The sequence below is a fragment of the Pseudovibrio sp. JE062 genome, from assembly GCF_000156235.1.
Classification (GTDB): Bacteria; Pseudomonadota; Alphaproteobacteria; order Rhizobiales; family Stappiaceae; genus Pseudovibrio.
Genome location: NZ_DS996806.1, coordinates 352,269 through 467,611 on the forward strand (window position 1 = coordinate 352,269; position 115,343 = coordinate 467,611).

At 52.9% G+C, this 115,343-nt stretch carries 96 protein-coding genes, 2 pseudogenes and 1 riboswitch (1 of these 99 only partly in view); of the genes and pseudogenes, 51 read left to right on the forward strand and 47 right to left on the reverse strand.

The features are described from left to right. Both ald and PJE062_RS05995 read left to right on the forward strand, forming a co-directional pair. Positions 1 to 1,022: the 3' portion of an alanine dehydrogenase gene (gene ald / locus PJE062_RS05990; RefSeq protein ID WP_008548105.1), read on the forward strand. The gene continues 112 nt to the left of window position 1, outside the view; only the last 1,022 of its 1,134 coding nucleotides appear in the window; the start codon falls outside the window, past its left edge; it ends in the stop codon at positions 1,020 to 1,022. 173 nt (positions 1,023 to 1,195) lie between these two features. Then, the gene (locus PJE062_RS05995) at positions 1,196 to 2,143 is read left to right on the forward strand and encodes a hypothetical protein (protein WP_008548056.1); all 948 of its coding nucleotides are present in this window, start codon (positions 1,196 to 1,198) and stop codon (positions 2,141 to 2,143) included. Between the two features lie 12 nt (positions 2,144 to 2,155). On the opposite strand, the gene PJE062_RS06000 is transcribed toward PJE062_RS05995, so the two are convergent. The 6 genes from PJE062_RS06000 to zwf all read right to left on the reverse strand — a co-directional run bounded on the left by PJE062_RS06000 (position 2,156) and on the right by zwf (position 9,109). Next, positions 2,156 to 2,419 (reverse strand): glycine zipper domain-containing protein, encoded by a 264-nt coding sequence (locus PJE062_RS06000; RefSeq protein ID WP_008547901.1) that lies wholly within the window; start codon positions 2,417 to 2,419, stop codon positions 2,156 to 2,158. A 194-nt stretch (positions 2,420 to 2,613) separates the two neighbouring features. Then, positions 2,614 to 2,889, reverse strand: a complete 276-nt coding sequence (locus PJE062_RS06005) for a glycine zipper domain-containing protein (RefSeq protein ID WP_037036170.1) — start codon at positions 2,887 to 2,889, stop codon at positions 2,614 to 2,616. A 115-nt stretch (positions 2,890 to 3,004) separates the two neighbouring features. Further along, a complete protein-coding gene (gene pgi / locus PJE062_RS06010; RefSeq protein WP_008547680.1) occupies positions 3,005 to 4,648 on the reverse strand; it encodes a glucose-6-phosphate isomerase in 1,644 nt (547 codons plus the stop codon). A 233-nt stretch (positions 4,649 to 4,881) separates the two neighbouring features. After that, a complete protein-coding gene (gene eda / locus PJE062_RS06015) occupies positions 4,882 to 5,523 on the reverse strand; it encodes a bifunctional 4-hydroxy-2-oxoglutarate aldolase/2-dehydro-3-deoxy-phosphogluconate aldolase (RefSeq protein WP_008547654.1) in 642 nt (213 codons plus the stop codon). Further along, entirely contained in the window at positions 5,523 to 7,397 is a 1,875-nt protein-coding gene (gene edd / locus PJE062_RS06020; protein ID WP_008547911.1) for a phosphogluconate dehydratase, read from the reverse strand. The genes eda and edd overlap by 1 nt, the downstream gene beginning before the upstream one ends. A 239-nt stretch (positions 7,398 to 7,636) precedes the next feature. After that, the gene (zwf, locus tag PJE062_RS06025; protein ID WP_008547511.1) at positions 7,637 to 9,109 is read right to left on the reverse strand and encodes a glucose-6-phosphate dehydrogenase; all 1,473 of its coding nucleotides are present in this window, start codon (positions 9,107 to 9,109) and stop codon (positions 7,637 to 7,639) included. A gap of 483 nt (positions 9,110 to 9,592) precedes the next feature. On the opposite strand from zwf, the gene ade reads away from it, so the two are divergent. Then, positions 9,593 to 11,308, forward strand: a complete 1,716-nt coding sequence (ade, locus tag PJE062_RS06030) for an adenine deaminase (protein WP_008547583.1) — start codon at positions 9,593 to 9,595, stop codon at positions 11,306 to 11,308. A gap of 241 nt (positions 11,309 to 11,549) precedes the next feature. Then, positions 11,550 to 13,217 carry a long-chain fatty acid--CoA ligase gene (locus PJE062_RS06035; RefSeq protein ID WP_008548061.1) on the forward strand — a complete coding sequence of 556 codons (1,668 nt, stop codon included), beginning with the start codon at positions 11,550 to 11,552 and terminating at the stop codon, positions 13,215 to 13,217. A 73-nt stretch (positions 13,218 to 13,290) separates the two neighbouring features. Here the strand turns inward: PJE062_RS06035 and PJE062_RS06040 are convergent, their stop codons facing one another. Continuing rightward, positions 13,291 to 14,265: a DMT family transporter gene (locus PJE062_RS06040; RefSeq protein ID WP_008547450.1), complete on the reverse strand. Its 975-nt coding sequence runs from the start codon at positions 14,263 to 14,265 to the stop codon at positions 13,291 to 13,293. A 404-nt stretch (positions 14,266 to 14,669) separates the two neighbouring features. On the opposite strand from PJE062_RS06040, the gene PJE062_RS06045 reads away from it, so the two are divergent. Continuing rightward, complete coding sequence (locus PJE062_RS06045) at positions 14,670 to 16,973, forward strand: xanthine dehydrogenase family protein molybdopterin-binding subunit (RefSeq protein WP_008547832.1); 2,304 nt, start codon at positions 14,670 to 14,672, stop codon at positions 16,971 to 16,973. 70 nt (positions 16,974 to 17,043) lie between these two features. On the opposite strand, the gene PJE062_RS06050 is transcribed toward PJE062_RS06045, so the two are convergent. Further along, complete coding sequence (locus PJE062_RS06050) at positions 17,044 to 17,280, reverse strand: Lrp/AsnC ligand binding domain-containing protein (protein WP_008547452.1); 237 nt, start codon at positions 17,278 to 17,280, stop codon at positions 17,044 to 17,046. A 209-nt stretch (positions 17,281 to 17,489) separates the two neighbouring features. Next, positions 17,490 to 17,598, forward strand: a riboswitch (TPP riboswitch). Positions 17,599 to 17,637: 39 nt separating this feature from the next. Between PJE062_RS06050 and PJE062_RS06055 the strand changes: the two genes are divergently transcribed. The 4 genes from PJE062_RS06055 to PJE062_RS06070 all read left to right on the forward strand — a co-directional run bounded on the left by PJE062_RS06055 (position 17,638) and on the right by PJE062_RS06070 (position 21,874). After that, positions 17,638 to 18,393 carry a hydroxyethylthiazole kinase gene (locus tag PJE062_RS06055; protein WP_008547425.1) on the forward strand — a complete coding sequence of 252 codons (756 nt, stop codon included), beginning with the start codon at positions 17,638 to 17,640 and terminating at the stop codon, positions 18,391 to 18,393. Beyond that, complete coding sequence (thiD, locus tag PJE062_RS06060; protein WP_008547996.1) at positions 18,393 to 19,196, forward strand: bifunctional hydroxymethylpyrimidine kinase/phosphomethylpyrimidine kinase; 804 nt, start codon at positions 18,393 to 18,395, stop codon at positions 19,194 to 19,196. Before PJE062_RS06055 ends, thiD begins: the two co-directional genes overlap by 1 nt. 12 nt (positions 19,197 to 19,208) lie before the next feature. Next, on the forward strand, positions 19,209 to 20,312 hold the full coding sequence (locus PJE062_RS06065; RefSeq protein ID WP_008547949.1) for a TRAP transporter substrate-binding protein: 1,104 nt from the start codon (positions 19,209 to 19,211) through the stop codon (positions 20,310 to 20,312). Between the two features lie 293 nt (positions 20,313 to 20,605). Beyond that, on the forward strand, positions 20,606 to 21,874 hold the full coding sequence (locus PJE062_RS06070) for an OmpP1/FadL family transporter (RefSeq protein WP_008548119.1): 1,269 nt from the start codon (positions 20,606 to 20,608) through the stop codon (positions 21,872 to 21,874). A gap of 60 nt (positions 21,875 to 21,934) precedes the next feature. Here PJE062_RS06070 and PJE062_RS06075 read toward each other — a convergent pair whose 3' ends face one another. Next, a complete protein-coding gene (locus PJE062_RS06075; RefSeq protein ID WP_008548136.1) occupies positions 21,935 to 22,714 on the reverse strand; it encodes an SDR family oxidoreductase in 780 nt (259 codons plus the stop codon). Positions 22,715 to 22,980: 266 nt separating this feature from the next. Here PJE062_RS06075 and PJE062_RS06080 point away from each other — a divergent pair, with 266 nt between their 5' ends. The 3 genes from PJE062_RS06080 (at position 22,981) to PJE062_RS06090 (ending at position 25,974) form a co-directional block, all read left to right on the forward strand. After that, positions 22,981 to 23,787 (forward strand): UDP-2,3-diacylglucosamine diphosphatase, encoded by an 807-nt coding sequence (locus tag PJE062_RS06080; RefSeq protein ID WP_008547605.1) that lies wholly within the window; start codon positions 22,981 to 22,983, stop codon positions 23,785 to 23,787. Continuing rightward, positions 23,784 to 24,863, forward strand: a complete 1,080-nt coding sequence (locus tag PJE062_RS06085; RefSeq protein WP_008547916.1) for a glycosyltransferase family 1 protein — start codon at positions 23,784 to 23,786, stop codon at positions 24,861 to 24,863. Before PJE062_RS06080 ends, PJE062_RS06085 begins: the two co-directional genes overlap by 4 nt. A gap of 91 nt (positions 24,864 to 24,954) precedes the next feature. Then, on the forward strand, positions 24,955 to 25,974 hold the full coding sequence (locus PJE062_RS06090) for a threonine/serine dehydratase (protein WP_008547798.1): 1,020 nt from the start codon (positions 24,955 to 24,957) through the stop codon (positions 25,972 to 25,974). Between the two features lie 66 nt (positions 25,975 to 26,040). Here PJE062_RS06090 and PJE062_RS06095 read toward each other — a convergent pair whose 3' ends face one another. Next, on the reverse strand, positions 26,041 to 27,171 hold the full coding sequence (locus tag PJE062_RS06095; RefSeq protein WP_008547504.1) for a protein phosphatase CheZ: 1,131 nt from the start codon (positions 27,169 to 27,171) through the stop codon (positions 26,041 to 26,043). 178 nt (positions 27,172 to 27,349) lie between these two features. On the opposite strand from PJE062_RS06095, the gene PJE062_RS06100 reads away from it, so the two are divergent. Then, the gene (locus PJE062_RS06100) at positions 27,350 to 28,522 is read left to right on the forward strand and encodes an MFS transporter (protein WP_247643109.1); all 1,173 of its coding nucleotides are present in this window, start codon (positions 27,350 to 27,352) and stop codon (positions 28,520 to 28,522) included. 43 nt (positions 28,523 to 28,565) lie between these two features. On the opposite strand, the gene dgcA is transcribed toward PJE062_RS06100, so the two are convergent. Together dgcA and dgcN are read right to left on the reverse strand one after the other, a co-directional pair. Continuing rightward, positions 28,566 to 29,549 (reverse strand): N-acetyl-D-Glu racemase DgcA, encoded by a 984-nt coding sequence (gene dgcA / locus PJE062_RS06105; protein ID WP_008547587.1) that lies wholly within the window; start codon positions 29,547 to 29,549, stop codon positions 28,566 to 28,568. Beyond that, a complete protein-coding gene (gene dgcN, locus PJE062_RS06110) occupies positions 29,546 to 30,559 on the reverse strand; it encodes an N-acetyltransferase DgcN (protein WP_037036175.1) in 1,014 nt (337 codons plus the stop codon). The genes dgcA and dgcN overlap by 4 nt, the downstream gene beginning before the upstream one ends. 108 nt (positions 30,560 to 30,667) lie before the next feature. Between dgcN and PJE062_RS06115 the strand changes: the two genes are divergently transcribed. The 4 genes from PJE062_RS06115 to PJE062_RS06130 are packed head-to-tail and all read left to right on the forward strand — an operon-like array spanning position 30,668 to position 35,380. Further along, positions 30,668 to 31,816 (forward strand): ABC transporter permease, encoded by a 1,149-nt coding sequence (locus PJE062_RS06115; protein ID WP_008547818.1) that lies wholly within the window; start codon positions 30,668 to 30,670, stop codon positions 31,814 to 31,816. 29 nt (positions 31,817 to 31,845) lie between these two features. Continuing rightward, positions 31,846 to 32,637, forward strand: a complete 792-nt coding sequence (locus tag PJE062_RS06120) for an ABC transporter ATP-binding protein (RefSeq protein ID WP_008547435.1) — start codon at positions 31,846 to 31,848, stop codon at positions 32,635 to 32,637. A gap of 9 nt (positions 32,638 to 32,646) precedes the next feature. Beyond that, positions 32,647 to 34,584, forward strand: a complete 1,938-nt coding sequence (locus PJE062_RS06125) for an MlaD family protein (RefSeq protein ID WP_008547824.1) — start codon at positions 32,647 to 32,649, stop codon at positions 34,582 to 34,584. Positions 34,585 to 34,594: 10 nt separating this feature from the next. Beyond that, positions 34,595 to 35,380 (forward strand): ABC-type transport auxiliary lipoprotein family protein, encoded by a 786-nt coding sequence (locus PJE062_RS06130; RefSeq protein WP_008547855.1) that lies wholly within the window; start codon positions 34,595 to 34,597, stop codon positions 35,378 to 35,380. 6 nt (positions 35,381 to 35,386) lie between these two features. On the opposite strand, the gene PJE062_RS06135 is transcribed toward PJE062_RS06130, so the two are convergent. The 4 genes from PJE062_RS06135 to PJE062_RS06150 form a co-directional block, all read right to left on the reverse strand. Continuing rightward, positions 35,387 to 35,695, reverse strand: coding sequence for a cupin domain-containing protein (locus tag PJE062_RS06135; RefSeq protein WP_037036179.1), 309 nt, complete (start codon positions 35,693 to 35,695; stop codon positions 35,387 to 35,389). Between the two features lie 90 nt (positions 35,696 to 35,785). Continuing rightward, positions 35,786 to 36,727 carry a 3-hydroxyacyl-CoA dehydrogenase family protein gene (locus tag PJE062_RS06140; RefSeq protein ID WP_008547481.1) on the reverse strand — a complete coding sequence of 314 codons (942 nt, stop codon included), beginning with the start codon at positions 36,725 to 36,727 and terminating at the stop codon, positions 35,786 to 35,788. A gap of 365 nt (positions 36,728 to 37,092) precedes the next feature. After that, on the reverse strand, positions 37,093 to 38,079 hold the full coding sequence (locus PJE062_RS06145) for a DUF5671 domain-containing protein (protein ID WP_208982189.1): 987 nt from the start codon (positions 38,077 to 38,079) through the stop codon (positions 37,093 to 37,095). A 284-nt stretch (positions 38,080 to 38,363) separates the two neighbouring features. Next, a complete protein-coding gene (locus tag PJE062_RS06150; RefSeq protein WP_008548165.1) occupies positions 38,364 to 45,500 on the reverse strand; it encodes a hypothetical protein in 7,137 nt (2,378 codons plus the stop codon). A gap of 1,017 nt (positions 45,501 to 46,517) precedes the next feature. Between PJE062_RS06150 and PJE062_RS06155 the strand changes: the two genes are divergently transcribed. After that, on the forward strand, positions 46,518 to 46,802 hold the full coding sequence (locus tag PJE062_RS06155) for an Hpt domain-containing protein (protein WP_008548095.1): 285 nt from the start codon (positions 46,518 to 46,520) through the stop codon (positions 46,800 to 46,802). A gap of 121 nt (positions 46,803 to 46,923) precedes the next feature. Continuing rightward, the gene (locus tag PJE062_RS06160; protein ID WP_008547474.1) at positions 46,924 to 47,244 is read left to right on the forward strand and encodes a 2Fe-2S iron-sulfur cluster-binding protein; all 321 of its coding nucleotides are present in this window, start codon (positions 46,924 to 46,926) and stop codon (positions 47,242 to 47,244) included. 75 nt (positions 47,245 to 47,319) lie between these two features. Here the strand turns inward: PJE062_RS06160 and PJE062_RS06165 are convergent, their stop codons facing one another. After that, positions 47,320 to 48,537 carry an MFS transporter gene (locus PJE062_RS06165; RefSeq protein WP_008548131.1) on the reverse strand — a complete coding sequence of 406 codons (1,218 nt, stop codon included), beginning with the start codon at positions 48,535 to 48,537 and terminating at the stop codon, positions 47,320 to 47,322. 108 nt (positions 48,538 to 48,645) lie between these two features. Between PJE062_RS06165 and PJE062_RS06170 the strand changes: the two genes are divergently transcribed. Next, entirely contained in the window at positions 48,646 to 49,431 is a 786-nt protein-coding gene (locus PJE062_RS06170; RefSeq protein ID WP_008547555.1) for a helix-turn-helix domain-containing protein, read from the forward strand. A gap of 3 nt (positions 49,432 to 49,434) precedes the next feature. Here the strand turns inward: PJE062_RS06170 and PJE062_RS06175 are convergent, their stop codons facing one another. The 8 genes from PJE062_RS06175 to PJE062_RS06210 form a co-directional block, all read right to left on the reverse strand. Beyond that, a complete protein-coding gene (locus PJE062_RS06175; protein ID WP_208982190.1) occupies positions 49,435 to 51,132 on the reverse strand; it encodes a DUF3011 domain-containing protein in 1,698 nt (565 codons plus the stop codon). 201 nt (positions 51,133 to 51,333) lie between these two features. Next, a complete protein-coding gene (locus PJE062_RS06180) occupies positions 51,334 to 52,509 on the reverse strand; it encodes a VWA domain-containing protein (protein WP_008548107.1) in 1,176 nt (391 codons plus the stop codon). Between the two features lie 71 nt (positions 52,510 to 52,580). Next, positions 52,581 to 53,105, reverse strand: a complete 525-nt coding sequence (locus tag PJE062_RS06185; protein WP_008547661.1) for a GrpB family protein — start codon at positions 53,103 to 53,105, stop codon at positions 52,581 to 52,583. An 83-nt stretch (positions 53,106 to 53,188) separates the two neighbouring features. Next, positions 53,189 to 54,250 (reverse strand): YcjF family protein, encoded by a 1,062-nt coding sequence (locus tag PJE062_RS06190; RefSeq protein WP_008548129.1) that lies wholly within the window; start codon positions 54,248 to 54,250, stop codon positions 53,189 to 53,191. Further along, positions 54,247 to 55,743 (reverse strand): YcjX family protein, encoded by a 1,497-nt coding sequence (locus PJE062_RS06195; protein ID WP_008547639.1) that lies wholly within the window; start codon positions 55,741 to 55,743, stop codon positions 54,247 to 54,249. The genes PJE062_RS06190 and PJE062_RS06195 overlap by 4 nt, the downstream gene beginning before the upstream one ends. A 93-nt stretch (positions 55,744 to 55,836) precedes the next feature. Continuing rightward, on the reverse strand, positions 55,837 to 56,367 hold the full coding sequence (locus PJE062_RS06200; RefSeq protein ID WP_008547393.1) for a histidine phosphatase family protein: 531 nt from the start codon (positions 56,365 to 56,367) through the stop codon (positions 55,837 to 55,839). Positions 56,368 to 56,756: 389 nt separating this feature from the next. Next, on the reverse strand, positions 56,757 to 57,383 hold the full coding sequence (locus tag PJE062_RS06205; RefSeq protein ID WP_208982191.1) for a hypothetical protein: 627 nt from the start codon (positions 57,381 to 57,383) through the stop codon (positions 56,757 to 56,759). Between the two features lie 21 nt (positions 57,384 to 57,404). Continuing rightward, positions 57,405 to 58,241, reverse strand: coding sequence for a MoxR family ATPase (locus PJE062_RS06210; protein ID WP_008547796.1), 837 nt, complete (start codon positions 58,239 to 58,241; stop codon positions 57,405 to 57,407). 325 nt (positions 58,242 to 58,566) lie between these two features. Here PJE062_RS06210 and PJE062_RS06215 point away from each other — a divergent pair, with 325 nt between their 5' ends. The 3 genes from PJE062_RS06215 to PJE062_RS06225 are packed head-to-tail and all read left to right on the forward strand — an operon-like array spanning position 58,567 to position 63,737. Then, a complete protein-coding gene (locus tag PJE062_RS06215) occupies positions 58,567 to 60,252 on the forward strand; it encodes a flagellar hook protein FlgE (protein WP_008547490.1) in 1,686 nt (561 codons plus the stop codon). A gap of 53 nt (positions 60,253 to 60,305) precedes the next feature. Continuing rightward, entirely contained in the window at positions 60,306 to 62,150 is a 1,845-nt protein-coding gene (gene flgK / locus PJE062_RS06220) for a flagellar hook-associated protein FlgK (RefSeq protein ID WP_037036184.1), read from the forward strand. A 27-nt stretch (positions 62,151 to 62,177) separates the two neighbouring features. After that, positions 62,178 to 63,737 (forward strand): hypothetical protein, encoded by a 1,560-nt coding sequence (locus tag PJE062_RS06225; RefSeq protein WP_208982192.1) that lies wholly within the window; start codon positions 62,178 to 62,180, stop codon positions 63,735 to 63,737. A 33-nt stretch (positions 63,738 to 63,770) separates the two neighbouring features. Here PJE062_RS06225 and PJE062_RS06230 read toward each other — a convergent pair whose 3' ends face one another. Both PJE062_RS06230 and PJE062_RS06235 read right to left on the reverse strand, forming a co-directional pair. Further along, positions 63,771 to 64,157: a flagellar biosynthesis regulator FlaF gene (locus PJE062_RS06230; RefSeq protein ID WP_083793220.1), complete on the reverse strand. Its 387-nt coding sequence runs from the start codon at positions 64,155 to 64,157 to the stop codon at positions 63,771 to 63,773. Next, complete coding sequence (locus tag PJE062_RS06235) at positions 64,078 to 64,533, reverse strand: flagellar biosynthesis repressor FlbT (RefSeq protein ID WP_008547647.1); 456 nt, start codon at positions 64,531 to 64,533, stop codon at positions 64,078 to 64,080. The genes PJE062_RS06230 and PJE062_RS06235 overlap by 80 nt, the downstream gene beginning before the upstream one ends. A gap of 448 nt (positions 64,534 to 64,981) precedes the next feature. On the opposite strand from PJE062_RS06235, the gene PJE062_RS06240 reads away from it, so the two are divergent. Further along, positions 64,982 to 66,580, forward strand: coding sequence for a flagellin (locus PJE062_RS06240; RefSeq protein WP_008547677.1), 1,599 nt, complete (start codon positions 64,982 to 64,984; stop codon positions 66,578 to 66,580). A 201-nt stretch (positions 66,581 to 66,781) separates the two neighbouring features. Here the strand turns inward: PJE062_RS06240 and PJE062_RS06245 are convergent, their stop codons facing one another. The 4 genes from PJE062_RS06245 to PJE062_RS06260 all read right to left on the reverse strand — a co-directional run bounded on the left by PJE062_RS06245 (position 66,782) and on the right by PJE062_RS06260 (position 69,383). Then, a complete protein-coding gene (locus PJE062_RS06245) occupies positions 66,782 to 67,246 on the reverse strand; it encodes a hypothetical protein (RefSeq protein WP_008548124.1) in 465 nt (154 codons plus the stop codon). A 192-nt stretch (positions 67,247 to 67,438) separates the two neighbouring features. After that, positions 67,439 to 67,939 carry a hypothetical protein gene (locus PJE062_RS06250; protein ID WP_008547704.1) on the reverse strand — a complete coding sequence of 167 codons (501 nt, stop codon included), beginning with the start codon at positions 67,937 to 67,939 and terminating at the stop codon, positions 67,439 to 67,441. Next, positions 67,936 to 68,265, reverse strand: a complete 330-nt coding sequence (locus PJE062_RS06255; protein ID WP_008548023.1) for a rod-binding protein — start codon at positions 68,263 to 68,265, stop codon at positions 67,936 to 67,938. The genes PJE062_RS06250 and PJE062_RS06255 overlap by 4 nt, the downstream gene beginning before the upstream one ends. After that, positions 68,265 to 69,383, reverse strand: a complete 1,119-nt coding sequence (locus PJE062_RS06260; protein ID WP_037036187.1) for a flagellar basal body P-ring protein FlgI — start codon at positions 69,381 to 69,383, stop codon at positions 68,265 to 68,267. The genes PJE062_RS06255 and PJE062_RS06260 overlap by 1 nt, the downstream gene beginning before the upstream one ends. Before the next feature lie 250 nt (positions 69,384 to 69,633). Here PJE062_RS06260 and PJE062_RS06265 point away from each other — a divergent pair, with 250 nt between their 5' ends. Next, positions 69,634 to 70,071, forward strand: coding sequence for a flagellar assembly protein FliX (locus PJE062_RS06265; protein ID WP_008548082.1), 438 nt, complete (start codon positions 69,634 to 69,636; stop codon positions 70,069 to 70,071). Between the two features lie 158 nt (positions 70,072 to 70,229). After that, the gene (dksA, locus tag PJE062_RS06270) at positions 70,230 to 70,646 is read left to right on the forward strand and encodes an RNA polymerase-binding protein DksA (RefSeq protein ID WP_008548072.1); all 417 of its coding nucleotides are present in this window, start codon (positions 70,230 to 70,232) and stop codon (positions 70,644 to 70,646) included. A 241-nt stretch (positions 70,647 to 70,887) separates the two neighbouring features. Here the strand turns inward: dksA and flgH are convergent, their stop codons facing one another. Genes flgH through flgF form a run of 4 tightly spaced genes read right to left on the reverse strand, consistent with a single transcriptional unit; the run spans position 70,888 to position 74,164 of the window. Further along, complete coding sequence (flgH, locus tag PJE062_RS06275; protein WP_008547729.1) at positions 70,888 to 71,649, reverse strand: flagellar basal body L-ring protein FlgH; 762 nt, start codon at positions 71,647 to 71,649, stop codon at positions 70,888 to 70,890. Further along, positions 71,649 to 72,617 (reverse strand): flagellar basal body P-ring formation chaperone FlgA, encoded by a 969-nt coding sequence (gene flgA, locus PJE062_RS06280; RefSeq protein ID WP_008547535.1) that lies wholly within the window; start codon positions 72,615 to 72,617, stop codon positions 71,649 to 71,651. Before flgA ends, flgH begins: the two co-directional genes overlap by 1 nt. Positions 72,618 to 72,629: 12 nt before the next feature. Next, positions 72,630 to 73,412 carry a flagellar basal-body rod protein FlgG gene (flgG, locus tag PJE062_RS06285; protein WP_008547920.1) on the reverse strand — a complete coding sequence of 261 codons (783 nt, stop codon included), beginning with the start codon at positions 73,410 to 73,412 and terminating at the stop codon, positions 72,630 to 72,632. A gap of 11 nt (positions 73,413 to 73,423) precedes the next feature. Next, positions 73,424 to 74,164 carry a flagellar basal-body rod protein FlgF gene (gene flgF, locus PJE062_RS06290; RefSeq protein ID WP_008547825.1) on the reverse strand — a complete coding sequence of 247 codons (741 nt, stop codon included), beginning with the start codon at positions 74,162 to 74,164 and terminating at the stop codon, positions 73,424 to 73,426. Positions 74,165 to 74,442: 278 nt separating this feature from the next. On the opposite strand from flgF, the gene PJE062_RS06295 reads away from it, so the two are divergent. From PJE062_RS06295 to PJE062_RS06315, 5 genes are all read left to right on the forward strand, one after another. Continuing rightward, a complete protein-coding gene (locus PJE062_RS06295) occupies positions 74,443 to 74,940 on the forward strand; it encodes a flagellar basal body-associated FliL family protein (protein WP_008547501.1) in 498 nt (165 codons plus the stop codon). Between the two features lie 11 nt (positions 74,941 to 74,951). Further along, on the forward strand, positions 74,952 to 76,181 hold the full coding sequence (gene fliM / locus PJE062_RS06300; RefSeq protein WP_008547509.1) for a flagellar motor switch protein FliM: 1,230 nt from the start codon (positions 74,952 to 74,954) through the stop codon (positions 76,179 to 76,181). Positions 76,182 to 76,183: 2 nt separating this feature from the next. Further along, complete coding sequence (locus PJE062_RS06305) at positions 76,184 to 76,759, forward strand: DUF6468 domain-containing protein (RefSeq protein WP_008548127.1); 576 nt, start codon at positions 76,184 to 76,186, stop codon at positions 76,757 to 76,759. Further along, positions 76,756 to 77,454 carry a MotE family protein gene (locus tag PJE062_RS06310; RefSeq protein WP_008547598.1) on the forward strand — a complete coding sequence of 233 codons (699 nt, stop codon included), beginning with the start codon at positions 76,756 to 76,758 and terminating at the stop codon, positions 77,452 to 77,454. Before PJE062_RS06305 ends, PJE062_RS06310 begins: the two co-directional genes overlap by 4 nt. A 106-nt stretch (positions 77,455 to 77,560) precedes the next feature. After that, positions 77,561 to 81,559 (forward strand): hypothetical protein, encoded by a 3,999-nt coding sequence (locus PJE062_RS06315; protein WP_208982193.1) that lies wholly within the window; start codon positions 77,561 to 77,563, stop codon positions 81,557 to 81,559. A 537-nt stretch (positions 81,560 to 82,096) separates the two neighbouring features. Here PJE062_RS06315 and fliP read toward each other — a convergent pair. Then, positions 82,097 to 82,822: a flagellar type III secretion system pore protein FliP gene (gene fliP, locus PJE062_RS06320; RefSeq protein ID WP_037036289.1), complete on the reverse strand. Its 726-nt coding sequence runs from the start codon at positions 82,820 to 82,822 to the stop codon at positions 82,097 to 82,099. Between the two features lie 46 nt (positions 82,823 to 82,868). After that, positions 82,869 to 84,347 (reverse strand): flagellar biosynthetic protein FliO, encoded by a 1,479-nt coding sequence (locus PJE062_RS06325; protein ID WP_008547645.1) that lies wholly within the window; start codon positions 84,345 to 84,347, stop codon positions 82,869 to 82,871. A 445-nt stretch (positions 84,348 to 84,792) separates the two neighbouring features. Here PJE062_RS06325 and flgB point away from each other — a divergent pair, with 445 nt between their 5' ends. The 7 genes from flgB (at position 84,793) to cckA (ending at position 90,893) form a co-directional block, all read left to right on the forward strand. Continuing rightward, a complete protein-coding gene (gene flgB, locus PJE062_RS06330; RefSeq protein ID WP_075701806.1) occupies positions 84,793 to 85,197 on the forward strand; it encodes a flagellar basal body rod protein FlgB in 405 nt (134 codons plus the stop codon). Between the two features lie 42 nt (positions 85,198 to 85,239). Beyond that, a complete protein-coding gene (gene flgC, locus PJE062_RS06335; RefSeq protein ID WP_037036190.1) occupies positions 85,240 to 85,665 on the forward strand; it encodes a flagellar basal body rod protein FlgC in 426 nt (141 codons plus the stop codon). Next, positions 85,665 to 86,009 carry a flagellar hook-basal body complex protein FliE gene (locus PJE062_RS06340; protein WP_008547424.1) on the forward strand — a complete coding sequence of 115 codons (345 nt, stop codon included), beginning with the start codon at positions 85,665 to 85,667 and terminating at the stop codon, positions 86,007 to 86,009. The genes flgC and PJE062_RS06340 overlap by 1 nt, the downstream gene beginning before the upstream one ends. A 56-nt stretch (positions 86,010 to 86,065) precedes the next feature. After that, positions 86,066 to 86,332, forward strand: a complete 267-nt coding sequence (gene fliQ, locus PJE062_RS06345) for a flagellar biosynthesis protein FliQ (protein ID WP_008547725.1) — start codon at positions 86,066 to 86,068, stop codon at positions 86,330 to 86,332. Between the two features lie 43 nt (positions 86,333 to 86,375). Further along, positions 86,376 to 87,149, forward strand: coding sequence for a flagellar biosynthetic protein FliR (gene fliR, locus PJE062_RS06350; protein WP_008547388.1), 774 nt, complete (start codon positions 86,376 to 86,378; stop codon positions 87,147 to 87,149). 10 nt (positions 87,150 to 87,159) lie between these two features. Next, positions 87,160 to 88,236, forward strand: coding sequence for a flagellar biosynthesis protein FlhB (flhB, locus tag PJE062_RS06355; protein WP_008547674.1), 1,077 nt, complete (start codon positions 87,160 to 87,162; stop codon positions 88,234 to 88,236). 92 nt (positions 88,237 to 88,328) lie between these two features. Further along, positions 88,329 to 90,893 carry a cell cycle histidine kinase CckA gene (gene cckA / locus PJE062_RS06360; protein WP_008547951.1) on the forward strand — a complete coding sequence of 855 codons (2,565 nt, stop codon included), beginning with the start codon at positions 88,329 to 88,331 and terminating at the stop codon, positions 90,891 to 90,893. Positions 90,894 to 90,972: 79 nt separating this feature from the next. Here cckA and PJE062_RS06365 read toward each other — a convergent pair whose 3' ends face one another. From PJE062_RS06365 to PJE062_RS06375, 3 genes are all read right to left on the reverse strand, one after another. Then, positions 90,973 to 91,443 carry a hypothetical protein gene (locus tag PJE062_RS06365; protein WP_008548033.1) on the reverse strand — a complete coding sequence of 157 codons (471 nt, stop codon included), beginning with the start codon at positions 91,441 to 91,443 and terminating at the stop codon, positions 90,973 to 90,975. 388 nt (positions 91,444 to 91,831) lie between these two features. Beyond that, a complete protein-coding gene (locus PJE062_RS06370) occupies positions 91,832 to 92,746 on the reverse strand; it encodes a pseudouridine-5'-phosphate glycosidase (protein WP_008548087.1) in 915 nt (304 codons plus the stop codon). A gap of 32 nt (positions 92,747 to 92,778) precedes the next feature. Then, positions 92,779 to 93,702, reverse strand: a complete 924-nt coding sequence (locus tag PJE062_RS06375) for a carbohydrate kinase family protein (protein WP_008548080.1) — start codon at positions 93,700 to 93,702, stop codon at positions 92,779 to 92,781. A 303-nt stretch (positions 93,703 to 94,005) separates the two neighbouring features. Here PJE062_RS06375 and recA point away from each other — a divergent pair, with 303 nt between their 5' ends. From recA to PJE062_RS27060, 4 genes and pseudogenes are all read left to right on the forward strand, one after another. Next, entirely contained in the window at positions 94,006 to 95,070 is a 1,065-nt protein-coding gene (gene recA, locus PJE062_RS06380) for a recombinase RecA (protein ID WP_008547860.1), read from the forward strand. Positions 95,071 to 95,260: 190 nt separating this feature from the next. After that, positions 95,261 to 97,919 (forward strand): annotated as a pseudogene (gene alaS / locus PJE062_RS06385) (alanine--tRNA ligase). A 244-nt stretch (positions 97,920 to 98,163) separates the two neighbouring features. Further along, positions 98,164 to 98,733, forward strand: a pseudogene (locus PJE062_RS27055) (ion transporter); the annotation flags it as partial. A 93-nt stretch (positions 98,734 to 98,826) separates the two neighbouring features. After that, on the forward strand, positions 98,827 to 99,228 hold the full coding sequence (locus PJE062_RS27060; RefSeq protein ID WP_371256239.1) for a cyclic nucleotide-binding domain-containing protein: 402 nt from the start codon (positions 98,827 to 98,829) through the stop codon (positions 99,226 to 99,228). Here PJE062_RS27060 and PJE062_RS06395 read toward each other — a convergent pair. From PJE062_RS06395 to PJE062_RS06405, 3 genes are all read right to left on the reverse strand, one after another. Continuing rightward, positions 99,218 to 100,210, reverse strand: a complete 993-nt coding sequence (locus PJE062_RS06395) for a glycerophosphodiester phosphodiesterase family protein (protein WP_008547636.1) — start codon at positions 100,208 to 100,210, stop codon at positions 99,218 to 99,220. The genes PJE062_RS27060 and PJE062_RS06395 overlap by 11 nt on opposite strands. A 160-nt stretch (positions 100,211 to 100,370) precedes the next feature. Continuing rightward, complete coding sequence (locus PJE062_RS06400) at positions 100,371 to 101,477, reverse strand: hypothetical protein (RefSeq protein ID WP_008547459.1); 1,107 nt, start codon at positions 101,475 to 101,477, stop codon at positions 100,371 to 100,373. A 158-nt stretch (positions 101,478 to 101,635) separates the two neighbouring features. After that, a complete protein-coding gene (locus PJE062_RS06405) occupies positions 101,636 to 102,853 on the reverse strand; it encodes an NADP-dependent isocitrate dehydrogenase (RefSeq protein WP_008547468.1) in 1,218 nt (405 codons plus the stop codon). 461 nt (positions 102,854 to 103,314) lie between these two features. Here PJE062_RS06405 and fabF point away from each other — a divergent pair, with 461 nt between their 5' ends. Together fabF and PJE062_RS06415 are read left to right on the forward strand one after the other, a co-directional pair. After that, complete coding sequence (gene fabF, locus PJE062_RS06410) at positions 103,315 to 104,577, forward strand: beta-ketoacyl-ACP synthase II (RefSeq protein ID WP_008547908.1); 1,263 nt, start codon at positions 103,315 to 103,317, stop codon at positions 104,575 to 104,577. Positions 104,578 to 104,906: 329 nt separating this feature from the next. Continuing rightward, positions 104,907 to 105,497, forward strand: coding sequence for a DUF2585 domain-containing protein (locus PJE062_RS06415; protein WP_008547776.1), 591 nt, complete (start codon positions 104,907 to 104,909; stop codon positions 105,495 to 105,497). Positions 105,498 to 105,587: 90 nt separating this feature from the next. Here the strand turns inward: PJE062_RS06415 and PJE062_RS06420 are convergent, their stop codons facing one another. Further along, positions 105,588 to 106,172, reverse strand: coding sequence for an HdeD family acid-resistance protein (locus PJE062_RS06420; RefSeq protein WP_008548078.1), 585 nt, complete (start codon positions 106,170 to 106,172; stop codon positions 105,588 to 105,590). A 294-nt stretch (positions 106,173 to 106,466) separates the two neighbouring features. Here PJE062_RS06420 and PJE062_RS06425 point away from each other — a divergent pair, with 294 nt between their 5' ends. The 7 genes from PJE062_RS06425 to PJE062_RS06455 all read left to right on the forward strand — a co-directional run bounded on the left by PJE062_RS06425 (position 106,467) and on the right by PJE062_RS06455 (position 112,954). Next, entirely contained in the window at positions 106,467 to 107,237 is a 771-nt protein-coding gene (locus PJE062_RS06425) for an RNA methyltransferase (protein ID WP_008547728.1), read from the forward strand. Continuing rightward, the gene (gene murI, locus PJE062_RS06430) at positions 107,237 to 108,010 is read left to right on the forward strand and encodes a glutamate racemase (RefSeq protein ID WP_008547533.1); all 774 of its coding nucleotides are present in this window, start codon (positions 107,237 to 107,239) and stop codon (positions 108,008 to 108,010) included. The genes PJE062_RS06425 and murI overlap by 1 nt, the downstream gene beginning before the upstream one ends. Before the next feature lie 99 nt (positions 108,011 to 108,109). Next, a complete protein-coding gene (locus tag PJE062_RS06435) occupies positions 108,110 to 108,763 on the forward strand; it encodes a hypothetical protein (protein ID WP_008547874.1) in 654 nt (217 codons plus the stop codon). Positions 108,764 to 108,892: 129 nt separating this feature from the next. Then, positions 108,893 to 110,338 carry a sodium:alanine symporter family protein gene (locus PJE062_RS06440; RefSeq protein WP_208982208.1) on the forward strand — a complete coding sequence of 482 codons (1,446 nt, stop codon included), beginning with the start codon at positions 108,893 to 108,895 and terminating at the stop codon, positions 110,336 to 110,338. Between the two features lie 239 nt (positions 110,339 to 110,577). Further along, positions 110,578 to 111,195, forward strand: a complete 618-nt coding sequence (gene rpsD / locus PJE062_RS06445; RefSeq protein ID WP_008547786.1) for a 30S ribosomal protein S4 — start codon at positions 110,578 to 110,580, stop codon at positions 111,193 to 111,195. A 132-nt stretch (positions 111,196 to 111,327) separates the two neighbouring features. Beyond that, positions 111,328 to 112,293 carry a tRNA 2-thiocytidine(32) synthetase TtcA gene (ttcA, locus tag PJE062_RS06450; RefSeq protein ID WP_008547581.1) on the forward strand — a complete coding sequence of 322 codons (966 nt, stop codon included), beginning with the start codon at positions 111,328 to 111,330 and terminating at the stop codon, positions 112,291 to 112,293. A 163-nt stretch (positions 112,294 to 112,456) separates the two neighbouring features. Then, positions 112,457 to 112,954, forward strand: coding sequence for a hypothetical protein (locus tag PJE062_RS06455; protein ID WP_008548019.1), 498 nt, complete (start codon positions 112,457 to 112,459; stop codon positions 112,952 to 112,954). A gap of 836 nt (positions 112,955 to 113,790) precedes the next feature. Here PJE062_RS06455 and PJE062_RS06465 read toward each other — a convergent pair. The 3 genes from PJE062_RS06465 to PJE062_RS06475 all read right to left on the reverse strand — a co-directional run bounded on the left by PJE062_RS06465 (position 113,791) and on the right by PJE062_RS06475 (position 115,270). Continuing rightward, positions 113,791 to 114,453 (reverse strand): HAD family hydrolase, encoded by a 663-nt coding sequence (locus PJE062_RS06465; RefSeq protein WP_008547953.1) that lies wholly within the window; start codon positions 114,451 to 114,453, stop codon positions 113,791 to 113,793. Between the two features lie 117 nt (positions 114,454 to 114,570). Continuing rightward, positions 114,571 to 114,906, reverse strand: coding sequence for a Grx4 family monothiol glutaredoxin (gene grxD / locus PJE062_RS06470; RefSeq protein ID WP_008547903.1), 336 nt, complete (start codon positions 114,904 to 114,906; stop codon positions 114,571 to 114,573). Between the two features lie 130 nt (positions 114,907 to 115,036). Next, complete coding sequence (locus tag PJE062_RS06475) at positions 115,037 to 115,270, reverse strand: BolA family protein (RefSeq protein WP_008547869.1); 234 nt, start codon at positions 115,268 to 115,270, stop codon at positions 115,037 to 115,039. Positions 115,271 to 115,343: the final 73 nt, after the last annotated feature.

The following is a 115,343-nucleotide window of genomic DNA, read 5'->3' on the forward strand; positions in this document are numbered from 1 at the left end:
ATGCTGGCGTTGGCATTGGCGCAAGCGATGCTGACTATATCGCAGCTGGTGCATCCATCCTGCCGACTGCTGCTGAAGTCTTCGCAAAAGCAGAAATGATTGTGAAGGTGAAAGAGCCTCAGGCTGTTGAGCGCAAGATGCTCCGTCCTGACCACCTGCTGTTCACCTACCTGCACCTGGCTCCGGACCCAGAACAGACTGCTGACCTTGTTGCATCCGGCGCGGTCTGCATCGCTTATGAAACAGTGACTGACCAAAAAGGTCGCCTTCCCCTTCTGGCGCCAATGTCTCAGGTTGCTGGTCGTCTTTCCATTCAGGCTGGTGCAACTGCTTTGCAGAAAGCAAATGGCGGTGCTGGCGTTCTTCTCGGCGGCGTACCAGGTGTAGCGCCTGCGAAAACCGTTGTGATCGGCGGCGGTGTTGTTGGTGCCCACGCAATTGAAATGGCAATCGGCCTTGGTTCCGACGTGACCGTTCTGGACAGAAACGTTGATGTTCTCGACGCTCTTTCCGCTCGCTTCGGTTCCCGTCTGAAGACAGTGTTCTCCAACCGTGCAGCGCTTGAGAAAGAAGTTCTGGCAGCTGATCTGGTTGTTGGTGCTGTTCTGGTTGCTGGTGCTGCTGCACCGAAGCTGGTGACCAAAGAACACATCAAGGCAATGAAGCCGGGTTCTGTTGTGGTTGACGTTGCAATCGATCAGGGCGGTTGTTTTGAAACTTCCCGCGCAACAACTCACCAGGATCCAACTTACATCGTTGATGATGTGGTTCACTACTGCGTGGCTAACATGCCAGGTGCTGTGGCTCGCACTTCAACCTACGCCCTGAACAACGCAACACTGCCTTACGTTCTGGCACTGGCTGACAAAGGCTATGCTGCTGCTCTGCGCGACATTCCAGGCTTCCTGCCGGGTCTGAACGTGTACAAAGGTCAGGTGACTGTTGCTGAAGTGGCTGAAAACCTGGGTTACACTTACGTGTCTCCAGAAGCAGCGCTGGCGCAGGAAACTGAAGCTGCCTGAAAGTCCAACTGGACGTGATGAGTTTTGAAAGCGGGGGCCTTCGAGCTCCCGTTTTTCGTCGGTAAAGGTTCTGTTTACCCTGTCTCGGGTTTGCCGCGGTGTTAATCAGTTTGCAGGTCTGACTTGGATATACTGGTCAAAATTTACTAGTATTTTTCGGGTTAGGCGGCGTCATGTATCATGATTTGGAATTGGTTCTTCAGCATGATTTGATTGTTGAATGGAAAGAGCACTACAAAGAGGTGTTCGGCAAGCATACGCTGCTGCTAAAAAACCGATTGCACGAACTGCCGGTCTTTTTGCCAGAAAATCTGGCGCGTCTGATTGAGGCTACTCCCTCTGAGCATTATGACTTCGTGCGTCCCGGTGCGATTGGCACCAAGAAGTCGCAATGGCTTCAGGGCAGCATTGAAGGTGCCAAAGGCGAGGATGTGCTTCGTGCTGTCGAAGAGGGGCGCTTCTGGCTTTCCCTTCGTGCATTGCAGGAATGGGATGAAGGCTTCCGGCAGATTACCTCGAAAATCTTTGATGAGCTTGAGGTGAAGGTTCCGGGCTTTGAAACCTTCAAGCACAAAACAGGGATGCTAATCTCTTCCCCCGGTGCTCAGGTGTACTATCATGCTGATGTACCCGGTCAGTCTCTTTGGCAAGTGAAGGGCCATAAGGACGTTTACATCTACGAGAACAGTGATCCATTTCTTTCTGATGAGCAGCTAGAAGGGATCTTTCTTGGTACGACTGAGGAGGAGATCCGGTTTGAGCCCTGGTATGATGAGTTTGCCACAAAGGTGACGCTGAGCCCGGGTGAGATGGCGCATTGGCCGCTCAACAATCCGCATCGGGTGGAGAACCATGATGAGGTGAACATCTCGGTGACGACTGAGCACTTCACCAAGGAGATCCGAGACTTTTACGCGATCGTCTACGCCAATGGTTTGCTGAGAGCTGCTGGGATTTCCGGTAGTCGGCACAGCCTCGGGGCTATGAAGTACGCCAAGATGGCTTTGGCGGCTGCGCATAAGATGATCTACAAGAAGATGGTGCGACAGAGTTCAAGCGCCAAGAGTCCGCGCAGCTTCAAACTGGATATGGCCGCGCCGGACTTTATGTCTGATCTTTAAAGCAGATTGCCGTCAGCAGCGATAGTAATAGGGGCGACCATATGCGTCGTATCCAACACAGCGGCGCGGTGTGGTTGCTACACCGATCAAACCGCCTGCCAGTGCACCGATGCCAGCGCCTGCGAAGGCGGCCCCAACATCACCCGTTGCGGCACCGATGGCTGCACCAGTTGCAGCGCCCAGGCCACCGCCGACGAGGGCGCGGTCTGTTCTGTTGTATTCGCTGCAAGCACCGAGTGTGAGCAGGGTGGCTGTTATTATTATTGTTTTTCTCACGGTCCTACCCATGGTCTGATTGTTTGAAACCCACGGTAGTGCCGGACCTGTTGCGGATGAATGAATGTAGCTGATGAGATGGGAGCGTGGTTAAGCAGAGGCTTTCTGTCTGTTGCAACTTGTAGGTATGCAACAAAAAAGGCCCTGCGGGTGCAGGGCCTTTGGAATGGTAGAACCAAATCTTTTTGCGAGGCTTATGGGCACTTCACGCGGTAAGGACGGCCATACTGATCGTAAGCTGTACAGTTCTTCGGTGTGGTGACGTTACCGATGATACCGCCAGCAACGCCGCCGATTGCAGCGCCTGCGAGTGCATCTCCTACGCCACCGCCTGTAGCAGCACCGATAGCTGCGCCTGTTGCGGCACCAAGGCCACCGCCTACGAGCGTACGGTCTGTGCTTGAAGTTGAGTTACAGCCAGCCAGAGCCAGTAGACCTACACTTACGCCCACGAGAGCAAGTTTCTTCATTTTCCAGTCTCCTTTTGCTGCCAATCCCAATTTGACCGGACCCCGATACCTCCTGGCAGCTCGTGTTTTGTGAGGACGAGCTAACAAAAAGAACATGGTTAAAGTTTGTTAGAAATTAGAGGTTCCGTGCCTTCTTTAGGTATTTCAACAAACCTTGGGTCGAACTGTCCTTGTTCGCTGCGGATTGACTGCCTTCAACCATTGGTAAAAGTTGAGTCGCGAGTTCTTTTCCTAGTTCAACACCCCACTGGTCGTAGGAGTTGATGTTCCATATTGCGCCTTCAACAAAGACGCGATGCTCATAGGACGCGATCAATCTACCCAGTGTGAATGGATCGAGACGATCATAGATGAGGGTGGTTGAAGGCCGGTTACCCGGGAACACCTTTTGTGGAGCTAGTTTGGCAATCTCTTCTTCAGACTTGCCATCTTTACGAAACTTGTCTTCAACCTCTTCCAAAGAGCGACCGCGGAGCAGGGCTTCACTTTGAGCAAGGCAGTTGGCAAGCAGGAGGTTGTGGTGGTTCTGCAGGTCGTCTTCGTGGCTGTTGGCAGCAACAAGGAACTCGCAAGGGATGATGCTCGTACCTTGGTGGATCAGCTGGTAAAATGCGTGCTGACCGTTGGTGCCAGGTTCGCCCCAGACGATTGGGCCGGTCTCGGTTTCAACGGCAGTGCCGTCTTTGGTGACGCTCTTGCCGTTGGATTCCATATCCAGCTGCTGCAGGTAAGCAGGGAAGCGGGAGAGGCGCTGATCGTATGGCAGTACTGCGCGGGTGTCGTAATCCAGCACGTTGCGATGCCAAACGCCGACAAGCCCCATCAGGAACGGGATGTTGTCTTCGATCGGTGCAGTGCGGAAGTGATTGTCCATGGCGTGTGCGCCACCGAGGAAATCGGAGAATGCATCCGGACCAATGGCGATCATGAGTGGCAGGCCGATGGCTGACCAGATGGAGTAGCGGCCGCCAACCCAGTCCCAGAATCCGAAGATGCGTTCTTCGGAGATGCCAAAGGCTGCGACTTTGTCCAGAGCGGTGGAGACTGCTGCAAAGTGTGCGCCAACTGCTTCTTCACCGCAGTGCTTTGCGATCCATTTGCGTGCGGTTGCCGCGTTGGTCATGGTCTCAATCGTGGTGAAGGTCTTACTGGCGATGATGAACAGCGTGGTTGCCGGGTTCAGCTTAGCCAGTGTGTCAGCGATATGAGCGCCGTCAACGTTGGAGACGTAATGCAGGTTCGGGCCGTCGTGGTATGGAGCCAAAGCCAGTGTGGTCATGACAGGACCGAGGTCGGAACCACCGATGCCGATATTGACCACATCGGTGAACTTCTCGCCGGAGTGGCTTGTGATTTCGCCAGAGCGAATGCCTTCTGCGAAGTCACCCATGTTGACGAGCACTTCGTTGATGTCTGGCATGACGTCTTTGCCGTCGACCAGAACAGGGTTCTCGGACTGGTTGCGCAGAGCAGTGTGCAGAACAGCGCGGTCTTCAGTGGTGTTGATGTGCTCACCTGCGAACATGGCATCGCGCTTTGCTTCCACATTGGCAGCGCGTGCAAGCTCTAGCAGAAGTTCTAAGGTTTCTTCGGTTAGCTTGTTCTTGGAGAAGTCGTAGAGCAGGTCATCAGCAGAACGGGAGAACTTGTCAAAACGAGAAGGATCTGCAGCGAAGAGATCAGTGATCTTGGTGGAATGAATGGCCTGAGCGTGCTCTTCAAGGCGCTTAAAGATATCTTTTGGATTTGCGGTCGGCATCAAAGCCTCCATTTATTCTTGTAATAGCTTCTGGCTGGCAGCGAGTATCGCGCCTTGCCAATTTACCCAAAAGCAGCCTGCGCGCTTCGTGAAGCGTGCAAACTGCTTTAAAGCTTTGTTTTTATGCGTACTCTTACCCGATAGCCGGTATCTGCTTATCGAGAATGTTGGCAGGTCTTTGATGTAAGACCCCGGGTAAAATATTCAATGCAATCAATCGTGATGGTTCGCGATCAAACAGTCAATGCAGTAGCTTCACGTGCCCGCTTTTCAATGCCTGCCCAGTCTTCAGATTCAATTGCTTTTGCATCTGCAATCCAGGAGCCACCAACGCAGAGAACGTTTGGCAGAGCGAGGAAGTCACGTGCATTGCCAAGGTTGATACCACCAGTTGGGCAGAATTTAGCCGCAGCCAGTGGAGAAGACAGACCTTTCAACATCGGAGTGCCACCAGCTGGTACTGCCGGGAAGAACTTGAGGCGCTCGTAGCCAGCTTCCAGAAGCTTCATCACTTCGGAAGCTGTTCCTGCGCCCGGAAGAAGTGGGGCTTGCGGGAAGTCTTCAGCTGCTGCGATCAGGTTGTCTGTAGCACCAGGTGAAACAACAAAGGTTGAGCCCGCTTTGACCGAGGCTTCGTACTGCTGATGGTTGAGGACAGTGCCAGCGCCAACCAGTGCGCCTTCCACATTGTCAGCCACTGCTTTGATGCAGTCCAGTGCGTTTGGAGTGCGAAGCGTGATCTCAATGCCCGGAATGCCGCCACGGACGAGCGCTTCTGCCATTGGAACTGCTTTTTTAGGGTCATTTACAATGAGAACTGCGATCACCGGGGCGGCGGTCATGATTGCTTCTACACGCTCGATATTCTGAGCCATTACACTGTCTCCATTGCGCTGACCACGTCAGCATTCCTTTGGGTTTTGATAGTCTGCTCCAGATTGAAAACGCGTGCGCCGGTATCGGCAGAGCTCACGTTTGCTCTGAAGCTTGCGAATAATTCTCGTCCCGTTCCACTCTGGCAGCTTTGCAGGTCTGCCGGGGTGATTTCACGTAGGGCTAATTCTTCAGCTGGAACAAGCAGTTCCAGTGTGCCATTAACTGCATCGAGGCGCAGCAGGTCGCCGTCTTTCACCTTGGCAATCAGGCCTCCGTCTTTCGCTTCGGGAGTAACATGGATTGCAGCTGGAATCTTGCCACTTGCGCCGGACATGCGGCCATCGGTTACAAGTGCGACTTTATAGCCCCGGTTCTGCACAACACTGAGTGGTGGTGTCAGTTTATGGGCCTCTGGCATGCCGCAGGCTTGCGGGCCCATATAGCGGAGGACGACAACCACATCTTTGTTGAGTTCTCCCGCCTTGAAGGCTGCCTCAACATCTTCCTGCGTATGGAAGACCTGAGCGGGAGCTTCGATGATGTGTCTGTCCGGGGCAACGGCAGAACTTTTGATGATGGCAGCGCCAAGGTTACCTTTGAGCACTTTGAGGCCGCCGTCTTTACTAAAGGGAGCGGACATTGGTGCGAGGATTGTCTCGTCCAGAGCTTTTGCTGGTGCCAGTTTGCGGAGAACACTTCCGTCATCATTCAGAAAGACGTTGACCGTGTAGCCATCTAGCCCTGTACCGTTGACGGTTTTGACATCTTCATGCAGCAGGCCAGCGCTGAGCAGTTCACGGATGAGGAAGCCCATACCACCGGCAGCTTCAAAGTGGTTCACATCGCTCTTGCCGTTTGGATAAACGCGTGCCAGCAGCGGGATGATTTCAGAGAGGTCTGAAATATCCTGCCATGTCAGCTGAATGCCAGCTGCTGCTGCGACTGCAACGAGGTGCATGGTGTGATTGGTTGAGCCGCCTGTTGCATGGAGGCCAACAACACCGTTTACAATCGCGCGTTCGTCGATGATCTCGTAAAGCGGCGTAGGCGTGCTGCGCTGTGCTGTAAGCTCAACAACCTGAGCAACTGCTTCTTCGACTAGGGCTTTACGTAGTGGTGTCAGCGGGTTGATGAAAGAGCTGCCCGGCATGTGCAGGCCCATGATTTCCATGAGCATCTGGTTGGAGTTTGCTGTGCCGTAGAAAGTACAGGTGCCCGGAGAGTGGTAGGAGGCGCTTTCTGATGCCAGCAGCTCTTCGCGTGTAGCTTTGCCTTCAGCAAACAGCTGACGGATGCGGGCTTTCTCATCGTTGGCGATGCCGGAGGTCATTGGGCCAGCAGGGAGGAAGATTGCTGGCAGGTGACCGAAGGACAGTGCGCCGATCAGCAGACCGGGAACGATCTTATCACAAACACCGAGGAATACGGCGGCGTCGAACATGCCGTGGGACAGGCCAACGGCGACGGACATGGCGATCAGGTCACGGGAGAACAAAGACAAGTCCATGGCGGGCTGGCCTTGCGTGACGCCATCGCACATGGCTGGCACCCCCCCAGCGACCTGAGCGGTAGCCTGAATTTTACGGACTGTTTCGCGGATGATTTCCGGGTAGCTCTCGTAGGGTTGATGCGCTGAGAGCATGTCGTTGTAAGCGGTGATAATGCCGAGGTTTGGCTGCTTGTCTGTGGCGAGGTGCTGTTTATCTGCTGCAGGGCAGGCCGCAAAGCCATGCGCGAGGTTGGTGCAGCCAAGGTTAGTGCGTTGTGGTGCGTTGGTGTGCTGCGCCTTCATGCGACGAAGATAGTCTTGTCTGCTTGTAGCGCTGCGCTCGATTATGCGATCTGTAATCTCTTTGAGGCGAGGATGAACCATGTCTTGTGCTCTGCCTTTTGTTCTTTGACTTTTCATCAGCCAAACCGAACGGCCCTTAGCGGGATTGGGAGGAGGGGAATCCCTGTATTGAGCCGTTTTAATCGATTTAAATTCTGAACCTAATTTTTATTTTGACAACTCTGCCCATAGGCAACTTTGATTGTTTCGGAGATTGGCGCAAGTGGGAGAAATACTTGCTTGGGTGAAGAGGTGCCGGTGGACCGGCACCTGATGCTTAATCAGTAGGTTTCATCATGCCATGTACGGCCATCACGCTCGATGAGGGCGATGGAGGCTGATGGGCCCCAGGTGCCTGAGGTGTAAGGCTTTGGAGCTTCTTTGATCTGGGACCAGTGCTCGAGGATCGGGTCGATCCACTTCCAAGCTGCTTCCACTTCGTCGCGGCGCATGAACAAGGTCTGGTTGCCACGGATCATGTCCATGATGAGACGCTCATAAGCATCCGGGTGACGGGAGCTGAAGGCTTCTGCGAAGGTCATGTCCAGCGGTACTTCACGCAAGCGCATGGAGCCTGGGCCCGGGTCTTTAATCATGACCTGCATCTTCACGCCTTCATCAGGCTGTAGGCGAATGACCAGTTTGTTTGCAGCAATCCGACCTGCGTCTGGCAGGAAGATGGAGTGCGGCAGGTCTTTGAACTGGATGGTGATTTCAGAAACACGGGCAGCAAGACGCTTGCCTGTGCGCAGGTAAAATGGAACGTTGGCCCAACGCCAGTTCTCGATGTCTACCTTTGCCGCTACGAATGTTTCAGTGCTGGAATCGTCGCGGCCCAGTTCTTCAAGGTAGCCTTTTACAGCACCACCTGCGGAAGCGCCCGCGCGGTACTGACCACGAACGGTGTTGCGTTCCACCATTTCAGCGCTCATTGGGCGCAGGGCTTTGAGAACTTTCAGCTTCTCATCACGAACACTGTCTGGTGCCATGGACTCAGGTGGCTCCATTGCGACGAGACAGAGGAGCTGGAGCAGGTGGTTCTGGACCATATCGCGAAGAGCACCTGCGGTGTCGTAATAGCCAGCGCGGCTTTCGACGCCCAGTGTTTCAGCCACAGTGATCTGAACGTGATCGATATGAGCTGCATTCCAGAGAGGTTCGAACAGTACGTTGGCGAAGCGCAGAGCCATGAGGTTCTGTACGGTTTCTTTGCCGAGGTAGTGGTCGATACGGAAGATCTGGTGTTCTTTGAAGACAGAACCGATGGTCTCATTGACTTCGTGTGCAGACTTGCCGTTTTTGCCGATTGGCTTTTCGATGGTCACGCGGGACTTTTCTGTCACCAGATCGTGCTCTCCGAGAGCAGAACAGATTGGGCCGAAGAAGTCTGGAGAAACTGAGAGATAGAAGGCGCGAACAACGTCTTCGCGGCCAGAGAGCTTTTCTTCCAGTGCTTCCCAGCCGGTGTTTTGCGCAACGTCTACAGCAACATACTGGATACGAGCGAGGAAGCGTTCCAGTGCTTCTTGATCTACTTCGGCAACGTGCTCGCAAATAGCTTTGCGGGCCCAGTCGCGGTATTCGGTGTCGCTGAGCTGACGGCGGGAGACGGCGATGATGCGGGCGTCCTCACCCAGATGACCGACTGGTTCGCGGTGATAGAGAGCCGGGAGCAGCTTGCGGTGTGCAAGGTCGCCGGTGCCTCCAAATACAACGAGATCAAATGGGTCTGATTGAGTTGGACGGTTCGCCATGGAGTTCCCTTAGTCGTGAGCCGGTATCGGATATCCGACTTCAATTGCTTGGCATGCGTTTTTCAGTTGGAGAAATTGCAAGAGCAAGCCCGCAGGCCAACTGAATTAAATTTGATTGTAGAGTTGTGAGAGGCGCGGATCTGGGGCCGCAAGCTCGGCAGCTGGGCTGCTCTTATGTGCGTCAAAACTCATACAAAGGTTGCATTTATGAAATTGCACCTCTGTTTGATGCGGGTTTCATCAAATTGCAAGCAAAAATACGAATGTGCCTAGAAAGTAGGCAAATCAGACTGCCGAAAGGGGATCTAGAGACCAAAAACATCTTGTTTCTGTGGGTTTTGTTTTCTCACTGACATGATTTGTACAATTCCAACAAGCATTTGTATTGGCGGCATTGGGGAGCCCGCAATCTTTTGCTAGGCTTGCCCTTAGGGAAATATAAATGAGGGAGTAACCCAATTGCTTCCTCTGGGAGGACATCACATGGGATCTCGCCAGCAGAAGATTGCCGGTTTAAAAACACTCATTGATCAAGGGCAGGGCAATGCACCTGCTGATCTTGTGCTGAAAAATGTTGAGCTGTTCAGTGTAATCGACGGCAGCCTGACCAAGACCGATATTGCAATCTCAGGCGAGAAGATTGTTGGCACCTATGACACATATGAGGGCGTCAAAGAGATAGACTGCAGCGGTAAGATCGCTGTTCCCGGCTTTATTGATACCCATCTGCACGTGGAATCATCTTTGGTCACTCCTTTTGAGTTTGACCGGTGCGTGCTGCCCCATGGTGTGACGACGGCGATTTGTGATCCGCATGAGATTGCGAATGTGACTGGTGCAGCAGGGATCAAGTATTTCCTCGATAGCTCGTTGGAAACCATTCTGGATTTACGGGTGAACCTTTCTTCTTGTGTACCTGCGACCCAGTTTGAAACAGCAGGTGCTCGATTGGAAATTGACGACCTTATGCCGTTCAAGGACCACCCGAGTGTCATTGGTCTTGCGGAGTTCATGAACTTCCCGGGGGTTCTGGCGGGTGATCCTGATGCTTTGGCAAAGATTGCGGAGTTTGAAGGCGAGCACATTGATGGCCATGCTCCGCTGGTGCGCGGCAAGGCGCTGAACGGGTATCTTGCTGCGGGAATTCGCACAGATCATGAAGCGACGACAGCGGAAGAGGCGCTGGAGAAAATATCCAAGGGGATGACAATCCTGATCCGTGAAGGATCTGTCTCCAAGGATCTGGATGCGCTCGCACCGGTGCTTACGCCTGAACGGGCGAGCTTTGTGGCACTGTGTACGGATGACCGGAACCCACTGGATATTGCGGAAGAGGGACATCTGGACAGTCTCATCAAGCGTTTGATTGCGCATGGATGTGCGCCGCGTGATGTGTATCGGGCGGCGAGTTGGTCTGCAGCCAATGCGTTTGGGCTTCGTGATCGTGGCTTGCTCGCACCGGGATGGCGTGCAGATATCGTGCTGCTGAATGATCTGGAAAGCTGCGATGTAGATCAGGTGATTAGTGGTGGCCGCGTCGTGACCAATGAGTTATTTGCGAGCCGCAAGCTGGTTGAGCCAGAAGGGCTGCTGGATAGTTGCCATGCTGAGCCGGTGCATGCTGAGAGTTTCCGCGTGCCTGCGCAGCGGGAGACCTCCGTGATTGGGGTGAAGCAGGGGCTTATCATCACGGAGCATTTAAGGATGGATCTGCCGGTTGAGCAGAACTTCTCTCAGATCGATCTGGGGCAGGACGCCATCAAAGTCGCGGTCGTGGAGCGTCACGGCAAGACTGGTAACATCGCGACTGGTTTCGTGAATGGTTTTGGCATGACAGCCGGGGCAATCGCATCTTCTGTTGGGCATGACAGTCACAACATCTGTGTGGTCGGTGCTGATGAAGAAGCGATGGCGACTGCGGTGAACAGGTGCATTGCACTGCGCGGTGGCTTTGTTGTTGCAGATGGTAATCAGGTGCTGGCGGAGATGGAATTGCCGCTTGCTGGATTGATGAGTCTGGAGCGATTTGAGGTGGTCAAAGAGCGTTTGGAAGAGCTGCGTGCTGCCGCAAAATCGCTCAATTGTGTGCTGCCGGAGCCGTTTTTGCAGGTCGCATTCTTGCCTCTTCCGGTTATTCCCCACCTTAAAATTACAGATTTTGGCTTGTTTGATGTGTCGAGTTTTCAGCTCATACAATAGAGCAGGGCGTTGATATCTCTGAGTTTCTCTAGAAAAAATCAGTGGAATGGAAGAAAGTGTCGCATTGAAGTTCAATCGTATGTCTGGGTTGACGTAATGGTCAGCCTGTCCCAAGTTCCACGCAAAGCATGATGAAATAAGGTTTTTCTGATATGTTGCGCACATGAACCTTGGCGCTCAGCTTCGGTTTCCTGTCAACTTCGTCTGAAGAACTATAATAATTCGGGGAGGAGATCTGCGCATGGCGACAGGTCGTGAGGGACAAGTGGAATTTCCAATTCGTACTATCGATAGCTATCTGGATGATACCGTAAAGAACTATGCGCATCGGCCTGCTATCTACTTCATGGGCAAGACAACAAGCTACGGCGAATTGGGAGATTTCGTTGAGCGTGCTGCGGGTGCCCTGCAGGCGATGGGTGTGAAGAAGGGCGACAAGGTTGGCCTTTGTCTGCCAAACACGCCGTACTACACCATCTTCTATTTTGCGATCATGAAAGTTGGCGGCGTCGTCGTAAACTTCAACCCGCTTTATGTTGAGCGCGAAATCGCGTTCCAGGCGCGGGATTCTGGTGCACGCATCATGGTGACCATGGATCTTTCCGTGATCTATGATCGTGTTGAAGCTGTTCGTCAGGAAGGCGCGCTGGACAACATCATCGTCTGTCCAATGGCTGACATCCTGCCTCAGCCAAAGAAGCTGCTGTTCCAACTGTTTAAACGCAAAGACGTTTCCAACATTCCTGCTGACAGTGCTCATATCCGCTTTAAGGATTTCCTTGCAAAGTCCAAAGGCGTTACGCCGGTTGCGATTGAGCCTAAGGAAGATGTGGCGATCCTGCAGTATACCGGTGGTACGACTGGTGTACCGAAGGGCGCGATGCTGACGCATTACAACATCACCTCCAACATGGAGATGCTGGAGAGCCATTACGGTGGCTTGAAGCGCGGTTACGAGAAGACGCTCTGCGTGCTGCCGTTCTTCCATGTGTTTGCGATGACCGTGCTGCAGAACCTTTCTATCCTTGGTGCAGCAGAAATGCTGCTGATGCCGCGGTTTGATCTGAAAGATCTGCTGGATCTGGCTGCCAAGAAGAAGCCAACACTGTTTGCTGCGGTGCCAACACTTTACACGGCGATCAACAACAGTGAGCTGACCAAGAACTACGATCTGACTTCAATCCGCTATTGTATGTCTGGTGGTGCGCCGCTTCCTGTGGAAGTGAAGCAGAAGTTTGAAGCGCTGACCGGCTGTGTTCTGGTGGAAGGCTATGGCCTGACCGAGAGCTCACCGGTGGCCTCTGCGAACCCGATGGACGGAACAGGTAAAGACGGCTCAATCGGCGTTGTTATGCCGGGTACAACTGTTGAGTTCCGTGATCTGGATGAGCCTGAAAAGGTTGTTGCTCCGGGTGAGAAGGGTGAGCTTTGCATCATCGGTCCGCAAGTGATGAAGGGCTACTGGAACCGTCCTGATGAGACAGCCAAGACGCTGGAAGGTGGCCGTGTGCTGCATACCGGTGATGTTGGTTACATGGATGAGGACGGATTCATTTTCCTCGTAGACCGCATCAAAGATCTGATCATTTGCTCCGGTTACAACGTATATCCGCGTGTGATTGAGGAAGCGCTGTACCAGCATGCGGCTGTGGCTGAAGTGATCGTGATTGCGATCCCGGATGGATATCGCGGTCAGGCGCCGAAGGCCTTTGTGAAGCTGAAGGATGGTCAGAGCGCGACTGAAGATGAACTCAAAGAGTTCCTGAAGGGGCATATCTCCAAGATCGAGATGCCGAAAGCGATTGAGTTCCGTGATGAGCTGCCAAAGACAATGGTTGGCAAGCTCTCCAAGAAAGAGCTGGTTGAAGAAGAAGCTGCCAAGACGCGCGCAGCTGAAACCGCGACCTGATCTTTCTGCTATCTGACAAAGAAAAAGCCCTCGCAGTTTGCGAGGGCTTTTTTGTTGGAGAGGCAGATCTGCTCTAGTGCGTTTTCGACGGGGCTGTTCCGGTTGCCACCTTCTTGCCCAGCACTGTTTCACGGTGCAGGGTGTATAGGGAGGCTGCAACGATGATTGCGCCGCCGAGGTAAGTGGTCCAGAGCGGCCAGACACCGAAGATCACGACCGAGATAATCGCCGCGTAGACGAGGCGGATGTAGTCGAATGGTGCGATTGCGGAAGCTTCACCAAACTTCAGAGCCTGAATGTTGCTCATCTGCGCGCCCCAGCTGACGCCAGCCAGACAGAGCAGCAGGATTGCGTCGTTCAGATCGATGGAAACCCAGTTGTAGATGCCGAACGGAGCCATTATCAGGCCGACGAAGGTTGCCTGAAAGGTCAGGATCGTAATTGGCTGATCTACCTGAGTGACCTTGCGCAGGATGATGCCGACCAGTGCAGCACACGCGGAGGCGAGGATCGCCATGAAGCTGTAGATGCTCATTTCTGCGCCGGTGCCGGGCTGAACGATGATCATCACACCTAGGAACCCTAGGATGGTTGCGGATATACGGTGAACGCCGATGACTTCTTTCAGAAAGAAGACGGCGAAGATCGTGATGAAAAATGTGCGTGCAAACCCAATCACTGTGCTTTCGGCAAGTGGCAGGTGAATGACGGCTGTGAACCCGAAGTACATTGCTGAGGAAGCAAGCAGGATGCGTCCCAGATGAAGCAGTGGAGCCTGTGTTTTGAGTGAGCCCGGAAAACCTCTGATAATGACCGGCGCTGAGATCACCAGCATGAAAAACTGGCGAAGCATAAGGATTTGAGTAACGTGTAGACGGTCGCCGAGCAGCTTAATGATTGTGCTCATAACGGCCATAAGAAATGTTGCCAGAAGGGCCCAGCAGATGCCGCGTGTATTGTTAGACAGGCTTTGCCATTTTTCGGAAAACCTTGTTTTTAACGCAGCAGGTGATGAGCTGCCTTCAGGCTCTGCTGAAGGAACAGGCATGTAACTGCTTTCGAAGCTGCCTTGTTACCGGCAAAAGGACCAGACCCGATGTCCGGTGCAAAATGGTGCGCACCTTTGCGGCGTGCAAATGTAACAAGGATCAGATGGGTGTATGACTTAAATAACCTAATGTTCGCGGTTTGGTCAAATTCTAAAACAAATTTTAGATTGAGAGTTTCGACAGAGAGCGCGAAGCTCCTGACAACTTAGAGCTACAAACATCTCTCCGCATTTTGCTCCAGATGATGTGTTAGTGACGTTAAGTTACTCTGGAAACAACACCTCTGTGGTGCACCAGAAAACACTTGCAGGTTGAGAAAACCACTGTACGTTCTCTGCTGATACGTAAAAAGCTGTATTGGGAGGTGCGGTGTTGGGTCGCTCTCCAGATTTTTGAGGTTTTCATGAATCAGGTTGCTACACCGAAGTTTGGAGTTGGTGCTCCCGTTCGCCGTAAAGAAGATGCCGCTTTTATCTCCGGAAAGGGTCATTATACGGATGACCTGAAAGTGGAAGGTGCAGCGCATGCCGTTGTTTTGCGGTCTTCTTTGGCGTTTGCAAAGTTCACTCTGGGGGGATTGGACGATGCGCGGGCCATGGATGGTGTACAACTGGTTCTGACTGCTGCGGATATTGAGGGGACGAACTCCATTCCGTGTAAAGCCGTGCTTCGACAGCTGGATGGCACGAAGCACTGGGTGCCTCATCGTGAAGTTCTTTGCTCTGACACGGCCCGGTTTGTTGGCGATGCGCTGGCCTTTGTTGTGGCCGACACGGTGGAACAGGCGCGGGCGGCCATGGAGATGATTGAGGTCGATTATGAAGATGTCGATCCTGCAATTGGAACTGAGGCTGCGCTAGAGGATGGTGCACCGCTGGTTTGGCCGGAGCATGGATCCAATGAAGCCTTCAACATTGGGATGGGTAACAAGGAAGCGATGGAAGAGGCCTTCCAGAATGCGCACCATGTTACCAAGATTAAAGTGGTCAATAACCGTCTGGTTTCCAATGCGGTGGAGCCGCGGGCCTGTATTGGTGAGTTTGATGGCGACAGTGGACGTTACACACTGACCACCGGAACGCAGGGCGGTCATGCTATGCGTGATCTGATTGCCAAGAACATACTCAACGTCGACCCAAAAGATATCCGCGTTGTGACGCCGGATGTGGGCGGTGGTTTTGGAACCAAGATGTTCACCTATCTTGAGTATCCGCTATGTCTGATCGCCGCAAAACGTCTTGGTCGTCCGGTGAAATGGCTTCAGGAACGGACTGAGCATTTCATGTCTGATGCTCATGGGCGAGATAATGTATCCACGGCAGAGCTTGCGCTCGACGAGAACGGCAAGATGATCGGCCTCAAGGTGCATGTGCTTGCAAACATGGGGGCTTACCTACACGAGTTTGGTCCGGGTATTCCTCAGGTGGGTATCACGATGACCTCAGGCCTCTATGATATCCCCGCCACATGGGTGGAAGCGACTGGCGTTTATACCAATACAGTGCCGGTTGATGCCTTCCGTGGGGCAGGGCGTCCTGAGGCGCTTTATCTGATGGAACGGTTGGCTGATAAGGCTGCGCATGAGATGGGCATGGATCCAGCGGAGTTCCGCCGTAAGAGCTTTATCCCCGACGACGCCTTACCTTATACAACAGCGCTCGGACGCATGTATGATACTGGTTCCTTTGGTGCTCATCTGACCAAGGCGTTGGACGAGATCCATTACGGCACTTTTGCGGAGCGAGAAGCGGAGAGCAAGGCCAAGGGCCTATACCGCGGTATTGGCTTGTCGACCTATGTGGAGGCCTGTGCCTTTGCGGGTGGTGAAGAGGCCAAGCTTGAGCTGAACAAGAACGGCAGTGTGACATTGCTGATCGGGACGCAGAGCAACGGTCAGGGTCATGCGACAGCTTATGGTCAGGTGATTGCCGAGTATCTTGGTTTGCAGCTTGATCAGGTTGAGATGGTGCAGGGGGATACGGACCGTGTGGCGACCGGTGGTGGCACTGGTGGATCACGTTCGATCCCGATTGGATTGCCTTCTGTGAAGGCGGCCTCTGAGACACTGGTTAAAAAGATCAAGGAGATCGCCAGTGAAAAGCTGGAGGTTGGTGCTGCGGATCTGACGCTGGAAGCCGGGCAGGTGCGTGTGGTCGGAACTGACCAGCAGATCAGCCTTGCTGATGTTGCGGGATCACAGCCGGATACCTTGAGCGCTGCAGAAAAAGTCATGCAGGATGAGTGCACTTATCCGAATGGCACGCATGTGTGTGAAGTGGAGATTGATCCGGAAACCGGGAAGACGGACGTGGTCAATTATGTGATCGTGGACGACTTCGGGGTGACGGTGAACCCGATGCTTCTTGCTGGCCAGGTGCATGGTGGTACCGGGCAGGCGATCTCTCAGGCGCTATGTGAGAACACGGTTTATGATGAAACCGGACAGCTGCTGTCAGCATCCTTCATGGACTATCATGTTGCGCGTGCTGATGATTTGCCGAGTTTTGATTTCTCGACAAGCAACGTTCCTTCCACGACAAATGCGATGGGCATTAAAGGGGCTGGTGAGGCTGGTTCTATTGGCGCGGCGCCGGCGGTGATGAATGCTGTGCAGTATGCGCTGCGCAAGAATGCCGGGGTTGAGCATATAGATATGCCCGCGACGCCGGTTGCTGTTTGGAGTGCTATTCAGGATGCTCAGGGCTGAGCGAAGCTATTACCAGACATTGAAACGGGATTGTGCAGGCGGGCTGGTGTCCCGCCTGTTTTCGTAGGTATCAGAATGCTTTGAAGGTAATGATGGTTCTGGTGTCCTGGATGCCTTCGAAGACCTGTACCTTGTTGGCAACGAAGTGTCCGATGTCTTCATCGTCGTTGATGTAGAACTTGGCCAGCAGATCGAAATCCCCGGAAGTGGAGTAGATCTCGGAGGCGACTTCCGCGTCTGCGATGGCGTTGGCAACCTGATAGGTTTTTCCGAGCTGGCATTTGATCTGTACAAAGAACGGAATCATTAATCTGCTATCCTTCTGTCCCGTAAGCCTGTTTTGTCTTTCCGGGTGCGCTCAAAATTGAGTTTGCGTTGTTTTGTGAGCATTTTGCGTTGAAGCTGCGTTTTTTTGCAAGCTTTTGCGTTTTTTAAGCGAAATCTACCCCCAGTTGCCTATTGTCGCGGTCTCTCGTTTCCACTTGCAGTTCGCTTGTGGGTTTGCTAGCAAAAAATTCTAACCAATGGGGGTGCTCGGTAGTGACTGCCGGGCTGAGAGGCGGAAGGCCAACTCCTAGAACCTGATCCGGGTCGTGCCGGCGGAGGGAATTGGGATGAGTACCAAGGTAATCGTTCCCGCCGTAATCAATAGGGAGCGAAACAAATGTCCTACAAAGCTGAAGATCTCTGGCAAGTGTTTGAGAACCTGCGTGAGCGTGGTGTGCGGGTTCATTGCCTGACGAACTCTGTTGCGCAGAGCATTACCGCGAACATTATGTTGGCCTGTAACATTGTACCGTCCATGACAGCCGCTCATGATGAAATTCCTGCATTCGTTCAGGGTGTCGACGGGTTGCTGGTCAACCTTGGGACGCTAGATGGAAAGCGCAGGCATGGGATCCGGTTGGGGCTTGAGAATGCTGCGAAGAAATCTATCCCCGTGGTGCTGGACCCGGTTAAAGTGGATCGTACTGACATTCGCATGGAGTTTGCGAAGGACATTTTGCAGGACAACATCTCCATCCTGAAAGCAAATATGACTGAAAGCGCTGGGCTGAGTGGAGCGGTCCGTGAGGATACGCTGCTTGTACGCACCGGAAATGAAGATGCGGTGTTTGGCCGGGAGGCAACCTACACCATCGGCAACGGGCATGCCTATATGGACAAGGTGACTGGCATCGGCTGTGCATTGGGGGGAGTACTGGCGGGTTTTGCTGCTGTTGAGCCGGATCAGGAACTTGCCGTGGTTGCGGCGCTGGCTGTCTATGGTGTATGCGGCGAGATTGCCGCAGAGCAGGCAAATGGGCCGGGAAGCTTCACTCCAGCTTTCATCGATACCCTCTATGGCTTGAAGGCTGACCAATTCAACGAGCGCCTCAAGCTCGAAACAATGAATAATAAAGGTGGGGTATTGGCCTAATGAGTGCGATTGCAGTCACAATTGCGGGCTCGGATTCAGGCGGTGGTGCTGGCGTTCAGGCAGACCTGAAAGCCTTTTCGGCTCGCGGTGTTTATGGGGCCAGTGTGATCACTGCGCTGACGGCCCAAAACACCAAAGGTGTGACAGCCATTCATGATGTGCCGCCAGCATTCGTGGCGGACCAGATGGATGCTGTTTTCTCTGATCTGAAGGTGGATGCCGTGAAAATCGGCATGCTTTCACAGCCAGAGATTATCGATGTTATTGCCACAAAGCTGGCGGAATATGATGTTAAGCGCGTCATCCTTGACCCGGTGATGGTTGCAACTTCTGGTGATGTTTTGTTGCAAACCTCCGCTGTTTCGGTCCTGAAGCAAAAGCTGTTTCCTATGGCGGTGTTGATTACGCCGAATATGCAGGAAGCGGCCTTTTTGCTGGACCAGCCGGTGGCCGGATCCCGTGAAGATATGCACAGCCAAGCTTTGCTTCTGCTGGACATGGGCGCAAACGGGGTTCTGCTGAAAGGCGGACATGGATCTGATGATACATGTGATGACCTCTTCCTCTCCCGCGATGTGGAGAGGTGGTACACGGCGCCAAGGCATGAAACGCAGAACACACATGGGACTGGCTGTACCCTGTCTTCTGCGATTGCGGCGGAACTGGCCAAGGGGCTGGCGCTGCAAGACGCCATTGGCGAAGCGAAAGAATATATTAGTCAGGCGATTAAAGCTGCAGATACGCTTGACGTAGGCGAGGGACATGGGCCTGTGCACCATTTCCACGAATTCTGGTCTGAATAAAAGGCGGAGATAATGACCAAGAACAAAGATAATAATCTGACCCGCCGACAGGCGCTGGGGCTAACCGCTGGGGCGGTTGCTGGTGGCGCTGCACTTGCTGCACCTGCTCTGGCTCAGGATGCTGAACCGGTGATCGAATGGCGCATGGTGACCAGCTGGCCGAAGAACCTGCCAGGTCCAGGAATGTCTGCGCAACGCATTTGTGACCGCATCAACATTATGAGTAATGGTCGGATGCGTGTACGCCTGTTTGCTGCAGGTGAGCTGGTTCCGGCTTTTGAGGTGTTTGACGCTGTTTCAAGCGGCACTGCACAGATGGGCCATTCCGTTGCTTTGTACTGGGCTGGCAAGATGCCGGGCTCAGTGTTTTTTACAACCGTTCCTTTCGGTCTGCTGCCTCAGGAGCATACTGCCTGGGTGGATCAGATGGGTGGTCAGGAATTATGGGATGAGCTTTACGCGCCGTTTGGCGTGAAGCCGTTTATGGCCGGTAATGCTGGCCCAACCATGGCGGGCTGGTATCGTGAACCTGTTGAAACGCTGGATGACCTGAAAGGGCGCAAACTGCGCATGGTTGGTCTCGGTGGTGAGATCCTGCGCAAACTGGGCGTTACCCCGGTCAACATTCCAGCTGCAGAAATCTTCACCAGTTTGCAGACCCATGTGGTGGATGGCGTGGAGTTCCTCGGACCTTGGACTGACAGTGCGCTGGGCTTTCACAAACTGGTCAAATACTATTACGGTCCGGGCTTTAATAAGCCAAACGGTACTGGCGAAGCGATTGTGAATGCGGTTGCGCTGGAAGGTCTTTCTCCTGAGCTTCAGGCGGTGGTTGAAGAGGCTTGCCGTGTGGAAGCTGATCTGGCGCTTTCTGAGGCCAATGCACAGAATGCAGCGAGCCTGAAGGTGCTGCAGGAAGAGCATGGGGTAGAGGTGCGTGAGTTCCCTGAAGAGGTTCTTGCTGCCTTGAAGGAAACCAGCATTGAGGTGCTGGATATCTATACCCAGAAAGACAAAATGGCTCGTAAGATTTATGAGAGTTACATAGAAGCGCAGGGGCTTCTGGCCGGCTGGAGCGCCCTTTCGCTGGGCAAAAACATCGCTGCAAGAAGCTAACTGGCTCATCAAACCGTGTTTAAAAGACCCTCCACTCGGAGGGTCTTTTGTTATGTGGAGGTTTTGCCACAGAAAATGTTTCAGTTTACTTGCACGAAATACGCATAACTAAATGCATGGAGCATCTACTGTCATTGATGTTTTGTGAAGGTGGGCAGGTAAACCTTTAAAACTACCAGTGCAAGAATTTGATAATATTTGGAATTCTAGTTGTAAGAGCCGAATCAATAAGTAACTCGTAACTTGATCATGGCGCTGCTTGATTGTTTTCTTGAGAACAGAAAGTACCGTGCATGTCCAGATATCTGCCCATTACGATCGCCAGTCTCTCCACGCTGCTGATTGCCTCTGATGCCTTCGCCGGTGCCTTTGCTGTTCGTGAGCAATCTGCCTGGTTCCAGGGCCTCTCCTTTGCCGGAAATGCGACAGTCTCAAAAAGCCTTTCCAGTATGTACTGGAACCCAGCAACGATGACGGGACATGACGGCATTCAGGTTGAAACTTCCCAGACCGTTGTGTTTCCTCGTGCCACGATTGATCTGGAAACAGCCACTATTGATGCGATCCCAACACCAGTGACGGGGGTTCCTTACTCCTCAGGTGATATAGGCGTGGATGCCTGGGTGCCTGCAGGGTATGGCACTTGGAAAGTGGATGAGCGCCTCACCCTTGGTGTCAGTTCCAATGCACCTTATGGCTTTGAAACGAAACCTCAAATTGAGTGGGCAGGACAGGTTTATGCCCGGTCCTCCCGTGTGCTTTCTGTCAATGTGACACCGATGGCAGCTTATGAGCTTACCGAGAAATTCTCCATTGGGGTTGGTTGGCAGCTTCAATATTTGCAGGTGAGGCTGAAGTCTGCGACGGGTGTTCCACCCATTGCTGCAAACTCTCCTACGGCGGAGCTGCGGGGTGAGGATTACAACCTTGGATTTGGTGCCACCGTTGGAGCTCTTTTCAAGCCGTGGGAAGGTACACAGCTTGGGATTGGCTATCGCTCGCCCATTGAACATAACCTCAAAGGGCGACTTGTGGTCGGTGGCAATACGCCAACTCCAATTCGCGCTAACATCATTATGCCAGAGACGGTGACGGTTTCCTTCCAGCAGGTGCTGAATGAGCGCTGGCGAGGGATGGGTACGTTTGAGTGGACGCACTGGTCACGGTTTGGCACCTTCCCGGTGTTCAATCTACAGGATCAGGTGGTTTCAGAGTTGCCGTTCCAATACAATGACGGCTACTTCATCTCGCTTGGCACGGAGTATGATTTTACCGAGAACTTTACTGGTCGGTTTGGATTGGCTTACGAATGGTCCCCGATTGATGAAGCCAACCGGACGCCGCGTTTGCCGGATGCGAACCGGTTCTGGATTAGCGCAGGGTTGAGTTACTTCTACGAGGATTGGCTGGAAGTGGATATTGGTTACTCGCACCTGTTCCCGGAAAGCGAGAGTATCAACATCAACCCGGACCATCCGTTCTATGAAGGGATTACCATTCAAGGGCCGGTGAATGACACCAATGTGGACATTGTTAGTCTCGGTGCCCGTCTGAAGTTCTAAGAGCTTTGTTCGTTCATTTGGCGCCTCCCCAGAGTGATGCTTTGGGGAGGCGGTTTTGCTTTAGAACGCGCTTGGGTAGAGGCCGCCGTCGAGCAGTAGGTTCTGGCCGGTGATGTAACCAGCATGGGCTGAACACATGAAGGCGCAGGCTTTGCCGAACTCTTCAGGATTGCCGAGACGCTTGGCCGGGATCTCTTCGGAAGACAGGCGTTTTGCTTCTTCAATGGAAATGCCGGTTTGTTCCGCCTGACGTTCAAAGCCACCTTTCAGGCGGTCGGTGTCGAACTTGCCGGGCAGTACGTTGTTGATGGTGACGTTGTGCTGTGCGTATTGACGGCAGACGCCCGCCAGAAATGCGGTGAGGCCAGCGCGGGCACCGCTTGAGAGATCCAGTCCCTCGATTGGCATTTTCACAGACATGGAGGTGATGTTGACGATGCGGCCAAATTTGCGCTCTGCCATGCCATCAATGACGGCTTTGATCAGCTCAATCGGGGTGATCATGTTCTGGATGACACCATCCTGAATGGATTGGCGATTGAGCTCTTTGAAATCGCGGCGAGGTGGGCCGCCGTTGTTGTTGACGAGGATATCCGGGTTTGGGCAGGCGTTGAGGACGGCTTGCTGGCCTTCTGGAGAGGAGATGTCAGCGGCGACGGGAGTGACAGAGATGGAGTGCTTTGTAGCCAGATCCTTGGCGATCTGATCAAGCAATTGCTCGTTGCGGCCGTTGATCACCAGATCACATCCGGCTTCTGCCAATGCTTTTGCTGTTCCCAATCCCAGCCCGCGGCTGGATGCGCAGACGATGGCTTTGCGCCCCTCAATTCCCAAGTTCATTTGAATATCCCACTGAATCAATGCGTTCTGCGAGGCAGCTTACTGGCTCTGAGGGATTTGAGCCAGTGACCATCAAGCTTAGCAAGCGAATAGAATAATCACTTGAATTGCACGGGCTTGCTTTTCTCTCCCCTAATAAACGGGGAGTAATGTTGCTTGAGGTTCAAGCAAGAAACTGCAAAGTTCGAGTAAATGTATCCTGTCATATTTGTTTCTTGTGAATCAATTTAAAGGAAAGAAGGTTTTCTTATTCCGGAGGCTTTGTGGTGACCGGGGATTCTACTAGCAAAAAGTACAGAAGCTTGTTTCTGTCTGATGTACATCTGGGCACGCGCGGATGTCAGGCAGATTTGCTGCTGGATTTTTTAAAGCACAACGATGCTGACACGGTTTATCTTGTTGGAGATATCATCGATGGGTGGCGCCTGAAACGGTCTTGGTACTGGCCTCAACTTCACAATGATGTGGTGCAGAAGCTGTTGCGCAAAGGGCGCAAGGGTGCGCGTATCGTTTACATTCCCGGCAATCATGATGAGTTCCTGCGGGACTTCTTTGGCATCCACTTTGGCGGGGTGGAGGTGGTGGACCAGTTCATCCACGAAGGAGCCAACGGCAAGAAGTATCTGGTAATTCATGGTGATCAGTTTGACGTGGTGGTGCGGCACGCCAAGTGGCTCGCATTCCTTGGAGACTGGGCTTATGTGACAGCGCTGAACCTGAACACGGTGCTGAACTACTGTCGCCGTAAACTTGGTCTGACCTATTGGAGCTTGTCTGCATGGGCAAAGCTGAAGGTGAAGAACGCGGTCAACTTCATCGGTAAGTTTGAGGAGACGCTTGTTTCTGAAGCGCAGCGGCAGAAAGTGGATGGGGTGATCTGTGGTCACATTCACCACGCGGCGGACCATGAGACCAACGGCATTCATTACATCAATACGGGTGACTGGGTGGAAAGCTGCACCGCTGTTGCCGAGAACTTTGACGGAACCTTTGAGTTGATCCGTTGGGGGGATGGCAAGCGGGCTGCTACTGAGCCTTCGAAGGAGAGTTCCGGCAGTCGGGTGGCGGCATGAGCTCGATCTTGATTGTCACCGATGCGTGGAAGCCTCAGATCAACGGTGTTGTGCGGACGCTGGAGCGGTTGGCTGTTGAGTTGCGCCGCATGGGTATTCGCGTTGAGTTTCTGACACCGCAGTCGTTTCATAGCGTACCGATGCCATCTTACGGAGAGATCCGGCTGAGTCTGACGCTGCCTCATATCGTTCGTGGGTTTATTGAAAAGTACGACTGTGATCATCTGCATATCGCGACCGAAGGCCCTTTGGGGTTGATGGCGCGGCAGGTGGCGAAGCGGGATGGGCGGATTTTCACCACGAGCTATCACACACGTTTTCCTGAGTATCTGCAGGCACGCTATCCGGTGCCGCTGTCCTTCAGTTATTCCTGGCTGCGCCGGTTCCACAACAGTGGGCAGGGATGCATGGTGGCGACGGGGACGTTGGAAGCGGACTTGCGGATGCGGGGGTTTGAGAAGCTGCTGAGATGGTCGCGTGGGGTGGATCATCAGCGGTTCCGGCCTTTACGGACTGCTCTGCTGGATCATCTGCCGGGGCCACGGTTTCTCTATGTGGGGCGTGTGGCGGTTGAGAAGAATATTGAGGCGTTTCTTCAACTGGCTTTGCCGGGCACCAAGGTGGTTGTTGGTGGTGGGCCTCAGTTGGAGGAGTTGAGACTGGCGTATCCTGAGGTGCTGTTTACAGGGCCTGTTGAGGGGGATGAGCTGGTTGAGTATTACGCCAATGCAGATGTGTTTGTGTTCCCAAGCCTGACGGATACGTTTGGCAATGTGTTGCTGGAGGCGATTGCCTGTGGGACACCTGTTGCTGCGTTTCCTGTGATGGGGCCGATTGATGTGATCGGGAACAGCGGGGCCGGGGTGCTGAAGAATGACCTCCAGGCGGCAGCGTTGGAAGCGCTGGAGATTTCCCGTGATCACTGCCGGGATGTCGCCCTGCGGTTTACATGGCGGGCGAGTGCAGAGCAGTTTCTGGCAAATGCTGAGCATGCGTATGATCCGGCGATGCCTGCAGGGTTTCGGCAGGGTGCTGGTGCAGGTCAAAGATCTGTCGGAAATCACCTGAATGGTTGAGCGGATCTCCTTGGGGGCGTTTCAGATTAAGATCAGCCTGCGTAATTTTGCGTGTTATAGATAGCCTCATATTGCAGTTATCGAGGTTCTTATGGTTTTAGATGTTTCCAGTCCCGTTGAACTCACCGTTTCCGAAATTGAAAAAGCTAAAACAAGGCTGCAGGGCTATGCCAGCCTGACACCGCTTTTGAACTTTCCGGTGTTGGATGAACGGGTGAATGGCCGCGTTTTCATCAAAGCGGAAAACCTGCAAAGAACCGGAAGCTTCAAGTTTCGTGGAGCGTTCAACCGCCTTTCTCTTATTCCAGAGGATAAACGGCCTGCGGGTGTTGTGGCCTGTTCTTCCGGTAACCACGCGCAAGGTGTGGCTGCTGCGGCCAAGATCCTGGGCTTCCCTGCTACTATCGTGATGCCGAAAGATGCTCCCGAGTTGAAGATCCAGCGCACCAAGGCGCTTGGGGCTGAGGTGGTGCTTTATGATCGGGAAACTGAGGATCGTGAAGCGATTGCCAAAGGCATCTGCGAGGAGCGTGGTGCGACGTTCATCCATCCTTACAACGACAGCGGTGTGATTGTTGGGCAAGGGACCACGGGTCTTGAGATTGCCGAGCAGTGTGAAGTGCTGGGTGTGACGCCTGATCTGGTGATCAGCTGTACGGGCGGCGGCGGCCTGACCAGCGGTATTGCGCTGGCGTTGGAGGAGAAGCTGCCTGAGGTTCAGATCTATACAGCGGAGCCAGACGGGTTTGATGATTACGCACGCTCTTTAGAGGCTGGTGAGCGGGTGAGCAATCCGGCGCTTGGTGGCTCTGTATGTGATGCGGTGCTGACTGAAACGCCGGGTGATAAGGGCTTTTCCGTTTTGAGCCGGCGTCATGCCAAGGGATTGAGCGTGAGTGATGAAGAGGCGCTGAATGCGGTTGCCTTTGCTTACTTTGAGCTGAAGCTGGTTGTGGAGCCGGGTGCTGCTGTTGCGCTTGCCTCCGTGCTTTCCAAGAAGATTGATCTTTCAGGGAAGACCGCGGTCATCACCATTTCTGGCGGTAATGTGGATCCTGCTGTCTTTGCGACTGCACTGAAGCAGTATTCTGCTGAGACAGTTCCGGCCTAAGAAAAAAGCCGTTTGCGCGGGAAAAGGCGCAAACGGCTTTTAAAAACTTTGGTGTCTCGTTTCTGATCAGGAGAATAGAGCGAGGCGCTCACCTGTTGAGAGGTGGTGCAGCGGGTCTGAGTTGCTGCTGCGCGGTGCTGTAAGAGGCGGAGATTCTCCCTCGATCTCAATCGGGTTCTCTTCCTCTTCCACCTTTGCTTCTGCTGCCAGTGGCTCAGTGTCATTTGCTGGCACAGTGCTTTCAGTCGCAATCAGATCATCGTCTTCTTCATCATCAAGAACAGCGACTTCAGAAGTTTCGACCACTTCCGGCTGGTCTGCCATATCGTCGAGCTCAACAACTTCAGCCGCTTCCTCTTCCAGCTCAGCTTTCGCTTCCTGAAAGGGGGCTTCTGCGCGTGCCTCGGCAGCAAACTGGACGACGTTCTCATTGAGAGATTCTTCAGAGGAGGCCGGTGTTGTGTCGAACATGGCATCGATGTCTGCCTGATCTACACCTTCGCCATCCATCTGCGGTCCATTGAGCAGGTGGGCATCCGGACGCTTGTCGACATGACGGTCATCGTCATCATGTGCCTCATCCAGATTAATCTCTGGGCGGTTTTCGTCACTCAGGTCCACGCCCCAGATGCGGATCATCTTGGAGATGCGGCCTTCTAGGTAATGAAGGGCCTTCACTACTTTGTTGATGCGCTGGCCAGTGAGATCCTGGAAGGAGCAAGCCATGAGGATTTCCATGGCCATTTCTTCAATGGCATCGCATGGGGCATCTTCAGCCCCGGACGCGCGTAGTTTGTCCACCAGATCCTGAATGGCTTCAGATGATTCCAGAATGACCTGGGTTGCGCTTTCAGTGGATGTGACGATTGCATCCAGCTCGTCAGAAGCTGCTGAAAAGCGGTTGTTGTCGGCGTTCTCAAGCTTGATCTTGGAGATCTCGTCTTTGGTTCGCTCAATCGCCTCATACATTTCATAGGTGTGCAGGCGATAGCTTTCCATCTCTGATGGAAGTTCGCGCTCAACCAGTGTTTTCTCAAGTCTTCTCACAGCTTCCAGGAGGTCTGCTGTCTCAGCTGATCTGTTCAATGTGAGATGATCGTGAAGGAAAGCGCGGCCTCTTTCTGTCTCAGAGAGTGCGCTTTTGATGGCATCAAATTCCTCGGGGCTCAAAAGGACCTTTCGGTTGTTGCCAGCCATAAGTGGCTCCTTCATAACTAACTAAGAATATACTACAAGTTTATATAACAGTTCCTACGGCTAATAATTGGTTTACATTGATTTGGATAGTCCCTATTAGCACAAGTAATAGGAGTATCCCTTCCCATCCTTATTTGTGGGTACTCTCCACCCCCATTTGTAGTGTTTTCCAATGACTATGCCCAGAAGCAGTTCCCCTTTAGGGAAAGCCCATAATCTATTCTGGATCGCCACAGGCGTTAGTGGTCTGTTTGCGGCGTTCAATTTTGCGAACGCATTCTTTCTTGCGTATTTTCCTCTTTTTCTCGAGGATATTAACTTCAGCCCTGTGCAGATCGCATTTGTTATTGCCTTGCCGAATATCGTCCGGATTTTTGCAACTCCGGTGATGACAAGCATCTCTGATCGGGCGGGTCGCAGGCGTCATTCTATGGCGTTGTTTAGTGTGATTGCGCTGATCTCGTTCTGGGTCATGATCTACTCCAGTGACTACTGGGTGGTCATCGGCCTCGTGATTTTCCTTTCCATTTTCTACACGCCAATTCAGCCGTTGCAGGATGCATACGCATATGAAACCGTGCACATACTTGGCCTCAATTACGGGCCGATGCGGTCGTGGGGCTCCATTGCGTTTGTGGTCGCCACGCTGATTGGTGGTTGGTATCTGACATTTGGTGAGCCTGCTGAGCTGTTGTTCCTGACTGTAGGCGCCCTCGGCGTGTTGGCGCTGACATCTGTTCTGCTGCCGGGCATGCCTTCTGAAAGCCGCAGTTCCACCAAGGAGAGCGTCTGGAAAGCGGAAGAGCTGCGTGATCCGCAGTTTCTATTGGTGGTGCTGGCTGGTGGATTGTTGCTGGGCAGCTTCTCGGCGCTTTATGCCTTTGCCAGTATCTTCTGGCTGTCCGTTGGCATCAGCGATGCCATGGTTGGTGGCTTGTGGGCGCTTGGTACGCTGGCGGAGATTGGTATCTTCGTGTGGGGCTCGTTCTTCATGCGCTATCTTGGTGCGTGGGGTCTGATGGTGACCGGCGGCGTGGCGAGTATCATTCGCTGGCTGCTGTTCCCGTATGCTACTGAAACCTGGTCTGCTGTGCTGTTGCAGCTGCTGCATGCGGGTAGCTTCGGTATGGTGTTCCTAGGGCTTGTTGCCTACACGTCCAAGCTGGTTTCCAGCAAACGCCTTGGTACAGCGCAGGGGCTTTCTCAGACGGCCTTTGGTGTGGTGATGGGCGTGAGCGGCATTGCCAGTGGTTGGCTCTATGAGATTGAGCAGGCCTACGCCTTCTATCTGATGGCAAGTATCTGTGTCGCCGGTGTGGTGACGCTGATGTTCGTGACCAAGCGAGTTTAAAAAGAAAAAGGCGGCCTCTGAGAGAGCCGCCTTTTTCTTGATCTTAACCCCAGAGCTGCGGGGAGGAAGGGTGCATCAGGCTGCCTTCAAAGCGGATCGCATGGTCGCGGTCCTTAGCGAGCAGCAGTGGTCCATCCAGATCTACAAAGTCAGCGTTTTGCGCCAGCAGCATGGCGGGTGCCATGGCCAGAGACGTGGCGAGCATGCAGCCGACCATGATGACGTAGTCCATCTCTTCTGCTTTACGCAGCAGCTTCAGGCCTTCAGTGAGGCCGCCGGTCTTGTCGATCTTGATGTTGATGGCTGAGTAGCGGTTGCGGAGGCTCTCCAGATCCGCTGAGGTGTGCAGGCTTTCATCTGCGCAGATCGGGATGAGGTGTTCTACCTCGGCCAGAATGCCATCTTTGCCTGCTGGCAAAGGCTGCTCGACCAGACCGACGCCTGCTTGCTGACAGGCTTTGATGTTGGCTTCCAGATTGCTTTCCGACCAGCCTTCGTTGGCGTCGACAATGAGTTTGCTGTTTGGGGCTGCCTGTCTAACGGCGGCGATGCGTTCCACATCGCCATCGCCTGCAAGTTTGACTTTGAGGAGGGGGCGGCTTGCCGCTTTGGCTGCATCCTCTGCCATCTTCTCAGGTGTGCCAACGGAGATGGTGTAGGCGGTTTCCAGAATGCGCTGGGACTTGATGCCGGCCAGCTCTGCCACGGTGGTGTTCTGGCGTTTGGCCGTCAGATCCCAAAGGGCGCAATCCACTGCGTTGCGGGCAGCGCCTGCCGGGATGAGGCTTTGCAGCTCTTCGATGGAGACGCCAGCTTCAATGGCAGCGCGGGCGGCTTCGATCTGTGCGGTGACGCTTTCAACGCTCTCGCCATAACGGGGATAAGGCACGCACTCGCCACGTCCGGTGAGGCCATCCTGTGTGAGGCTTGCGGTGACAACGTTCACCTCGGTTCGGGAACCGCGGGCAATGGTAAAGCTTCCCGCAATTGGGAATGTTTCAGCTTCAATAGATAGGCGACAGGTCAAACCAGTTTAAACTCCGCGCAAATATGATCAATGATTGGATCGGTCCCGAAGCGGACAGGATCAGTTGCGGGCAGTTTATGCTCTTCACTCAGCTCTTCAATCAGGTTTTTTGCATGATTCTCAGAAAGCATCATGGTGTTGATGGCAAGGCCGACACATCTGATGTCCGGGTTTGTCAGGCGGCCAAACTGTACGTTCAGGTCGATGATTTCCTGAATGGATGGAATTGGTGTTGAGACGCCGCGCATGGTGGAGCGGGTTGGCTCATGGCAAACCACAAAGGCATCTGGCTGGGAGCCGTGGAGCAGGCCCAACGAGACGCCTGCAAAGGATGGGTGCAACAGGGAGCCCTGACCCTCGATCACATCCCAGTGGTCGTCTTTGGTTGCTGGGCTGATGTATTCCGCTGCGCCAGAGATGAAGTCTGAAATAACGGAGTCGATGGCAATGCCGCGCTCGGCGATGAGGATGCCAGTCTGGCCGGTGGCGCAGAAGTCTGAGCTGATTTTGCGTTCTGCCAGGCCACGTTGCAGAGCGATTGCACTGTATTTTTTGCCAACAGAACAGTCTGTGCCAACAGTTAGCAGACGTTTGCCAGATCGCTTCTCGCCTTTGCCAGTTGGGAAGGTGAGGTCGGTGAAGCGCAGATCATGGAGTTTGCGGTTGTTCTTTGCAGCGGCTTCGGCAATCGCTGGAATGCTGCCGAGTTGGATATGCAGGCCTGCTGCAATGTCGAGGCCATTGTTGAGCGCATCAACGATGGTGGTGATCCAGTGGTCGGGTAGAACACCGCCTGCATTTACGCAGCCGATCACCATGGTTTTGGCGCCTGCTTCAGATGCTTCTGTCAGGCTCATTTCGGGAAGGCTGGTGTGGGCTTTGCAGCCGGGAAGTGTAATTTGACCCAGACACCACTCCGGTCGCCAATCAAGTACGCCATGCGCAGTTTTTGCTGCGAGCTCGTCTTTTACGTCCCCAAGAAATAATAGATATGGCTTAGAAATAGACATTATTTTATCCGTTGTACTTGTGGCTGAATGAGGATTACTAGACGACACACTACAGAAACCTGTATAGGATCAATAGGATTTTTGGATTATAGGGCGCAGGGTCCCGAGATGAAGCTGAGTGATAAATTTGATGCGCCGGACCTGGTAACTGCTGAAGACGGGGCGTTACTTTTGCTTACGGCTTCCGGTGCCTGGGGCATCCGGCAAGGGGCCACTTGCGAAAATCTCATCAATCAGGTGGCGGCGTCTCTCACTCACTCTGTAATTTGCGTGGATTTAAAGGCGGTTAGTTTTCTCGACACCGCTGGTGCCTGGTTGCTGCAGCGGTTCCAGATGGAGCAAGCGGAGCAGGGCCGGGAGGTCAAGTTTCTCTATGAAGACGAGCGTTTCGACATCCTGCTGAAAGAGGTTGACCGGCAAGAAGTTGACAATCCAACCGAAGAACACTCTGGTAACTCTTTCCTCAATTACCTCGAAGCCGTAGGCGAAGCGACTCGCCAGCTGGGGCGTGATACGCGCGATATTCTGGCCATGCTTGGCAGCCTGACGGCAACGATTACAGCTGCTGCGACCCATCCAAGCCGGTTGCGGCCTATCTCCATCGGCGTGCAGTTTCAGCGTTCCTGTATGGGCGCAGTGCCGATTGTATGCCTGATGAGTTTTCTGATTGGCGGCATCATCGCGCAGCAGGGCGGGTTTTATCTGAAGCAGTTTGGGGCCGAGATCTTCGTGGTGGATCTCTCCGGTATTCTGGTGCTGCGTGAGATCGGCGTCATTCTGACCGCCATTATGGTCGCTGGCCGGTCTGGTTCTGCTTACACGGCTGAGCTGGGATCCATGAAGATGCAGGAAGAGATTGATGCGCTTCAGGTGACTGGCTTGCGGGTGACAGAAGTTCTGATCCTGCCGCGTCTGGTGGCGTTGATGATTGCCCTACCGATCCTCGTGTTTCTGGCGAATATCGCGGCTTTGTTCGGGGCTGGGCTGACTTGCTGGTGGTATCTGGGCATTGTGCCTCATTCCTTTATTGCACAACTGCAGGCTGCTGTTACTGTTGATACACTGATGGTCGGCATTGTGAAGGCGCCGTTTATGGCGCTGATCATCGGGCTTATTGCGTGCATGGAAGGTATGAAGGTTGAGGGCTCATCGGAGTCGCTTGGGCGTCATACGACTGTTTCTGTTGTGAAATCTATTTTTATGGTCATCGTGGTGGATGGAGTTTTTGCTGTGTTCTTCGCGTCTATCGGGTTTTAACCAGTATGGGACAAGGGCAAACAGGGCCGATGAACGGATCAGGCTCGGGTCACCAAGCTGCTGATGATCGGGAAGTGCTGCTTCGGGTTCGGGATATTACCGTTGGCTTTGGCAATAAGCTTATTCTGGAGAACCTGAACCTTGATGTGTACCGCGGCGAAGTGCTTGGCTTTGTTGGTGCATCAGGCATGGGCAAGTCCGTGCTCATGCGTGCTGTGCTGGGGCTGACACGGAGGCGTTCCGGTACAATTGAAGTGTTTGGGCAGGACTTTGATGAAGCCACGGATTCTATGCGCCGTGAAATTGAGCAGCGCTGGGGTGTGCTGTTTCAGCAAGGGGCGTTGTTTTCCTCGCTGACGGTGAAGCAGAACGTGCAGGTGCCGATGCGCGAGCATCTGAAGCTTTCTCCGCGGCTGCGTGATGAGCTGGCACTGCTGAAGATTGAGATGGTCGGGTTGCCTCTGGATGCGGCAGATAAGCTGCCTTCCGAGCTTTCCGGCGGTATGATCAAAAGGGCTGCGCTGGCACGATCGCTGTCGCTGGATCCTGATCTTTTGTTTTTAGATGAGCCCACTTCCGGACTGGATCCGATCGGGGCGGCTGATTTTGATGATCTTATTGTAAAACTGAAAGAAACTCTGGGACTTACGGTTTACATGGTCACCCATGATCTGGATAGTCTTCATAGTATTTGTGATCGTATTGCCGTGCTGGGTGAACGCAGGGTTTTGGTTGAAGGAACCATTGAGGATATGATGCAGGTGGAGCACCCTTGGGTTAAGTCCTATTTCCGTGGGGCGCGTGCCCTCAATCGGGTGTGAGGAGGATGCATGGAAACCCGCGCAAATAATATCGCTATCGGTGCATTCGTTCTAACTGTTGTTGGCATCGCCTTTCTGTTTACGTTCTGGCTCTTGAGCGCGGGTGATCGCTCGAGCCGTCGTGACATCAAGATTATCTTTCCCGGTGCTGTGACGGGCCTGCCGATTGGTGGTCAGGTGCTGTTTAACGGTATCAAAATCGGCGACGTGAGTGCGCTCACGTATGATGCTGAAAATCCGAAGCTTGTTGTGGCGACTGTGCGTGTTGATGCCAATGCTCCGCTGCGCCGCGACACGGTTGCTTCTCTTGGGTTTACCGGCCTGACGGGCGTTGCCTATGTGGATCTATCCGGCGGGTCTTCGGAGTCTCCACCGCTGTTTTCCAAAGCGACTGATACTGTTCCGGTGATGTATGCCCGAAGGTCTCAGTTTGAGGATTTGCTGGAAGGGGCCAAAGACATCATGCGCAAGGCGGATTCCACGCTGACGCATATTGATGAGCTGGTGATGAACGCCCAACCGGACGTGCAGAAAACCATTCAGAACGTTGAGGTCTTCACGCAGGCGCTGGCCAACAATGCCAAGGGCGTGGATGACTTCCTTTCCGGCGTGACTGAGACCAGTAAGGCGCTGACCGGGCTTTCCGGCAAGATTGGCAATCTGGTGGATCGCGGAGATGACCTGCTGGCGAATGTACCGCCAGACAAGCTGGGTCAGATCGTCACCAATGTAGAGAGCATGACCAACAAGCTGTCAGCTTCTACAGATGGTGTTGGGGAGATCATCGCCAATGGCAAGCTGGCTTCTGATCAGCTGGTGAACTTCACCACAGAGCTGAATGATGAGCTTGAGCAGCTGGAGAAGGTGATTGCTGCGGTCAAGCCTGAAGAAGTTGGGCGTATTTTGAAAGGCGCCTCGGATCTGGGCGGTGTGCTGACGGAGCGCCGTGGGGACATTAACACCATGCTGTCCTCTGCTTCTGTTGTTGCTGAGAATGCGCGTGAGCTGACTGTTGAGCTGACCAAGAACAAGGAAGCGATTGATCGCATCGTGAAGAATGCAGAGACAGCTTCCAACGAGATTGTACTGACCACTCAAAACGCCAACCGCATTTTGAGCATGGTGAAGTCTGATCAGGTCAGCAGTATTGTGACCTCTGTTGAGAAGGTGACCAAGACACTTTCCGACAAGGATCAGGTGATTGCAAAAGCTATTGATGATGCGGGTGCTGCAACGGCCAACATTCGTGAGGTGAGCAACACCATTGCCGGGCGCAATAAGGAGATCGACAGCGTGATTGTTTCTGCGCGCGAGGTTGGAACCAACCTGAGTGCGGCGTCTGATCAGCTGAGTGAGACCATGGATAACGCCAATACGCTGATCTCCAACACCAACGGTATTGTGGAAGCGATTGATCCGGCCAAGGTCTCCAACATTGTGGCTTCAGCGGACAAAGTTGCGACGACGCTGGCTGAAAAGACACCTGAGCTTTCCAAGGCGATTGATGAGATCGGCAATGCTGCCAAGTCCGTCAACGACATGACTACGGAGCTGAAGAAGAAGGTTCCTGACGTTGATAAGGTGATTGATCAGGCGAAGAGCATTGCCACAAATCTGAATGCGGCTTCTGTGCGTGTGAACACCATTTTGGAGAAAGTGGACGGCATGGTTTCTGCTGATGGGCAGGGCTTCATCAAGGAAGCGACTGATGCAGCAGCTTCCATTCGCAAGGTTGCAGACGCTTTTGCTAAGCGGGCAGAGCCAATTTCGCTGGCCCTGTTGAAATTGAGCCAGCAAGGCGGACAGGACTTTACTGCGGCAATGCAGCAGTTAAACCAGACACTTATTGAAATTCGACGGGCCGTGAATAATTTTGACCGCAACCCAAATCGTGTGATTTTTGGCGGATCGGACACACCTGTATTTAATGGGGCGCAGCGGCGTTGAGTTTTTGGAAATGTTTGACAAAACTATAGGGAAGCGACTCGAAAACCCACGGGTTGCCAATGGCAGTAAGCTGGAGCTCGGCGTGTTCGGTTCGACACTTAAAAAATTGGTTGTTGGTGCCGTTCTGTTGGGTGGTCTGGCAGGGTGTGGGGCAAGTGGCCCTGAAGCCCTGTATGGTTTGACTGCGCCGCGCGATGTTCCCGTTAAAGTAAGAGCTTCCGACTATCAGGTGCTTGTTGCAACGCCGGTTGCTTTGCAGGCGCTGGATACGAGCAATATTGCGGTGACACAGGGCGGCGGTCCGATTTACTCGTACTTCCCGAAAGTGGCGTGGACTGACACGCTGCCACGCGTCTTCCAGGCTAAGCTTGTTGAGACGCTGGAGAACACTGGCAAGCTGCGTGGTGTTTCCCAACCGGGGCAGGGTTTGCTGATCGACTACCAGCTGCAAACCACTCTACGGGCTTTTGAGCTTCAGGTAGACGGTGGTGACAAGGCTTATGTGGAAGTGGCTGCTCGCATCGTGGATGATCGTGACGGGCGCTCCATCGGCATGCGCGTGTTTGCGGCAAGTGTTCCGACAACGGGTGATACTGTCACGGATGCCATTCCGGCGCTAAATGCGGCCTCAGATAATGTGCTTTCTCAGATTGCCAGCTGGTCCGTCAACACCGTTGGCCGCATTCCGCGCTCCAAGGCTGCTGCCAAACGTGCAGAGCTGAACACTCAAGAAACTGCTGGCAACAGACAGGTCGCTGCTGTCGCTCCAGCGATGGCTGAGGCGGCGGGCAATTAAGCGGGATTAGCCTCGGGCTTCCAGCAGTTCGATTTCTACGAATGCGCACTCGAAGGTGTTGGCGTTAATGACGTCGTGCTCAACGCCAGTCTCTCTGAAATAAGGGATGCCGTTTTGCATGGCGGCTTCCATTCTTTTTTCATCTCCCAGATCGATCTCTAACGTCCCGGTAAAGAGCGGAACGACGATGTAGTCGTAGGCATGGCGATGCCAGCCGGTGTTGTCTCCGCGCTGCTTAAATCGCCATTCAGTCACTCTGACACGGTCATTCTCAATCAGAACTGTGGGCTTGGCCGAACCGGTTGATGAGCACATTGCACTCTCCTTTGTTGTGCGTGTGCTCATGTTAGGAATGCAGTGGTGCAGAGCATAGAGCCAGCGCGTGGCTGGCTGGATGTCAGCTGGCTATGCGGGGCTTTTTTCTGTCTTGGTTTGCCCGGAGAGAACAAACTGCAGAACCAGATCATCCCGCCGTTTGGCAAGGTCCTGCATGGTGGTGTTGTCCAATGAGGCTTTCACGCCATCTTCGAGTGTATCGACTACTTCTGGCGTGATCCGCGGGGTGCCGAGGTCGTCCCACCAGCTTTGGAAGGGGCCGCCGAGGTGATCGCAGAAGGAACGGATACCGCCTTCCCCTCCGCCCAGATGCAAGAGTGTGTTTGGCCCCATGGCTGCCCAACGGAGGCCCGGGCCGTACGCGACAGCTTTGTCGATATCCTCAACGCTGGCAACACCTTCCATTGCTAGATGGATGGTCTCACGCCAGATTGCGGCTTGCAGGCGGTTTGCGATATGTCCGGGGACTTCTTTGTTGAGACGGACGCAAACTTTGCCGATGCTCTCGTAGAAGTCTTTTGCTGACTGGAGCACGTCTGCATCTGTCTTCTCGTTGTCCATCAGTTCCACCAATGGAATGAGGTGTGGTGGGTTGAAGGGGTGGGCGAGGATAAAGCGCGCTGGATTGTTAAACCCTGCCTGCATATCGGAGAGCTTTAGGCCCGAAGTTGAGCTGCCTATGATGACCTCTGGTTTCAGGTGCGGTTCAATTTGCTGATAGAGCCCGTGTTTGATCTCAAGACGCTCTGGAACGCTCTCCTGAATGAAGTCAGCATCTGACACAGCTGCTACCGGATCATTCGTAAACTTCAGCTTAGTTGTATCGCCTGCATGCTCCCATCCAAGGGCTGCGAGCGTTTCTGAAGCGTTCTTTACCAGAGTGATGACCCGATCTTCCGTTTCCGGGGAAGGATCGTAAACGGTGACCTGCCGGCCCGTGGCTGCAAACAGCGCTGCCCAGCTCATTCCAATTGTTCCGGCCCCGAGAATTGCAATGTTTGGGTACTTCATGTCAGCTTTTCCTGTTGTTGCCCGAATTGAATGAGCTGCTCAGTCTGGTGCGGAGATTGCCCGGTACACCAGTGCAGGTAAGCAGAACTACTATGATGTTGTTTTCTGGGTCAATTTGGCAATTTGGAGGAAGGTTACGAGGAGCTCTCCGAATAGCAAAGTTGAAGGCAAACAACACTGCCAGCAAAAAAGGCTCCTGAGAGTTTCAGGAACCTTTTTAGATTTCTAAGGCTTGCTTGCAGAGCGATTTCCACCTTACAGGTCAAAAAGATGGTGATGTGATCGGTAGAACGGTAAAGACAGCAGAAGTTACCTCCGTACTGCCTAAACTGCTTTGTTGTTGCTCTCACATTCGCGGGCTTTAATCATCTAATCTTATCAGTGACGCAGTACAGGTTGCCTTTGAGTTCTGCATTGTATGTGCGTAGACGTTCTGGTGCTTCAACCTCGATACAAAGCTGGAACTGCTTAGCGGAAAGCTTTTTGTAAGTGATTTGAGATGCATATCCAGTGAGCAATTGAGGATTACGTGCGCAGCTCATAGGATCTAACTCTTCTGGAAGGTCTTTATTGCGGGTGGCCTTGCAAAACGTGATACCCTTTTGAAGCAGATTGATATCAGAGATACGTAGTTGATCTCTGCGTTCTAATTGTCCATGCATTGGACCGCCAACGGTCCAGAATGATGAGGCCAGTACAAGTGCTGCCAGTCCACTTGGTATCCAAGTTGCAAATAAGCAGCCTAGTCTGCTGATATTTTCCTGAAGTTGTCGACCCTGATGAAAGTACTGGATGACTACGAGTGATAGGAGTGCGACTGCACAAGATTTAGCAATAAAGCGGGCTGTCAGATCTCCATCAAGGAAACGGTAGATCAGATAAATAGCATCGCAGAGTAGTGTCATTGCAGCTGCAAAAATCGCAATGGCGGTGAGCCAGCGTCTGACACTGCTATATTTGCTTGCTGGATTTGTGCTGCTGTCACGCTCATCTTTGAGATGAAGCCAGAGGAAAACTGGAGTAAAAATAATCAATGCAGCCATAGACCAGCGAAGGCTGCGTAGGCCACTGCGGGAGAAACTATCGCCAACCTCTGGTATCCAGAGAGTAATCAGCCCAAGCAGCAAAATCAAAGTGTTGCCAATGACCATCCCAAAGGCTGCGAAGAGAAGCGCGTAGAAGACTGCATCCCATGCTGAAGTAGAGCGCTGTGGTTGAGGAACTGCCCCAATCGTTTCATCGTAGGACCAGCTTTTCAGAGCTGTATCTATTTCAATAGCAGTCCAGTCTGACGGGCTCAGGCTTGTACGGATGTCATCCTTAGAGAAGCCCTTGTTTAGCGCATCACGCACGAACTCGGAGAGTGAGGCGGGGATCTGCATCTGAAAATCCTTTGAAAATCAATAGTAAAGTAGGCGTGTGCCTGAGTTTGGAATTTTCAATTTTGTCTGGGTAATACGCCTTCTCATTTTACATGTGCATGTCTTTTCATGCTGTTCAAGGTTTTCCGAGCCTAAACTTGTTGCTGGCTCCGATAGTTCACAGCGGAGATGCAATAACTTATGCGACCGGCCCAACAAAAAAGGCTCCTGAGAGTTTCAGGAGCCTTTTTTGATTTCTAGCGCTTTACTGCAGCTTAGTCGAAGCGGCCGCTGGCGTGAGCGAGCATGGTGTAGACCTTGCCGGTATCAGAGGTCAGGTAGGTCTGACCGAGCTGATTGTCGCTGTCGCTTCTGGAGACCTGAGACAGAAGCTGCTCGAAGTCCTGAATGTAACGCTCTACAGCGCTGCGGAATTCAGGATCACGACCGTACTTCTGGCGGATCTCGTCGAAGGTCTGCTGACCTTGCAGGGTGTACAGGCGACGGGTGAAGACGTCGCGCTCACCGCGCTTGTAACGCTCCCACAGGTCCACAAAGGTTTCATGGTCAACTGCACGAGCAATATCCATGCTCAGGGAGTTGAGAGATTCAACCATGTGCTGCGGGGTGCGTGCGTTTGCTGTGTCGTGTGCGTGTCCGCCCATGCCGTCTTCATCGTCGGAAGCGCGGCGGAGCAGGTCGCTGATCCAGCCCTTGGATGTGCCGTTTCCCTGTTGTACTGCTGCCGGCGTTGCCTGCGGACGCTTAGCGCGCGGGGCAGGGGCTTCCATGCGGCGTGGAGACGGGGACATACGTGCAGGCTTTGCACCGGTTGCCGCAACCTGCTGCAGGGTTGGTGCTTCAGCTGCTGCATACTGGCCGGCTGCTGCCACAGCTGCAGGAGCAGCGTTGACTGCGCGTGCTGGCTCAGCTGGCGTGGACACATCGAACTGAGAGGACTGGCGAGACACGATGCCGGAGAGTTCCTCCAGTGCCTTGACCTGTTCACTCACGATGCGGCGCAGAGCGGAAGTGGATGCTTCTGCTTCATCCGGCAGAGCCAGAATACCTGCGTTGAGTTCAGAGCGGGTTGCTTCCAGTTCCTGATGAACAGAGCGGGCCACATCGCGCATACGCGCTGTTGCGTCGGTGAAGCGCTCAGATGCCTCGGTGACGGTGGACTTCATGTCATGGAGGATTTCGTCATGGGCCGCGCGAACTGCGTCACGTGCCTTCTGACCTTCCATGCCAGCGGTCATGCGCATGCTTTCGAACTGCTCAGTCACAGACTTGGTAGCCGCTTCAGCAGCAGCGCGGAGCATGCCGGAAACTTCACGCGCCTTATCGTCAGCAACTTCAAGCGTGTCACCAAGGGTGTTGGTGTAGTTCGCCATGAGCACTTCGACATCCTGAGTTTTCTTGATCAGGGTGTCTGCGACCATCTCGATTGCCATGCGACGATCGGAGAAGCGGCTGTCCACGTGGGTGTTGGTTGCTTCCAGATCTGCAATCGCCTGACCGAGAAGCTGGTTCTGGTCTTCCATGCGGCCTGCGATCTTCGCAGCGTCTGCAAGCACAGTGTGTGTTGTGTTGCGGAGCTGACCGACCTGCGCCTCGATGGTGGCGTTTGCAGCTTCGGTTTCGGTGACTGCACGATCGATCGCGGTTCTGAACTCACCTGCACGGTTTGCCAGGTTGGTTTCAACTTCAGACAGGTTCTCGCTTGCAGAAGCAAGGATCTGACGAAGGCTGCCGTTGGATGCGTTCAGGCGTGTCAGGATTTCGGAGACGTCTGTTTCAAGACGCTCTTTGGTGCCTGTCATCACGTTCACAGCCATGCGGGTGCGATCTTCGATGGTGTTGCCGATGCCGTCGATGGTTTGTGTCAGCGCCTCGGTTGCCACTGCACCCTGACGGGTCACGGTGTCCGCAACTTCCTGACCCTTCGTGGAGACTGCGTTGAGCAGGACGTTCATGTCGGCCTGCATGCGCTCGCGGCTGTCATCCATACGGGTGGTTGCGATGGTGCTGCGCTCGTCGATTGCGGTAACGATCTTCTCACCAGCTTCAACCAGCTCACGGGTTGCCTGCAGACCGTTCTGTGCGAAGCGGTCGGAGACTTCACGGCCCTTCACGGTCACTGCATCCAGAATTGCGTTCTGAACTTCGTTGACGCGTGTGGTGAGGTCGTGGGCCCGGTTCTCGATAGCAAGGATAAGTTCGCTGCCATCCTTGCCAATGATCTCGGAGAGCTCGGAAGAGCGGCTGCCGAAGGCATCGTTGAGGTTTTCAGCTTTAACCAGCAGCTCGTCTGCCACGGACTTGACGCGGGTGGACAGCGTGCCAGCTGCTTCTTCGATGGTGGTGAAGACGCGGGCACGAACTTCGTCGGTTTCGCCTGCCAGAAGCTTGCGGACGTCTTCTGCAGATTCTGCGAGGATCGTCTTGGAGCGCTCGCTTTCTGCGGAGAGGCGGCCAGTAACCAGCTCGATGGTCTGGGACAGGTCGCCACGGACCTTGTCGCTTTCGCCGGTGAGGGCGCCAGACATCTCGGCAAGAGTTGCGGTGTACATGGCGCGGGCGTTTTCGCTTTCCACGGCCAGTGCATTTGCTGCCTGTGCCACGGTTGCAAGAACGCGCTGTGCGACCTCGTCACCTTCCTTGGTAAGCGTACCGCGGACGTTTGCCATCGCATCGGAAACAGCTGCTGCTGCTTTCTCGCCTTCGCCTTCCAGAGAATTGCGGGCTTCGCCGATGGAGTTGGAAACGATTTCCTGCAGACGCTCGCCTTCTTTGCTCAGGGTACCGGAAAGCTGCTCTACGGAGCTGACAACCTTCTCGGTTGTGAGGTCGCGTTCCTGAGCAAGGCGATCGGATGCCTGACCAACGACATCGAGGATGAGGTCGCGAACACGGGTGCTTTCGGAGCCAAGGGAAGAGGTAGCCTCTGCCATTGCTGTCGTAAGCGTGGTTGCTGCCTTCTCGCTCTCGTCGCCCATTGTGGTTGTGATAGCTTCGAGGCGATCGGTGAGGATCGTTTCGAGAGCTTTGGAGCGGCTGTCGAGGGTTTCTGCAACTTCGAAGACCTTGGAACCGAGAGAGACGTTGATCTCTGCCACCTGCTCGGAGAGAGCGTCGGTGAGGTTCTTGGACTGCTGAACGATGATGCTGCCAGCTTCTTCCAGACGGCTGTCGAGTGCTTCGTTGATCTCTGTCTGACCGTCGTGGAATGCTTTTGCAATCTCACGGGTGCGGGAAACCAGAGTTTCGGAGATCTGCTTCGCACGTGCGTCCAGAGCCTGATCAATGCGCTCAGTACCGGAGGACAGGGACTCGGAGAGATGCTCTGCGCGGTCAGTAATGACTGTTGCAGCTGCCTCGACCTTGTCGCCCACAGCCTGGTCGAAGGTGGACAGGCTGTTGGAGATGGTTTCTTCGATTGCTTCGGAACGTTGAGCGAGGATTTCGCCGATCTTCTCTGCACGGTTGGAGAGGGAAACGCCAACTTGCTCCACACGCTCGGAAAGGTTGACCGCGATGATGTCGGTGCGATCTTCGAGGATCTTGGAGATGGACTGGGTTTTCTCTTCCAGAGTGCTTGCGATGATGCCGGTGCCCTGTTCTACAGCGTCGGCCAGCTTGGTGGTGCGGCTTTCGATGGTCTCAGTCAGGGCTGCTGCGCGGGTATCGAAGCTCTGCTCGAAGGTAGAGGTGCGTTCTTCCAGTTTCGCGTCGAGGGACTCGATGCGGCTGTCGAAGGATGCACCGATGTTCTGGCTGCGCAGGTCGATGGACTGGACGAGATCGGAACCGCTTTCGGTAACAACCTGCTCCAGTTCTGCCAGCTTGCTTGCCAGACCGTCGTTGAGGGCGCGGCCACGGATGTCGAGGGTTTCGGTAATGCGATCGCCGATTTCGGTCAGATCAGCCGTTACGCGCTCACCACGAGAACCGATGAGGTACGCCAGCTGTGTACCGGTGTCAGCCAGTTTGTCAGCCAGTTCCTCAGTGCGCAGGCCAAGTGCGCCGGTGATGTCGGATGTTGTGCTTTCAAGAGCGGTCTTGAAGGCGGAAGTCTGCTTGCTGATGGTGTCAGCCACTTCTGCGCCACGCTCTGCCAGACGCTGATCCAGCTCAGCACCGTTGATGGTGATGCTTTCGTAGATCTGAGTGCTGACGTTACCAAGACGATCAGCCAGCTCGCCGCCGCTGACAGTGATGGTGGTGCCGAGTGTGTTTGCAGTCTCATCCAGACGGGTTGCGATGTCGCCACCACGCAGGGAGAGGTCAGCAATGATGCTTTCACCTGCACCGCGCAGCACTTCGGAAACCTCAGTGGAGCGGTTGGACAGGGTGTCGATGAAGTCGGTGCACTGAACAGCGATTGCTTCGTTGATCTCGCGACCACGGTTTGCAATGCCTTCTGCTGCCTGTTCGCCGGTTGCGCGCAGGGCAGTGTCCAGGTTGGTCACACGTTCGTCGACAACGCCCATCATCTCTTCGGTGCGGCCAGTGATTGTGTCGATCAGGCGGCCACTTGTAAGAGACAGGTTGGCATTGATCTCTTCGCCGCGTGTAAGGATCTCGTCGGAGAGGCGAGTGCTTGCGGAGGAGAAGTGCTCGGTGATGCCGGAAATGGATGTTTCCAGAGTCTCATGCAGCTGTGCGTTTGCGCTGCCGAACTGATCGGAAACCGTTGTGACTGTCAGGTTCAGCGTATCGGTCAGCTGAGTGTTGGCCGTGTTGACGGTCTCGTTCAGGCTGCTGACGCCAGTGTCCATGATCGTGGAGATCTGGGAGCTTGCAGAACCGACAGTTTCGTTGAGGCTGCCAACACCAGCGTCCAGAGTTTCGGACATGATGGTGTTTGCAGTCTTGACGGCATCTGTCAGGCTGCCAACGCCGCTGTCCATGACAGTGGAGATCTGGGAGCCTGTTGCATTGACTGTTTCGCTGAGCGTAACAACGCCACCGTCTAGCGTCTCGGAGATCTGCTCTTTTGCACCAGAAACAGTTCTGCTGAGGCTGGAAACACCGTCTTCCAGAGCGTCTGTGATGTTGGCGGTTGCGCCAGAAACAGAAGCTGTGAAGTTGGATGCGCTAGCGTCCAGAGTTTCTGTCAGCTGAGCAGACGCACCGTAAACGCTCTCGTTAAGATTGGTTACGCCGCTTTCCATTGTTTCTGCAATGGCAGCGGTGCTATTGGTGACAGTCTGAGAAAGAAGCTCAACGCCGCTGTCCAGAGACTGGGAGAGTTCGCCGCTGACGCCATCAACTGTACGGGTGATGGTGTCGACGCTGCCCTTCAGGGTCTCGGTCAGGTTGTCGTTTGCTGTTGTGATCTTCTCGGTGACTTCGTTGGAAGCGGTGAGAAGTGTAGTTGTCAGCTCAGAACCTGCGGTTTCGACGCTCTGGTTGATGGAAACAACGCCAAGGTTCATTGTTTCGGTCAGAGTATCATTTGCGCTGTTGATCTGGTCTGTAACAGTAGAAGTGGTTGCTGCCAGGGCTTCGGAAAGCTCGGTGCTTGCGCTTGTTACGCTTGTGGTCAGCTCGGTTACGCCGTTGGAAAGAACGGCGCTGACCTGAGAGCTTGCGCCTTCTGCTGCGGAGCTGATGGACTGTACAGAAACATTGAGGGTTTCTGTGAGGGTCGCATTCGCTTCTGTAAGCTGCTCGCTGACAGTAGATGTGGTGATGACCAGTGTCTGTGCCAGCTCGGAGCTGGTTTCGGAAACGCTGGTGGTGAACTCGGACAGACCGTTGGTCAGTGTGGAGTTCAGCTCTGTGTTTGCAGCGCTGATCTGGCCGACAACTTCGCCGGATGTGGTGACCAGAGTTTCGGTCAGATCGGAACTTGCACCTACGAACTGGGCAGTCACAGAAGAGACGGTCTCTTCGATGGATGCGGTCAGTTCAGTACCCTGCGCCTGCAGAACGCCTTTCATAGCTTCTGTCTGGTCAGTGATGGTTGCAGACAGTTCTGCGCCAGCTGCGCCGAGTGTTGCGTTCAGTGCGTCGCCGCGTTCTGCCAGCAAGTCGCTGATTTCGTTGCCGCGCGCAGAGAGGCCTTCAACGATCTCGGTACCAGTGGTGGACAGGGTTGCGGTGATTTCATCGCTGCGGCTTGCCAGATTATTGACAAGTTCCTCAGATGTCTCAGAGAGGCGGCTGTTCAGATCAGAACCGCGCTCGGTGAGGTTGTCGATGAAGGAGTTCGCAGTTGAGGAGAACTCTTCATTAATAGAAGAGCCACGCTCATGAAGTGTTTCAGAGAGCTTGGAACCGGTTTCAGAAAGAGTTTCAACCAGTTCGGAGCCAGTTGATGTAAGACGCTCAACGTAATCGTCGGAACGGATGGTCAGCGAGGAGACCATTTCGCTTCCGGCTTCCGTGAAGCTGTCGGTGACTTCTGAGACGCGGGTTTCCAGCTTGCTGTTCATCTGCTCAAGCATAGAGTCGATCGAACCGGTGAGGCGTTCCCGGGCGCGATCAACGGAGGAGGCGAAATCCTCTGAAGTGTTTGCGAGCTGTGAAGCAAGGTTTTCGTGGGAGCCGGAGATGGTTTCACGCACCAGTTCTGCATTGGCCTGAATGGCTTCACGCTGGCTGACGAGTTCTTCCACCAAACGGCGAATTTTCAGTTCGTTGTCATTATATGAGTTCTCAAGGGAAGACACTTCCTTATGGATGAGAACTTCCAGCTCACTGGCACGGGCAATTGCGCGTTCGATACCGTCGCCCATGGCAGCGGCTTCGCGGCGGATCGCCTGACCAACGTTGAGGATGCTTTCTTTTGCAACATCTTCCGGCTCAGCCAGACGAAGCGCAACTTCTGTCATGCCCCGTGCGACGTTGCGCATTTCCTGCGCGCGCCAGAACATGAGGGCCATGACCCAAACAAAAGCGATTGGAACAACAATAAAGACGGAAACGAGAACCAGTGTCGGGTTTTCGAATACGCCTGCGAATGAAGATGATTTTTCGAGCTGCTCAGCAAATGCGCCCCAGGACATTGCAAGGCCGAGGCTGGCCCAGACAACGGAGACTGCAAATGCGAACCAGAACGGAGCTGCAGACGGCTTGCGCTGCAGAGCGAACATCAAAGAGCCAATGGACTGGCGATCATCGTTGCTTGCTGTTGGCGGGCGGCCACCACGGCCACGCTTGCGAACCTGTCTCGGTGCCTGATTTTCTTCTACAAGCTGAGCCAGTTTTTTATCAGTGGAAGGCGCAGTGGTTGCAGCCTCCTTTGCAGGGCTAGCCGACATCTGCGGTGTGTCCGCACTCGTGCTTTCCTGTTCGCTGGATAACATTGACTCCTGTGGAGCGCCAAAATCAGCCTGAAGGGCTTCTTCTACCGCTGACAGAGCCACTTCCGATGGAGCTTTCGCCTTCGGGGTGTTCGCCATATCTCGCCTCGCGTCCGTACTCTCTACTTGCCGGTCGTCAGCACATCATTTCGCCTTTTGTGCCGGCGCCGTCACCACAAGGTGTCTGCCTTACGCGAAAAGCGCTCCTCCCAAACAGAAACGCATTTCAGACAACAATGGGTTTGGCCCCATACAATCCGACAGCTCTGAATTGAGAGCACCGCCGAACTTCTAGGGCCAAAAACAGGGAGTTTTCAGAATCAAAGCGGACCGTTAATGTTAACGGTGCATTAAGATTTAGATTTCCCCACCTTGCAGCTACCCTTAACCTAATGGCACAATCCGGTGGACTGTACAACAGAAGTTGCCGGGATTTTTAGGTGCCCTACGATAAGTCACAGGCAGCATTTTTGGGGGGAACTCACTATGGCTAATCGCGAAAATTCTCCAGTCAGTTCTAAAGGTCCCAATCGGCCGAGTCCTACACAACTCAAATGGTTAAGGCGAGGTCTTAACGAAGCAGGTGGAAAGTTGCCACTGTTTGATGAGAGCGGTCGACAAGTGCCAGCTGCAACTGTGCGGGCGTGTGTTGCGGCAGGGTGGGCGGAGCCTTGGTTTTCCAACCCATTGAAGCCCGATTGGCTCATATGCAAGTTGACTGACAAGGGACGCGAGATGCTGGAGCGGGATGGTAATTCGAAAAATCTTGTTAACCATCTTTAACAGAGCACCTTGTCAATTTTAACGTGTGATGGCAGTGAAGGCCGGTGGCGGGGCTCCGAGTCTAGATTTGAATCTGGGCAGTAGGATGTTGTTAACCATAAAATAAAAACCTGTGTTTTCTTTTGGGGAATAGATTCCGTTGCCTATGGGAAATGAGGGATAGAGTCACTGCAGAGTCATAGCGGTGGCAGGTTTTGAGTCACTCAAGCGAATCAACTTTCCGAATAACTTGATAACTTTGAGTCACTTGGCTGTGTTTGGAGGCGTGGCGTCAACTTGGCACTGGAACTACATAAAACTACAAGTGCGATATGCAGGGATCACTTCTCTTCTGTGACGTTTGATGACCCGGATTTGCAAGGTCAGATCCTGGAGATGTTTGAGGAGCAGATCGATGAGTTCCGTCGGGGCTTGCAAGGTTCGTCAAGTGCTGAGGTGCTGAAAGCTGTGCTGCATCGCTTTAAAGGATCAGCGCGCGGCGTTGGTGCCTTTGCTCTGGGTGATGCGCTGGAGCATGCTGAGCATGAGGCTGCGGGAGGGCAGGTGCCAGTGCTTGCAACTGTAGAGGTTTGTCTTGATGCTGTATCTGCTGAGCTTCGGGAGCTGCGTAAATCGTGACGTGAAACTGGCTGCGCGGGTTTGACCATAAGGTCTGGCTCAGAAGTTCTTGAATAGCTGGGCGCCTGCATGTATCTGAAGACAACAGAATAAGCCAATCAGGGTCGGGACGACTTTAAATATGCCAAAGATTACTTTCATCACCTCATCAGGTGAAAGCCATGAGGTGGATGCTGCTGCTGGTTCTACCGTTATGGAGAACGCGATCAAGAACATGGTTCCTGGAATTGAAGCGGAATGTGGTGGTGCCTGCGCTTGCGCGACCTGTCATGTGTACGTGGACCCAGCATGGAATGACAAGACTGGCGAACCTGAGCCAATGGAAGAGGATATGCTCGACTTCGCTCAGGACGTTCGTGACACTTCCCGTCTTTCCTGTCAGATCCGTGTAACAGACGAGATGGATGGTCTGGTGGTTCATATCCCTGAGAGCCAGAGCTAAGCTGCAGCTTAAGAGTTTAAATGAAAAAGGCTGGTCCGATTGGGCCAGCCTTTTTTGTTGCGTATCGTGAAGGGCTTACTCGGCGCCGACGGCCTGTGGTTGGCGACCTGAGACCCACACGGTTTCCATACCCGGCTCAGGATGGCGGGGGATCATGCGGCTCAGGATCAGGCTGATGGCAGCCATGGACGCGCCTGCGATGAACACCAGAGCAGGTGAGAACAGCCAGATGGTGCCGAAGACAACCGGGATCACCACTGCAGCGATGTGGTTGATGGTGAAGTCCACGGCAGATGTTGGTGCAATGTCTGCCGGGTCTGCGATCTTCTGGAAGTAAGTCTTCATGGCGATGGCCATTGCGAAGAATGCATGGTCGATCACGTAGAGCGCGCCTGCAACCCAGACGTTGGTGACGAAGGCATAAGACAGGAACACGATGATCAGGCCGATGTACTCGCAAGTCAGCGCAGTTCGTTCGCCGACGCGACCGATAAAGGCGCCGATCTTGGGAGCGAGGAACATGTTGATGGCGCCGTTCAGCAGGAACAAGGCTGCAACTTCATGCACTTCGTAGCCAAAGCGTTCCACCATCAGGAAGCCTGCAAAGACGGTGAAGATCTGACGGCGCGCGCCACTCATGAAGGTGAGGGCATAATACAACCAGTAGCGTTTGCGCAGGATCAGCTTTTTGTGCTGCTCAACGTGGGCTTTGTATTTTGGGAAGGCAACTGCTGCGAAGATGGTCAGCGCCATGCCGGCAATTCCTGCCCAGAGGAAGACTTGCTCATAGGACAGATCAAAGGTCTTCCAGCTGAGCATGATTGTGCCGTAGATGCACAGAGAGACCAGAGACGAGACAGCGATGATCTTGCCGAGCAGGGCCGGTGCATCCTTCTTTGGCAACCACTGCAAAGACAGAGACTGCTTGAGCGTCTCGTAGTAGTGGAAGCCGAAGGACATGATGAGGGTGGTGGCGTAAAAGCCGATTGCGGATGGGAAGTAGCCGGTGATCGCAATGCCGAAGCCCATCAGGCCCAATGAAATCAGCGTGAAGGTCTGCTCTTTGAAGATGAGCAGCATGAAGATAACGGTGAACGCCAAAAGGCCCGGGATCTCGCGGATGGATTGCTGAATACCAATTTCCTGACCGGTGAAGCCGAGTGTGTTCACTGCGAAGTTGTTGATGAGGTTCCACCACACAGAAAATGAAAGCTGTGAGGCGACCGTGAGAACCAGCAAAAATACAAAGGGTGAGCGCCAGTCGGCTCTGATGTCTTTAATGATATTCAACATGGTGCTTCGTTCTTATGAAAAGGTTTTGCAATTAAGTAAGCGAAAAGTTTGTTTACGTGATAGCACTAGTTTGCCAAAAAATGTTTTGGAGTCGCCAAGAGGTGTTCGATGCCTATTCACGCTGATGTTTACATGGATCCGCATGAGGTGGATCGCCCGCAACCCATTGTTGCTTATGCGGTAGATATGCCCATTGGAGGGCAGGGGCAGCCGCATTCACATGCGCGTGGTCAGTTGGTTCACATCATGCAAGGCGCGACCACGGTGTTCACCGAGGAGGGTACGTTTGTTGTGCCGCCGGAGCGGGCAGTGTGGGTTCCGGGTGGGATGATGCATCGAACGGTCTACCCTGTCAAAACCCAGTTCCGAAGTCTGTACTTGCGTGAAGATTGGTCTGCACGGCTCTCTGATAAGCCAGTGGTGGTGCAGGTAACACCGCTGCTGCGTGAGTTGATACAGGAGCTCATGGCAGCGCCTAGGGATTATGCGCTTGATGGGCCTGTTGCGCGGATTGCTCAGGTGATTGTTGATCAGCTGAAGAGTTTGCCGGATGCGCCGTTACAGCTGCCTATGCCGGTCAATCATGCGCTGCTGAAAGAGCTTTGTCAGTCGATCCTGTCTTGCCCGGCGCATTTGCCAAGTCTTGCAGATGCAGCGGAACGGACATGTATGTCTCAGCGGACGTTTGAACGGCGGTTCTTTGATGAGACGGGCTGGAGTTACCGGAAGTGGTGCGGGCAGGCGAAGTTGTTTCGTGCGCTGGAGTTGCTCTCAGCAGGGCGAAGCGTGGGTGATGTGGCCTTCAAGCTTGGCTATGAGGGGCCAAGTCCGTTTATCTCACAGTTTCGCAAGGCGTTTGGTACGACACCGGGCAAGTACTTTAAGCCGCAGTAGTTGTTACTTGCCGCTGCTGCAGGCGCGGATGAAGTCACGAACTGGTTTTGCGCTGCCTTTGAGGCTGACGTTGTAAATCGCGTAACCGCCTAGGTTGACCTTGAGCTCGTTGTCCCGTGCCATTCGGTTCCAGAGAGAGGAGCCGTTGCTTAGGGTGAGAAGCGGCAGAGAAACTCCGGCTTCCGGATCCAGTGCGCTGCCAACGCCTACATAGCTTTCCTTGAAGCGCTTGGTGCTTAGTGAGATCAGGATGCTGTCGCCCGGCTTAAGTGCAGGAACTGTTGACTGGAACATGATTTCGATATCGCCGCTGCCAGCTATGCAACGGGCATAAAAATCGGTGTCGTCGGTTTCTGGTACACCGTGAACAAGCACTTTGTTGTTATCACCTGTTGGTAGTCCAGATACCCAAACATATGCGCCGTCAAAACCATTCAGCGGTGCTTTCTCATTCAGGAACTTGTCCGGATTTGGCAGAAGATCTTGCGTAATGAGGTCGGTGTTTTGCTCATGGAACACAAAGTGCTGAGCGGTTCTGCCGCTGCTGTTGAGTGCGCAGGAGAAGTTGAAGGGCACATACATGCCCTGACTTTGGTAAACACCGCGACCTGCCAGCTTGTCGCCCGTGCGCACCAGCACAGGCTTCTGGTTCAGCTGGTCATTTGTGAACGTACCAAGGCCCAGATAGACAGGAGGCAACTCTGAAAGGGAGTTCTTAGTGGCAATGATTTTGCTGCCAAGCTTGGAGCAGGCGCGGCGGGCGTTCCAAAGAGGTTCTGCTACGCTGATTACAAGATCATCTTCCGGAGCGATCTCGCTGTTTTCCAGTGGTGGCAGGTCTTGTGTCACCACTTGTGTTGGTGGGGCAGCTTGCGGAGAGCTGCTGTCCCGCTTCAGCTTGTAGTAACAGGCCTTCCGAGCAGCCGGGTCTGGATCTCCGAAGAAGTCAGTTCGGCAGTGAACATCGCCCTCAGCGGTCTTCTCGTAGAAAGCGCCGGGTCTGCCAAAGCGAACAGTCGTCGGGTATGGCAGTTCGCAGACCTGAAACTCCAGTGCGCACTTGCGCCAGCCATCTTTGGTAAACTCGGGAAGTTGCGGGATCGGGGTGATCACACCGCCAGAACTTGCTGACTTTACTGGTGTTTTGAGCGCAGATGATGTTGCGCTGACTGTGTTCACGCTTTTGCGGGAATATGGTTTGTTGCCCACATAGAAGATGCCTGCACAGCCTTTGTCTGTCCAAAGGTGTGATGGGACCACTCCCCAACTCTCGTTGAGCTTACACAGTGCATTGGATGTTTGGCGCAGAAGCTGGACGTAGTTGCGGTTGGCGTTCGAGATTCTGCACTTGGTGTAAGCAGCGTTCTCAGAAGCGCAGACGACGACGTTGGTTTCGTCCAGGCGGTCTGGCGTGTTGGCAATGTGGTTTGCGGTTGAGGGTCGATGTGTTGGATCGCTGCGATGAACATTCTCACCCTCATGTTGCTGGGTGAGGGTGTTGGTCAGGCAGTCGATAAACTCTGGGCTATCCAGCGATGCATCTGTCTTGTCCAGGCAGCTTTCAATGATCAGCGCCGGGATGAGTGAGTTGATCGGCGGGATAGTTGTTGCGTTGGCGTTAGCTACAAGAAAGGGTGCAATGAGGGCGAGAGTGCCCGCAGATTTCCTTGTGAACAGTTGCCACATATTAGATTTGCTCACAGCATAGCCTCTCTTAGCTCGTCTGGTGCACTTGTTGCCTAACGCAATCAGCTTGCGCCCAGCTTAAAGCTTTGCGTCTCGTCTTCTCCAAAATGGCAAGGAAACGCGCTACAGCTGAACACATGGTGCTGTCTAAATCTCAAAGCTATTCGCAGTCTAGTTGTAAAAGTACAAAAGAGGGAAGTTAAATACGCAGTGTTGTTAGCGTACAAGTTCCTTCATGGCAGAATCCAGTCCTTCCAGCGTCAGGGGATACATGCGCTGGTCAAACAATTCTTTCATCATGCCGATGGAATGGGTGTAATCCCAATGCTGCTCGCGCGCCGGATTGAGCCAGACGGCCTTTTGGTAAAGGTCCGTGACACGTTTGATCCAGGTATGACCAGCTTCTTCGTTCCAGTGCTCAACAGAACCGCCCGGATATGTGATCTCATAGGGGCTCATGGATGCGTCGCCGATGAAAATGACCTTGTAATCACTTGGGTATTTGTGGAGCACATCCATGGTGTTGATGCGCTCAGTATGGCGACGGCGGTTGTTCTTCCAGACGAACTCATAGAGGCAATTGTGGAAGTAGAAGTACTCCATCACTTTGAACTCCGTCTTGGCGGCAGAGAACAGCTCCTCGCAGACGCGGATGTGGTCATCCATTGAGCCGCCGATATCAAAGAACAACAGCACCTTGACTGCATTGCGTCGTTCCGGGCGCATGTGGATGTCGAGCAGGCCTTTGTGAGCGGTGGATTTGATGGTGTTGTCCAGATCCAGCTCGTCCGCTGCGCCGGTTCTGGCAAACTTGCGCAGGCGCTTCAGGGCAACTTTGATATTACGGGTGCCCAGTTCAACGGTGTCATCCAGATCTTTGAACTCACGCTTGTCCCAGACTTTGACGGCGCGGCGGTGGCGACTGCCGTCCTGTCCAATGCGGATGCCTTCAGGGTTGTAGCCATAAGCGCCAAACGGGGACGTGCCACCCGTTCCGATCCACTTGTTGCCGCCCTGGTGGCGTTCTTTCTGCTCTTCGAGCCGCTTTTGTAGCGTTTCCATGAGCTTTTCAAAGCCGCCCATGGACTCAATGAGTTTCTTTTCTTCTTCGCTCAGGTGTTTTTCGGTGAGTTTGCGCAGCCATTCCTCAGGGATTTCCGTAGTTGGCACTTCGCTCATCAGATCAAGGCCGTTGAACGTGTGTCCGAAGACCCGGTCAAACTTGTCCAGATTGGCTTCGTCTTTGACCAGCGTGGCACGAGCGAGGAAGTAGAAATCCTCGACGCGCTTGTAGGCAAGGTCAGCGTCCAGCGCTTCCATAAGCGTTAGATACTCGCGTACGGAGACGGGCAGGCCAGCGGATTTGAGCTCTTCGAAAAACTGAATAAACATGGGGTTACACTATGCGATAGGGCTGTGTGGTGTCGAGAGTGCATTTGACACCTTAGGCAAAAGCATAGGGATCAGTAAGAGCCTCTGGCCCAATCGATTGCTTTGGCCAGATGGAGCTCCACGAAGTTACTTTTGCCTTCACGGTATCCGACTACATCGCCGTTGACGTCTTGTGCTGTTTTCTTCTTCAGGTGCGCATACTTCTCGCGTACCTCGGGATGGGCTTTCAGGTAGTCACGGAAAGCGAGGTGGCGATAGACGTGCGGATCGCCGGTTTTGAAGGCGTGGAGGTGATGTGTGCGGTCATCTCCACCTTTCTCAAAATAGCGACGACCTTCGATGCCGTGTTCGCCCTTTGCGACATAGCCGATGTTGATGAGCTTTGCGGACTGAGCTTCAAGCGCTTCAATATCCGAGACTTCTAAGAGGATGTCGATGATGGGTTTGGCTGCAAGGTCTGGCACGGAAGTGCTGCCTATGTGGTGAATGCCTTCGACGATGTCTCCGAGAAGATCGTGCAGGACCTCCTGTTCTTGTTGGAAGTCCTCGGCCCACTGGGCCTGTGCATCTACCACTTTGACTTTGCGTGTGATCATCGCTTTGCCTGCCGTTGTTGTGCCTTATGAGCCCTGAACATAGCAAATGCCCAGGAGATGTGCAGGGCTCTGTCAGATCCTCGTTAATCTTGGTCTACAACCTCATCTGGGGCAGATTTTGTTATCTCACTCATGAGCTCAGTCAGAGAAGGGCCTTTTGTTGCGATGAACGGAGCCGGGCGGCAGGTCTGAATGGCGGCTACACCAATGCGGGCGGTAAGGAAGCCGTTGACCAAACCTTCGCCCAAGCGGGCGGAAAGTTTTGCCGCCAGACCCTGGCCGATGAACTGTTCCAACAAGCTATCACCTGCAGCCATGCCGCCTGTTACGGCAAGATGGGCGGCGACATCGCGTGCCAGTCTCCAGAAGCCTAAAGCGCCGGGGCGAGCACCATAGAGGCGGGATACACGACGTACGATGCGCAAGTTTTCGTAGAGTACGATCAGAATATCAACGAGCGCGCGCGGGGACAGGGCAGTCACCACAGATACACGCTTTGCGCTTTCCATAACGATCAGGCGAGCGCGGGCATCCAATGGGGCCATCAGATCGCGTTCTGCGAGTTTAACGAGGTCTCTGCCGTCGATGATCTCCTGCATATGCCCTTTCAACTGAGTGCGGCCATGGGCTGTTTCAGGCCTATCGGCATAAAGTGCCATCAGTTTTTGCAGGGCTGCGCGGGCTTCTTTGTCGCTGTCGTTGTCAGCTGCGGTTTGCAAATCGTCGCGGATATGATCGATATGTTCTAGCCGCGAAAGTGCGCGCCATTCTTTGAAGAACAGACCGATCAAGCCGAGGAATGCCAGAGCTGTCAGACCAACAGCTGTCCAGCCTAGCCAGACATAGTGAGCGAACAGGTCTCTGATGAGGCTGTCGACTGCAAGGCCAACGGCAAGGGAGACAAGGCCGCCGCCACCGATGGCGATGATCTTGCTCCAGCGGCTTTTTGCTGGTTTGGGCTCCGGTGCAATAGCGCTTTGCGGCAGTGCAAGAGCGCTGTCACTTTCCTCCGAGACAACTGCTTCAGAAGAAAGTGGTTCATGGGCGAACTCTCCTTCCAGCCGGACGGAGCTGTCATCCAGTTTGAACGCTTTCGGCGCGCGGCGCGCCTGTGGCTTGTGCTGATGTGTTTTCTTGTTGGTCATGCAAGTTTATCTCCCAGCAAGAACTCCATAGCGCTGTCCAAGCGGATGTGAGGGAGTGATAATGTAAGTCCTTCTGCAGTTCGTTCCAGCTTGGGAGGGCGGAAACGAACATACTTCAGTGCGGTCTGATCTTCTGGTTTGTCCTGGTCTTGTTCTGCCGTGAAAAGGTCGCTCAGGTCATCTGGTAAGTCACCAGGGAAGATTGCGGCTTCTTCATCGCCGTCAAACTTCATTGAGCCGATGGTCTCATTGGGCATTGGCGTGCCGAGTAGCGCAGGTGTTTCGACGCCGTCGTGATGGACGGTTGCTTGCCGTGTTGCTCTGACAGAGGCGAGAGCAAGGGTCTCGACGGATGCGCCGGAAAACTCTGCTCGATTGATTGCTTTTTCGACCAGCTGTTGCAGAAGCATCTCAAGATGATCGTGATCTTCTCGCCGCAAGTGATCTGCTTTGGTTGCTGCAAACAAGATGCGATCGATCTTGCGTGACAGGATCGAAAACAGCCAACTGGACTTGCCGGGTCTGAAGGCACCCATGATTTCCGTAAGTGCGCGGCTCAGATCGTCCAGAGCTTCTGGCCCGGCATTGATGGCGGTCAGCGCATCCACGAGTACAATCTGCCGATCCAGACGCGCAAAGTGGTTCTTGAAGAACGGTCTGACGACGTGCTTGCGGTAGGCTTCATAGCGGCGCTCCATAATGGCGAGGAGCGTGCCTGCTTTGGGCCTAACCTGCGTGTTGCTCAAATCCAGTGGAGCAAATGTGAGTGCCGGTGTTTCTTTCATGTCGCCAGGCATGAGGAAACGCCCCGGAGGCAGCATGGAGAGCGCGTTCTCATCATCCCGGCAGCGGCTCAGATACGTTGTGAATGTGCTGGCTAACTCTTTGGCGACTTCCTCAGAGAACTCATCGTGGAGTTTATCCTGATAGAGAGCGAGCGTTTCCAGAAACTCCTTGGAAAGATCTGGTCTTGCCTTGGCTCGGCGGAGCGCTTCCTCTGAGAAGCGGCGGAAATCCTGCCTCAATAAAGCAAGATCCAGAAGCCACTCGCCGGGGTAATCGACAATATCGAGATGCAACTTGCCACCGCCCAAGCGTCTGTTCAGGAATGTGGCTGACTCGTACTCGATTGTCAGGCGCAGCTCTGAGATCTGGTGCGTGGATTCTGGCCAGAGGCGATCTTTTGTGAGCGTTTCGACATGCTGCTCATAGTTGAAGCGCGGAACATCGTCATCAGGCTGCGGCTGGAGATAGGCACGGGCCAGTCTTCCTGTACCTGCGGCATCCAGCAGAGGCAAGCGACCGCCTGCAATAAGGTTATGGACGAGGGCAGAGATGAAGACGGTTTTACCGGATCGTGCCAAACCGGTGACGCCCAGACGTACGGTTGGGACTGTCAGATCAATTGCTGAATCCGTCAGATTGTCCAATGCGGTTTGCGCATCGTTCAGGGCCAGCTTCGCGTTTTTAAATAATGAATTCAGTGGGCTCACAGATCATCCTCCAAGGAACGATGTGGTGCGTTCTTTGGAGGAATGCAATCGCAAATGCCCCAATAATTGTAGAGTAAAGCAAAATTTTCCTAGTCAGGAGCCGGAGACAGCCTGTAAGTGTCGCGGCTGGAAGAAGGATACAATCCGTCCTTGTCTACGTTCTACCTCTGACCAGCGGTGGGCTTCAAAGTCTATAACAGCTAGTGCGCCGGTTGGGTATTTGGCCTCCATCTGATGGATATACTCTGGGTTGCCTTTGCCAACCAGTTCAAGAGCCGTGTCCTGAATGGCTGTGTTGTGCCCGACAACAAGAATGGTATCGAACCCACCGCCGTAAGCCCGGATAGCATCGGTGTAGTCGCCTTCGCTGGAGTTGTAGAGATCTCGTAGTAACTGGATGCGGGTATCGCAGCGTAGATAAGGCATCACTTCCATGAGTGTTTGCCGGGTGCGCAGTGCGGTTGAACACAGAATGAGCTTAGGGTGCAGTTGATGCTGGTGGATGTGAGCTCCGACCCGTGCTGCAGCTTTCCAACCACTGGAGTTTAGAGCGCGGTCATGATCGTGGACGCCTGCGTCACTCCAGTCGGATTTTGCGTGTCGCAACAGCATTAGGCGAAGCATACGTTACCCTCCAGTTATACGTTATTACTTTATGTTCCTAAGAGGCAGAAACATTCTAAGTTGTATTTATGCTGCTGTGCGATATTGCAGTGCAGCAATATTGGATGGACTTATTTGTTTATTACTTGCTTTGTCTCTGTTTGAAACCTACATGTTTTTTATGTGATTTGGAAGTCGATAGTATTCCCCTAATAGTATGGGGTTTTTATCTCATAATTACTGAAATATTTATTGGTGATACATACATTATTAAATGCAGCATTTTCATCTTTTAAACGACAATGTAGGTGCTTGCTTGGGGCTTTGCTTCGGTGCTTCAGGGAGTTGGCATGAATGGTGAGCGATGTGTGATCTGCATTGTATAAGCTCCCCGCACGATTTGAGGGAGATTAGTTGCGCTGCTGCTCTTTCTCAATGCGCACTGCCAAGCTCTTAAACAGGGCTCTGATTTTCTCAAGCTCGCTCACAGGCAGATCGTCGGAGATGGATGTCCAGACGGTATAATCTGCACTAGGGGCTGTGTATGCGACAAAGCTCTCGACACGTCCCATATTCATTGTTGTCTCGGTTCTGAACGCGACCTCGTTCTGCGGTGTCTTCAGGTTCAGCGGTTTGAAGTGACTTTGGCGATAGCCGCTTTTGAAGTTATTAATGAGTATGGAGGCCGTCTCTTTTTTGTGACGACGAAAGATAACTTTGATCTCGCCGTTTTCTGTCTCATACACGCAGCCGGTTCCCAGTTCCTTCAAATCCGGCACCAAAGCAGATCTGGAGAGCTGACTGATATAGTCCGGGCAAAACATGCCGGTGAAGTGGGTTAGGGCATCAACGTCTTTCCGCCAACCATTGTGCAGTGTGTGTGGCTGGTAGAGGAGGCTTTCAGAGATAGTGCTGTTTGCTTGAGCTGTTGTCGTGAATGAGCTGCTTAGTAGGACTGCACAGCTCATCAGTGCCGCCAGAGGTGCGCGCATGCGTGCTGCGAGGCTCAAAAATCTTGCGTTCTTTTGTTTTTTCATTTTCAAGCCAAACAATCGACGTTAGCGGCGGTTCATGAAGGCGAGGCGCTCAAACAAGTGAACGTCCTGCTCGTTTTTAAGAAGGGCGCCGTGCAGAGGCGGAATGATCTTCCGGCTTTCAGTCTCGCGCAGTGTCTCAGGATCAATGTCTTCATTAAGGAGCAGCTTGATCCAGTCCAGCAATTCAGAGGTGGATGGCTTCTTCTTCAGGCCCGGCAGATCTCTGAGGTTATAGAAGGCGTTCAGTGCTTCTTTGAGCAGGCGATCTTTGATTTGACCAAAGTGAACGTTGACGATCTCGCTCATGGTCTCTGCATCAGGGAACTTGATGAAGTGGAAGAAGCAACGGCGCAGGAAAGCGTCCGGCAAGTCTTTCTCGTTGTTGGAGGTGATGATCACGATTGGGCGCTGCTTGGCCTTTACGGTTTCACCAGTCTCATAAACGAAGAACTCCATGCGATCCAGTTCCTGAAGGAGATCGTTCGGGAACTCGATGTCTGCTTTGTCAATCTCATCGATCAGCAGCACCGGGCGTTCGTCCATCTCAAAGGCAGTCCAGAGTTTGCCTTTGCGGATGTAGTTGCGGATGTCTTTTACACGCTCATCGCCGAGCTGGCTGTCGCGCAGGCGAGAAACCGCATCGTACTCATACAGGCCTTGCTGTGCCTTTGTCGTTGATTTGACGTTCCATTCAAGAAATGGGACGCCAAGGCTTTGCGCGATTTCCTGAGCTAGGACGGTTTTGCCGGTTCCCGGTTCACCTTTTACAAGCAGGGGGCGTTCAAGGGTAATTGCTGCGTTGACTGCGATCCGAAGATCCTCTGTGGCAACGTATTGGGAAGTCCCTTCAAATTTCATTGCTAAATCCTGCTTGAACATCGTGATTTGGCGAAAACACTAATCTCTCGATAGGCAATGGGCAATCCCTGCAGGGTTGCACCATTGGGCTTATCTAGTGGTTTCGGTTCTGAGTGGGCTTTTTTTGTGTCTATGGGAATTATGTGCCGAGTGCGGCGAGTTAATTGCCGGGTTTAGATGGGAATTTTTATGTTTAACAATAAGTTAAAATTGTAAATTACTGAAATAGCTGAATAAATTAAGTATTTTGAATTGGCATGCAAGTTGCATCGAGTGTTCAAAAATCTGCGCAAGTTTGAGCGAATTTGAATTTTAGGTGGGCTCGATGAGTATTTATGGTGCAATCAACTCTGCAACGACCGGTCTGGACGCACAGTCCAAGGCGTTGGAGAATATTTCCGGTAACGTGGCGAACTCCTCGACCACCGGCTACAAACGCCTCGACACAAGCTTCTCTGATCTAGTCTCAAGCACGGGTAGCCGTCAGGCAGAGCAAGTGTCAGGCACAGTTATTGCTACGTCACGTGCAACAAACTACTTGTCTGGCGATATTACGTCTGCGGATCGTAACACCTATATGGCGATTAATGGTCCAGGGTACTTTCTTGTGACAAACCGCGATGGCCTTGGTCAGGAGACGCCTGAGAGCTTTTATACGCGTGCCGGTGATTTTGAATTGGATACAGAGCGTAATCTAGTAAATTCAGCAGGTTACTTTTTGCAGGGGTACCCAATTAATCCTGCTACTGGTGCGGTAAGCGACCGGGCTGTTCCAATTCAGGTGTCTGATGCTCCTATGCCTGCACAGCCCTCAACGCAGATTAACTATCAAGCAAACCTGCCGTCTAAGCCAACGACTGCGAACTATCAGAAGACAGATGGTGCAGCTAACTCTCAGTATGTTGATCCAAGTGTGTTTGCTGAACCGCACGAACTGCAGACGCCAGTATTGGACGATACCTCATCAGTTAAACTAACTGCTGATCAAAAGCTTACTGATGCAAAACAGTTTTCTCTCAATGATACGATAACGTTAAGCTTAGGGGGGAATCCGGATGAAGTCTTTACCGTTAAAGCAGATACGACAGTTCAGGATTTACTAGACAAACTGAGTAGTATGCACGGCGTAACAGCTGAGCTGCAGGCAGATGGCAAGATCAATATTTCATCTTTAAGTGAGCTTAACGTTGTTCAAGCTGGTACAGCTGTGCCTGGTCAAACTTTCCTGAATATGGATTTTGATCCGCAGCCATTAGCTTCAACCGGGACGTACGATCCTAATGTAGTTACTGGTGATAAAGCGGATGACTTCATCAAGTCATCCATCGCGGGTGGACAGGAGACTGTCTACGATGAAAATGGTACGCCAGTAAACGTTGAACTCCGTTGGGCGCTTAATGCTGAAAACAAATGGTCACTCTTTTATAATACTAACACCAAGGCAACAGGTGATGAAGTGGCCTGGAAAAAGATCAGTGATATGTCATTTGATGCGGCTGGTCGGTTGACGTCCCCGGCATCTGGCTTGGTTGATATCCCTGATCTTGAGGTCAATGGTGTTGGTATGGGCGACATCACCCTTAAATTTGGTCTTGATGACCTGACGCAGTACGAGGATGTAATTGGTGGCGCATCCAATATTGGTACATCTCAAGATGGCTTCCCTTCCGGTAAGTTGCAGGATGTTTCTGTTGACGCGGAAGGTAATGTGATCGGGAAGTACTCAAATGATAAGTCCCAGAAGCTTTTCAAAATCCCTGTAGCCACTTTCGCTGCAGAGCATGAGCTGCAGCGTGTTGATGGTGCGGCATTCTCAGAAACATCAACATCCGGTGAACCTGATTTCCGTAATGGTGGAACCATTCGTGCGAAGGCGCTTGAAAGTTCAAATGCCGATATTGCTAAAGAGTTTTCCAAGCTGATTATCACCCAGCAAGCATACTCGGCAAACTCGAAGGTTCTGTCGACTGCGAACCAGATGCTGGATTCAGTTCTTAACATTGTGCGATAAATTGCCGAGGAGGTAGGCGGTGGTCTGCCTTCACGCATTTGGGAGTTTAGGGTATGGGACTCGGAGCAGCTCTTAATGCCGCGATGTCTGGACTATCGCTTACTAAGGCACAGTTAGCTGTTACATCAAAGAACGTCGCGAATGCGAATGTTGATGGATACACGCTAAAGACGATTGTTGGCACGGAAGTACATAATACTTCGACGTCATCGTCGTCTGTGTTGACAAACCATGTACAGCGACAGGTCAATACCCAACTTCAATCTGCTTATTGGGAAAGCTTGAGCGACTCCGCATATGCGACCCAGTACAACGATTATATTAAGCAGCTCGATCAGATGTTTGGGAAGGTGGGGGATCCAAGTTCGATCCCAAGCCTTATGAACAACTTCACAAATGCTCTAACATCCTTAGCGACAGACCCTAGCTCACAAAGTGCTCAAGAAGTTGCAGTCAATGCTGCTGAGGAGTTGTCGAGAAGCATCAATACTTCTGCAAAACAAGTGCAGGAAATGCGCCGAGATGCTGATGCAGCAATTGCAGATGATGTTTCCGAGGTGAACTCCATCTTGAAAGAGATTGAGAGTTTGGAGGATAGCATCGTCCTAGAACGTTCTGCTGGTCGAGAAACAGCGCATTTGCAAGATCAGATGGATAGGCAGTTAGAAGCTCTGACGGAAAAGATGGATGTTGAGATTAAGCAGGACAACGACGGACTGCTGCGTATTTCGACTAAATCTGGCACCACACTCTACAACGATCGCGCCTCTGAACTGCAGTTTACTCCTCAGCCGACACTCGGTGTAGGTGTTGTAGGTAATCCGATCGAAGTAAAGTCTCAGTCAGGTGCTGTGATGGAGTTGACGTCGTTTGACTTGAAAAGTGGCAGTATCGGAGCTTTGGTTGAACTTCGAGACGATGTTTTACCGGAGACACAGTCACGTCTTGATGAGTTGGCAAGTCAGATGGCACTCTCATTGTCACAGCAGACATCTGAAGGTGCTGCTGCTGATGATGGTGGGGCGCCGCCAACTGCGACTGGACTGAGTGTTGATACCTCTAACCTTAACTCATCTGGTGATACTATCGAGCTTGAGTTTGAGGTTAATGGTGAGAGCCGCAAAGTAACATTTGTAGCTGTTACGGATCCTGGCTTGTTGCCGCTTTCGTCTGATGCGACAGCTGACTCAGGTGATATCGTGCATGGGCTTGTAATCCCTGCGACATCTGCTTCTCTGCAAAGCCAAATTTCTGGCGCGTTAGGGGCAGGGTTTGATGTTTCTGTTGATGCCGGTGGTGAGCTTAAAGTGCTGGCGCCAACGAGTCCTGGAACAATCGAAGTTACTGGTCTCACTGCGAAAAATACTAGGACAGTTACTGTTGCTGATGGATCCGAAATTCCGCTCTTTATCGATTCAAAAGGAGATGGTGTTCCATATACAGGTGCACTGGAAGATGGTGGACAAAAGACTGGTTTTGCTCAACGTATGACAGTCAATAAGGCAGTCATTGATGACCCCAGCTTGCTCGCAGGTGAGGCTGATAAGCAAAGTTCAGATCGTGCCAATCTTTTGAAGGACCGGCTGACCAAGACAGAATTCACATTCTCACCAAGCTCAGGCGTTGGGGCAAAGAACGCTCCGTATGTTGGAACTATCTCTAATTTTGGGATTGAGACTGTCGTCAAGCAAAGTCAAATTGCTAGTGCGGCAACGTCTGCTGAAAGCAACTCTAAAGCTGTTACCAGTATTGCCAAGAATGCCTATGAGAACAGCTATAAGGTTGATGTGGACGAAGAGCTTGTGAAATTGACTGAGTTGCAAAATGCTTATGCAGCTAACGCACGTGTCCTGTCGGCCATTGATGAGATGTATGATACACTTTTCAGAATCGCATAACTTTGCTTTAGAGATTAGGCTACTCAAATGAATACTATAGGTTATTCAAGATCCCATAGTTACATGCTTGACCTTCTGATGCAGCAGAAGACGCAGTTGGAAGACAAATCGATCCAGCTGACTTCTGGCCTGAAGTCGCAGACGTATGGTGGAATTAGCTCCGATTCCCGTATGGCTCTGGAGTTGCGTCGAGAAATCTCGAACATTGGTATCTATGAGGATTCAAATGCGATCGCGAGTATTCAGTTGGATTTGATGGGCAAATCTCTTGAGCACATGGAGAAGATGCGTGCTGAGAGTGTGAGCGCTATCGATGATAATAACTACACGCTGACGACTGATGGCCAAACAACAAGCCAGCAAGCAACTGAAATTATGCTGCATGAGACGATTTCGCAGTTGAACTCAGAAGTGAATGGTTACTATCTGTTTGGTGGCAAGGATGCGACTGAGCCTCCTGTTGCTTCGCTTGATGCAATTATGGATGGGCAAGGTGGTAAGCTTGGCCTCAAAGAGTTGATGAAGCGCTACGAAAACGCACATATCGGCGCTTCTGAAAATGGAAGAATTGAGTCTAGTGTAACCAGTCCTGCTGGTGTACCAACACTTACCCTTCAACAAGACAATGTTGAGGGGTTTGGTTTTCAGATCAACTCCGTCACTGCATCCTCTACTGATGTGACGACTGCTGTTGTGCCAGAAGATGTTTCTGACCCACTCAACCTTCAGGGAAAAAAAGGGACGTTCGCTTTTAATGATACGCCGGAGGTTGGTGATACGATTGAAGTTGAACTTGAACTTCCTGATGGTAGCAAATCAGTAGTCAAACTCACTGCGACGGATGATCCGGATGCGGGTGAGGGGACTTTTCTGATCGGTACAGGTGCCGATCCCACTCTTGAAAGTGCCCAGAATGCTCAAGCTGCTTTTGATAAGGCTATTAGCGGAATAGCTAAGACAGAGCTTCGAGCAGTTGCTGATGTTCAGGCTGGTGAAGAGTTTTTTGGCAACCATGGACGTACTGACCCAGCTCCAAAAGTGCCGAAAGCAGATGGTTCTGGTTATGAGACTGGAACAGATCTACTGGTGGATTGGTATACTGGCACCGAGAACGGCGATGATCCGCGTGCTGATAAGGTCGTTCAGATTGATGACAATGTGCGGGTTGAGTACGGTGCTCGTGCAAACGAGAAAGCCTTCTCCGAACAATTGCAGAATCTAGCTGTGTTCGTTGCTGCGGACTTTACTGCTGTAACGCTTGATGATGAGGCGAGTGAAGCTGTAGCTAAGTCTTATTACTCTTCACTTGCGAAGAAAAGTGATGATGCTCTGTCTGTCGCAGGTGATCGAAATTCTGGAATTCAAAGTGTTGCTTCTGAGATGTCGGTTGTAAATACAACCGTAAAGCGTACTGCAGAACGTCAAAAGCAAGCTGCATTGACTTATCAAAACACGCTGACGAGCTTAGAAAATGTAGATAAGACAGAAGTCGGTACTGAAATCGCTGTCCTGCGGACTGATTTAGAGGCGTCCTTTCAGGCGACCTCCATCCTTTTAAATCTAGGTATTACAAACTTTTTGAGATAACAAAAAGCCTCCTTAAATAGGAGGCTTTTTACTTTAGATATTTGCTTTTTGTCCCCTGAGGCCAGCTGCCAGAGATTTGTTTATGTTTATCATTGTCTCGAGCGCCTCTGGTTCTTCTCCACCCATCATTTCGATAGTTCTGTTGAACATAAACAGCGCTAGATTTGCGATGTTGTTTTGAAGCTCAAGAGGTAACTCGCTGTGGCTTGCTGTTGCCTCGGTTACAAAAATTGTCCAAAGCGTGCGATTGAATATGAGTGTTTCATTCCGTTCTTCGCGTGAAACTGTATCCCACTCACGTTGTAGCACAGAAAGGCGTGCTGCAGCTTTCATCAGAGCTTCAGCTTCCAGAGCTCTCGGATCCGCTGAGGCCGAGGTGTTCGCGGACTGCTGATATGCCTGAGTTGCTTGTTGATACATGACTTATCAAAGTCCTTTCATATTCAATCAGTTTCTTCGCGAGCTTCAGGGCGCGATAGAGCTCTTCCCGCAATATTGCGTGGCTGATATCACTGATAAGGTCGCGTGTGCTTGGTGCGGCCTGCAAGATCTTCCCAATAACGTCGAAGTACTCTTTTTGAGTAACCGTTATATCTTGCTTCAAATACATAACCTGGACTGCAAGGTATACCTGTTGTGCCATCGTGCTGGCGTCTTCAGGTAGCAGAATATCTTTCTCACGGAGGATCGGCGCGTCGCCTTGTATAAAAAAGCGTGCACGCTGCTTGTCGTTGGTGATAAGTGTTTCACCAACAATCAATTTTTCTCCGGGTTTGAGTTCTACCTTTAGCGCCATGCAGCCTCCTTCAAAGCACTCTTAACTATGATGGCAACCAAAAGGTTAATCTAGTTAATTCTTACGAGTTATTCAGCGATTTATTTCGAATTTTGATCAAGTTTAGAGCGTTTCTGAATTGAATTTCCCGAACTCGACTTGATGCATGGCAGATTGAACTGTTTGCGAGGTTTATCTAAGTACTGACCCAAGAAATATGCACAGACAATATTGGCGTGATGTCTAAGGTGGCTTCTGAGTTATCTAGCTGAATTAATTGAGTAAAATTTTCACTTTTAAGATCCTCACTATGATCACCGCTACAATCCCTGATTTATTAAGCGCTTGTTAACACGTTCCCCCTTTACTCGCAGGACGGGTAATTGTACCCAATTAAAACTCAGTAATTATTTTGCTGCGTTTGTGACCCAGAAAGGGTCATTCATTATCCTAGAAGGGAATTATAGAAATGGCTGATATTACACTCACCGCAGCGGTGCGCACGAACCTGAACACACTTCAGAGCACTGCTTCTTTGATCAGCGATACTCAAGAGCGTCTTTCCACTGGTAAGAAAGTCAACTCTGCTCTTGATAACCCGAATTCTTTCTTCACCGCGTCTTCTCTGAACTCCCGTGCATCTGACCTGAGTAACCTTCAGGACGATATCGGACAGTCTGTTTCTACATTGGAAGCTGCAGATAAAGGTATTTCTGCGATTGATAAGCTGCTCGATGCTGCAAAAGGTAAAGCAAACCAGGCTTTGCAATCTAAGGACGATGAAACTCGCGCAAAATATGCTGCTGAGTTCAATGAGCTACGTACTCAGATTGAAGACATCGCTAAAGACTCTGGCTATAAGGGCAAAAACCTTCTGGGTGGTGATGGCAACGACTTGCTCGTGAAGTTCAACGAAGATGGTTCTTCGAAGCTGAACATTTCTGCTGTTGATTACACTGATCTAGATTCAGAGAACTCCTCCATTAAACTCGGTGGAATTGATGAAACTATTGGTGAAGTTAAAGAGTTAGACGGAAAGCAGGCGTTTAAGCTCGGTATTACAGCAGATGATATCTTGAGTGCAGCGCCAGGTACAGCAACAGGATCAACTGCTGTTGTTCAGACCGCTGGTCCTAACCCTGCTACAGCCAATACGTTTGCGAAAGATACTCTAGAGCTAGCTGAGGGTGGTTCCTTCACTGTTGGTGGTGAGACGGTCATCGAAGTTACAGACATTACTAAGCTGTCTGATATCACTTCTGCTTTACAGACCAAGATTCGTGAAACAGCTGGTAACCAGGATGCTGAAGTTACGTTGGAAGCTGATGGATCAATTAAGATCGACAAAGCAGCTGCTAACATAGAACTCAAGTACGTAAAAAGCGCCGGTGCTGCTGAAGCAGGGCTAGCTGATGTCGACATCACAGGTGCAGGCGCGAATACAGATACGAATGCTGTAAAGCTGACTGATCTTGAAGGATTTGCGAATGGTGACAAAATCACCTTGCAGAAAGAGGGGGCTACCTCTGGAACAATCCTCGAAATCGATGAGAACACAACAGTTCAAAATCTGATTGATGCGTTTGATGGTGTTGACGGTTTGTCTGCTTCATTTGATGCTGCATCTAACTCATTGGTTGTAGACAATACGACTGTTGGTGACGGTGGTAGCTTCTTTAAAGTAGGCTATCAGGGCGATGGTAACGGCGGTGACCTCGGTGTTTCCTCTAAGCAGCAGATTGAAGCTGATGAGGTTGCACGCGAAGGTCGTGGTTGGGGCTCAGATGCTTTGATCGAGGAATCCCTTGAGCAGGTTCGTCAGGCTCAGTTGGACTTGCGTGCACAGGCTTCTACCTTTGGTACAAACCTGTCTGTTGTGACCAACCGTCAAGACTTTACAGCTGACTTTATCAACACACTCGAGGTTGGTGCTGGTAAGCTGACGCTTGCTGATTCCAACCTGGAAGGTGCAAATCTGGCGGCTCTGAACACTCAGAACCAGATTGCTACTTCTACTCTGTCTCTGGCAACTCAGGCTGGTCAGTCTGTACTGCAGCTTATCCGATAAGCTTCGTTTCAGATTTAGATTTTGGGAGAACGCGCTCATTTTGGGCGCGTTTTTCTTTTGAGTTGGTGTGTGCGTTGTTTTGCGTTTGCATAGCGGGTGGGCCGTTTTTATGTTGTGTTATCGCACACAAAAAAAGAGCCGTGCAGCGGGGGCGGCAGGGCTCTTAGATTAAGTAATTTTGAGGCGTAGAACGCGTTCAGCTTAAGCGGCGTGCTCTTGCTGTGCAGTTGCTTGCTTCGCTTCGTAGGCAGTTGGCTCAACGGCTTTTGCTTCACCACCCAGATTACGCTTTTCTTGTGCTTGTAGCACTTCATCCAGGAAAGCCTGAATGCGGCGAGCCGTTTTAGAAGGAAGTTCATAGATGACTTCGCCTTCTGGCTGCTGTGTCATCGCATAGATCAGCTCTTCGGATTCCTCATCGTAATTGTAACCGCGTTCGACACGGCTCTCTTCATCCTTCGGTTTGCTTGGGATGATGCCTAGGCGGGAGTCTGAGAGGTAGGACTTCTCGGAGGCGGTAGAGTTTTCGGAGGATTCTGAGGAGGCGGTGACAGCCTGAGCGCCGGCGAGTTCAGTTTTTACCTGTTCGGTATCCGACTTCACAGGTGCAGCCTGTGTTGTTAGTGCTTGATGTAAGAGTGTTGGTCTTTGTGCGACTATTTCCATAATGTCCCCCACGTTTTCATTCTCGGACAACTTTATGGGGAATGTTCTTAAATAAGATTAATCTTAATGCTCGAAGTTTACTAAATATTTAGAGAAATACGACTGAAAACCGCCAAATACTCTTATTTTTCAGGGAGTGCTTGGGCGGTCTTCAGGGTATTTCGTTAATATGCACGCTTAATATGGCGTGGATCAGAGGGTTTGGTTAACGGCGATGCCCTGGGCAGATCTCTGAGGTGCGCTCATCATCCCGTTGGCGCCGTAACCTCTTGTTTTCATTTGTGATCCAACAGCCTTGGCAACGGTTTCAATGACGTTGTCAGTAACTGAACGTGCCGTTGAGACAACTTGCAGGTTGGTTTGCAGAATTGGTCTTAAATTGCCGTGGCGTTCCCGCATACGTTGAATGGACTGCGGCGCAAGATTGCCCAGTGCAATTGCGTTGGCGCTCGCGACGCGGATGCCGGAGAGATAGGACTCGATTGCGGCATGCTTTTTGGGGGCAACTGTTGGGAGCTCTGAAATCTGTCCGTCGCGCAGCAGTTCTGTCTCTGCTTCGATAATGGTGACCAGATTCTCCATTGCGGTTTCAAAGTTTTCGCAGAAGACCTCAGCTTGCAGCTGGGTTTGGATCGGTTCTTCTTCAAACGATACTGTACTCTGAACAGTTTCAGCCTCGTAGTGATTGGTCATACTGCGGTCTCTTGAAGTTGTAGTAATTGCGAATGAACTGAAGCTGCAATACCAATGCCGCCAGATTGAGACATTGTGTTGGCGTACTCATTGATCAGCATGGATTTCCACGCATCTGAGCCTTCTTCGGTGCCGTATGTTCCACCTTCATCCAGGCCGGTGAACATGTTTTGCAGCATCTCATTGAGGAACACAGACTCAAATTCCTTAGCTTTTTCCCAGAGCGGGTCTTTGCCTGCGGGTGCGTTGCCATTTGCCTTGGCACCGTTGATCAGCTCTGCTGAGCTTGCCAGAGCAGGTGAGGGGAGTTGTGCTTGTTGCAGCATTAGAGGACCTCAATTTCTGCCTGAAGGGCGCCAGCGGCTTTGATTGCCTGTAGGATGGAGATCAGATCTCTTGGGCCAATGCCTAGAGCGTTCAGGCCATCTACAAGCTGTTGAAGTGTGATTGTTTCGTTGACCAGTGCGAGCTGACGGTTGTCTTCGGTCACCTGAACATCTGAGCGCGGTACAGCTGCTGTGTCACCTTGCGCGAATGGCAGAGGCTGAACGATCTCAGGAGATTCTGCAATTGTTACGGTCAGGTTGCCTTGTGCGACAGCAACAGTGGAAACTTTTACCTGCTGGCCCATGACGATGATGCCGGAGCTTTCGTCGATGACGATCTTCGCTGGCAGGTCCGGCTCTACGATGAGCTGTTCAATGTCGGTGATGAGATCGACAATGTTGCCATCAAACTGCTTCGGTAGTGTCAGACGAACCGTTGCCGGGTCCAGAGGTTCTGCTGTTGGCAGGCCAATCAGCTCATTGATAGCGATTGCGATGCGGCGGGATGTGGTCAGGTCCGGGTTTCGCAGAGCAAGGCGAATGGAGCTAAGTGAAGAGAGTTTGAATTCCACTTCACGTTCAACAAGTGCGCCGTTTGGAATGCGGCCTGATGTTGGAACGCCTCGAACGACCGAGGCAGCTTCGCCCTGTGCTGCAAAGCCAGCAATCGCCAGCGGACCCTGTGCGATGGCGTAGGCTTCACCGTCAGCGCCCATCAGAGGGGTTACAAGCAATGTGCCGCCTTGTAGGTTCTTAGCATCCCCCAATGCGCTCACGGTGACATCAATGCGGGTACCTTGTGTCGAGAACGCAGGAAGGTTGGCTGTTACCATAACGGCGGCAGTGTTTTTGGTGTTCAGGTCAGCTTCGTTGGTGTTGACACCCAAGCGCTCCAACATGGCCTGCAAAGATTGCCGGGTGAACGGTGAGGCGTTCAGCGAGTCACCTGTGCCCTGAAGGCCGACGACGAGGCCGTACCCGATCAGCTGGTTGTCTCGGATGCCTTCAAAATCAGCAATGTCCTTGATCCTGGAGGCGGCGTTTGCCTGTAAGGTCGCGCCAAAAAGGATCAGCAATGCCGTTGCGGCGATTCTACGTAAACTTGCGAAAGAGCGCATTGGTACCCGGCTATACAATTCACACTTGCCGCAATGATGCGAATATTGTGCCAGTTGCCGGGCGTTGTTTGCTAATTTTTAACCTGCTGAATTTACTGGGTATTTTTAGTAGGGGGTGGATAAAAGTTAAAGCACTGCAAATTTTAATGCGGCAATTGTTGCCTGCTTGGTAAAGTTTTTGCGTGATCAGCTCGGCAAATGCGTTCGGGTTTAACTTGTTGTCCAATAATAAAGCTCTGAGGGTAAGGTTTTGCTTGTACGCAGCACTCCGGTTTCTGGTTTGAACTCCACGAGTAAAGTGGGCACAAAACGTCGTAAGGGTTCTGAAGGCGAGCAGGCGGGTGCGTTTGCTATCGAGGAAGAAACCACGACTGTTGCGCAGTCTCAGGCAGGTGTCCCGACCCCTTCACTTCAGGGTGTTGATTCCCTTCTCGCGCTTCAGCAGATGGACGTGCAGGTTGATGACAAGCGCCGTGCTGTTCAGCATGGAAACAAGCTGCTCGATCAATTGGATGCGCTGCGGATTGATTTGCTGCAGGGTAAGGTGCAACCAGAGCGTCTGGAACGGCTTGTTGGTAACTTGTCCATGCAGGTGAAGAGCGGCAATCCTGGCCTCGACAAGGTTGTCGAAGATATTGAATTGCGTGCAAGAATCGAGCTCGCAAAGCTTGGTCACTACGTAGAATAGCCTATCTAGTTACGGTAGTTATGAAGGTTTCCAACCGCATAAGTTGCTGAATACACTGAATAATTGTGTTCTTAGACAATTTCATCTTTTTAGTAGATTGTTGTTTCAGGTTCCTCTCGTTATATTCCAGCCGCCAATATAAATAGGCGGAGTTTCAGATGGCAGTTGATGTCGCAATTGATTATCGTCCATCTCCGGATGAACCATTCATGAACGACCAACAGCGCGAGTACTTTCGTAGAAAGCTGCTTGCGTGGAAGGAAGATATTCTGAAAGAGAGCAAGGAGACCCTTGCTGCGCTTCAAGAAGAGAGCACAAATCATCCAGATCTGGCTGACCGTGCTTCTTCTGAAACCGATCGGTCGATTGAGTTACGTGCGCGCGACCGGCAGAGAAAGTTGATTTCCAAAATTGACGCTGCTCTTGCTCGCATCGAAGACGGATCCTACGGTTATTGTGAAGAGACTGGCGAGCCAATCTCTGTACGCCGACTGGATGCGCGACCTATCGCTACGCTCTCAATCGAGGCCCAGGAAGCCCACGAGCGTCGCGAGAAAATCTATCGGGATGACTGATCCTCTGGGAGACAGGATATCGCCTTTCAAGCTGTGGTCCTAATATTGTAGGCACTATTACTTGAAGTATGACTTTACGAGGGAAGCATAGCTTTGCTGTGCTTCCCTTGTTTAGTTTTGGGGTGGGGCTGGTGCCTTTAAAAGAAAACGAGCCCGGCATGCTGGGGAGCATTTTGCCGAGCTCGCTTTATGTACCGCTCAAGCCGGGGAGCTTATTGAGCGGCGTTGGGTTCTTTGAACTTTAGAATGGAAGAACGATGTCGAGCACCTGGCTGCCATAGCGTGGTTGCTGCGCGACAGAAATCTGTCCGCGTCCACCGTAGCCGATGCGTGCTTCAGCGATCTTTGTGCTCTCAACCGTGTTGTCTGATGCAATGTCTTGCGGACGGATAACACCTGCTACGATCAACTCGCGTACTTCATGGTTCACGCGGACTTCCTGACGGCCTTCGATGACAAGGTTTGAGTTTGGCAAAACTTGTGTCACCACTGCGGCGACCGTTGTCTTCAAGCTCTCCGTGCGGTCGATTGAGCCGCTGCCTTGGAAGGTATCAGAGCTGTTGATGGAGGCGAGGGCGTCGGCAGACGCGCTGGCAGGAAGGGCCAGTGTGTTGATCGCTGCTCCCAGTGCGCCGCCAGCACCAGAGTTCTTTGCATCACTGCGGGAGCTTCTGGAGGAGTTCTCGAAAGCTGCTTCGTCAGAGATTGTGACATTGACTGTTACGATATCGCCAATACGCTTTGCGCGCTGATCCTGAAAGAATGCACGATTGCCTGTGCGCCAGAGTGAGTTGGCGTTGTAGCGTTCCGTTTCTTTCACTGGCATCGGCATTTGAACAGGGCGGTAGCCCGGCTGGGTGCGTGGATCCTGAATTGCAGTCAATGCAGGTTCCTGACCAACCTTGGAAAGCTTGTCAGCTGTTTCACAGCCCGCAAGAGCCAAGAGGCCAATTGCGACTGCAGCGTATTGTTTGAGTTTGTGTGCTGAAGAAGTTCTGGACATCAACGGTTCCCCAGTACAGCCGCGACTTGCGTGTTGGAAGTGGTTACGACGGCAATGTTTTTGCCAATTACCTCTGCAAGGATTGTTTTCTTTGAGGTTGGGTTCAGGATCTCGATCAGGTCGTTTTTGCCGCCTTCAGATTTGGCTTTGCCCTGAGTGGAGATGTTCATGCCCGGGATTTTGTAGAGCACAGTCACCTTCGCGCCACGTTTTACCAGAACAGGTGTGCTGACGTCGCGTGGGGTGATTGTAGAGCCGGAGCGCATATTTCGGCGCACTTCCATACCAATGAGATCGGCAGCAGCAAGAAACTCACGTCCTGCATAACGGGAAGCTGGCTTGCGTTCCTGGCGGACATCGTTTGCGGTGATGATAGCGCCGCGATCCAGATTGCGAGCGAGTGTTGTGATGGAGACCATTTGAGAAGCGTTGCCAATGACGGAAATCGGTTTGCTCTGGCCTTCCTGCACGACGTTCAGGATCGCTTTGAAGCGTGCTGTGCGCGGTGTCCAGTTGATGTGGCCGATGGTCAGCGGTGAAATAGCGTTTGCGTCTGCTTGCAGGTTCACCGGAAGTGGTGAGCTGAAGGAGATCTCGATTTCATCCGGCTGCACGCTGGCGCGCTCAGCAAATGCATTGCGCAGAATGTCTGTGATCAGCACTTCATCAACCGGTATGGACAGGCGGTGCACGCTCACGGTGGTGAGGCCGTTGGTGTCTGCCTGAATAAAGCCAGCCGCTTGTGCTTGCTGCGCGATGATCAGCGCCGAAACGTTACCTGTGGTTCCCAGGTCTGGGCTGCGGAAGATTGGTGTTTGCGCCAAATCTCCAGCTTCGGTGTAAAAATCACCGATGGTCACGACTGGGCCTGTGACGTTCACTGTTGGGCGCAGGGTTGGAGCGGCGATTGCGCTGCCAGCTGCCAGCGCGATCAGGCCTGCGAAGAATGTGATTGCCAGCTTTCTCATCAGATCAACCCCTTAGCGAAGGTTCGTTGTCGTGGAGTACATCTCATCGGCTGCCTTGATGATCTTGGAGTTCATCTCATAGGCGCGCTGAGCGGAGATCAGGCTGGAAAGCTCGGTCACAGCATCAACATTTGATGATTCCAGGTGACGCTGCAAAATGTTGCCGAAGCCTGCGGTACCTGGGTTGTTGAGCTGTGGCGGGCCGCTTGCTGGTGTTTCGAGAAAGAGGTTGTCGCCGATTGCTTCAAGGCCTGCCTGGTTGGTGAAGCGGGCCGTTTCCAGCTGGCCGAGGTTCAGAACCTGATCATTGTCGTCCATCGCCTGTACGAGGCCCTGAACGTTGATGGTTACATCACGAGCGTTGTCCGGAATGGTGATACCTGGCTGAACAGGGTAGCCGTCTTTTGTCACCAGCTGGCCGGTCTGAGAGCGTGCGAAGGAGCCGTCTCGGGTGTAGCCGATTGTTCCGTCCGGGCGTTGGATCTGGAAGAAGCCTTCACCGCGGATGGTTACATCGTATTCGTTGCCGGTCTGGGTGACGGAGCCCGGTGACATGATGCGGGTTGTTGCAGCGGTGCGTACACCTGAGCCAATCTGCACGCCGTTTGGAACGATGGTACCGGCGTCAGAGGTTTCAGTACCCATGCGACGCTGGTTTTCGTAGAGCAGATCCTGAAAGTCTGCGCGCTGGCGCTTATAGCCAGTGGTGCGCATGTTAGCCACGTTGTTTGAAATGACTTCGACGTTCAGTTCCTGAGCTTTCATGCCAGTTGCGGCGATGTGTAGGGCTTTCATGGTCCTGCTCCTTAAGCTTCAACCGATCCAAGTTCGCGGATGGAGCGCTGACGGAGTTCGTTGCGCTGCGACATCATCTTGGACACGCTTTGATATTGACGGGTGATTTCGATCATGCGGGAGATTTCGCGAACGCCTTCCACGTTGGAGCCTTCAAGAGCTCCCTGAATGACGGTCGGGTTGTTTGCTGGGATCGGGTTCAAGCCGGAAAACAGGTTCACGCCAACGTGCTTGAGCTCTTGGCGGTTGTCGAAGGTGTAAACATCTAAGCGGCCAATTTCGCCTTGGCCCGTGGAGATAACACCTTCTTTGGTGATGGTGATTTCACCATCTTCAGGATTGATTTGGATTGGAGCGCCATCAGCCAGAACTGGCAGGCCGCCGTCGGTCACGAGTGTGCCTTCAGGGTCAATCGCGAGGCTACCGGCGCGTGTGTAGAACTGTTCGCCCTCGGCGCCAGTTACAGCAAGATAGCCGTCACCTTCAATTGCAACGTCCAGCGGATTGCCGGTTAGTTGAATTGAACCCTGTGTCAGAACTGTTGCCGTGCCCACGTCCTGCGTAAAGGACAGAGGGCGGTCCGGGCGCTGAAACTCAGTCGCCTGCGCGGTTGGCATCAGGTATTCCTCAAAGATGAGCCTTTGAGCCTTGTAGCCAGTCGTATTGATGTTAGCCAGATTGTTGGCCACCACATCCAAGTTCCGACGAAGGGCACTTTGACGTGACAAGCCGATCAGCTGTGCGTTTTCCATTTTATGCTCCCCAGCATTGCGACAGGTCTCCCCAGACCCGCAGCGCCAAGGTTCTTGCAGGAGTTGTGCCAGTTTGAGACTTTGGCTGAATTCTGCTGTTTTGATGGAGTGGGAGGCAAAATATCTGTTAAGTATCTGATAAAATATGCCTACTTTAATTTCCTAGTGGGCAAAAATTGCTTAGTAATGACGTATTAACCATTTGGTAATCTTTGTTAACCAATTAGGTTATATTAACAATTGTTAAACCTTTGATTGCGATTCACCGGGACGCAAAAATGGCAGATGCAGAACTGCAAAATACCGAGGATGAGGGTAAATCCGGCAAGCGCAAGATCGTGATCGGTGCGATTGCTGGCGTTTTGCTGTTAACCCTTGGTGTGGGCGGTGCATATGTAATGGACTGGATCAATCTGGGTGACACTGCGACCGTCAAACGAGCTGATGGTACGGTGGAGCAGATTGAAACCAAGCCCGTCGTCTTCTACGACCTGCCAGAAATGACGGTGAACCTTTCTACTCAGGGCCGCACAACCTATCTGAAAGTCCGCATTGCTCTTGAAGTTGAGAGCGACAGCATGGTTTCTCAAGTGGAGCCTTATCTTCCTCGCATTCTTGATGCTTTCCAGATTTACCTTCGCGAGCTGCGCCCTGCTGATCTTGAGGGATCTGCTGGTCTGTTCCGTTTGAAGGAGCAACTTCTGCGCCGCATCAACTCTGCAATCTATCCAGCCAAGGTCGAAGGGGTTCTCTTTAAAGAGATCCTGATCCAGTAGGGGAGCGGCATATGTCAGATACCGATAGCCTCCCTGAAAACGAAAACATGGACGACGCCTGGGACGCAGCCCTTTCTGAAGGTGGCAGCGGTGATAGCGACGAAGATCTTGCTGCTGCCTGGGGTGCTGCGCTTCAGGAACAAGGTGTAGAAGGCGGCGAAGAGGCTGCAGCTCAATGGGCTGCAATGATCGACGACAGCGAGCCGGACCTTGAAAGTGCGTCTCGCGGTGCGGACCGTATCCTCAATCAGGAAGAGATCGACAACCTTCTGGGCTTTACGCTGGATGGTTCTCTGACCGGTGATGAAGGCGGAATTCGCGCGCTCATCAACTCGGCGATGGTGTCTTATGAGCGCCTGCCGATGCTTGAGATTGTCTTTGACCGTCTTGTGCGTCTGACAACAACTTCTCTGCGCAACTTCACGTCGGATAATGTTGAAGTCTCTTTGGACTCCATGACCAACGTGCGCTTTGGTGACTATCTGAACTCCATTCCACTTCCTGCGATCCTTGGTGTGTTCAAGGCAAAGGAATGGGACGGGTTTGGGCTTGTTACCGTTGAAAGCTCTCTGATCTATTCCATCATTGATGTGTTGCTTGGCGGTGGCCGTGGGTCTTCACCAACACGTGTTGAAGGTCGTCCTTATACGACGATTGAGAGCAATCTGGTTCGTCGGATGATCGAGATCATCTTGCTGGATGCGGAGCAGGCTTTTGGGCCGCTTTCGCCAGTAAGCTTCCCGCTTGAGCGTCTTGAGACGAACCCACGCTTTGCTGCTATCTCCCGTCCGGCAAACGCTGCTATCATGGTTGAGCTGCGTATCGACATGGAAGATCGCGGCGGCAAGGTTGAGATTGTTCTGCCTTATGCGACCCTTGAACCTATCCGTGACCTGCTTCTGCAGATGTTCATGGGTGAGAAGTTCGGGCGTGATCCTATTTGGGAAGAGCACCTTGCAACGGAGGTTTACTCCTCTGAAGTGCAGGTTGATGCCGTCCTTTATGAAAATACCATCCCGCTCCAGCGGGTTCTTAATCTGGAAGTCGGTCAGACATTGCTGTTTGATACCGGCCCTCGCGATCCCGTTCAGGTGAAATGCGGTGGGGTGCAGTTGACAGAGGGCCTCATGGGCCATGTTGATGACCGAATTTCTATCGAAATTTCAAAGAAGCTGAAGCAGCCGAAAATGACGCTCGCCGCTTTTGAGAAGTCCCTGCAAAGCGAACTGGAGACAAACTAGTCATGTCCCTAGGTCTTATCATTGAATGCATTGTTGCTGTTCTTCTGGTGATCACCATCGGCTACTGCTGGACGCTTAACCGACGTCTCAGCCGCCTGCGGTCTGATGAAGAGTCTCTGCGTGCCACGATTTCTGAGCTGATTACAGCAACGGAGATTGCAGAGCGGGCGATCCTGGGTCTCAAGTCTACTGCCGGCAATGCAGACCGTACTCTTGGGGCGCGTCTTGGTGAGGCTGAGGCTGTTTCCCGTAAGCTGACTGATCAGCTGGGTGCTGGTGAAGATGTTCTGGACCGTATCGGCGGCGTTGCAGACCGGGCTCTGGCAGATCGTGATACGCGTGTGGCTGCGCCTGCAGCTCACGCTGCTCCTGCTTCGCGCACATACGAGACCGCAGCTGAGGGACTTGCTGCCGGAATCATTGCGGATCAGGAGTTTGCTCAGCCGGTTGAACCGCGCAGTGCACCAGCTCCGAAGGCTCCGGCACGCTCTGTAACCCGCGATATTCGTGAGGCTGCAAACGAATCCGCTGCGCGTCTTGAACGCTTTCGCAGGCAAGCGCAGGACCGCGTAGCATGAAACTGAGACTTCTTCCGATCGTCGTTTTTGCTGGTAGCTCCCTTCTTGTTTTGAAGCTGCTTGGGTTCTTTCTCGGTGACACTTATCCGATCGGTGCTGTTCGTGTTGCGGATGCTCAACAGTCCGCACCTGCTGTAGCTGAAACGGAAGCAGCGCCAGATCCAAGCGTGCTGCCAAATCCTTCTGGTGCCAGGAAAATTCAGGTTGCTCAGAATGCCGAGGGCGTGAAGAACAGCGGTGTTCCGACGAACTCTGTGTCTGAGCTTGCTGTTCTGAATAGTCTTGGTAATCGCCGTGATGCGCTGAACCAGCGGGAGAAAGATCTGGAGCTGCGGGCGCAGGTTCTTGCAGCGGCTGAAGCGCGTTTGAACAAGCGTTTTCAGGAGCTGAAAGCGCTGGAAGCGAAGATCGATTCTGAAGTTGAGCGCAAAGAAAAGCAGGCTGCGGAAGAGATCATGGATCTGGTGAAGATCTACGAGAGCATGAAGGCCAAAAATGCTGCGCGTATCTTCAACCGTCTGGATCTGGACATCATGCTGAAAGTGGTCAAGCAGATGCAGCCACGGAAGATGGCGGATGTGCTTTCTGAGATGGATCCGGAGATGGCTGAGCAGCTCACCATTGCTCTGGCGGCTGGTGAAAGCCGCAATGTGAAGACCACTTCCACAATTCTCCCGAAGATTCAGGGGAATTAACGGAACCAATTGGCGGTTTTTCGCTCCTGATGCTGGAGTCTGTAAGCTTGCGTTAATAGCCAATTGTTACAGATACCTAATTAATTTTAGGGAGTAAGAATCGGGCATGCGCGACTTTGGGGGCGACAATGGGGATAGGCAGAAGCGTTCCTTTCTGCGCGCCACTTTACCATACTTGCCGCGTCGTGCCTTGCATGGAGCACGCATTGTGAAGGTCAAAGGCAAAGCCTGGCTTGTCTCCCTGATGCTTGCCACCACTGCGCTGGGAAGCAGCGTTTTGAGTGCGTGGGCCGAGCCTGCTCCGGCTGTTGTTGAGGTTGAAGACACCGGCACCTTTGCGCGGATGGTGATTACATTCCCGGACCGCTCGCTCTTGCCTCCCTATGAAGCATCCATTTCCACCAGCGTTCTGCGCATCTCTTTCCCTGAAGGGATTGAGGCGGATGTAGATGATGTGCCGGAAGCGCTGATGGATTATATCTCCATTGCCCGTACTGATCCTGATGGTGCGGCGCTGCGTTTTGCTTTGCGCCAGCCGCTGAACATCAACAGCATGGAAGCGGGTGAGAAGCTGTTTATTGATCTTCTGCCTTCCAGCTATGAAGGGCGTCCTCCTTCGTTGCCACAGGATGTGGTGGATGAGTTGGCGCGCCGGGCTGCGGAGGCGCTTGAGCGTGTCCGGGTGCTGGAAGAAGCAAATGCGCTTGAAGATCAGGAAATCAAGGTCAAGCTGCGGATCGGGGAACATCCGACGTTTACGCGTCTGATCTTTGATTGGAACGTGAACGTTGGCAGCTCGTTTGAGCGCAATGGAAACAACATTCGCGTCAAGTTTGACCAGGCTGCTGATCTGGATCTTTCGCAGTTCAAGGCCAGTTTGCCGCGAACGGTTTTGGACGTGGCTTCCAAGACCCGCGACAATGATCTCATCTTCAACATGATTGTTGATCCGCGTGTTGATGTGCGTTCGTTTCAGGAAGGTAAGCAGCTGATTGTGGATGTGACGCCTGAGGATATCGGGCAGTTGGATCCGCGTGTTGCTGAAGTCCGTGACGAGTTGTTTGGCAATGGTGATGTTCCTCAGGGAGCGGCCAATGTAATCAATACGTTGGGTGATAAGAACGCGTCTGCTCCGGCTCCTGTGGCTGCTCAACAGTCTGCAAATGCGCCGGGCAGTTTGATGCCTGCACCGCAGCAGGTGCAACAGCCTCAGCCTCAGCCTCGTGAAGAGGCGGAAGGGCTTGAGTTCGCGCAGATGCCATTGCCTGTCGCCAAGCCTGAGCTTGAGCGGATTGGAGAGCCTGTCGACCGACTGACTCCTGCGGATATTCCGCAGTCGAAGCCATCGGAAGAAGATCTTCGTGCTGCTGCTGAGCGCGCACCAGAGGTCGCTGAGCGGGAAGTTGTGGCTGAAGCGCCTGCGCTGGAAGCTGCTCCAGCACCTGCTACTCAGGAAACAGCTGAGGCTCCTACTGCTGAGGTTATTCCGGAAACGGATCTGATTGCTGAAGTTGTCAATGCGGGTGGGCAGACGTCTATTCCACTGGCACTTGATGATGAAGTTGCGAAGCAGAGTGAGCCGGTGATTGCGACGGCGCCTGTGGTGACGGATGTTGCTGAGGACTTGCCGATTGCACGCCGGGCTTCCGCTGAGAGCATCGTTCAGGAAGAGAATGATGCTGCTGGTCAGGTTGTTGGTGTTGAAACATATCGCATCGGGGATACTGTGCGTCTCGTCTTCCCGTTTGAAGGGGAAGTAGGGGCTGCTGTTTTCCGCCGGAATGACAAGGTCTGGGCTGTCTTTGATAGCACTGAGCATCTTGATGGGCGCGGTATTCCCGCCGTTTTGAGCGATCTGGCTCGTAACGTTGAGCTTGAAGAAGTTGATGCAGCACAGGTGCTGCGGTTTGACCTGAAGCGGACCACGCTGATTTCCATCGAGTATCAGGATGAAGCCTGGGCGATTACTCTGGGGCCTTCCATCTCGACAAAGACCGAGCCGGTTGATGTGGAGCGGAACGTTCAGGGCGATGGCTCCAATGTTCTGCGTTTGCCGTTTGGTGAGAGTGGGCGTCTTCATGTGTTGACGGACAAGAGCGTTGGTGATCGCATTTATGTGGTCAGTGGGGCTGCGCCTGTTCGCGGTATTTTGAAATCGCATCGGTTCCCTCAGGTTCAGATCCTGCGGAGCTCGCAGGGGCTTGCTGTTGTTCCGAGTGCGGATGGCATTGATGTTGAGCTTTCCGGTGAAGACTTGGTGATCTCCCGGCCTGATGGGTTGAAGATTTCCAATCGTGGGCTTTCCAAAGGGACGACCATTGGCGCTCATGTGAAAGATCCGACCCAACCGGGATTGATTGAGTTTTCTCAGCTGCATCAGCAGAAGCCTGAGGATTACATGCGCAACCTTCGTGCTCACGAAGAGGCTATTGCGCGGGCTGATCCTGAAGAGCTGAGCGGTCCGCGGTTGGATATGGCGCGTTTTTTTCTCTCTAGCGGGTTTGCTCAGGAAGCCATTGGCACTTTGCGGATCATGGAAGAAGACGATCCGCTTATCGAGAAAGACGCCACGTTTAACGTGATGATGGGTGCTGCGCAGATGTTGGCAGCGCGTCCGGGAACGGCACTGGAATATTTGGCAGCGCCAGAACTGGCGAGCAGTCCTGATGCTGCGGTTTGGCGGACCTTTGCGCATTCCTCGTTGGGGGACTGGCAGGGGGCGCATGCCAATCTGGGGCGTGGGCTTGCTGTTATGGCGAACTACCCGGTGATGCTGCAGGTGTATTTCAACCTTGCTGCTGCGAAGACGCATCTGGCGCTTGGCAACTACGGCAAGGCGCTTGGGGCACTTTCTCAGATTGAGCCATCTGATGTGAACGAAGAGCAGGCGATCCAGTACGACTTGCTGCGTGGCCGGATTGCGGATGCGTCTGGTCGATCGCAAGAAGCGCTGGATGTTTACGATCTGGTGGTGCGCTCCAGTGATGGGCCGGAGGCGGCAGAAGCGAAGTTTCTGAGTGTGAAGCTGCGCTATCGCGATGGTTTGATTGATGCGGATGAGGCTCTCTCCGAATTGGAAGGTCTGGCCGCTTCCTGGCGTGGTGATGAGACTGAGCTGAAAACCTTGCGTTTGATGGCTCAGCTGCATGCGCAGGAAGGCAATTATCGCCGGGCGTTTGAGGCGATGTCTCAGGCAGTGCAGTCTGATGCGGGCGCTGAGATCACCTCGAATATTCAGCAGGAAATGGGCTCTGTTTTTGCAACTCTGTTCCTTGAAGGCAAAGCGCAGGCTTTGGAGCCTGTGAAGGCGCTTGCGTTGTTCTATGACTTCCGTGAGCTGGTGCCTGCGGGTCGTCAGGGTGATGAAATGGCCCGGATGCTGGCCAGCCGGTTGATCGACATGGATCTGCTGGATCAGGCGGCCTCTGTGTTGCGGCACCAGATCGACAAGCGCCTGAAGGGGGCTGCCCGTGCGCAGATCGCGGCTGATTTGGCTGTTGTTTACTTGCTCAACCGGAAGCCGGAGGAGGCGCTTCGTGTGCTTTCTCAAACCCGTCAAGGGCAGTTGCCAGCAGCGTTGCAGCGTCAGCGGAACATTGTTGAGGCGCGTGCTCTGAGTGAGAGTGGCCGACCTGACCTTGCGCTGGAACTGGTCCGCAACATGTCCGGATCTGACGTGGACCGTTTGCGTGCTGATACGCTTTGGTCTGCACGGTCCTGGCAGAAGGCGGGTGAGCAACTGGAGCAGATGAATGGCAGCCGCTGGTCGGATGAAGTGCCGCTGGCTGATCATGAGCGTGTTGATGTGATCCGTGCGGCGATTGCCTACACACTGGCTGAGGACAGTCTGGGGCTTGAACGTTTGCGCCAGAAATACTCTCAGAAGATGAGCCAGTCTCCTCAGGCTGAGACTTTTGAGGTCGTGACGCGGCCGATTGAAGACCGCGGTGTTGAGTTCCTCAATGTGGCCAAGTCAATCGGGGGCGGGGATAGTTTGGTGTCCTTCCTTGAGGAGTACAGACGTCAGTACCTGTCGGCGACACCGATTGTTCCGACCGAAGAGGCTTCGCTCTATCCCAACGATAAGAGTGAAGGTGCGGCTTAAGCCGGTTTTTCCTGAAACCACTTTAGCACCGCTGGGTTATCCCGGCGGTGTTTGTGTTTGAGGACCCCGTTTCAACGGGTGGAGCAAGGCGAACAGGCTCTGCCTGCGCTACTTGTTAGGTATGTTTCTTCGGCATTGGCTGTTCGCCTCGCCCGGGCCTTTTCTCATGAACACGCGGGCTCCCTCTCGGACAGACGCGACAGGCACGTTTGCGCATCATAGATGCGCTTTCATGCCTTTGACAGTTTCCTGTCACCACCGGACGCCCTCCGGAACGACCCCAAGCTCCCTACTACCACTGTGGTCTCAATAGGGTATGGCGCTTCACCGGACCTCCCGACACGATACGTTACCTCATGCCGGTAGCCCAACCCCGCCCACGCCACGGAGCGGACGGTCCACTCCTGCCCGAATGCGTGGGCACGAGAGATAGGATAGGGCGGATTTTGGGAAGGGGGGATAAGTTTTGTGAGGGTGTCGCCAGAGCTTAGTGAAATGCTGCCAAGCCCTGACGTACTTTCTGTGATTAGAGCGGCGCTAACCGCCGAAACTTCGGACCAGACTGCCCGCGATCAGTTGCCAGCCGTCGACAAGCACAAAGAAGATAAGCTTGAAGGGCAGGGAGATCACGATTGGTGGCAGCATCATCATACCCATGGACATGAGAACGGATGCGATCACGAGGTCGATGATCAGGAACGGGAGATACAGCAAGAAGCCGATCTCGAATGCGCGACGCAATTCACTGATCATGAAGGCTGGTACCAGAACACGGAGGCTGAGATCCTCTGGTGTTTCTGGTGTCGGTGCCTTGGCGAGTTCCTGAAAGAGCAGCAGATCAGATTCACGCACTTGCTGACGCATGAACTGATGGAATGGCTCGGAGGCACGCTCAAAGGCTTCCTGCGGCTCGATGGTTCCTTCAATCATGGGCTTTGCGCCCAGATCCCATGCGGTTTCAAAGGCAGGCATCATGACGAATGCTGTCAGGAACAAGGCAAGGGAAAGCATGACCGCGTTTGGTGGGGCAGTCTGCAAACCGATGGCTGAGCGGAGCAGGGAGAGCACCACAACAATACGTGTGAAGCTCGTCACCATGATCAGGATGCTTGGCGCAAGAGAAAGCACCGTTAACAGCATGACCAGCTGAACGGCGCGCTCTGTTACGGAATCGCCTTCTCCACCGCCGAAGTCAATTGAGATGCTTTGTGCGGCGGCAGGACCAAACCAGAAAAGAAAGAGAGCGAAAACCAAAAGGCCAATTTGCCCTTTGCTTCCGCCCAACTTTGCTTTCACCAATCCCGCAAAATTATTTAGTGTTGGCCTCAATGTCATCTAGCAGGTCTGCCATTTCCTTTGCGATGCCATCCATGGCTTCTTGCGGGTCTTCTTTAGGTGGTGTTTTGTCAGTTTTCTTCGCAGCTGGCTTCGAAGCTTTTGGCTTCTCTTCCTGTTTTGGCTGCTTGGCAGGCTCTTTGGCCTTTTCAGCTTTTGCAGGCTTCTTCGCCTCAGACTTTTCTGCCGGCTTCTGGTCCTCAGCTTTCGCAGGCTTTTGCTCTGCTGCTGGCGTTGCTTCTGCTTCCGTCTTGGCTGCAGGTTCTTTTGCTACAGGCTCTTTTGGCTGTTCGGCAGGTTTTGCCTCAGCTGCCTTTTCCGGCGTTGCTGCTGGTTTCTCAGCAGCCTGCTTTTCTGGAGTTGCAGCTGGTTTGTCTGCTGGAGCTGCTTCCGGCTTCGGCTCTTCCTTCTTTTCGTCCTGTGCTTTGGCTGGAGCCTCGTTGACACGTGGACGCATGAAGGCGCTGGCTGCCTTTGCTGCCGGGCCATTCATTGGTGGCCGCATTGCAGCTTTTGGAATTGGCTTGTTGGATGGCGCTGTCTCAACCTTTGGCTCTTCAGCTTTTACAGCAGGTTTTTCAGCAACTGGTGCCTTAGGTTCAGCGGCCTTCGGTGCTGGCTTCTCTACGGCAGGTGCCTGAGGCTCAGCTGCTTTTGGCGCAGGCTTTGGCTGGTTGAAGCCAACATTACGTGCAGGTGCCGGACGTGCGGAGATCGGACGGGCTGCTACCTTCTGAACGCCACGGGCGCCGCCGATGGTTGGCGTTTGAAGCGCTGTTGGCTTGTTTGCTGTAGCCGCTGGAGCAGGAGCTGCTGCCATCGGCTTTGCAGCGCGAAGTGGTGCAGTCTGTGGTGCTGCGATAACTTTCTCGCGCTGAGGTGCTGCAACCGTTGGCGCAGGCACTGCCACTGCTGGCTGAACAGGTGCCTTGGTTTCCGGCGTCTGTTTTGGATCAGGACGCGTAACCGGTGCTGGCTTTGGTTCTGCCGGAGCAGGAGCCGGGGTTGGCGCTGGAGCGGCCTCTTCTCCCCAGTTCAGGCGAGCGGTTGGTTCGCCCGTTCCCTGTGCCTGCTCAACGGCTGCTGGTGCTGCACCGGTCTGGCCATTACCTGCGTACATCTGTTGTCCGCGCGGCGGCGTAGAAACCGGCATGCCGCGGATGATGCCCTGTTCGACCACAACATCATTTGCCCCACCAATCATGATGAGGTGCTCGACATTATCTCTGCGCACGAGGAGAAGTCTGCGTCGCGCATCAATGTCGGTTGCATCCATGATGGCCAGGCGAGGCTGGCGACTTCGCGAACCTTTGTAGCTGGTTCGGGCAAAGCGTTTCAAAAGCGGAATGCACACCGCGATGAGAACCGCGATAATCAGCATGGCCAGTACGACAGCAAGAAGCTGCGCGCTTCCCTGAGACATACCGGTGGTTTGGGCCAGCCAGTCAGGCATGAATGTTCCTCAACTCGTATTCAACATTCAGCGGACCATCTGCATGAGCAAACAGCCCGGAACTGGGGTACGAATCCCCGCATTAACTCATGCGCGCATTTGTAACCTATAGTTTATGTAGAATGAACAGTTTAGAAGGGTGAAGTTTGTGGCGTTACCCGAGTTTTTGCGCGAAAATCGCGAAATGGGCCTCTTGGCTAGGTGAATTTTGCTAGCTGGGCAAAATTTTCCACTCCCGCTGCCGCAATTCTTAATAGGTTCTGAAGGTGTTGATTCTGTCCGGTGACTCGTCGGAGCGTGATTTTGGCTATTCCCCTGCTTTTTAAGGATTCTTCGGTGTGTAATTCTTAATGGAACCTTAATATTAACCTTTTGTTAACCATTGCCTAGGCACTTTCTTCCTAGTTTAATTTAACAAATCTGTTCTCATAGGTTGTGCTGTCAGATGGCCTTAACTGATCTCCCGATGTTTCAGGCGTTGCGCCAGAAAATGCAATGGCACCAACAACGTCAGGGTGTGCTTGCGGAAAACGTCGCAAATGCGGACACGCCGGGATACCGCAGTAAAGACCTTAAGGAACTGAGCTTCTCCGACATGGTGGATGCTGAGCAGGGAACCGGGGCGCTGCGCCCTGTGGTGACGAGTGCCGGGCATATTACCAGCGGGGGCATCAGCGCGGGCGTTGGGACGAAAGTTTCCAAGGCGTCCAGCTTTGAAAGAACACCGGATGGCAACAGCGTGGTTCTTGAAGAGCAGATGATGAAGATCGCTCAGAACCAGATCGACTATCAGACTGCGACGAGCCTTTATTCGCGCAGCCTTGGCATGTTGAAGAGCGCGCTGAAGTGATGATTGAGAGCAGTTGCTGTGATGTGAGCGGCATCAGAGCAAATGTGGGAGGGGCCCATGGATTTTATTAAGTCGATGTTTATTGCGGCGTCCGGTCTGAAAGCTCAGACGGGTCGTATGCGTGTGATCGCAGAAAACATTGCGAACGCTGATTCCACTGGTCAGACACCAGGTGAGGATCCGTATCGCCGTAAGGTTCCTACATTTTCCAGCAGCTTTGACGCCAAGGTTGAGGCTGAGCTGGTGAAGCTTGGCCGAGTTCGTGAGGACAAAAGCGAGTTCAAGCTGCGTTATGAGCCAGACCATCCGGCAGCGAACGACAAAGGCTATGTGAAGATGCCGAATGTGAATACGCTGGTTGAGATGGCGGACATGCAGGAAGCTACACGCTCTTATGAGGCAAACCTGAACGTAGTGAAGTCTTCCCGCTCCATGATGCAGAAAACACTCGACATTCTTAGAGGTTGATGACCGGTTGGCTGACACCGGAAGGAGATACAATCATGTCTAATGCTTCTATTGCTGCAAGTGCATATGCAAACACAGCAAAGCTGAGCAATCCGCTTGAAGCTGCCAGTGAGACTGGTGATAAGAGCGGTGCCTTTGGCAATATGGTCCAGTCTGCGATCAGCGAGATCAATGAGAGTGGCCAGATTGCTGATGTGCAGTCTCTCGATCTGCTGCAGGGCAAGGCCAATGTGGTGGATGTTGTGACCGCTGTTGCTGAGACCGAGCTGGCTCTGGAAACCGTTGTTTCTGTTCGTGACCGCGTTATTTCTGCGTATGAAGAAATTATGCGGATGCCAATCTGATTGGTTCGCTTTATGTGAGGTGTCAGTGAACTAAGGGAAATGGTGGTTAGAACACAATGACCGGAGCAGAAGTGCTGGATATTGCCAGCGAAGGCATATGGACACTTATTCTGGTGTCGGCCCCCGTTATGCTTATCGGGCTTCTGGTTGGTGTGATTGTGGCGCTGTTTCAGGCACTGACACAAATTCAGGAACAGACGCTGGTGTTTGTTCCCAAGATCCTGAGCATCTTCATTGCGTTGCTTGTGACACTTCCCTTCATGGGGGAGTTGATGAATTCTTTTACAAACCGCATTGCCGGGTTGATTATCTCCGGATATTGAGCGAGATACAGCGCAAGGCGACGCGCATTCTGGGGGCAATTCTGTGACGATCAATCTGGATTTTTTACCGGTGATCGTCGTTAGCTTTCTGCTGATGTTTGCGCGTATTGGTACGATGATCATGCTCGTGCCAGCGTTTGGTGAAACCTTCATTCCTGTTCGCGTTCGTCTGACCATCGCTCTGCTGCTAACCTATGTGTTCCTGCCAATCAACTCCAATCTCTATCCTGATGATGTGATGAGCAGCTTGCCCAAGCTTCTGGCGTTGCTGGGCGGGGAGCTGATGGTCGGGTTCTTCATTGGTTTGTCCATGAAGCTGATTTCCTATGCACTCTCTGTGGCTGGTACGATCATGGCGAACCAATCCGGCCTTGCGTTTGCGATGGGCGGGGATGCGACGAACTCCGGTCAGCAGGGAGCGTTGATGGGCAACTTCCTCAACGTGCTGGGCATTTGCATGGTGTTCGTGACGAACCTGCACTACGTGATGATTGCGGCCATGCAGGACAGCTTTGTGCTGTTTCCTCCCGGCAATCCGCTGCCGGTTGGTGACCTTTCCACGCTGGCGGTTGAGACGGTGACGCACATGTTCTCCGTGGCTGTGCGTCTGGGCGCACCGTTTATTGTGGTCGGGATCGTGTTTTACTTCAGTCTGGGCTTGCTGAATAAGCTGATGCCTCAGATGCAGATCTTCTTCATCGCCATGCCGGTCAACATTATGATCGGCTTTGGCATCTTTCTGCTGCTGCTTTCCACTCTGATGGGCTACTATCTGTCAGAGTTCCGCGAAGCACTTCAGCCGTTCCTTTTGAATTAGCGAGGAGCTGATGGCTGAAGATACCGACGATTCGGAGAAAACCGAGGACCCCACGCAAAAGCGGCTCGATGATGCATTCGAGAAAGGGGACATACCAAAATCGCAGGAAGTGAGCTCGTGGTTCTCGTTGGTGGGTACCGCTTTGGTGATATCTTTCCTCGCGCCCACAATGGTTTCGAGCGTTTCTACGATTTTAAAGGGATTTTTTGCCCATGCGGACACAATTGCTGTTGATCCGGGTGCGCTTGTTTTCCTTTTAGAAATAACTGGGCCCGAAATACTTGGTGTGGTGGCACTGCCGTTGCTGACGCTCATGGCGCTCGCCGTGGTTGGAAACGTGGTTCAGCATAAGCCGCTTTGGACTGCGGAGCGATTGAAGCCGAAGCTGAACAAGATCTCGCCGCTTTCAGGGATGAAGAGACTGTTCTCCAAAGACAGCCTCGCCAACTTCCTGAAGGGGCTGGTAAAGATCATTGCGGTGGCGGCGGCGGTTTTTCTGGTGTTGTGGCCAGAAAGAGACCGGTTGGACACGGTGGTGTTCAGAGAAACGGGCCTTGTGCTGGAGGAGGTTCGTGAACTCGCCATTATGGTGATTGGGGCAATTCTTGCGCTTATGACTGTTGTTGCCGGGGCCGATCTGGTCTGGCAGCGCAAAAAATGGTTCGAAAAGCAGAAGATGACCCAGCAGGAAGTGAAAGAGGAATACAAGCAATCTGAGGGTGATCCCAAGATTAAAGCCAAAATTCGAGAGTTGCGCCTTCAGCGTTCACGCAACAGAATGATGGCAAGTGTGCCGGATGCGACGGTTGTTATTACAAACCCGACCCACTACGCGGTTGCTCTGAGCTATGAAGAGGGCATGGGAGCGCCGCAGTGTGTTGCGCTCGGGGTGGATGACTTGGCGCTCCGCATTCGAGAGGTTGCGAAAGAATCTGATGTGCCGATCGTGGAGAACCCTCCACTGGCACGTGCGTTGTACGCATCGATTGAGTTGAACGATTATGTGCCTGAGGAGCACTACGCCGCGGTTGCGAAGGTGATTGGTTATGTCATGCAGCTGCGTAAAAAGAGGAGCTGGCGGTCTTAACAGCGCGGGAGTGCTGGAGTGTCGGCTTTTGAGCGGATTATTCTCATGGCGAAAGAGTCAAGGTGTCTGCGGGTAGCCGTAGAGAGGGTAAGATGACAAAGACCGAAGCGCGGCGACCTGAGCCGGTGATTGACAGGACAGACAAGGGGGGCAGCCTTGGGGCCTTGATGCTGCTTGCACTCGGCCTTGTCGCAGCAACAGCCGCTTTCGCGTTGATGCGCAAAGAACAGGCCGAGCCTTACATTCTGGGGCTGCTGGGTGTTCTGGCCGTTGTTGGGGTGTTCTCGCTGTTTGCCATGGCCATTGGCCTGTTACGGTTCATCTCCAAATCCCATCGCAACCCGCTGGCCGAATCCTTTATGAACTCGCTGGATGACGGCGTGTTGCTGGCTGATCATAATGGCCGCATCATCTACGCCAACCAGTCCTATGCTGAGCTGACAGGTGCGCGCGGGCCAGCTGATGTGCGTACAGTTGAGCGAGTGTTCTCCTCAGATCCGGACGCGGCAGATGCCATATTCCGGCTTTCGCAAGCCGTGCGAACCGGGCGATATGCGACAGAAGAAGTGCGCCTGCCGAATGCTGTTGGCGAGGTTGCCAGTGGTGCACGCTGGTATCGCATTACGGTTCGCCCGCTGGAACAGGATGCAGCTGTTGGCGTGGATAGCGGCATTACCATCTGGCAGGTTTCTGACATTACTCGTGATCGCACCGAGCAGGAAAATTCCTTCCAGGAGCTGCAACGCGTGATCAACTTCCTTGATCATGCCCCTTGCGGATTCTTCTCGTCTGACAGCACTGGCAAGCTGGTTTACCTGAATGCAACGCTTGCGGATTGGCTTGGCTATGATCTGACCCAGTTCATCTCCGGCGAACTGTCTTTGAAAGACATCGTGCGCGGAGAAGGGGCTGCTCTGGTTGAGGCGCTGCAGGGTTCTGAGGGTGAGGTTAAAACCGAGAGCTTTGATATTGATCTGGTGACCCGCAGCGGCACAGGCCTGCCGGTTCGTCTTGTGCACCGTGTTCCGTTTGGGGCCGATGGCCTTGCTGGTGACAGCCGAACGCTGGTGATCAACCGTTCTGCTGGCAATGATGATGAAGAAGCGCTGCGTGCTGCCGAAGTGCGCTTCTCTCGCTTCTTCAACAACACACCGGTCGCGATTGCCTCTATTGACAAGAATGGCCGCGTTGAGCGCACCAATGGTCCGTTTATGCGCCTGTTTGAGCAGGGCGAGGGCCTTGGCAAAGACGTGAAGCTGACCGAGTTTGTGGCTGAGAATGATCGTGCTGCCTTGCAGGGCGCGCTGGAAGAAGCTGCGCTGGGCAAGAGCGAGATTGCTCCGCTGGATGTCTCGCTTGAGGGCAATGGGGATCCGCGTTCCGCGACCTTCTACGTGTCTGCTGTTCAGGATGGGCAGGCTGGTGAAGATGCCGCTGTGATTTACGTTCTTGAGACCACTCAGCAGCGCGCGTTGGAAGCTCAGTTTGCGCAGAGCCAGAAGATGCAGGCGATTGGCCAGCTGGCTGGTGGTGTTGCGCATGACTTCAACAACGTTCTGACCGCGATTATCGGCTTCTCTGACTTGCTGTTGGCAAGCCACCGTCCGACGGATCCAGCCTTCCAGGACATCATGAACATCAAGCAGAATGCGAACAGAGCGGCGGGCCTTGTGCGCCAGTTGCTTGCGTTCTCCCGCCGTCAGACACTGCGACCGCAGGAGCTGGCGCTGGCGGATGTGCTGGCGGATGTTTCCATCCTTCTGGATCGCCTGCTGGGTGAGAAGATTGAGCTGAAGCTGGTGCATGGCCGTGAGCTGTGGCCAGTGATGGCTGACGTGAACCAGCTGGAACAGGTGATCGTGAACCTCGCGGTGAACGCGCGTGATGCGATGGAGGGGGGCGGTGAAGTTTCCATCCGGACGCTAAACGTGGACGAGGACGCTTCCAAGACCTACGAGAACACACGCGGTATGCCTCCGGGTGAGTACGTGCTGATTGAGGTGGCCGATAACGGTCACGGCATGTCTCAGGACGTGATGGACAAGATCTTCGAGCCGTTCTTCTCGACCAAAGATGTCGGCAAAGGCACAGGTCTTGGGCTCTCTACTGTTTATGGCATTGTGAAGCAGACCGGCGGTTATGTTTTCTGCACCAGTGAGGTTGGTGTCGGCACCACGTTCCGCATCTTCTTCCCGCGCCACATCACCACCGAGAAGGAAGAGGTGGTTGAGGTTAAACCTGAGCAGGAAGCGACCGAAGCGGATCTGACAGGTTCTGCAACTATTCTTCTTGTTGAAGATGAAGAGGCTGTGCGGGCCTTTGCAGCACGAGCGTTGAGTGGTCGTGGCTATGAGGTGTTTGAAGCTGGTTCTGGCACTGAGGCACTGGAAGTGATGGAAGAGACAGGCGGGGCGGTCGACCTTGTGGTTTCTGATGTTGTGATGCCGGAAATGGATGGGCCAAGCTTGCTGATTGAGCTGCGTAAGACACGTCCTGATCTGAAGATCATCTTTGTTTCCGGCTATGCTGAGGATGCGTTTGAGAAGAACCTGCCGGCGGAGGAGAGCTTTACCTTCCTGCCGAAGCCATTCACGTTGAAACAGCTGGCAACCACGGTGAAAGAAACGTTGGAAGCCAAGACACAGGAACGGGCTTAGCCTTTTCTCACTTTGAAATACAAAAGCCGGAGAGCATGGTCTGCTCTCCGGCTTTTTTGATATCTATATGCGTTGCGTATTAGACGCAGCCGGAAGAGTTTTCCGCGTTGGACTTCAAACGCTGTAGGCTCTGCAGGGAGCCTGGGTTGCCTGGCAGTTGGAAGGACTGTTCCTGCGAGGTGTAGATGTTGTTGACCAGCGCAAGGTCTTGCACAACGTTGGTGCTGCACTGTGTGCCGGAGAAGCGAACGCGGATGCGGTAGGCGCGCTCGCCGGAATCTGATGGGCCAAATTCGTTGTCGAGCACAGCGTTGTCGCCGCGCACATAGCTTTCCATCACCACCATGTTTGGCTCGTTTTGCTGAACGATGGTGCCTTTGGCGCTTGCGCTGTTGACCAGAGTGGTGCGCACAACTTCAGGCGACGCGTTGATCTGAATGGTTTGAGAATCGGCGTCCGCGCGGATGGATGGTTGCCCGCTGCGCGTGGATGGGCCGCTTTGGCAAGCTGCGAGAGCTGCAGTTAATCCGATAAAAATAAGTTTCTTCATAGCGTAAATCCTGCGGGTGACAAAAGCTGATGCAACTGCCCCAGCCGCGAAACTCTGTTGGGCGTGATTTCAATGGAACCACCCAATAAATTGGATTGGCCTCTTTCACATATGCGCGCCAGATGGCGTTTTGATGAGTACTATATGACCACAAGATGCAGATGCGCCAATAAAAACACAGCGATGTAAAGTTCTATAGCTTTAGAACACCTAAAATAATCGGGGCGGAAAAACAACGGAATCTTTCGATCAAAGAGACGTGAAATCCTCTGCATGTATTGAGTTGATTGGAAGCGTGGGGAAAGCTCTGCACAAGTTATGAGGCCACAAAAAAATCCGGGCTGGAGATACCGACCCGGATTCTTATGAGGCAAATACCTGCAAAAACTTAATCGGTCAGACCGCACGCGATCTTTGTTGCAAGCTTTGCGTTGTTCTTTACCAGCGCAATGTTGGTTGCCAGGCTGCGGCCTGCTGTGCGCTCGAAGATATCCTGCAGAACGAACGGTGTTACGTCCTTGCCGGTGATGTTCTGTTCTTCAGCAGCCTTGATGGATGCATCGATGAACACCTGCATTTCGTCAGATGGGATTTCATCTTCAGCTGGAACCGGGTTGGTTACGAGCATGCCGCCGTGATCGCCAAATGTTTCGCGGAACTTGATCAGCTTGGAGATGTCGTTTGCTTCATCCAGACGGTAAGGCGCTTTGATCTTGGAATCGCGGGACCAGAATGCTGGCACGTTTTCACAGCCAAAGCCGATGACCGGCACGCCGCGGGTTTCCAGAACTTCCAGAGTTTTCGGGATGTCGAGCAGCGCTTTTGCACCAGCGGAGACAACACAGACAGCGGTGCGGGACAGTTCGTCCAGATCTGCGGAGATGTCGAAAGTGGTTTCAGCGCCCTTGTGTACACCGCCGATGCCACCAGTTGCGAAGACGCGGATGCCAGCAGCGTGTGCTGCCATCATGGTTGCTGCCACTGTGGTGGAGCCGTTCTTGCCCAGAGCCATTGCGAAGGACAGGTCTGCGCGGGAGCATTTCATCACGTCTTTGGCGTTGGCCAGCTCGTCCAGAGTTTCGTCTTCGAGGCCGACGTGGAGTTCACCGTTGAGCACTGCGATGGTTGCTGGAACTGCACCGCCGTCGCGGATGATCTGTTCAACTTCGCGTGCTGTTTCAACGTTTTGCGGGTACGGCATGCCATGGGTAATGATTGTGGACTCCAGCGCAACGATTGGAGCGCCGCTGCTGAGAGCTTCTGCAACTTCTTTTGAATGATGGATTTTAATTGAACTTCCCATGGTTTTCCCAGTCTTTCGTATGTTGTTGGTGCTTAGGCATGTTCTAATAAACGAGCTTTAAGCGATTGGGGCGAAAGCGTTTCCGGCGCGGCGCCGGTCGCTTCCACTGTAATGGATGCAGAAGCAAGCCCGCTCTTTACTGCTGAATATGGGTCTTCATTGAGGCAGCTTGCATAAAGAAAGCCTGCAATGAAGGCATCACCGGCACCGGTGACATCCACGGGAACAACAGAAAATGGAGTGTGCGAACTTGTGCTGCCTGCACAGTGAAGAGCCAGTGGCTTGTTGGCGTTGCTGACCAGAACGGTGGGAATGCCTTTCGCAGCCAGCTGTTGGGCCAGCTCTTCTGCGGAAAATTCCCCCGGCTCGCAATCCAGCAGGGCCGTGGCTTCATCTGTGTTGGTGAAAAGAATGTCAATTTGGGAGAGAAGGGGACGGAGTTTTGGTGCCTTTGCTATTGAGACCGTATCAGCGGCCAGAAGGCGATCCCCTTTGGAATTGGCGAGTGTGAGAAGCGTTTCTTCTTCCAGATTGGTTTCACAAAGCCAGATATCGCAGTTCAGCAGTGCTTGCGGAATTGGATTTGCTTCTGAAAAACTCACTCTGGAGGTGATCTCGCTGTCCGAAATGGCTGAGAACAGTGTGCCATCCGGGTTGTGAAGGGCCAGATAAGATCCGGTTCTTCCGTCAGCTACTGTCTTGATGCTGGATGTATTAATTCCGCATTCTGACAGGCTTTTTGCGAGGAACGCTCCGTCGGCGTCGTCACCCAGACATCCATGCATTGTCGGCTGCATGCCCAACCGCGCCATGGCGCGTGCAATGTTGGCTCCAACACCTCCTGCGCGGGACATAATTTTCCCTGGTGTTGAGGTGTCCGGTTTGAATGGTCGATCTGCATGGGCAATCCTGTCCAGATGGATTGCTCCGATTACTCCGACCTGTTTAGACGACATAACCAATTCTTCCTCCCGACATCGAAAGACCGTTGATATGCAAGTTGGTTGGCCAAAGCAAGCTACGAGCAAATACAGACTGTGGGTGATGTATCAAAAGTGCATTTTTGTGGTTTGATTCCAGATGCGTGCCTCCAAACAGGTGCCGGGAAAAGTTATCTACATGTTGAACAATAGGAGAACGTATTGAAATTAATCCATTTTTATTAGTTAGTTATCAGGTATTGCGAAGTTGGAACAAAGTGAGTACAAATAACTGACTTTGAAACTGCACGTCCATCGTGAAATAAGGGATGAGAACGTATGGCACAAACTTCACTTCGCCTTGTTGAGGGCAATCAGATGGACAAAAATAAAGCACTGGATGCAGCGCTTTCCCAAATTGAACGAGCCTTTGGTAAAGGCTCCATTATGCGCATGGGCCAGGGACAGGCCGTAGAAATCCAAAGTGTTTCGACTGGTTCTCTCAGTCTGGACATTGGACTGGGCATTGGTGGACTGCCGAAGGGACGTATCATTGAGATCTACGGCCCTGAAAGCTCCGGTAAGACCACGCTGGCTTTGCATACTGTAGCATCTGCGCAGCGCGAAGGTGGTATCTGCGCCTTTGTTGACGCCGAGCACGCACTGGACCCGGTGTACGCACGCAAGCTTGGTGTGAACATTGATGACCTGCTTATTTCTCAGCCAGATGCTGGTGAGCAGGCGCTTGAGATTGCAGACACTCTGGTTCGTTCCGGCGCGATTGACGTGCTGGTGATCGACTCCGTTGCAGCTCTGACACCAAAAGCTGAACTTGAAGGCGAGATGGGCGATTCGCTCCCGGGCCTGCAGGCTCGTTTGATGAGCCAGGCACTGCGAAAGCTGACCGCATCCATTTCCAAATCCAACACCATGGTGATCTTCATCAACCAGATCCGTATGAAGATCGGTGTGATGTTTGGTTCTCCTGAGACCACGACTGGTGGTAACGCGCTGAAGTTCTACGCTTCTGTACGTCTGGACATCCGCCGTATCGGTGCGATCAAGGATCGTGACGAAATCGTTGGTAACCAGACCCGCGTGAAGGTGGTGAAGAACAAGCTGGCACCTCCATTCAAGCAGGTTGAGTTTGACATCATCTACGGTGAAGGCATCTCCAAAATGGGTGAATTGCTGGATCTTGGTGTTAAAGGCGGGATTGTCGAGAAGTCCGGCGCATGGTTCTCCTACAACAGCCAGAGGTTGGGGCAGGGGCGTGAGAACTCGAAAACCTTCCTGCGAGAGAATCCTGAACTGGCGGAAGAGATCGAACTTGCAATCCGGCAGAATGCGGGTTTGATTGCTGAAGCGATTGATGATCCTGAAAAAACTGCGGAAAACCAATAGAGTTTAGAGGGGCTGGATTTATCCAGCCTCTTTTTTTGTAGGGTTTTATGGACAGATTTGCTGCAGATGGCTAAAACGCGGCAGATACTAATTTTTTGTTGCATCTTTCCGGATGCGCATACCCTGCAATTTGGCGGCTGTGATTGTTGAAGTAGCTGCCCACTAGAAAACGAGACGGACATCAAGACCTATGAGTGGCGTCAACGAAATTCGGTCGGCTTTTCTCGACTACTTTGCAAAAAACGGACACGAGGTTGTTCCTTCCAGTCCATTGGTGCCACGCAATGATCCGACATTGATGTTTACAAATGCGGGTATGGTGCCATTCAAGAACGTTTTCACCGGCTTGGAAAAGCGGGATTACGTGCGTGCAACATCTTCACAGAAATGTGTTCGTGCGGGCGGCAAGCACAACGATCTGGACAACGTTGGTTATACTGCGCGTCACCACACCTTCTTTGAAATGCTCGGCAACTTTTCCTTTGGTGATTACTTCAAGGAAAACGCAATTGAGCTGGCGTGGAATCTGATCACCAAAGAATACGGCCTGCCAGCTGATAAGCTGCTGGTGACTGTTTATTCCGAGGATGATGAAGCCTTCAATATCTGGAAGAAGCTGACTGGCTTTGCTGATGAGAAAATCATCCGCATTCCGACCTCAGACAACTTCTGGGCGATGGGTGATACCGGTCCTTGTGGTCCTTGTTCAGAGATTTTCTACGATCACGGCGAACAGATCTGGGGTGGCCCTCCAGGTTCTCCTGAGGAAGACGGCGACCGCTTTATCGAGATCTGGAACCTGGTGTTCATGCAGTATGAGCAGCTGGCTGATAAACGCATCGACCTGCCGCGTCCATCCATCGACACCGGCATGGGTCTTGAGCGTTTTGCGGCGATCATGCAGGGCGTGCACAACAACTACGAGATCGACCTGTTCAAGGCCTTGATCGCGAGTTCTGAGCATCTCACCGGTGTTGAAGCTGCTGGTAAAGCACAGGCAAGCCACCGCGTGATTGCTGACCACCTGCGTTCTATGGCGTTCCTGATCGCTGATGGTGTTCTGCCATCCAATGAGGGTCGCGGTTACGTTCTGCGCCGCATCATGCGCCGCGCGATGCGTCACGCGAACCTGCTTGGTGCAAAAGAGCCGGTCATCTTCAAGATGCTGCCAACTCTGGTTCGTGAAATGGGTCAGGCCTTCCCTGAGCTGCCACGTGCGGAAAAGCTCATTGAAGAAACCATTCAGCTGGAAGAGAAGCGCTTCATCAAAACGCTTGAGCGTGGTCTTGGTCTTCTGGAAGATGCGACCAGCTCTCTGGGTTCGGGCGATCAGCTGGATGGTGAGACTGCATTTAAGCTTTATGACACCTACGGTTTCCCGCTTGATCTGACTCAGGATGCGCTGCGCAACCGTGAGATCGCGGTTGATACCGATGGCTTTAACACCGCAATGGAGCGCCAGCGTGCTGAAGCGCGCGCTGCCTGGGCGGGTTCTGGTGATGCTGCGACGGATGCGATCTGGTTCTCTATAAAAGAGCAGGCCGGTGCCACTGAATTCCTCGGTTATGAAACCGAGAAGGCGGAAGGTGTTGTGCTGAGCCTTGTGAAGGACGGCGAAGAAGTCAAAGTTCTGAAGCAGGGTGAAGAAGGTTCTCTGATCCTCAACCAGACCCCGTTCTACGGTGAATCCGGTGGTCAGGTTGGCGACTGTGGTACCATGGTTGCTGACGGTGTTTCCATCACTGTGACCAACACACAGAAGAAAGCTGACGGCCTGTTTGTGCATTCTGTTCGTGTTGAAAGCGGTGACGTGAATGTGGACGATGCGCTTGAGCTGATCGTGGATCATGCGCGTCGCAGTGCAATTCGCTCCAACCACTCAGCAACTCACCTTGTACATGAGCGCTTCGCGAAGTGCTTGGTACTCACGTGGCTCAGAAGGGGTCTTTGGTGACACTGAGCGTCTGCGTTTCGACTTCTCACATCCAAAGCCTGTGAGTGCGGAAGAGACCACCAAGGTTGAAGCTCTTGCGAACGAGATCGTACTCCAGAATGGCGCTGTTGAGACTTCTCTGATGGAAGTTGATGAAGCGATTGAAGCTGGCGCGATGGCTCTGTTCGGCGAGAAATACGGCGATGAAGTTCGCGTGGTTTCCATGGGTACGGCAACCACTGGCGAGAAAGCTGGCAAGTCTTACTCTGTTGAACTTTGTGGTGGTACACACGTTAAGCGCACAGGCGACATCGGTCTTGTGACTGTTGTTTCTGAAGGTGCGGTTGCTGCTGGTGTGCGCCGTATTGAAGCGCTGACCGGTGATGAAGCCCGCAAGTATCTGGCTGAGCAGGATGCGCTGATGCGCGAAACTGCTGGCCTGCTGAAGGTTTCTGCTGCTGATGTTCCTGCACGCATTGCGGGCCTTCTGGATGAGCGCAAGAAGCTGGAGCGTGAACTGGCTGAAGCGAAGAAGAAACTGGCAATGGGCGGCGGTGGCTCCGGCGGAGACGCTGGTGTGACTGAGGCTGGTAAGTTCAAGCTGATGGCGCGTGTGCTGGAAGGCATCAACCCGAAGGATCTGAAGTCTGTTGCTGATGAAGGCAAGACTGCAATCGGTTCTGGTGTTGTGGTGCTGATCAGCAAAGCTGAAGATGGCAAGGCAGCGATCGTTGTTGGTTCAACCAAGGACGTGAGCGAAACTGCAAGTGCGGTTGATCTTGTGCGCATCGGTTCTGCGGCTCTTGGTGGTCGTGGTGGCGGTGGTCGCCCTGACATGGCGCAGGCTGGTGGCCCTGATGCTGGCAAAGCAGAAGAAGCGATTGCTGCAATCAAGGCGCATCTTGAAACGCTTTAAAGCTGACCTGATAATCTGAGTTTCATGAAGGGGGGATTTAATCTCCCCTTTATTTTTTGCTAGTTACTTTTGAAGTTATTCGATTTTTGCGTTTCCTTTTTTGTTTTGATGCTCGGGCATTTGTGGGGCTTTGGTGGCTAACTCGATCAAGTTGAAAGTGTACAACCTGCTGGAGCGCAGCAGTGCGGGCAACCGGCTGGCTCAGCAGATAGATGCCATTCTGATCGTCTTCATCGTTGTGAATGTGGGCCTTGCGGTTTTGGAGACGGAGCCGAGCATTGGTGGGGTGTATGTCTGGGAGATTTTTCTCCTCGATTTTATCGCCGGATCTATATTCGCGATTGAGTATCTGCTGCGCCTTTGGGTGTCTGATCTGCATCCGCCTCTGAAGAAGTATGGGCCTTTGAAAGCACGGGTGGTTTATGCTTTGCAGCCGCTCTCCGTGGTCGACTTTGTTGCGGTGGTGCCGTTCTGGCTTTCTCTGTTCTTTGCAAGCATCAGCTGGAAATCGCTGGTCATCTTGCGCTTGTTCCGTTTTTTGAAAATTGCGCGTTACTCACCTGCTGTTCGCTCGCTTGTGTCGGCGGTGGTTGCGGAGCAGCGGGCGATCGTTGGCAGTCTTGTGCTGATTTTGGGTGTGGCACTGGTGGCTGCAACGCTGCTTTACAGTGTGGAGCATGCCGCTCAGCCAGAGCATTTTGGCACGATACCGGCCGCGCTGTGGTGGGCGTTCTCAACCCTGACAACAGTTGGATACGGTGATGTGGTTCCAGTGACGGCTGCTGGTAAGATGATTGCAAGCGTTGTGATGTTGATGGGCTACTGCTTGTTTGCGTTGCCGGTGGGCATTGTGGGCACCGCTTTTGCCCGCGAAATCCATAGTCGCGATTTTGTGGTGACTTGGGGCATGGTGGCTACCATTCCGCTGTTTGAGCGTCTTTCTGCTATTGAAATCGCGGCTGTGACCGAGCTTCTGCATTCTCATAGCGTGTCAGCTGGGCAGTCCATTTGCGAGAAGGGAGAGGACGGGAATAGTCTTTTCCTGATCGCTTCGGGTGAGGTGGAAGAGGTTTTTGATGATCACCGGGTGCTTCATGGAGAAGGAGAGCACTTTGGGGAGGCATCTTTGTTTGGCCACCACAAACGGCGTGCGCGGGCTGTTGCCAAAACGCCGGTGCAGCTGATGGTGCTCAAGATGGATGATCTGCGTCGCTTTATGGATCGCAAACCCGCCGTGGCGAAGAAGATCATTGATGAAGCGATTGATGAGCGTAAAGCGCACCACGTGGATGTGGAATTTACGTCCTAGGTTCGGTTGGAATCTCCTTTCTGATGTAAGGGGCAAGTGCTTCTATCTTGTCCGTCCAGATGTAACCGTTGAAGATGGCTGGAACTTCCAGAAGTTGCTCTGGCGTATCTATCCCAGCACCTGCGCCCTGTGATTTGTAAGGCCCGGCCAGAATGATCTCGCTTCCATATGCTTTCAGTCTGCTTTGAAACTTGTTTGGCCAGCCCCAGACGGCCCACGCGTAGTTTGAAGGCACGCCGATAATCGTGTTTCTGCAGGTTTGTGGGACGTAACCGCTCCATCCCAGAGCGATGTATTCCTTCAGGCAGGACTTGGTTCTCGCCTTGTCGAAGCCCATGGTGTTTGCGGTGGAATCAGCCATGTACTGAGTTGGGTTTTGTGCTCCATAGACGGCCCAGACCTGCTGTTTCCATTGAGGGTGCTTCTCCAGTTTTCCCTGTAGCAGCTTTGCGGAGCGGAGCTCTTTTTCCTTGAAGTTGATCAGGAATTTCTTGTCTGGAAAGGCGAGAAACACTTCGTCCAGCTCGGGCATTACGCCAATGCCAGTACCTCTGAGCGGGTAGGACTTACCGCCATCGGCGGTGTATCCAAAGGCGATGTCCAGGGCTTTGAGCTCTGCGAGGGAGTGATCCCGTGTGATGCCTGAGCCGTTGGTTCTGCAATCGACGGTCCAGTCGTGGAACACGGCCAGCTTGTTGTCGGTTGTTGGGTGAATGTCCAGTTCGATGATGTCTGCCCCAGCCTCAAACGCGGCCTGCATTGAGGCGATGGTGTTTTCCAGATAGGGGTGGGAAGGCGTGTCGATGCGCTCTGCCGTGCAGGTTTTGTTGGTCAGGTTTTCGCGGTGATAGGTCTGGTGCACCCCGCGATGGGCGATGAACTTCGGCTTTCCTGAAGTGGAGCCAAACGTCAGCCAGGACGCGTTGTAGAGGTAGATGCCTGCGGCAGCGAGCAGGAGGAAGAGCGCAATCTTTTTAAACATGAGAAGAGCACCGGTTTGAAATGAACACCGTACCCTCAGGTTGAATTTTGATTGTGTTCGCACTTAGGCGTTGTTTGGGCGCTCTCAAGGCTTTGTCGATTATCCTCTCTTAAAGTGCGAGCTGTTTGGAGGCTCAAAGCAGCCCGTTGTGCTGGTTGGTTTATTGATCTGCTGCGTGGCAGCTGAAGGTGATTTCAGAGCTGGCAGGATCGTAGAAGTAGTTGCAGTTCTGGAAGAAGAGCTGGCCGCTGTTGAAGAACAGGGCACTGCCTGCTGGGTGGTTCAAAGACCATCTGGCGGATTGGCCGAGTGGCTGATCTGTTCCGTAGGAGAGATTGGTGAGGGGTGTTTTGCTCTCTGGGTTGGCGAAGAGTTGAAAGTCGTAGGCTGATGTATCGATTTTTGACTTTGAAGTGCCTTCTGTGCAGCACGGGGCTGAGCGGTTGGAAACTGAGAGGATACCGTAGCTGATGCCTGTGTCCGGCAAGAAGCGGACTGGTTGTGGGGCGTCTGTTGGGAAGACCGGTTTGCCGGTGGTTTTGTTACGCAATGCAAAGGCCAGCTCTGGTGTTATGAGCGTTTCTGTGCCGTCAGTTGGCTTTGAAAGTGGCACGGTGATGGTTTGCCCGAGGTTGGGCAGCGGGTTCTTGGGTGAGGCGAGATAGACATCGAGGGCAGGGCTGCCCGCTTTGACGCTGCTCAACGCATAGTTTTGCTGCGGGAGCGGTTTACCGTCGGTGTCGACAAGGTTCAGAAAGGGATTGTTGGTGGCGTTGCTGTCATCGTCTTTCTGAGAAAAGCTGCTGGCCTGATCAAAGCCGACACCCATCATGTAGACTTGCGGGTTGAGGGTGCAGCCTTCGGGCGGTGTGCTGGAGCAATTGGGTGTCTTACCTGCCGGACACCGCTGCACGGCGGCGTAAACCGGGAAGTCTTTCAGGTGTTTGGTTGGCGGCTCGCCAATGGTGCCGAAGGAAAGATCTCTTTTGACGATGTATCCGGCATAACTGTTGCCCGAACTGGAGTATCCGAAGGGAACGCATGTGCCTCCGGACTTTTCGTCCTTTGTGGGTGTAAAGAATTTAGCTGAGCCGACGATGCCGGTCGAACCAGTGTCCATGACAAAGTAGGAGTGCTTGCCATCCGGGCGGTGCAGCTCCAGCTGGAAGTAGGCGCCAACTTTCTTGGCTGTGATGGGCTGCTCCTGCGCGTAGGCAGCTGAGCATAAGAGGATGCTTGCGGTCAGTAGTGAGAGTGCATTCTGCATGACTATCTCCTTTTCAGTGAGGGTAAGCTGGGAAAGGAGAATGTTGTCTTGCGACGGGGTCTCTCAGATTTGGGGGAGCTCTATGCAGTTTGAAGGGGCCTTAAACGCAAAAAGGGTGCCCGGAGGCACCCTTTTCGAAAATCCAGCAGAGGCTGAGCTTATGCAGCTGCCATTGCTTTCTGAAGGTTTTCGTCGACTTTGTCGAGGAAGCCAGTTGTGGTGAGCCACTTCTGGTCTGGACCTACGAGCAGGGCCAGATCTTTGGTCATGTGACCGCTTTCAACTGTGTCGATACATACCTGCTCAAGAGTTTCAGCAAACTTCTTCAGCTCAGCGTTGTCGTCCAGTTTCGCACGGTGAGCCAGACCACGGGTCCATGCAAAGATAGATGCGATGGAGTTTGTGGAGGTCTCTTCACCCTTCTGGTGCTGACGGTAGTGACGGGTTACGGTGCCGTGTGCAGCTTCAGCTTCAACGGTGCGTCCGTCTGGCGACATCAGAACGGAAGTCATCAGGCCGAGGGAACCGAAGCCCTGTGCAACGGTGTCAGACTGCACGTCGCCGTCGTAGTTCTTACATGCCCAAACGTAGCCGCCGGACCACTTCATTGCAGCTGCAACCATGTCGTCGATGAGACGGTGCTCGTACCAGATTTTTTCTGCTTCAAACTTCTCTTTGAACTCAGCTTCGTAGACTTCCTGGAAGATGTCTTTGAAGCGACCATCGTATGCTTTCATGATGGTGTTCTTAGTGGAGAGGTAGCAAGGAACCTTACGGCCCAGAGCGTAGTTCATGGATGCGCGAGCAAAGTCACGGATGGAATCATCCAGGTTGTACATTGCCATTGCAACGCCGGAGGATGGTGCGTCGAATACTTCGTGTTCGATCTCGGTGCCATCTTCGCCAACGAACTTAACAGTCAGTTTGCCTTTGCCAGGGAATTTGAAGTCAGTCGCGCGGTACTGGTCACCAAATGCGTGACGGCCAACGATGATTGGCTGAGTCCAACCTGGAACCAGACGTGGAACGTTGGACATGATGATTGGTTCACGGAAGATAACGCCGCCCAGGATGTTACGGATGGTGCCGTTTGGAGAGCGGTACATGCGCTTCAGGTCGAATTCTTCAACGCGTGCTTCGTCCGGAGTGATGGTGGCACACTTAACGCCAACGCCGTATTTCTTGATCGCTTCAGCAGCGTCAACGGTGATCTGGTCATCAGTTGCATCACGAGACTCGATACCGAGATCGTAGTACTTCAGGTCGATGTCCAGATAAGGATGGATCAGCTTGTCCTTGATGAACTGCCAAATGATGCGGGTCATCTCATCGCCGTCGAGCTCGACGACTGGATTTTCTACCTTGATCTTCGCCATATTAGTAGACCTCGTGTTTATTAGGTACGTGACAATGGAGCCGGTTAAGGCTCAAGTTGCCATGTGTATACACATGTGCGCAATTTAATGCCAGTGGAAATCTGCGGTTGGAGTGCCAGTAATACCAAATTCGTATGCCGCACTGAAGTGGTTGCCGCTAACAATTTGCTATTTCAACTGTATTTGCGCTCAACGATGGTTTGAATTGCTGTCTATAATTCCGCAGTCCCTCTTTCTTTTCGGGGAGTGATTGTCGGAGATTCTCGTGAGAGGCTGGGAACTGATTGTTCCGATATCCCAAGATGTTATCCACTAAGAGTTGTGTTTGCGTAGTTTGCTCTTAACTCTCAAAACATATCCAATTACTCTGACCATTAGATGGCGCCATAATTGGGACGCGAGCATTTTGTAGAGCGCGCAGGAGTCGGTTGCTGCGTTCTTTAGCTTAGGAGTTAGGGAAGATGCGGATTGTTGTAACCGGTATGGGGGTGGTTTCACCCCTGGGTGTTGGGATCAACCCGTTTTGGGAGCGTCTGGTAGCTTCCAGAAGCGGTATTCGCGCTCTTACCAGATTTGATGGAAGTGAGCAGGCTTGCCAGGTGGCAGGGCAGGTTCCCTCCATTGATGAAGATGAATTTGGCTTCGATGCCAGTGTGGCCATTCCTTTCAAAGACCAGAAGAAGATGGATCTGTTCATCCATTATGCTCTGGTTGCAGCCAAGGAAGCTGTTGACCAGGCTGGCTGGTATCCGGAAACGGATGAAGACAAGGAAGCCACGGCCACTATTATTGCCTCTGGTGTTGGCGGGTTCCCTGCCATGACCGGAGCCACACGCACCGTGGAGACCAAAGGCCCGCGGCGGCTCTCTCCGTTTATTGTGCCAAGCTTTCTGGCAAACCTTGCAGCTGGGCAGGTATCAATTGCCAACGGGTTTAAAGGCCCGCTGGGAACACCTGTGACGGCTTGTGCGGCCAGTGTGCAGGCGATTGGTGATGCGGTTCGCATGATCAAGAGTGGTGAAGCCGATGTGGCACTCGCCGGTGGAGCTGAAGCTTGCATCGATGCGGTGTCGTTTGCTGGCTTTTCTGCTGCGCGTGCACTTTCCAGTGGCTTTAATGAAGAACCGCACAAAGCCTCCCGTCCATTTGACAGGAATCGCGATGGGTTCGTGATGGGTGAAGGAGCTGCGATGCTGGTGATTGAGCGGTTGGACCATGCGCTTGAGCGTGGTGCTACGCCACTTGCTGAAATCCTTGGATATGGCACCTCGGCCGATGCGCATCATGTGACGGCTTCTCCGCCGGATGGCGCGGGTGGTCAGGCTGCTATGCGTAAGGCGCTGAAGCAGGCCGGGATCAATCCCGATGACATTGACTACATCAATGCGCACAGCACCTCGACACCGGTTGGAGATGCGGCAGAGATTGCTGGCATTCAGGCTGTGTTTGGAGATCGCGGAAAAGATCTGGCTATTTCTTCTACCAAATCTGCCACCGGCCACCTTCTGGGTGCAGCTGGTGCGATTGAGGCGATTGCCTCCATCATGGCTTTGAGGGAAGGGGTGCTTCCACCAACACTAAATCTAGAAGAGCCGGATGAGGCGGCGTCTCAGTTTGAGTTGGTGGCCAATGAATCCAAGGAAAAGGACCTCAAATACGTCATGTCCAATGGCTTTGGATTTGGGGGCGTGAATGCCTCTGTCATTTTTGGGAAGCCAGGCTGAGGATTAAAGCAGGTTGCCATTCTGCGGAAACTACGAGTTGCTTTAATCCCCTGTTCAAGCGCTGCCTTAGTGGCTCAATAGCCATCTGATGTGGGCTGTGCGATATGGAGAGGGTAGAAGTTTTGGGAAAGGCTCAGAGATCTTCTGAGCCTTTTTCTTTTTGCCACATTGGTCGATTAAGCGCGCTTAATCAGCTTAAAACGGCTCATGGTTCTTGCTGTTTTATCAAGCTGGTTTAGGTATTACTTATATACGCATTCTGTTTTGAAGGTCCTGTTCATCCTTCACAGCTATGCTCATCGTTTACGTAGATATTGAAAGTCTGATTGATGCTCAGTCGATTGAATAACAAGCATTATGCTTTGATCACCGTTCTCCTGCTCGTCCTTACAGCCGTCATTCTTCTTGCCATGGGGCGCGAGCCGATCTGTAAGTGCGGGGAGATCAAGCTTTGGACGTGGGACGTCAACAGTTCGGACAACAGCCAGCATATTGCTGATTGGTACACGCCTTCGCACATCATTCATGGCATGCTGTTTTATGCGCTGTTCTGGTGGATGGGACGGTTGTTTATGGGCGGTGCCGGTTGGCCGATGGGCTTCCGTCTGGTGCTGTCTATTATTGTAGAAGCGGCCTGGGAGATCGTTGAGAACTCCAGCTTCATCATCAATCGCTACCGGGAAGCGACGATTGCGCTGGATTACTTCGGCGACAGCGTTCTCAACTCCGTCTTCGATATTATCTGGATGATCTTCGGCTTCTGGCTTGCGGCTCGTTTGCCGGTGTGGCTGACAGTTGTACTGATCCTTGCGATGGAGCTGATTGTTGGCTCGATCATCCGGGATAACCTGACCCTCAATGTGATCATGCTGGTCTATCCGTTGGATGCGATCCGCGAATGGCAGATGCAAGCCTACTGATCTACATACAAAAGTGCCGCGCTCATGGATGATTGTGCGGCACTTTTGTTTTTGAACTTAAGCTGTCGATGATCGCTTGAAGTGTTCGCCCTACTGCTTTTTGTGAGCTGCAAGAGCGATGGCAACATAACTCCAGCCGTTGAACATGATCGAGATGCCGGCCACGAGGCCGAGTGCCCATGCTGTTGAGCCGGGGAAGTCGAGCAGGATCATCAGGCCTGCGCCAATTGCTATGATACCGGACGCGAGGATCCAGCCCCAACTGCTGTGGGGGCGTAGGCGGAAGGAGAACATGGCTTGTGCGATGCCCTGTGCGATGAAGACAACCGAGAGCACCAGTGTGAGTGCTTCTGTTCCCGCTACGGGGTTGTAGTAGATTGCGATACCGCCAACCAGTGCGATGATGCCGATGAGGGATTGCCAGAGGAAGCCTCCCCATTCTTTCACCTGCATGGCATGCCAGAGTTGAAGAACCCCGACGACGATTAAAACCAGTCCGATAACCAGTGCTACTGCGATGGAGGACGCGTATGGTATGACCAACACAATCGTACCACCAATCACCATCAATACGCCGAGCACCAGGAATTTCCACCAGTTGTCACGCACTAACTGCGTGAGATCCGGGACATTTGGAGGCGGGGTGCCACCTGTGTTGGGTTCTTGTCCAGGCATAGTCGTCGGGGTCTCCTTCGTAGAGGGTCGGGCCATTCAGAGGCTGCATTGAAACGGCTAACTCTCTAGGTAACAGCAAAACACAGCTTTACTCTTGATTGAATTCGCCGAATTTTACCCTCTTTAGGTGACTAGTCAGAGCTCTCACACGATTTCGCAGGACTGAGGTGCTGGTGGTGAGTTATCGCCGCTGGAAAACCTCAGGCTAATCCTGATGGGATTTTGTGTTTCTTCAGGGCCATTCTGGCGCAAACTGCTCTGGTAATTTTCAGTCTGATCGGCTAGAGGATCGGCATGTCTGAAAGCACTCCTGAAACAAACACCGCCATTCCTCCTGTTGTGGTTCTTTGTGAGCCTCAACTTGGCGAAAACATCGGCATGGTTGCCCGTGCGATGGCCAACTTTGGCCTGCACGATCTGCGCCTGATCAACCCGCGTGATGGTTGGCCGAGTGAAAAAGCGCGCTCTGCTTCCAGCCGGGCTCATCATGTGATTGATGCTGCTCGGGTTTTTGACAGTGTGGAAGAAGCTGTTGCTGATCTGAAACTGGTTTTTGCGACGACGGCGCGCAGCCGCGATATTCCAAAGCCGGTTGTTGGGCCTGATGAAGCTGCCAACGAGAGTGTGGCTCAGGGTCTGCGTGGCATTCCATCCGGTTACCTGTTTGGCCGTGAACGCTGGGGCCTGAACAATGACGAAGTGGCGCTTGCGAACAAGATCGTGACGTTGCCGGTTGATCCGACCTATGCTTCTCTGAATATCGCTCAGGCTGTTTTGGTATGTGCCTATGAATGGCGCCGTGTCGCGACAGCGGGTGCATTGCCTTTCTCATTGGATGATTATGAGGGAGAGCCTGCAACTCAAGAATCCATTCAGCGGATGTTTGATCATCTGGAGTCAGGCCTGGACGCGCGTGGTTTCTTCCGTCCTGTCGAAAAAAAGCCAGTCACAATTCGTAGGTTGCGCAACATCTTTCAGAAAGCAGATCTCACCGATAATGAAGTGCGCATTATGCGTGGCGTGATTTCCTGCTTCGAAAAGTATGGTGTGAAGGATCAAGACTGATGTTGAACGGCTCTCCGGTTGTTCCGTTTCAGCCCCTGCATATGGAGCCAGATGTGTCTGGCCGTGTGCTGGTGCTGGATAGTGGTGTCGGAGGGCTTTCTGTTCAACGTGAGATCAAGCGGGCGTTGCCTGATGCGGGGCTGCTTTATCTAGCGGACCGGGCGGCATTCCCCTATGGAGACTGGGAGGCGGATGCTCTTCGGGATCATATTGCTTCTCTGGTGAACTCCGTGAGTGATGTATGGCAGCCGAGTGCTGTTGTGGTGGCGTGCAACACGGCTTCTACGCTGGTGCTCCAGCGCTTGCGGGAGTTCCTTGACGTGCCTGTGGTGGGCACGGTGCCTGCGATCAAACCAGCTGCGCAGAAGACGAAATCTGGTGTGTTTGCGGTGTTGGCGACGCCGGGGACCGTGAAGCGCGATTACACGCAGGATCTCATCATTGACTTTGCCCCGGAGCACCATATCGCTCTGGTTGGTGCCACTGGCCTTGCCGCGTTGGCGGAAGATAAGCTGGCTAGTCGCGCCGTCGATCTTGATCGTCTCCGCCACGAAATCGCGCCATGCTTTGTCGAGAAAAGCGGAGAGCGTACGGACTGCGTTGTGCTTGGCTGCACGCATTATCCGTTTCTGCAGGAAGAGATGGAACAGGTGGCTCCATGGCCTGTGACCTGGATCGACCCAGCCCCAGCCATTGCCCGCCGCCTGACGGATGTGCTCGAACGCGATCATGTTGCAGTGGGGTGTGAAGACCTGTTCTTTGTGACCGGTTAAGCTCGCATTAATCACGTATGAGAGTTGCCTTTCTCATCTGTTGGATGAGGTGCGGTGCCGACTTATGCTGATGGCATTTCTATTATTAAGTGATTTGCCATGTTGAATTCTCTTATTCGCTCTTACAAAGGGCAGAAGTATTTTCTCCTTGATCCGTACATTGCCCAGCACAATCTCATACAGCTCCGAATATTCGAGGTTCTTACCGGTCTTCTGATCGTATCCAACTGTTATCTGGCTTACTCGGGAGCCTATGCGGACGGCACGTTTTTGCCTCCACAGGTGGTGATTGAGCTTATGCAGAGTGTCCTCCCGTTCCTTGGAGATTTAGCTGCCCAAGCTCAAACACCAAAGCAGCAGGCGCTTGCTGTTGGACAAACGACATTTCTTGGTTTCAGTTTCCTGATTGTGCTTGTCACACCGGTGCTTGGCGGGCTGGTTATGGATGTTGAGCGCAAGACGCGATTGGCTGTCCCAAAGGTGATGGCGTTCGTCGGGTCCATGGGATACGCCATGTACAAAATTCTCAATGCGAGTGAAGTTGTTCTCTTCTCAGAAGGCGGTCAGATCCGGACGCTTGATCTTTCTGAGGCACGGCCTGTTGAACTCGGCAATCGAGGAACATTGCTTCAGCCAGACATTATCACTGATGTCATGACGGCTGGCTGGTTTCCCTATGTGGTTCTGGGATTGCTTATCCATGGTTTGGCGTGGATTGCCCATAGAGCTTTCATTGCTCTGAGGCTTTTATAGGTTGCTGGATTGTTGCGGGGCTTGGCGCAAATCCTCTCTTATTTAAGTGGTTGTTCTAGGCGGATCTTGAATTTGTTTTGATAGCCAGTCGACACCTGCGTATCTGCTGGAGTCGAAGCCTTGGATATCATCAACATTGTCGTCGATTACACCAACGCGATCCTCTGGAACTATGTTCTGCTTTATGGATTGCTGGCGGTTGGTGTGTTTTTCACCATTCGGCTGGGGTTCATCCAGTTCCGGTACTTTGGGCAATGTTTCAGTGTTCTTCTCAAATCCCGTCATGAAGACCGCAACGGGATCAGCCCTTTTCAGGCTTTGTGTACCAGTCTGGCTTCGCGTGTTGGTACAGGCAACATCGCAGGGGTTGCTGTTGCGCTGACGCTGGGCGGGCCGGGCGCTATCTTCTGGATGTGGATGGTTGCGCTGGTTGGTATGGCGACGGCATATGCGGAGAGCGCACTGGCTCAGCTTTATAAGGTTGAGGATGATGAAGGGCAGTTTCGTGGTGGTCCTGCGTTCTATATGGCGGCAGGGCTGAAGAGTCCGCTCCTCGGTCATATCTTTGCGATTGCTTTGATTTTTGCGTTTGGTGTTGTGTTCTCCGCCGTGCAGTCCAACTCCATCGCAGATGCCATGTACAGTGCCTTTGATATGCCGGAGGTCGTGACTGGTGTCGTGCTTGTGGTGGCCGCCGGGCTCGTCATCTTTGGTGGCTTGCGTAAGATCGCGCACTTTGCCGAGGTCGTGGTTCCGTTTATGGCGATTGCTTATGTGGTGATTGCGTTTGGTATTCTGGCGGTTAACTTCGAGCAGGTTCCCGGTGTTCTGTGGAGCATCGTGGCGCATGCATTTGGGTTGGAAGAGGCCGTTGGTGGTGTGACTGGCGGTGTGATGGCAGCGCTGCTCAATGGTGTACGCCGCGGGCTTTATTCCAATGAAGCGGGCATGGGCTCTGCACCAAACGTGGCTGCTTCTGCTGTTCCTGATCCGCATCATCCGGCTTCTCAGGGTTTTGTGCAGGCGCTGGGCGTGTTTATCGATACGATCGTGATCTGTACGGCGACTGCGCTGATTATCCTGCTCTCTGGCATTTATGATCCTACGACCGGTGTGACTGGCATTTCACTTACTCAATCAGCCGCTGAAGCGCATGTGGGTGATTTTGGTGTCTACTTTATCGCGGTGGCGATTCTGTTCTTCGCATTTACGTCCATCGTGGCGAACTACTCCTATGCAGAGAACGCTATGATCTATCTGGAGCATGGCTGGAAAGGCGGCCTGACGGTGTTGCGTATCCTTTCTCTGGCCATGGTGTTCTGGGGATCTCTGCAGACCGTTGATACGGTGTTCAATGCTGCAGATGCAGCCATGGCGGTGATGGCGACGATAAACCTGATTGCGATTGTGCTTTTGGCGCCAAAAGTCTCTTTGATCACAAAGGATTACATCAAGCAGCTGAAGGAAGGGAAGGAGCCTTTGTTCGATGTTGCTGAGCATCCTGAGCTGTCTGAGGGCGTGGATGCCACGATCTGGAGCAAGGAGCGTGGTGAGGAAGCGCAGAAGCGGTACTGATCAGGTCTGTGTTTCTGGGCGGTTTGCTGTCATATTTCGTTGACTCTTGGGCGCATTTTCAATAGGAATGCGCTGTTCAGAGCGGTTCCTGTGGAGCCGCTTTGATTTTACGCACCCGTGTGGTTCGGCATGCGCTATTTGCCGTAACTGCTGTCAGTCGCTTGTAAGCTTTTGTGTTTGCAGCGAAAAAGGAGGGCGCGTTTCCTTTAAAATTATAGATCAACGCAAAGGAAACTGCGATGTCTAAGCGCCAGAGCGCCAAGTATAAAATTGACCGCCGTATGGGTGAGAACATTTGGGGTCGCCCAAAGTCTCCAGCTAACCGCCGTGAATACGGTCCTGGTCAGCACGGTCAGCGCCGCAAAGGCAAGCTTTCTGACTTCGGCGTGCAGCTGCGCGCAAAGCAGAAGCTGAAAGGTTACTACGGCAACATCTCCGAGAAACAGTTCCGCAAAGTTTATGATGAAGCTTCCCGTCAGCGCGGCGATACTTCTGAAAACCTGATCGGTCTGCTCGAGTGCCGTCTTGACGCTATTGTTTACCGCGCAAAGTTCGTTCCAACTGTGTTTGCTGCTCGTCAGTTCATCAACCACGGTCACGTGAACGTAAACGGTCGTCGTGTAAACATCGGTTCTTACATGTGTAAGCCTGGCGACGTTATCGAAGTTCGTGAGAAGTCCAAGCAGCTGGCAATCGTACTGGAAGCAGTACAGTCCGCTGAGCGTGACACTCCTGACTACATTGACGTTGACACCAACAAGCTGGTTGCAACTTACTCCCGCATCCCAGCATTTGGTGACGTGCCTTACCCAGTTCAGATGGAACCAAACCTGGTTGTGGAATTCTATTCCCGCTAATAGGTTTGATCCTGAACGATTTGATTTGGGCTGCCCTTTGGGTGGCCCTTTTCATTTTGCGGTGCTATTCCTGCCGCAACAAATTGCATTCATCATCGCCGGATGAATAACGAGTAAAGATAAGATAAAGCCATGAGTCAGTTAAGCGCAGAACACGCAACCGATACAGCTGTTGAAAGCAAAGTTTTCGATCCGGATTGCCATCCGCTATTCCGTGAGGTGCCAAGTTCGGTTGAGTTTAAAAAGCTGCGTAAGCGCTTGCTGCGTGAGACTCGTCAGGCGATCTCTGATTACAAAATGGTGCCGGATGGTGCGAGCCCGGAAAAGACCAAATGGCTCATCTGCCTGTCTGGCGGTAAAGACAGTTACACTCTGCTTGCGGTTCTGATGGATCTGAAGTGGCGCGGTCTTCTTCCTGTTGACCTGATCGCCTGCAACCTAGATCAGTCTCAGCCGGGTTTCCCTCAACACATTCTGCCTGAGTTCTTTGAGCGCTATGAGATCCCAAATTTGATCGTGCGCGAGAACACCTATGGCATCGTCACCGACAAGCTCCCTGAGACGTCTACCTATTGCTCTTTGTGCTCCCGTTTGCGCCGCGGCATTCTTTATCGCACTGCGCGCGAGCTGGGCTGTGAGGCGATTGTTCTGGGTCACCACCGCGATGATGCGCTGGAAACCTTCATGATGAACATGTTCCACGGTGGCCGTATGGCCTCCATGCCGCCAAAGCTGGTGAACGATGAGGGTGATCTCATGGTTCTGCGCCCGCTGATGAACTCATCAGAGGCAGACATTGAGAAGTTCTCCAAGGCGATGGAGTTCCCGATCATTCCTTGTAACCTGTGTGGTTCTCAGGATGGCCTGCAGCGCGTTCAAGTGAAGAACATGTTGCAACAGTGGGAGAAGGAAACTCCGGGTCGCCTCGGCATCATGGCACGCGCTCTGGCACATGTGCGGCCATCTCACTTGCACGATGCGAAAGCGTTTGATTTTGTTGGCCTGCGTCCGAACACCGGCGAGAAGGGCGAGAGCGATCAGGAACCTTGTGCAGCAGCTGAGGCGATGACTGAGAAGCTGTTTGGCAACGAGTTTTAGTCGCTTGGGCGACCTTTTGAGTTAGTTTGTAAGCGTATTCTTATCCGAAAACCGGAACCACTTTTCGGGAATACGCTGTAGATACTTAAGGCCGCTGTATCATTTGATGCAGCGGCTTTTTTGCTCTTGGGGCATAGATTGAAGAGCTGCACAGGATTGAAAGATGGCACCACTTCGTTTTCGGGCTCGTAACACTGCCTTGGTTCTGCAAAACCTGTTTGTTGCTGTGATGTTTGTCGTGTTCTCACAGCTGCACGGGTTTGCTGCGCTTTCTCCGTTGTTAGAGGAAGTGTTTGGCATTGGGGTTGCTACATTCTTTTCGATCGGTATCACCATCGCACTCGGCACTGCCTGCATGTTCTATCTGCCTTCTCTGAACTACGTTGAGATCAACCGCGAAGGGATCGTGTATCACCGCGCACTGGTTAAGCGCCGATTGACTTGGGAAGAGGTGGAAGCGGCTGGTGTGAAACCGTTGACCTTCATGGGCGTCAAGTTGGGCAAACGCGTGGTGCTGGATCTGAAAGGCAAACGCAAGTTCCCTTATGCGCAAGCCGTTCGCGGTCTGGGCATCGATGGTATTCTTCCAGGTTCTTACAGAGAAACACCTGAAGAGATGGCACAGCAGATTGAGCAGTTTCGTGGTGTTGCAGGGGTTTGACTGGACTGGTTGCCAGAGAATCCAGACAGAATTTTAAACTCTTGTTAGGTAATAAAAATTCGTAAATGACATGAAATAATTGCAAAAGATACGCGATTTTACCTATTCGATAAAGAATGTATCCAGAACCTGTAACTAAAGTCGAATAAGGACATACATTTCAGCGGTCAGGTCCCGGTTTGAGGGGCGATATTTTTTAGTTTCTCGATGTGATTTTTCACCAAAGGCATTGGAGGCAACTATGAATATGGTGATTGAAGGCCTGAATGGCATTGGATGGCGAAAGCGGAGAAATCCTGCTTCTGAATCCTGTCAGTGCGGTTCCTGGAAACTGCATTGGATCAAACACTCCAAGCGTGACTGGCCGTCAAAATGCAGTAATGCAGATTGCCATAAGAAACCCACCCTAGGCGCAGATGTCAGATGGCTTAGCGGCAGCCGTCCTCAAATCATCCCCCTATGCGATAGTTGTAGCAAGCAAACTGATCGCTTCAATCTCAGAGAGGGTACAGTCACCGTACTGACTCATCAGTATGAGTGCAGCTGAGCTCTCACTTCATTCCACCATAGTACTTACAGGCGTCAGGGCCGTTCAGTAAGGACGGTTTCTGAAATACTGTCATATGGTTGCACTCGTAGCGAGCCAGACCTTCCTTTGTGGTTGGCGTGATGCTTGCCGCGACGGCTCCCATGGTGGTTCCTGTGATTATGCCAAGGAGCAAAACTCTCAGATAAACTTGCATCTCTCATCCCCCGATGAACTGTTGATGAGACGTTTCTAGCAAGGGGAATGTGAGAGAGCTCTGAGAGCAATGTTCATTTGGCGTTCAGGATGGTTAAGCCGTCAGGCTGCTCCAGTTAACCTTTAAAAGACTGTCCTGTTTTGCTGCTGCGGTGAAGTCAGAGAGAGGCAGAGGATCTGCCTTGTCGTCATGCGGGGCGACGTGCAATGCACTCCATCCAGCTCCCCGAGCAGGTTTGATGTCTTTCTCCAGATTGTCTCCGATGAAGAGTGCAGTATCGGCTTCAAAGTTGTGCTGGGTTTGGAGCTTACGGAGGAGGGGGACACTTGGCTTGCACTCTGCGGGGAAGGGATCTCCACTGGCATAGGCAAAGTCTACATGCTCTGAGAGGCCGAGCTTGTTCATGACGGCCCATTGAAACTGAGAGGGGCCATTTGTCATCACGCCGATCTGACAGCCAAAGTTGGCTTTGAAGAGCGCCATTGCTTCGAAGATGCCTGTGAATGGTACCTGAGCTTCCGACCAACGCTGTGTGAACGTATCTAACGCGTTCTTTTGTTCCTCAGGTGATAGTTCCGGAAAGCAGGATTGAACAGCTTCAAGGCCGGTATGCTCTCCGTTGTGCAGCATATGGCGGAGCCAGGTGTCGCTATGCTTATTGAACTGCTCGCCAAAGATCTCAAAGAACATCTTGGGATAGGAGGCCTTGTGATGGCAAATGGTGCCATCCAGATCGAAAACAATGGTCTTGAACATGTACTGTCTGCTAACTGAAAAAACTACGGTTTAAACTATTCGGTTCTAACAGTATGGCAACAAAAAACGGGCCCTCGTGGGAAGGCCCGTTTTGGAAAATGCTTTTTCAGCAGAGACTTATGCAGCTGGTGCGATCTCGATGCCTTTTTCTGCAAACAGAGCCTGCAGTTCCTGAGACTGGAACATCTCACGGATAATATCACAGCCACCGATGAACTCGCCTTTGACGTAGAGCTGTGGGATTGTTGGCCACTGGCTGTAGTCTTTGATGCCCTGACGGAGGTTATCGTCTTCAAGAACGTTATGACCGATGTACTTCACACCAATGTAGTCCAAAATCTGCACTGACTGGCCGGAGAAGCCACACTGTGGGAAGTTTGGGGTGCCTTTCATGAAGAGCACAACATCGTTGTTTTCTACTTCGTGCTTGATCCAGTTTTGGATATCGCTCATTTCGTCGAGTTCCTTTCGCTCGACCGGGGTCAAAGCCCGGTGACCGTGATTGTATTTTGTTCGTGGTGCGGCCACTCATATGGGAACTTGCATGGGTAATGCAAGAAAAAGGTCGCACCTTCGTGTTCTGTTATTCCGGAGCTGAGGTCTGCAGCGCCAAAGCGTGCAAATCGTCGCCCATTTTACCCTTAAGAGCCTGATACACCATCTGGTGCTGCTGTACGCGGGATTTACCGCGGAAACTTTCTGAGATGACGACAGCTGCGTAGTGATCACCATCACCTGCCAGATCTCTGATTTCCACGTGTGCGTCTGGCAAAGCCTCTTTAATAAGGGTCTGTAGTTCGCCTGCGTCCATGGCCATGAGTGTGCCTCCTTGCCCGACTGGGTTGCTTCTGTTTGGCTGCTTCTCTCACCACGAATGAAGAGAGAAGCGA

Coding starts and splice junctions, on each gene's coding strand:
- PJE062_RS06405 (WP_008547468.1), bottom strand. CDS start 102,853: ATGGCGAAGATCAAGGTAGAAAATCCAGTCGTCGAGCTCGACGGCGAT.
- PJE062_RS06205 (WP_208982191.1), bottom strand. CDS start 57,383: ATGAAAAAACAAAAGAACGCAAGATTTTTGAGCCTCGCAGCACGCATG.
- PJE062_RS06370 (WP_008548087.1), bottom strand. CDS start 92,746: ATGGGAAGTTCAATTAAAATCCATCATTCAAAAGAAGTTGCAGAAGCT.
- PJE062_RS06340 (WP_008547424.1), top strand. CDS start 85,665: ATGACCGGTTGGCTGACACCGGAAGGAGATACAATCATGTCTAATGCT.
- flgA (WP_008547535.1), bottom strand. CDS start 72,617: ATGAGAAAGCTGGCAATCACATTCTTCGCAGGCCTGATCGCGCTGGCA.
- dksA (WP_008548072.1), top strand. CDS start 70,230: ATGGCAGTTGATGTCGCAATTGATTATCGTCCATCTCCGGATGAACCA.
- PJE062_RS06070 (WP_008548119.1), top strand. CDS start 20,606: ATGTCCAGATATCTGCCCATTACGATCGCCAGTCTCTCCACGCTGCTG.
- flgK (WP_037036184.1), top strand. CDS start 60,306: ATGGGACTCGGAGCAGCTCTTAATGCCGCGATGTCTGGACTATCGCTT.
- PJE062_RS06050 (WP_008547452.1), bottom strand. CDS start 17,280: ATGATTCCGTTCTTTGTACAGATCAAATGCCAGCTCGGAAAAACCTAT.
- PJE062_RS06040 (WP_008547450.1), bottom strand. CDS start 14,265: ATGCCTGTTCCTTCAGCAGAGCCTGAAGGCAGCTCATCACCTGCTGCG.
- PJE062_RS06165 (WP_008548131.1), bottom strand. CDS start 48,537: ATGTTGAATATCATTAAAGACATCAGAGCCGACTGGCGCTCACCCTTT.
- PJE062_RS06045 (WP_008547832.1), top strand. CDS start 14,670: ATGAATCAGGTTGCTACACCGAAGTTTGGAGTTGGTGCTCCCGTTCGC.
- PJE062_RS27060 (WP_371256239.1), top strand. CDS start 98,827: ATGGTGGCTACCATTCCGCTGTTTGAGCGTCTTTCTGCTATTGAAATC.
- PJE062_RS06090 (WP_008547798.1), top strand. CDS start 24,955: ATGGTTTTAGATGTTTCCAGTCCCGTTGAACTCACCGTTTCCGAAATT.
- PJE062_RS06315 (WP_208982193.1), top strand. CDS start 77,561: ATGCGCGACTTTGGGGGCGACAATGGGGATAGGCAGAAGCGTTCCTTT.
- PJE062_RS06055 (WP_008547425.1), top strand. CDS start 17,638: ATGTCCTACAAAGCTGAAGATCTCTGGCAAGTGTTTGAGAACCTGCGT.
- PJE062_RS06150 (WP_008548165.1), bottom strand. CDS start 45,500: ATGGCGAACACCCCGAAGGCGAAAGCTCCATCGGAAGTGGCTCTGTCA.
- PJE062_RS06375 (WP_008548080.1), bottom strand. CDS start 93,702: ATGTCGTCTAAACAGGTCGGAGTAATCGGAGCAATCCATCTGGACAGG.
- PJE062_RS06215 (WP_008547490.1), top strand. CDS start 58,567: ATGAGTATTTATGGTGCAATCAACTCTGCAACGACCGGTCTGGACGCA.
- flgG (WP_008547920.1), bottom strand. CDS start 73,412: ATGAAAGCCCTACACATCGCCGCAACTGGCATGAAAGCTCAGGAACTG.
- flgF (WP_008547825.1), bottom strand. CDS start 74,164: ATGGAAAACGCACAGCTGATCGGCTTGTCACGTCAAAGTGCCCTTCGT.
- PJE062_RS06455 (WP_008548019.1), top strand. CDS start 112,457: ATGGCACCACTTCGTTTTCGGGCTCGTAACACTGCCTTGGTTCTGCAA.
- PJE062_RS06170 (WP_008547555.1), top strand. CDS start 48,646: ATGCCTATTCACGCTGATGTTTACATGGATCCGCATGAGGTGGATCGC.
- PJE062_RS06075 (WP_008548136.1), bottom strand. CDS start 22,714: ATGAACTTGGGAATTGAGGGGCGCAAAGCCATCGTCTGCGCATCCAGC.
- PJE062_RS06120 (WP_008547435.1), top strand. CDS start 31,846: ATGAACGGATCAGGCTCGGGTCACCAAGCTGCTGATGATCGGGAAGTG.
- PJE062_RS06065 (WP_008547949.1), top strand. CDS start 19,209: ATGACCAAGAACAAAGATAATAATCTGACCCGCCGACAGGCGCTGGGG.
- PJE062_RS06295 (WP_008547501.1), top strand. CDS start 74,443: ATGGCAGATGCAGAACTGCAAAATACCGAGGATGAGGGTAAATCCGGC.
- PJE062_RS06125 (WP_008547824.1), top strand. CDS start 32,647: ATGGAAACCCGCGCAAATAATATCGCTATCGGTGCATTCGTTCTAACT.
- murI (WP_008547533.1), top strand. CDS start 107,237: ATGTTGAACGGCTCTCCGGTTGTTCCGTTTCAGCCCCTGCATATGGAG.
- PJE062_RS06325 (WP_008547645.1), bottom strand. CDS start 84,347: ATGCCTGACTGGCTGGCCCAAACCACCGGTATGTCTCAGGGAAGCGCG.
- eda (WP_008547654.1), bottom strand. CDS start 5,523: ATGGCTCAGAATATCGAGCGTGTAGAAGCAATCATGACCGCCGCCCCG.
- PJE062_RS06115 (WP_008547818.1), top strand. CDS start 30,668: ATGAAGCTGAGTGATAAATTTGATGCGCCGGACCTGGTAACTGCTGAA.
- edd (WP_008547911.1), bottom strand. CDS start 7,397: ATGGTTCATCCTCGCCTCAAAGAGATTACAGATCGCATAATCGAGCGC.
- zwf (WP_008547511.1), bottom strand. CDS start 9,109: ATGGCGAACCGTCCAACTCAATCAGACCCATTTGATCTCGTTGTATTT.
- PJE062_RS06475 (WP_008547869.1), bottom strand. CDS start 115,270: ATGGCCATGGACGCAGGCGAACTACAGACCCTTATTAAAGAGGCTTTG.
- PJE062_RS06180 (WP_008548107.1), bottom strand. CDS start 52,509: ATGTTTATTCAGTTTTTCGAAGAGCTCAAATCCGCTGGCCTGCCCGTC.
- PJE062_RS06140 (WP_008547481.1), bottom strand. CDS start 36,727: ATGAAGTACCCAAACATTGCAATTCTCGGGGCCGGAACAATTGGAATG.
- PJE062_RS06085 (WP_008547916.1), top strand. CDS start 23,784: ATGAGCTCGATCTTGATTGTCACCGATGCGTGGAAGCCTCAGATCAAC.
- recA (WP_008547860.1), top strand. CDS start 94,006: ATGGCACAAACTTCACTTCGCCTTGTTGAGGGCAATCAGATGGACAAA.
- fliM (WP_008547509.1), top strand. CDS start 74,952: ATGTCAGATACCGATAGCCTCCCTGAAAACGAAAACATGGACGACGCC.
- PJE062_RS06135 (WP_037036179.1), bottom strand. CDS start 35,695: ATGTGCTCATCAACCGGTTCGGCCAAGCCCACAGTTCTGATTGAGAAT.
- PJE062_RS06245 (WP_008548124.1), bottom strand. CDS start 67,246: ATGGAAATAGTCGCACAAAGACCAACACTCTTACATCAAGCACTAACA.
- PJE062_RS06400 (WP_008547459.1), bottom strand. CDS start 101,477: ATGCAGAATGCACTCTCACTACTGACCGCAAGCATCCTCTTATGCTCA.
- PJE062_RS06420 (WP_008548078.1), bottom strand. CDS start 106,172: ATGCCTGGACAAGAACCCAACACAGGTGGCACCCCGCCTCCAAATGTC.
- PJE062_RS06250 (WP_008547704.1), bottom strand. CDS start 67,939: ATGACCAATCACTACGAGGCTGAAACTGTTCAGAGTACAGTATCGTTT.
- flgH (WP_008547729.1), bottom strand. CDS start 71,649: ATGTCCAGAACTTCTTCAGCACACAAACTCAAACAATACGCTGCAGTC.
- PJE062_RS06235 (WP_008547647.1), bottom strand. CDS start 64,533: ATGGCGCTAAAGGTAGAACTCAAACCCGGAGAAAAATTGATTGTTGGT.
- PJE062_RS06305 (WP_008548127.1), top strand. CDS start 76,184: ATGTCCCTAGGTCTTATCATTGAATGCATTGTTGCTGTTCTTCTGGTG.
- thiD (WP_008547996.1), top strand. CDS start 18,393: ATGAGTGCGATTGCAGTCACAATTGCGGGCTCGGATTCAGGCGGTGGT.
- cckA (WP_008547951.1), top strand. CDS start 88,329: ATGACAAAGACCGAAGCGCGGCGACCTGAGCCGGTGATTGACAGGACA.
- fabF (WP_008547908.1), top strand. CDS start 103,315: ATGCGGATTGTTGTAACCGGTATGGGGGTGGTTTCACCCCTGGGTGTT.
- rpsD (WP_008547786.1), top strand. CDS start 110,578: ATGTCTAAGCGCCAGAGCGCCAAGTATAAAATTGACCGCCGTATGGGT.
- PJE062_RS06415 (WP_008547776.1), top strand. CDS start 104,907: ATGCTCAGTCGATTGAATAACAAGCATTATGCTTTGATCACCGTTCTC.
- PJE062_RS06310 (WP_008547598.1), top strand. CDS start 76,756: ATGAAACTGAGACTTCTTCCGATCGTCGTTTTTGCTGGTAGCTCCCTT.
- PJE062_RS06260 (WP_037036187.1), bottom strand. CDS start 69,383: ATGCGCTCTTTCGCAAGTTTACGTAGAATCGCCGCAACGGCATTGCTG.
- PJE062_RS06160 (WP_008547474.1), top strand. CDS start 46,924: ATGCCAAAGATTACTTTCATCACCTCATCAGGTGAAAGCCATGAGGTG.
- PJE062_RS06435 (WP_008547874.1), top strand. CDS start 108,110: ATGTTGAATTCTCTTATTCGCTCTTACAAAGGGCAGAAGTATTTTCTC.
- PJE062_RS06365 (WP_008548033.1), bottom strand. CDS start 91,443: ATGAAGAAACTTATTTTTATCGGATTAACTGCAGCTCTCGCAGCTTGC.
- PJE062_RS06240 (WP_008547677.1), top strand. CDS start 64,982: ATGGCTGATATTACACTCACCGCAGCGGTGCGCACGAACCTGAACACA.
- PJE062_RS06130 (WP_008547855.1), top strand. CDS start 34,595: ATGTTTGACAAAACTATAGGGAAGCGACTCGAAAACCCACGGGTTGCC.
- flgB (WP_075701806.1), top strand. CDS start 84,793: ATGGCCTTAACTGATCTCCCGATGTTTCAGGCGTTGCGCCAGAAAATG.
- fliQ (WP_008547725.1), top strand. CDS start 86,066: ATGACCGGAGCAGAAGTGCTGGATATTGCCAGCGAAGGCATATGGACA.
- grxD (WP_008547903.1), bottom strand. CDS start 114,906: ATGAGCGATATCCAAAACTGGATCAAGCACGAAGTAGAAAACAACGAT.
- PJE062_RS06225 (WP_208982192.1), top strand. CDS start 62,178: ATGAATACTATAGGTTATTCAAGATCCCATAGTTACATGCTTGACCTT.
- PJE062_RS06230 (WP_083793220.1), bottom strand. CDS start 64,157: ATGTATCAACAAGCAACTCAGGCATATCAGCAGTCCGCGAACACCTCG.
- PJE062_RS05995 (WP_008548056.1), top strand. CDS start 1,196: ATGTATCATGATTTGGAATTGGTTCTTCAGCATGATTTGATTGTTGAA.
- PJE062_RS06465 (WP_008547953.1), bottom strand. CDS start 114,453: ATGTTCAAGACCATTGTTTTCGATCTGGATGGCACCATTTGCCATCAC.
- PJE062_RS06255 (WP_008548023.1), bottom strand. CDS start 68,265: ATGCTGCAACAAGCACAACTCCCCTCACCTGCTCTGGCAAGCTCAGCA.
- ade (WP_008547583.1), top strand. CDS start 9,593: ATGGGATCTCGCCAGCAGAAGATTGCCGGTTTAAAAACACTCATTGAT.
- PJE062_RS06200 (WP_008547393.1), bottom strand. CDS start 56,367: ATGCTTCGCCTAATGCTGTTGCGACACGCAAAATCCGACTGGAGTGAC.
- ttcA (WP_008547581.1), top strand. CDS start 111,328: ATGAGTCAGTTAAGCGCAGAACACGCAACCGATACAGCTGTTGAAAGC.
- PJE062_RS06190 (WP_008548129.1), bottom strand. CDS start 54,250: ATGACCAACAAGAAAACACATCAGCACAAGCCACAGGCGCGCCGCGCG.
- PJE062_RS06395 (WP_008547636.1), bottom strand. CDS start 100,210: ATGTTTAAAAAGATTGCGCTCTTCCTCCTGCTCGCTGCCGCAGGCATC.
- dgcN (WP_037036175.1), bottom strand. CDS start 30,559: ATGTCTATTTCTAAGCCATATCTATTATTTCTTGGGGACGTAAAAGAC.
- PJE062_RS06035 (WP_008548061.1), top strand. CDS start 11,550: ATGGCGACAGGTCGTGAGGGACAAGTGGAATTTCCAATTCGTACTATC.
- PJE062_RS06095 (WP_008547504.1), bottom strand. CDS start 27,171: ATGGCTGGCAACAACCGAAAGGTCCTTTTGAGCCCCGAGGAATTTGAT.
- PJE062_RS06100 (WP_247643109.1), top strand. CDS start 27,350: ATGCCCAGAAGCAGTTCCCCTTTAGGGAAAGCCCATAATCTATTCTGG.
- pgi (WP_008547680.1), bottom strand. CDS start 4,648: ATGCCGACCGCAAATCCAAAAGATATCTTTAAGCGCCTTGAAGAGCAC.
- PJE062_RS06210 (WP_008547796.1), bottom strand. CDS start 58,241: ATGAAATTTGAAGGGACTTCCCAATACGTTGCCACAGAGGATCTTCGG.
- PJE062_RS06185 (WP_008547661.1), bottom strand. CDS start 53,105: ATGATCACACGCAAAGTCAAAGTGGTAGATGCACAGGCCCAGTGGGCC.
- flhB (WP_008547674.1), top strand. CDS start 87,160: ATGGCTGAAGATACCGACGATTCGGAGAAAACCGAGGACCCCACGCAA.
- flgC (WP_037036190.1), top strand. CDS start 85,240: ATGTGGGAGGGGCCCATGGATTTTATTAAGTCGATGTTTATTGCGGCG.
- PJE062_RS06425 (WP_008547728.1), top strand. CDS start 106,467: ATGTCTGAAAGCACTCCTGAAACAAACACCGCCATTCCTCCTGTTGTG.
- PJE062_RS06005 (WP_037036170.1), bottom strand. CDS start 2,889: ATGAAGAAACTTGCTCTCGTGGGCGTAAGTGTAGGTCTACTGGCTCTG.